The organism is Streptococcus sanguinis, from assembly GCF_003943655.1.
Taxonomy (GTDB): domain Bacteria; phylum Bacillota; class Bacilli; order Lactobacillales; family Streptococcaceae; genus Streptococcus; species Streptococcus sanguinis_F.
Genome location: NZ_RJMM01000004.1, coordinates 1 through 97,619, shown reverse-complemented (window position 1 = coordinate 97,619; position 97,619 = coordinate 1). Strand labels below are relative to the sequence as shown.

Genomic DNA, 97,619 nt, shown 5'->3' with positions numbered 1-97,619 from the left:
CAATTTACACCTTGTTAACTAAAATGCTTGCATTCAAAAATTTCTTGTGCTATAATTCGACTTGAGGGTGAGATATGCATAAAAAAGTATTTTCAAGCATATTGACTACTTGCTTTCTTAAACAAATGATATAAAAACATTTATGTGCAGCCTTTATTTAGGTGGTGTCACTAGCTAGTGATTCGAGTTTTTTTACCATTTGCTAAAGATGGGGTGGTTAGCTGCCAGCTGGCATTTTTTTTGAGAAATTCTTTTTTATGAAGTTGTGCACAAAATATAAATTCCCCCCCACAAAAATATGAAGTGATGTTGGTCACTTTGGAGGTTTAATTAATATGAACAATCGTTTCAGACTCTTATCAAGATCTGTTGTAGCAGCTGCGGCTATTATTCCAGCAATTGCTGTTGCGAATAATGCTCAGGCTCAAGATTATGGTTATAACTACTATCAACCAGGTTATAATTACTGGAATGGCGGCTACAACAATTATAACTATGGTTATAACAACTATAATTACCGTAACAACCGCAACTACCGTTACAATAATTACAACTATGGTTATAATAACTATTATCCAGGCTATAACTATGGCTACAATGGCTATAATTACAACAATGGTTACAATAACTATTATCCAGGCTATAACAACTGGAATTACAACTATAGCAACAACTACGGCTATAATGGTTGGAATAACTACAACAATCTGGCAAATGATGAGAACTATATTTACTGGAATGGTAACCATTACTACCGTATGACAGATGGTTCTTACCGTATCTATCGTGATGGTGAGTGGAAGCCATTGACAAATACTAACAATAACAGCACATCCAATAACAACCTGGAAAACGATCCACACTATCGTTATGAAAATGGTTATCATTACTATGTATTAGATAACGGTGACTATTACTACTATAAAAATGGTAAGTGGGTGTTTGTTAAGGATTCTGCTGATAACTCAACTAATCCAACAACTCCAAGCCAGCCGGAAGAACCAAAACCAGAAGTTCCAACTCCGACACCAGCGGAACCAGAGCAACCAACTCCAGCTCCAAATGATAGACCGGAACAACCAACAACTCCATCAGAACCAAAACCTGAGGTACCAAGTGTTGATTTGCCAGAAAATCCTCCAATTAACGGTGCAGAAGGTGAGCTTGATCCATTTGCTCCGAAACCAGAGCAGCCAGCAGAACCAAAACCAGAAACTCCGACAACACCTTCTGTGCCAGAGACTCCTGGTTTGGTAACTACTGATAAACCAAGTGAAGATCAAATCCCGCCATATGTTGAAAAACCAGCAGAAGGTCTTGAGCATTTAGCTTGGGCACCAAATGGACAAACTCCAAAATTGGTTTACCCACCAGGAAAACCAGGTGATAAAGCCCTTGAGAATGATAAAAATTACTACTTCGATGGTAGTACACACTACTATTATGTACCATCTAACACAGAGCGTACAGGTTATTCAGCATACTGGAAGTGGATTGGACAAAAATGGAAACTGCAAGGTATGACAGATCCAAACGATCCAGGTGTTGATCCAAAACTTCACGAAAACACTGCTGATGATGAATACATGTACAGTGATAAAGACTCTAGCGTGAAATTGTACTCAACTAACCTAGTGACAACTGCTAAAGCAGGTCAACCGCTGCCATTCAAGAACGTTGAAGAGTTCAAGAACTACGTTATCGAAAAGATGAATCCTAAGTTCCTTGATAACGCAGGATGGGATGCCAAAGTTGAATGGGAAATCGAAGATCCAGAAATCTTTGAGAATACTAAAGAAAACCCATATGCTAAGGATTATGTCTTGATTGCAAACCTTAAGAGTGGTGTTGAGGATAAGAAATACAGTGATGTAGAATTTGGTTATGTTAAGTTTGTTTACCGTGTTGAAGCAACAAACGATACAAACTATGACTATGTTTCAAAAGCCAAAGAAGCTTTCGCTAAAATTAATGAAGAGCGTAAAGCTCAAGGCTTGAAAGAGTTGACTTGGTCAGAAGACATTTATCAAAATCAAGCACTTCCAAAAGTAAATGAAATTTCACGTCAATATGATAGCTCAGGCTTTGTTGGACGTCGTGATGAAGATGCCTCTGTTGTCGTTAAGAAATGGGCTAACAGCGGTCTGAGAGAATTACTTCTTGATCCTAACGTAACTGAAGGTGCAGTAGCGACAGTTGTAGACGGAAATGGTGTATACTACTGGGCTTACAGCTATAAATAATAAGGAATTGTATTCTTAAATATCTGTGCTCTTAATCTTTGGTTGCATATAAACCACACTCCAAAAGTTGGATTTTAACCGTCTGACTTTTGGAGTTTTTTTGTTGAATTAACTAGGAAGCAAAAATAGCGTTTGTTAAGAAATTTTAGGGTTTTAAAAAGCAGAAAGAAACTTTTGGGTACAAAAAAAGCACCGATTGGTGCTTATGATTATTTGAGACCGTATTTTTTGTTGAAACGATCCACACGTCCATCTGCTTGAGTGAACTTTTGACGTCCAGTGTAGAATGGGTGTGAGTCTGATGAAATTTCTACACGGATCAATGGGTAAGTTTCACCTTCGAATTCAACTGTTTCGTTTGAACGCTTAGTTGAACCACTAAGGAACTGGTAGCCGGTAGAAGTGTCCATGAAGACAACTGGGCGGTATTCTGGATGAATATCTTTTCTCATTTTACAAAAATTTCCTTTCTGCCATGGTCTCTTTGCGAGCCATAGATTAGTTACTTTGATAGTTTATCAAATTCTGATTGATTTGACAAGACTTTTAGACTAATTTCTTACTTTTTTGCCAATTCTTTCATCTCGGTGTAGATTTGCTCTATTTCTTCTTTTGAAAATGCATTGGCTCCGCTGGCTAGTGGGTGTCCACCGCCGTGATGATTTTTAGCAATACCGTTGATAGGAATAACCTTGCTGCGCATGCGGACACGGTAGTGACCTTCAGGCTGCTCAACAAAGATAGCCCACAGACCGACTTCTTCAATTCGTCCAGGCGCTCCGACAATGGCTGCAGTATCGGCATCGGTCAGTTGATAGGAGTGTAAAACTTCCTGAGGCAGAATGACCCGCGCAGTCCCATTTTCATCTATTTCCAATTGCTCATATACATAGCCCTGCAGTTTAGCTACTTGGCGGCTGATAGAGTCCATTTTGCGAGACAAGGCTGATAAGTCGAAATCGTACTGGCGTAGCTTGGCAGCTACTTCGAATGTGCGGGCGCTAGTAGAAGGATAAAGGAAGCGGCCAGTGTCTCCGATGATACCAGCATAGAGGAGTTCTGCAGCTTCCTTGCTCAAGTCTAAGTCATTTTCAAAGGCAAAGAGAGCGATCATCTCACTGGCACTGCTAGAGCTTGTATCAACTAGAGAAATATCTCCGTAAACCTCATCGTCAGGATGATGATCGATTTTGATGAGGAAGTCGCCTGTCGTGTAGCGTTGGTCGTCAATACGGGCTGTATTAGCGGTATCACAGATGATGACTAGGGCCTCTTGGTATTCTTCGTCTGCGACTTGGTCCATTTGTGCTAGCCACATGAGATTGGGCTCATCGTAGCCTGTCACTTTGATTGTCTTTTCTGGGAAGTGGTACTGAAGCAGCTTTTGCAGTCCGACCTGACTGCCAAGCGCATCGGGATCAGGCCTCATATGGCGATGGATGATAATAGTATCATATTCTTTGATCTTACTTAAAATATCATGATAAAGAGTCATAAATAACCTCGTCAACTTTCTTTACCCATTGTAGCATAAGAGTTTTTATTTTTAAAATAAAAAAGATATGATATAATGAGAGCAGATTAGAATTTGGAGGAAACTATGACCTTAGCGAAAATTGTATTTGCCAGCATGACTGGAAACACCGAGGAAATTGCTGATATTGTGGCGGATAAGCTAAGAGACCTGGATGTAGAAGTTGAAGTGGACGAGTGCACCACTGTCGATGCAGAAGATTTCTTGGAAGCAGATATTGCGATTGTAGCGACCTATACCTATGGTGATGGTGAGCTGCCTGATGAGATGATGGACTTCTACGAAGACTTGTCCGGATTGGATTTGTCTGGCAAGGTCTACGGAGTAGTCGGTTCAGGCGATACTTTCTATGACGAATTCTGCAAGGCTGTCGATGACTTTGATGCTGCCTTTGCTGCTACAGGAGCACTTAAGGGCGCAGAAAGTGTTAAAGTAGACCTATCTGCGGAAGATGATGATATTGCACGCTTGGAAGCTTTTGCAGAAGGCTTGGTTAATAAAGTTTAAAGTGATAAATAGAGGAAACGGCTGCGGCCGTTTTTATTTTGCGAAAGTGTTATTTTCTGACAATTCTCATGATTAGGAGTATAATGTAAGTAAGCGCTATCCGTCAGATAAAGGAGGAGTCCCTATGAAAGAACGCGACTATGCCTTTGGCTTTCATGATGATGTCAAGCCGCTCTTTTCGACTGGTAAAGGCCTGACAGAAGAAGTAGTTCGAGAAATCTCAGAAATCAAGAATGAGCCCCAGTGGATGCTGGACTATCGTCTGCGCTCCTTGGAACTCTTTCATAAGTTACCCATGCCCGATTTTGGCCCTGATTTGTCAGGGATTCGCTTTGATGATGTTATCTATTATCAAAAGCTAAGCGGAGATCGGGCTCGCAGTTGGGATGAGGTCCCAGAAGAGATTAAGAAAACCTTTGACCGCTTGGGAATTCCAGAAGCTGAGAAGCGCTTTCTATCTGGAGCTGTGGCTCAGTATGAATCTGAAGTGGTTTACCACAATATGAAAGAAGAGTTTGCCAAGCTGGGCATTATCTTCACCGATACGGATACGGCTGTTCAGGAATATCCGGACTTGGTTAAGCAGTATTTTGGTACTGTGATTTCAAATGCTGAGCATAAATTTTCTGCGCTTAATAGTGCGGTTTGGTCCGGCGGAACCTTTATCTATGTGCCCAAGAACGTCCAGTGCCAAGTTCCTGTTCAGACCTATTTTCGTATCAATGGTGAAAACGCTGGCCAGTTTGAGCGCTCCTTGATGATTATCGAGGAGGGTGGCTCAATCCAGTATATCGAGGGTTGTACAGCACCGACTTACACAAGCAATAGTCTTCATGCGGCAAATGTCGAAATCATTGTCAAAAAGGATGCCTTTTTCCGCTATACGACCATTCAAAACTGGTCGGACAATGTCTATAACCTCGTAACGGAGCGGGGGATTGTTGAGGAGGGCGGCACCTTAGAGTGGATTGATGGTAACTTAGGCAGCAAGGTCAATATGAAATATCCCTGTAGCATTCTTAATGGCCGAAATGCACGGACTTCTGTCCTCTCTATGTCCTTTGCCAACTATGGTCAGCACTTAGATGCGGGCTGCAAGGTTTTTCATAATGCGCCCAAGACTTCCAGTACCTTGATTTCTAAATCAGTGGCCAAGGATGGCGGCAAGACAGACTATCGTGGGCAGGTTCGCTTTGGCAAGAATAGCGCTGGCTCCAAATCTCATATCGAGTGTGATACCATTCTGATGGATGGCGAGTCCAGTTCCGACACTATTCCTTTTAATGAAATCCATAATTCAAATGTAGCGCTAGAGCATGAAGCCAAGGTTTCCAAAGTGTCTGAGGACCAGCTCTACTACCTGATGAGCCGAGGCATCAGCGAAGAAGAAGCCACAGCTATGATTATCAACGGATTTATGGAACCCATTACCAAAGAACTTCCAATGGAATACGCCGTCGAACTCAACCAACTCATCAACATGAGTATGGAAGGCTCAGTTGGTTAAAAAGGTTCGGGGAACCTTTTTAATCTGCGGATAAAAACTCGCTTTTGCGAGTTCTCCTTAATCCAAGGTCCAGTGGACCTTTTTAATATGCTGATAAGAACTCGCAAAAGCGAGTTCCCTTTAATAAGGTCCGGGGTACTGTTTTAGGTTTCAGATAAGCACTTGGTTAAGCGAGTGCTCTTTAAAAAGGTTCGGGGATCCTTTTTAATCTGTAGATAGGGGCTCGTCTTTGCAGGTCCCCCTTAATCCGAGGTCCTTGAGACCTTTTTATTTAGAATAAAACTAGAAAATTTTACTATATTTTGTTATGATAGATAGAATACAAGGAGGAAGTAGATGACGTTAGAAGAAATCAGACAGGAAATTGATCAAGTTGATGATGCAATCGTTGCCCTGCTGGAGCAACGCATGAATCTGGTTGGCCAAGTCGTGGCTTTAAAAAAGTTAACTGGCACAGNTGTCTTGGATAGCAAGAGAGAAGATGTAATTTTTGCCAGAGTTGCGGATAAGGTTAAAAACAAGGACTACAAAGAAACTGTTGTTGCGACCTTTTCAGACATCCTGAAACGTTCTCGGGAATTTCAGAATAAAAATATCTCATGAAAGAAGTACAGAACTCGATAGCTGTGGCTTTATCTGCGATGGCAGGCGGTTGGCTACGTTACCAAGTAGCGCTCTTATCAGTTTTTGCTGATTCATTTCCGCTGGCTACCTTACTGGTCAATTATTTGGGAACTTTTTTGCTAGTCTATATTATCAAGGGCTATCTTAGCAGTAAAGTTAAGTCCCAGCGTCTGCTTTTAGCGCTTTCGACCGGTTTTTGCGGAGGTTTGACGACCTTTTCTGGTCTTCTGCTAGACAGTATCAAACTAGCAGATTCAGGGCGCTATATGGAGCTTCTTATCTATCTAGTCTTAAGTGTAGGTGGTGGACTTGCAATCGCCCTATGGGCTGGAAAGCAGGTGAAGTCATGATGTGGGCGATGTTAATCTGCTGTGGCGCTGGTGCTCTCGTTCGTTATGTTTTCTCCAAGGTAAATAGTAGATACTCTCTGCCGATTGGGACTTTATTTGCAAACTTGCTAGGTGCTTTTCTAATCGGTTATTTTTATAATCATATAGAAGACAAGCAGCTTTATGTGATTTTGGCAACAGGCTTCTGTGGTGGACTGACGACCTTTTCCACTTTGAATGCTGAGCTGGCAGAGCTCTTTTCGGAGCGAAAGAAATTTGTTCTCTACTTGGGTTTGACTTATATTCTAGGAATTTTAGCGATTCTTTTGGGAATTTTCATTTAAACATCTTTACATTTTTAGAAATTTTGATATAATATAGTTTGTGCCTAATGGAAGCACAAAAAACGGCTAATCCGCTGCGGTCTTGAACCTTAAGATTAGTAAGATAGGAGTAGAAAAAATGAATCCATTAATCCAAAGTTTGACTGAAGGTCAACTTCGTACTGACATCCCTGCATTCCGTCCTGGTGACACTGTCCGCGTTCACGCGAAAGTTGTCGAAGGAACTCGCGAACGTATCCAGATCTTTGAAGGTGTGGTTATCGCTCGTAAAGGTGCTGGTATCTCAGAAACTTACACCGTTCGTAAGATCTCTAACGGTATTGGTGTTGAACGTACTTTCCCAATCCACACTCCACGTGTTGACAAGATTGAAGTCGTTCGTTACGGTAAAGTCCGTCGTGCTAAATTGTACTACCTTCGTGCATTGCAAGGTAAGGCAGCGCGTATCAAAGAAATTCGCCGTTAATCTTAGAAAGACTCTGTCGTTGGGCAGAGTTTTTCTCTAAGTCCCCTTAGTTCAATGGATATAACAACTCCCTCCTAAGGAGTAGTTGCTGGTTCGATTCCGGCAGGGGACATGGATATGAAAAACTACGTTGTCAAACGTAGTTTTTTCTATGTTTAAATAAAAAATCTATAAAATAAATTGTTTTTTAGGAAATAGGAGTACAATACGGTTAGTATAGAAAATAAAAAAGCACCGAATCGGTGCGCACTTTTTCAAGTTGAATACGGACTGAGCTTAAAAACCACTGCCTTATTTTAACTTGCTGTGTTGTTTCGAATAGTTCCAACAAAGTAATTATATAATATTTTTCTTTAAATGTAAACGTTTTTGTGTTAAAATATTGACATAAAAAACAAATTTATAAAAGGGGAGTTTTTATGAAGAAATCATATTCAATAGGACTTGATATAGGAACAAATAGCGTTGGATGGGCTGTAGTAAATGATGATTATAAAGTTCCTGCCAAGAAAATGAGAGTTTTTGGAGATACAGATAGAAGTCATATTAAGAAAAATTTATTAGGCACGTTATTATTTGACGATGGAAATACTGCAGAGAGTAGACGTCTGAAACGAACAGCTCGTCGTCGCTATACTCGTCGACGTAACCGTATTCTTTATCTCCAAGAAATTTTTATAGAATCAATGAATGAAATAGATGAAAGCTTCTTCCATCGTTTAGATGACTCCTTTTTAGTTCCTGAGGATAAGAGGGGAAGTAAATACCCTATTTTCGCTACCTTGGAAGAAGAAAAAGAATATCATAAGAAATTCCCGACTATCTATCATTTGAGAAAACACCTGGCGGACTCAAAAGAAAAAACTGACTTGCGCTTAATCTATTTGGCATTAGCTCATATGATTAAATACCGCGGACATTTTTTATATGAAGAATCTTTCGATATTAAAAACAATGATATCCAAAAGATTTTTAATGAATTTATAAGCATTTACGACAACACCTTTGAAGGAAGTTCACTTAGTGGACAAAACGCACAAGTAGAAGCAATTTTTACTGATAAAATTAGTAAATCTGCAAAGAGAGAACGCGTTCTAAAACTCTTTTCTGATGAAAAATCCACTGGTCTCTTTTCAGAATTTCTCAAGTTAATTGTAGGAAATCAGGCTGATTTTAAAAAACATTTTGACTTAGACGAAAAAGCTCCACTACAATTCTCTAAAGATACCTATGATGAGGATTTGGAAAACTTACTCGGACAAATTGGAGATGGTTTTGCAGACCTTTTCCTAGTTGCTAAAAAACTTTATGACGCCATTCTTCTATCAGGAATCTTAACTGTCACAGATCCTTCAACCAAGGCTCCACTATCAGCATCTATGATTGAGCGCTATGAAAACCACCAAGAAGATTTAGCAGCTTTAAAACAATTCATCAAAAATAATCTTTCAGAAAAATATGCTGAAGTTTTTTCTGACCAATCTAAAGATGGATATGCTGGGTTTATCGATGGCAAGACCACTCAAGAAGCATTTTACAAATATATCAAAAATCTTCTCTCTAAATTAGAAGGAGCAGATTATTTCCTTAATAAAATTGAACGCGAAGATTTTTTGAGAAAACAACGCACCTTTGATAATGGTTCTATTCCTCACCAAATTCATCTTCAAGAGATGAATGCCATTCTCCGTCGTCAAGGAGAACATTATCTATTTCTGAAGGAAAACAGAGAAAAGATTGAGAAAATCTTGACCTTCCGTATTCCTTACTACGTTGGNCCGTTGGCTCGTGGCAATCGTGATTTTGCTTGGCTAACTCGAAATTCTGACCAAGCAATCCGACCTTGGAATTTTGAAGAAGTTGTTGATAAAGCAAGCTCTGCAGAAGACTTCATCAATAAGATGACTAACTATGACTTGTATCTCCCAGAAGAAAAAGTTTTGCCCAAGCATAGTCTGTTGTATGAAACATTTGCTGTCTATAATGAATTAACAAAAGTAAAATTTATTGCAGAAGGATTGAGAGACTATCAATTCCTTGATAGTGGGCAGAAGAAGCAAATTGTCAATCAATTATTCAAAGAAAAAAGAAAAGTAACTGGAAAAGACATCATCCATTATCTACATAATGTTGATGGCTACGATGGAATTGAACTAAAAGGAATTGAAAAACAATTTAACGCAAGTCTTTCTACTTATCATGATTTGCTCAAGATTATCAAGGATAAAGAGTTTATGGATGACCCTAAAAATGAAGAAATTCTTGAAAATATAGTCCATACTCTCACAATCTTTGAAGATCGTGAGATGATTAAGCAACGCCTTGCTCAATATGACACTCTCTTTGATGAGAAAGTAATCAAGGCATTGACTCGTCGACATTATACTGGTTGGGGCAAACTTTCTGCCAAATTGATTAACGGTATCTGTGATAAACAAACAGGGGATACGATTCTTGACTTCTTGATTGATGATGATAAAATCAATCGTAACTTTATGCAGTTAATCAACGATGACGGACTTTCCTTCAAAGAAATTATCCAAAAAGCACAAGTAGTTGGCAAGACAGATGATGTGAAGCAAGTTGTCCAAGAACTCCCAGGTAGTCCTGCTATCAAAAAAGGAATTTTACAAAGTATCAAGATTGTTGATGAACTTGTCAAAATTATGGGCCATGCCCCTGAGTCCATCGTGATTGAAATGGCGCGTGAAAATCAAACTACTGCCAGAGGGAAAAAGAATTCCCAACAAAGATATAAACGCATTGAAGATGCACTAAAAAATCTAGCACCTGGACTTGATTCAAATATTTTAAAAGAAAATCCTACAGATAATATTCAATTGCAAAATGACCGTCTCTTCCTCTACTATCTCCAAAATGGGAAGGATATGTACACTGGAAAAGCCCTTGACATCAAACAACTAAGCAACTATGACATTGACCACATCATTCCACAGGCTTTTATAAAGGACGATTCTCTCGATAACCGTGTCCTAACCAGCTCCAAAGATAATCGAGGTAAATCAGATAATGTTCCAAGTATAGAAGTTGTTCAAAAAAGAAAAGCTTTTTGGCAACAATTATTGGATTCCAAATTGATTTCAGAGCGTAAATTTAACAATTTAACTAAGGCTGAACGTGGTGGATTAGATGAGCGTGATAAAGTTGGATTTATCAAACGTCAGTTGGTTGAAACACGGCAAATCACAAAACATGTCGCTCAGCTTTTGGATGCCCGCTTCAATACAGAAGTGAATGAGGAGAACCAGAAAATTCGTACTGTCAAAATTATTACTTTGAAATCCAACCTTGTTTCAAACTTCCGTAAAGAATTTGGTTTATACAAAGTGCGGGAAATCAACGACTATCACCACGCTCACGATGCCTACTTGAATGCAGTGGTTGCAAAGGCTATCCTTAAAAAATATCCTAAACTTGAGCCTGAATTTGTCTATGGTGACTATCAGAAATATGATCTTAAAAGATACATCTCAAAATCAAAAGTTTCTAATACTATTGATAAAGCAACTGAAAAATATTTTTTCTACTCAAACTTGTTGAATTTCTTCAAAGAAAAGGTGCGCTACGCTGACGGAACGATTAAAAAAAGAGAGAATATTGAGTATTCTAATGACACAGGAGAAATCGCTTGGAATAAAGAAAAAGACTTTGCCACAATCAAAAAAGTTCTTTCACTTCCGCAGGTGAATATTGTGAAGAAGCGAGAGGTGAAAACAGGTGGATTCTCTAAAGAGTCCATTCTTCCTAAAGGAAATTCTGATAAGCTAATCCCTCGAAAAACAAAGGATATTCTTTGGGACACTACTAAATATGGGGGAGTTGATAGCCCTGTTATCGCCTACTCAATCTTGCTCATTGCCGATATCGAAAAAGGAAAAGCGAAAAAACTGAAGACTGTCAAAACTCTAGTTGGTATCACGATCATGGAAAAAGCCGCTTTTGAGGAGAATCCAATAACCTTCCTTGAAAATAAAGGCTATCATAATGTCCGTAAAGAAAACATCCTCTGCCTACCTAAGTATAGTTTGTTTGAACTGGAAAATGGTCGCAGACGCATGCTTGCCAGTGCGAAAGAACTTCAAAAAGGTAATGAAATAGTGCTTCCAGTATATTTAACAACCTTGCTCTACCATTCTAAAAATGCCCATAAACTAGACGAACCAGGACATTTGGAATACATTCAGAAACACCGAAATGAATTTAAGGATTTGTTAAATCTTGTATCTGAGTTCTCTCAAAAATATGTCCTCGCTGAAGCGAATCTGGAAAAAATCAAGAACTTATATGCAGACAATGAGCAAGCAGATATAGAAATTCTAGCAAATTCATTTATCAATTTGTTGACCTTTACTGCTTTGGGTGCTCCTGCTGCCTTTAAATTTTTTGGCAAAGATGTTGATCGAAAACGATACACAACTGTATCCGAAATCCTCAACGCTACCCTCATCCACCAGTCCATCACTGGTCTTTATGAGACTCGGATTGACTTGAGTAAACTAGGAGAAGACTAATGGGATGGAGAACCATTGTTGTCAATACACACTCTAAGCTCTCCTACAAGAACAATTACTTGATTTTTAAAGATGCCTCTCGGACAGAATTGATTCACCTGTCCGAGGTAGATATCTTACTTTTGGAGACAACAGATATCGTTCTCTCCACTATGCTGATAAAACGCTTGGTGGATGAAAATATTCTAGTCATCTTTTGTGATGATAAACGCTTGCCAACGGCATACTTAATGCCTTATTACGGTCGACATGATTCCAGTTTGCAACTCTCTCGGCAAATTGCTTGGAATGAAGATGTAAAGGCGGAAATCTGGACAACTATCATTGCACAAAAAATTCTCAATCAAGCTTTTTATCTGGGAACTTGTGGTTTTGTGGAAAAGAGCCAGTCCGTCATCGATCTCTATCATGGGTTGGATTTGTTTGATCCTAGTAACCGTGAGGGACACGCAGCTCGCATTTATTTCAACACCTTGTTTGGAAATGATTTTAGTCGTGAGCAAGATAGTGATGTCAATGCTGCCTTGGACTACGGTTACACCTTGATTTTGAGTATGTTTGCGCGTGAGATTGTGTTGTCTGGCTGCATGACTCAGTTTGGCTTGAAACATGCCAATCAGTTTAATCAATTCAACCTAGCTAGCGATATTATGGAGCCTTTCCGTCCTATTATTGACAGAATCGTTTATGAAAATCGAAATAGTTCTTTTGTCAAAATCAAACGAGAACTTTTCACTATTTTCTCAGATACCTTCCACTACAATGGTAAGGATATGTACCTGTCCAATATCGTCAGTGACTATACTAAGAAAGTCATCCAAGCTCTCAATCAACCTGAGAAAGGAGTTCCTGAGTTTAGGATATGAGTTATCGATATATGCGTATGATTTTAATGTTTGATATGCCAGTTGATACCGTAGAGGAACGCAAGGCCTATCGGAAATTTCGGAAGTTCCTCATAGATGAGGGGTTTATCATGCACCAATTCTCCATCTATAGCAAGCTCTTGCTCAACAACTCTGCTAATAATGCCATGATTGAGCGACTCAAAATTCATAACCCTAAAAAAGGAAACATTACTCTCTTAACCGTTACAGAAAAGCAGTTTTCTCGCATGATTTACTTAAATGGCGAGCGAAATACCAGCGTAGCAAACTCCGACGCTCGCTTGGTCTTTCTGGGAGAGGAGCCTAGAGATGAAGATTAATTTCCCGCTATTGGATGAACCATTAGCTATTGAAAATACAACTTTTTTAGTGTTGGAAGACCAGTTTACCTTTTCAACTATCGTCAAGCAGTTCTACCAATATACTGATGATGGGAAGTTGAAGTTGTTTGATAGAAATCTAAAAGCACTGAAAGAGTCTGAATTACTTGTGATAACGGATGTCTTAGGATACAATCTCAACTCACCTGCAATGCTTAAATTAATACATGCTGATTTAGAAAATCAACTCAATGACAAGCCCGAAGTTAAGTCCGTGATTGAAAAGTTGGTTGCTACGATTACAGAATTGCTGGCATTTGAGTGTTTGGAAAACGAGTTAGACCTAGAGTATGATGAAATCACCATTCTAGAGTTAATCGATGCACTTGGTGTCAAAGTCGAAACTCTAAGTGATACACTTTTTGAAAAGATGCTAGAAATTGTCCAGGTTTTTAAATATCTTTCTAAAAAGAAACTCCTTGTTTTCATCAATGCATCTGCCTATCTATCAAAGGATGAGTTAGTAAATTTGATAGAGTATATCCAACTTAATCAACTGTCCGTCTTGTTTGTTGAGCCTCGGAAAATCTATGATTTTCCGCAGTATGTATTGGATCAAGACTATTTCTTGAACCCCGAAAATATGGTATAATTAGAGTAACAATTGGAACCTGACGAGCTGAAGTCTGGCTGGGACGAATGGCGCGATTACGAAATTTCGTGAGAAAAATTTTTCTACGAGGTTTTAGAGCTGTGTTGTTTCGAATGGTTCCAAAACATATTTTAACTACGTTCCTAAAGACCAATAGTTTTAGAGCTGTGTTGTTTCGAATGGTTCCAAAACTTGACACTTTTGTAGCTGAGAACTTTTTGGGTTTTAGAGCTGTGTTGTTTCGAATGGTTCCAAAACCTCTGCAGCTGAGAAATAACCATTACCCAAGTTTTAGAGCTGTGTTGTTTCGAATGGTTCCAAAACTCCTTTGTGGATCAAAGAACCACATCCAAAGTTTTAGAGCTGTGTTGTTTCGAATGGTTCCAAAACTGGCTTCGCTATACTCTGTTAAAACGTCACGTTTTAGAGCTGTGTTGTTTCGAATGGTTCCAAAACTTATTAAAGGTCTCAACATCAAAATAGATGGTTTTAGAGCTGTGTTGTTTCGAATGGTTCCAAAACTTATATCACAGCTGATGAATTGGACTACATGTTTTAGAGCTGTGTTGTTTCGAATGGTTCCAAAACCGTATTTTTTTTTTTCTAACCCCGTGTTACGTTTTAGAGCTGTGTTGTTTCGAATGGTTCCAAAACGGTAAAAACTGGTGGGATAAGCTTTTATCTGTTTTAGAGCTGTGTTGTTTCGAATGGTTCCAAAACACTAAAGGAGTATGGAATGACCGGGAGCTGGTTTTAGAGCTGTGTTGTTTCGAATGGTTCCAAAACATTCGTGGTGCAGCTTAATTTAAAGGGCTTGTTTTAGAGCTGTGTTGTTTCGAATGGTTCCAAAACCGGTTGATGTTGCTCTTGCAAATCAGACTTGTTTTAGAGCTGTGTTGTTTCGAATGGTTCCAAAACTTGATGATATATCTCGTATTGATGTTTGTAGTTTTAGAGCTGTGTTGTTTCGAATGGTTCCAAAACTCTCTAAGAGCAGCCATCTCAACAGTCATCGTTTTAGAGCTGTGTTGTTTCGAATGGTTCCAAAACCATTTTCTTTCCAGTTCTCGACCTTGTAGTGTTTTAGAGCTGTGTTGTTTCGAATGGTTCCAAAACAATCGCAGAGCTAGAAGCTGACACAGCAGAGTTTTAGAGCTGTGTTGTTTCGAATGGTTCCAAAACATAAGAGTCATGGCAGAATACAGACCGGATGTTTTAGAGCTGTGTTGTTTCGAATGGTTCCAAAACTTAATGCGGATCACATGCGAAATCTTCCAAGTTTTAGAGCTGTGTTGTTTCGAATGGTTCCAAAACAGAGGACGGGTGATGGTACGGCTAGTAAGTGTTTTAGAGCTGTGTTGTTTCGAATGGTTCCAAAACTATAAGAGGTTTGATTAATGGTTAATGTGTGTTTTAGAGCTGTGTTGTTTCGAATGGTTCCAAAACATGTGTGTATGGATGTTAGACTTTCTTCTTGTTTTAGAGCTGTGTTGTTTCGAATGGTTCCAAAACGCTATCCAATAGACGTGCAAGTGTTTGCTAGTTTTAGAGCTGTGTTGTTTCGAATGGTTCCAAAACTCGCTCAAACTGGAGCAATCAAGGCGGCTAGTTTTAGAGCTGTGTTGTTTCGAATGGTTCCAAAACACTTACTAGCTAAAATGCCGAAAAGCTCAAGTTTTAGAGCTGTGTTGTTTCGAATGGTTCCAAAACAAGTCGTTCGGAAAGGCGTTATTTACTGGTGTTTTAGAGCTGTGTTGTTTCGAATGGTTCCAAAACTCTGAACCCTGCGGCTGCCGTTGTCATAGCGTTTTAGAGCTGTGTTGTTTCGAATGGTTCCAAAACGCCCTGTATTCAATTTTAGTGTCTTCTGAGGTTTTAGAGCTGTGTTGTTTCGAATGGTTCCAAAACGAACTAATTAAACTGAGAACAGAGATAAATGTTTTAGAGCTGTGTTGTTTCGAATGGTTCCAAAACAGCAAGTAACCTAGTCATTCATAGCCTTTTGTTTTAGAGCTGTGTTGTTTCGAATGGTTCCAAAACTTCTTTTCGAAGTTATCTCGGTTTTCGTAAGTTTTAGAGCTGTGTTGTTTCGAATGGTTCCAAAACCATAGAGTTTCAATAGCTGCTTACGACTATGTTTTAGAGCTGTGTTGTTTCGAATGGTTCCAAAACCTTGCAGAGCGGATAAAGTTAATTACCGCGGTTTTAGAGCTGTGTTGTTTCGAATGGTTCCAAAACTTCAAGCAGTATATTTCACAGAAGCCATTCGTTTTAGAGCTGTGTTGTTTCGAATGGTTCCAAAACCTGACAACGCCAATAAGATGGGTACCTCTAGTTTTAGAGCTGTGTTGTTTCGAATGGTTCCAAAACCCGTAGAGGGCAGCACAGTGACGAGCGGAAGTTTTAGAGCTGTGTTGTTTCGAATGGTTNCAAAACCTGCTTATCGTGATAATCATATCCGTGGCAGTTTTAGAGCTGTGTTGTTTCGAATGGTTCCAAAACTACAGGAATTAAAATTGATATTGGCTCTAAGTTTTAGAGCTGTGTTGTTTCGAATGGTTCCAAAACTTTAGAACAAGTGATTGATGATTTGTTAAAGTTTTAGAGCTGTGTTGTTTCGAATGGTTCCAAAACGATATAAGGGAAATAGTCAGATACAGTGGCGTTTTAGAGCTGTGTTGTTTCGAATGGTTCTAAAATTTAAATCAAGTTGCACGTACAAGGCCAATAGTTTTAGAGCTGTGTTGTTTCGTTTTTAGTTATCATAAAAAGGACTGTTTTGTCAAGCCCCAGATAAACTGGACAGTAAAAAAGTACATTATTGATGAAGGTATGACTCCCTGAATTCCACAGGGGTCATACCTTTTAATTTTTCTTGCGGTCTATCAAAGTTATACCACTGAATATAGTAGCTAATTTGTTGGATTAACTCATCTCTAGTTTCTGGTTTGTGAAGGCTAAGTGACTCACTCTTTAAATGGGAGAAGAAATTCTCACAACAAGCATTGTCATAACAGTTTCCTCTTCCTGAGTGAGAGATTGTTACGTCGTAGGCATCTAATTTTCTTAAGTATTGGACGTTTGTATATTGAAAGCCTTGATCTGAATGGAGAATACACGATTAGGTCGTATCCCATGTTTCATTAAAGAGCAAATCTAAATTATCAAAAACAAGACGATTATCATTGAAATCGGAAAGCTGATAGGCTAGAATAGAGTTGTCATATAAGTCTTTTATGACACTTAGAAACATCCGTCCATTTTTGTAATAGACATAACTAACGTCTGTCACGAGTTTTTGGTTGGGACGAGATGCTTCAAACCTGCGGGCAAGCATGTTTGTAGTGGACGTGTCTTGCCTTTTCGTTTATCTCACGTTTGTGTACAAGAGTCATATTTTTTCTTGCGAATAGGGGATTTGAGCCCTAAGATTCTCATATAACGATGAATGGTTTTCGGATTATGATAGATATTTTTTGGCGTTGGAGTTGCCGCCAATGATAGCGATAGCCCTTAGGCTGCTCTTTGAAAGATGCTGTAATGTGTTCAGCTAAATTCCAATCAAACGCTTTATAATCTGGTTTGCCATTTTTTAGCAATAGATAATAAGACGAGCGAGGAAATCCAAAATAAGCACACATAGCCACTACTGAATAACGATCTTTTAATTTCTGAACCACTCGATACTGGGCACTTCTCACTTCTTGAGGAGTGCCCTTAAAGTTTTTAAAATATCATTTTCCATCCTAAGATATTTATTTTGTTCCTCTAGTGTCATGTCTTCTAGTTTGACAGACTTTGGACGACTGGTAGATGATTTTCCTCGTAAATCTTGTTTCAGAAGATTTAGATTTTTGCGATACTTTTTTAACCCAGTTCTCTACCTGGCTTTTGGATTTTAAGCCATATTTTCGTGCAATTAAATTCAGACCGCCACTTTTTCCACTTAAGTAATCTTCTACTACTTGGAGTTTAAAATCTGGATGGTATGTAGTGAATTGACTTCCTTTTTTTGCCATAAGAAAAGAACCTCCTTATCAGAACAGTATAGTGTACTTTTTTATACTGTCCATTATAAGCGGTTCTGTTCAGTTTATTCAGTCCTCTTATTCTCTATTTCCCTAAGCAAAATTGGCTGAAGAGNTGGGTGATAAGCTCGTCTGGTGCGGCGTCACCAGTGATTTCGCCAAGTATCTCCCAAGTGCGAGTCATATCGACTTGGAGAAGATCTACCGGCATACCCATTTCCAAGCCTTGGTTGACGGCTTGCAGACTTTCCAGAGCTTTTTCGATCAAGGAAATGTGACGGGCGTTGGACAGGTAGGTAGCGTCTTGCTCGACGATACCAGCATTTTCAAAGAAGAGCTGATTGATGCGTTCTTCAATTTTATCGATATTTTGATTGTGGAGGACAGAAATTTTGATAGCATCTGCTGGCAGCTGATCCAACTCAATCTTTTCTTCAAGGTCAGTCTTGTTAAGCAGGATGATGCGATTGCTGTCTTGACTGATTTCGAGCAACTGGCGGTCTTGGTCTGTCAGAGGTTCGCTGGCATTTAAAACTAATAGAACCAAGTCAGCTTCCTGCAGGGCTTTTTTAGAGCGCTCAACTCCAATTTGCTCAACAAGGTCGTCGGTTTCCCGAATGCCTGCGGTATCAATGAGTTTGAGCGGCACGCCCTTGATATTAACATACTCCTCGATCACATCACGAGTCGTACCTTCGATATCAGTCACAATGGCCTTGTCCTCGCGCAGGAGATTGTTGAGCAGGCTGGACTTGCCAACATTAGGCCGGCCGATGATAGCAGTGGAAATACCTTCGCGTAAAATCTTACCTCGTCGCGCAGTATTGAGAAGGTTGCTCAGCAGTGCCTCGAATTCAGCTGTTTTTTCTCGCATAAGCTGGGTCGTCATCTCTTCCACGTCGTCGTACTCAGGATAGTCGATATTGACCTCGACCTGCGCCAGTGTGTTGAGGATTTCCTGACGGGTATTGTTGATAAGGTTGGATAGAGAACCATCCAGTTGCTTGACAGCATTGTTCATGGCTTTATCGGTCTTGGCGCGGATGATATCCATGACAGCCTCTGCCTGAGTCAAATCTACGCGCCCATTGAGAAAGGCCCGCTTAGTAAATTCACCAGGCTCAGCCATTCTAGCGCCCTCGCGGATAGCCAGCTGCAGGATTTCATTCGTGACCGCAATCCCACCATGGGTATTTATCTCGATGATATCCTCGCGCGTGAAGGTTTTGGGAGAGCGCATAGCACCAAGCATAACCTCATCCAGAATTTCCTGATTTTGAGGGTCGACGATATGGCCGTAGTTGAGCGTGTGGCTTTCCACTTTGCTTAGATTCTTCCCTTTGAAGATTTTTTGGGCAATAGCAAAGCTGTCAGTCCCGCTTAGTCTGACAATGCCGATAGCCCCTTCGCCAAGAGGCGTAGAAATCGCAGCGATTGTATCAAATTCTCTGGTAATCATACTGTATTTTTCCTTGTGTTTAAAATCAATTACCTTAATTGTAACGCAAAAATCAAGGAGGAGCAAGGCTTTCGATTATCAAGCCAAAGGAATGAAATTTAAGTCTGGTAAAGAAAACACTTTCATGTTAGTGAGAATCATGATATAATAAAAGTAGTGTGATTTGAGGAGGTGCTATGGAAAATCTAAAGAAACTGGCAGGAATCAAGGCTGCTGAATTTGTCCAAAGCGGGATGATAGTTGGTCTCGGGACGGGTTCGACCGCTTATTATTTTGTCGAAGAGATTGGTCGGCGTATAAAAGAGGAAGGACTACAGATTACAGCTGTTACGACTTCCAGTGTCACTAGCAAACAGGCCGAAGGATTGGGTATTCCGCTCAAATCCATTGATGAAGTTGACTTTGTTGATGTGACAGTTGATGGTGCTGATGAGGTTGATTCAGCCTTTAACGGTATCAAGGGTGGTGGCGGCGCACTACTCATGGAGAAAGTAGTAGCGGTGCCTACAAAGCACTATATCTGGGTAGTTGATGAGAGCAAGATGGTAGAGAAGCTAGGTGCCTTCAAGCTGCCAGTAGAAGTTGTTCAGTATGGTGCTGAGCAGCTCTTTCGTCGCTTTGAGCGTGTTGGATATAAGCCAGCCTTTCGTGAGAAAGATGACCAACGTTTTGTCACGGACATGCAGAATTTCATTATCGACTTAGATTTAGGTGTGATTGAAAATCCAGTTGAGTTTGCGCAAGAACTAGATCATGTAGTGGGCGTAGTGGAGCATGGACTGTTTAATCAAATGGTAGACAAGGTCATTGTTGCTGGGAAATCGGGTCTTCAAGTTTTAGAGGCCAATAAATAGAAAGAGGTTTTTTATGCCAAAATTTAATCGTATTCACTTGGTAGTCATGGACTCAGTTGGTATCGGTGCTGCACCAGATGCCAATAACTTTGTCAATGCAGGGGTACCAGATGGTGCTTCAGATACTCTGGGACATATTTCCAAAACGGTAGGACTGAATGTACCAAACATGGCTAAGATTGGTCTGGGAAATATTGAGTGTCCTGCTCCTTTGAAGACAGTTCCTCAAGAAGAAAATCCTAGCGGCTACTATACCAAGCTGGAGGAAGTATCGCTTGGAAAAGACACGATGACAGGCCACTGGGAAATCATGGGTCTCAATATTACTGAGCCTTTTGATACTTTTTGGAATGGCTTCCCAGAAGAAATCCTGACTCAGATTGAAGAGTTTTCTGGTCGCAAGGTCATTCGTGAGGCTAACAAGCCATACTCTGGTACAGCAGTTATTGATGACTTTGGTCCTCGTCAGATGGAAACAGGCGAGCTGATTATCTATACCTCTGCTGACCCAGTATTGCAAATCGCAGCACACGAAGAAGTGATTCCTTTGGAAGAGCTCTATCGTATCTGTGAATTCGCCCGCTCTATTACCTTGGAACGCCCTGCGCTTCTGGGACGTATTATCGCTCGTCCTTATGTAGGTGAGCCAGGCAACTTCACTCGTACAGCCAACCGTCACGACTATGCCGTTTCTCCGTTTGAGCCAACTGTACTTGATAAGCTCAATGAAGCTGGAATTGACACCTATTCTGTTGGTAAGATCAATGACATCTTCAACGGCGCTGGAATCAATCATGATATGGGACACAATAAGTCTAACAATCATGGCGTAGATACTTTGATCAAAGCCATCAAAGACGAGAATTTCAAAGAAGGTTTCTCATTCACTAACCTAGTAGACTTTGATGCTCTTTATGGTCACCGCCGTGATCCACATGGCTACCGTGACTGCCTAGAAGAGTTTGATGCTCGCATCCCAGAAATCATTGAAAACATGCGTGAAGATGATTTGCTCATGATTACTGCTGACCATGGTAACGACCCTACCTATGCTGGAACCGACCATACTCGTGAGTACATTCCGCTCTTGGTCTTCGGAAAATCGCTGAGCGGTCATGGTCATATTCCTGTCGGACACTTTGCGGATATCTCAGCTACCGTTGCTGAAAACTTCGGAGTAGACAAGGCGATGATTGGTCAAAGCTTCTTGGACAAATTGGTATAAGCATTATAAGAGAGTGAGGAAAATGTTTTATGACAAGCTTATCAGAAAAAATCAAAGCAACAGCAGCCTTCTTAAAAGAAAAAGGTATGACAGAGCCTGAATTTGGTCTGATCTTGGGATCTGGTTTGGGAGAATTGGCTGAAGAAATTGAAAATGCTGTTAGTCTTGACTATGCGGATATTCCAAACTGGGGCCGCTCAACTGTTGTTGGTCACGCTGGTAAATTAGTTTATGGAGACTTGGCAGGACGGAAAGTCTTGGCACTGCAAGGCCGTTTCCATTTCTATGAAGGAAATCCTTTAGACATTGTTACTTTCCCAGTGCGTGTGATGAAGGCTCTTGGTGCGAAAGGTGTTATTGTCACTAATGCTGCCGGTGGTATCGGCTATGGTCCAGGTACGCTTATGGCGATCACTGACCACATCAATATGACTGGTCAAAATCCTTTGATCGGTGAAAACTTGGATGAATTTGGTCCGCGTTTCCCTGATATGTCTAAATCTTACACTCCAGAATACCGTACCGTCGCTCATAAAGTTGCTGATAAGCTTGGTATCAAGCTGGATGAGGGTGTCTATATCGGTGTAACTGGACCAACTTACGAAACGCCTGCAGAAATCCGTGCTTATAAGACGCTCGGAGCAGATGCAGTCGGCATGTCTACTGTTCCTGAAGTGATTGTAGCAGCACATTCTGGTTTGAAAGTCCTTGGGATTTCATGCATTACAAACTTTGCTGCTGGGTTCCAAGAAGAGCTAAATCATGAGGAAGTGGTTGAAGTAACAGAACGTGTCAAAGGTGATTTTAAACGACTGCTTAAAGAAACACTTGCTGAATTGTAAAAAAATGTTGAAAGGCGCAGTGTCTGGATTGGTAATTGACGCTGGAACAGCCTCTCTGTCTAACTGATAAAATTATAAAACTAAAGAAAGGTAAAGTGTGTTCAGATTTAAACACGAGCGAAAAACTATCTTTCAAATAAACACAGAAAGGAAGGGCGTCTGAGTTTGAATTGAACTCGGGCTAGTCTTTCTACGAAATATTAAAAATAAGAAAGAAAGGAATTGAACCCACCCTAAAGCAGTGGGAAAAAGATAGATGGTCTTGCGAGCATCGCTCACTGCGACCATCTCCTATTTTCCCTTTGCTTTTGACGGGTTTGGTATCTTAACTATGTCTATTCATATTTCTGCTAAGCCAGGTGAAATTGCGGATAAAATCCTTCTTCCGGGGGATCCACTTCGGGCCAAATTTATTGCGGAGAATTTCCTAGAAGATGCTGTTTGCTTCAATGAAGTCCGTAACATGTTTGGTTATACAGGTACTTACAAAGGCGAGCGTGTTTCTGTTATGGGGACAGGGATGGGAATGCCGTCTATCTCTATCTATGCGCGTGAGCTGATTGTTGATTACGGTATGAAAAAGTTGATTCGTGTGGGAACTGCTGGATCACTGAATGCTGATGTGCATGTCCGTGAATTAGTACTGGCTCAGGCGGCTGCAACTAACTCTAACATTATCCGTAATGACTGGCCACAGTATGATTTTCCGCAAATCGCTAGCTTTGATTTGTTAGATAAGGCCTATCATATCGCCAAAGATCTCGGTATGACGACGCACGTTGGAAACGTCTTGTCGTCTGATGTCTTTTACTCAAACTACTTTGAAAAGAATATCGAGCTTGGTAAGTGGGGGGTTAAGGCAGTTGAAATGGAAGCGGCAGCTCTTTACTATTTGGCTGCTCAACACCATGTGGCTGCTCTTGCTATCATGACTATTTCTGACAGCTTAGTCAATCCAGAAGAAGACACGACTGCAGAAGAACGTCAAAATACCTTCACCGATATGATGAAGGTTGGTTTGGAAACCTTGATTGCAGAAGCATGAAAGTAGATGTCAAAGAAGCCATTCTCTTTGCTATTTCCCGCTATGACTATGCTTATGCTCATAAACTAGCTGAGAGAGCAGGAAGTGGTGTCCAGTCTGACTTGGTCCGTCTTCTTGGCGCTTTAGCGGAGCGAAGAGAACTCAACATCCAATCTATGATGAATCTAAAGTTGGAAATCACTGGGTCTGTCCTAGCTGATTTTCAGCTTTTTTGCCATGAAGATGAAGCGGATGAGCAGCTGGTCAATTACCTTTATGACCTTGAAGCTAAGCTAAGGAATGAGCAGCTGATTGATTTTATCCGAGCTGTCAGTCCGGCTATTTATTGGATTTTTATGCGGTTGATTCGCATGCAAATACCAGATATTGAGAGCTATATTCATAATTCGCGAGGGGCTAGTTACGACCGATGGAAGTTTGAAAAGATGCGAAATTCTGATAATCCTGACTTGCAAAATTTTCATGCGGAAAGCACGGTTAATTCTTCTAGTTTGACGGAGCTGATTTTGCAGTTGAATTTGCCCGAATCTGTCAAAGAGTCGGCACGGCAGCTAAGAGAGTTAGAAAAGTCAGTCCGCAATCCGTTGGCTCACCTTATCAAGCCTTTCGATGAGGAAGAATTGCACAGGACGACAGGTTTCTCATCTCAGCACTTTTTGGAACTTCTGGTTGATTTGGCGCAGGAGACAGGCATAGTTTACCAGAGGGAACCTTTTTACTTTGACCGAGCGAATGAGCTCATAGAAAGTCTCTTATAAGGGGTAGCAGGATGGATAAGATTGCAAGGTTGCAAGAATTGATAGAACAAAGTCAAAATATCGTCTTTTTCGGTGGTGCGGGTGTTTCGACTGAGTCCAATATTCCAGACTTCCGCAGTTCAGATGGGATATACAGCGTCAAGCTGGGACGGCATTTTACAGCAGAGCAGCTGGTTTCTCACACTATGTTTGAGCGCTATCCGCAGGAGTTTTTCGACTTCTACAAGAAGTACCTGCTCTATCCGGATGCTAAGCCCAATGCTGCTCATGTCTACTTGGCAGACTTGGAGAAAGCAGGTAAGCTCAAGGCTGTGGTGACTCAAAATATCGATAGTTTGCATGAAATGGCCGGTTCGAAAAAGGTTCTCAAATTACATGGCAGTGCGGATAGAAATTACTGTCTGAATTGTAAGCGATTCTATAATTTGGACGGCTTTCTGGCTCTGCACGGTACCATTCCTCGCTGCCTTGACTGTGGAGGTATTGTCAAGCCAGATGTGACACTCTATGAAGAACCGCTAGATATGGAAGTTTTCCAGCAGGCTGCCCAGGCTATCCAGCAAGCAGACCTGCTGATAATTGGTGGAACATCCTTAGTTGTCTATCCCGCAGCCAGCCTCATCCAGTACTTTTCAGGTAAGCATCTGGTCGTCATCAACAAAACCAGCATCCCTCAAGACAGTCAAGCGGACCTTGTTATTGAGGGCAAGATAGGAGAAGTGTTGGGGAAGTTGAAACAATAGAAAAAACACCTGAAAAAGCTTTTTCAGGTGTTTTTTCAGTTTATTTATCAAACTTCACTTCCTCAATCAGATACTCAATGAAGCGTTCTCCCATTTTGGATAGGCTGGCTTTTTCGTGCTGGATGTAGACCAGTTCAATCGGATCATCAATGTCCAGTGGGATTGACACGATATTATCTCCGTTGAGGTTGCTATTGAGAATACCGGTTGCAATCGTGTAGCCATCCAGACCGATCAAAAGGTTAAAGAGGGTCGCACGGTCGCTGACCACGATAGATTTTTTATGGTGTTCCTGAGAGAGAATTTCCTCTGAAAAGTAGAAAGAGTTGTGGGTCCCTTGGTCGTAGCTGAGGTAAGGGAAGTTTTCTAAGTCAGATAATTGAACCAGTTTTTTCTTGGCCAGCGGATTGGACTTGCTGACAAAGATATGGGGTTGAGCTGTGAAGAGATGAGTGGCAATCAGATGATTGTCATCCAGCATCTTGGATAGGACATCGCGGTTGTAGCTATTGAGAAAGAGGACGCCGATTTCGCTGCGGAAGTTTTTTACGTCGTCAATGATCTCCCAAGTTCGAGTTTCCCGCAGAAAGAGCTCGTATTTCTCCATATCGCTTTTTTTAAGCAAGGACACGAAGGCATTGACCACAAAGGCATAGTGCTGGGCTGAAACGCTGAAAAGCTCGCGGTGGGCGACAGGGTTTTTGTATCTCTCCTCTAGAAGCTGAGTCTGCTCAACTACCTGACGGGCATAAGAAAGAAACTCCATGCCGTCCTTGGTCAAGGTAATTCCTTTGGGATTGCGAATGAAAATCTCGATGCCCATTTCATTTTCCAAATCTCGCACAGCATTGGACAAGCTAGGCTGAGTAATGAAAAGCTGCTTAGCAGCTTCGTTCATACTGCCAGTCTCGACGATTTTGATAATATAGTGTAACTGTTGAATTCTCATAGGATTATTTTATCACAAACTGGGGATTTTTTCCTGATAAATCAATGAAAGCTAGCATGTTTTTATAATTGAATTTATTAAAATGGACAGATGATAAAAGAAATTCTATTGGATATAGTGACATTTTTAAAGTTTATTCTTATCAGAATTATAGAGAGATTTTATCAAGTCTTTTATAATGAAACAGGTTTTGCAATTTCAAGTTATTCGTGATATGATGATTTTTAGACTGTAAAAGGAGTAGTTATGAAGAGAAAAGAGGATTCTTTTGAAGATATTGCTTTTGAGTTAGAGAAGGAGACTTCTAAGTCTAAGTTCTTACCATTCGTTCTATTAGCCATTATTGGCTTTTCTATCATTGGAGCAGTATTTTTAATGCTTTCCATACCGGAAAAAGCTAAATCTAAGCAACCGGTGAGCCAGTCAAGTCAGATTATTTCACCATCAAAAGAATTAGAGGATAAGGAGACTGAAGTAAAAAAATTCGCTGAAAGTCTTACAGTTTCTCCAGAAAAAAGTGGTCCCTTTCTTTGGACGGTTGACAAGGCAGTTTCTCTACACATGGACAAAGATAAAGGCGGAGCCGTCTTGGAAGATGTTTTAAAAGAATTTGGAAGACCTGTTGAAGCTGGTTCATGGATCCACTTATTACCAAATCATGAAGTCCGAAACTATATTAGTCTTTTCTGGAAAGATAAAAACGGTAATATAGGCAATGTATCTTTAATATTTGCTGAATTTGATGGTGTCTATAAGCTCACCTCAAAGTTCTTTAATCTTTCAAGTAATGCAATTAAGGTGGATAAAAATCCTAATAGAGACTTTTTTTGGACGAAAGAATATATAGATAGTCTTGTTATTGGTGCTAGAGAAGGTACTGACAAAGGTACGGATTATGATGAGATTGTTTCAAATGTTGGTTTGCCTTTTTATCAAATAATTTCAGGAGAAAACAATCAACTTAAGTTAAGGATTACTTATAATAATCCAAAGGGTTGGAAAGAACGTAATAAATTACAGACTGTTATTCTAGAATTCTACAACCAAGAAGATGGAACATGGCGTTTAGTTTCTAAACAAAGCCAGTAAACTAAATAAGAAAGAGGAGACAAACTTGAGAAAGAATAGCAAGAAAAAACATGATTCCAATTCATTTAGAGATATAAAAAAGGAACTTTATAGACAACAAAAGATAAAAAGAGAAGAACTCAGCATGATGGCCATACAAGAGAAGAAAAAAAGGACTAACTTGGCCTTTATTCTTCTTTGTTTAACCATATCATTTACTTTATTCTTTGGCTTCTATTATTTATCACTAAAGGTTCCTAACAAGGACAATGCTAAACACAAAGAAGATAAGACAGTCTCGTCAGTTAGTAAAGAAAGCTCTACTACTCAGCAAGATGAACCTGAGTTAGAAATGGACAAGAAACAGAAGGAACTTAAAAATAAACTTGTGGTAGAAGATGAAAAAAAGTTTGCTTTTAAATGGACATTAGACAATTTTGTAGAACTCAAAATAGCAAAAGTTGGGGGGTGGAAGAATAATCCGACTTTGGAAGAAGTTATTACGAAATACGGTAAGGGTTCAAATGTGAGTTTTACCGAAAATGGATTGACACTAACTTATAAGACAAGGGTGATGGATATAGAAAAAAACAGCTTATCTGATCATCCTCAGGAGATAAGACTAGGTTTTTTTGATCCCGATTCCAATGGCAAGGAGTACTATTTGATAACTAAATCGGCATTGTTCTTGGACGATAGTCGCTATCCAGTGGCTGCCAAAGAGGAGTTTGTCTTTAACTGGAAGCCAGAAGATATCGATACATTGATATTGGGCGATAGGCAGCGAGGTAAAGGTGGTATGACTTATCAAGAAGTTGTTGAACGTTTTGGATTACCCTCTTACAGTAATATTCATGGGAATGATACAGATTTTGACCCCTTATCATTGAGCATACAGTATATTAATATACGAAAATCAGATACTGAACGAAAAAGTGATAGAGTAGCCTTGATTTTCAGAAGACAGGAGGATGGAAGCTTTTGTCTTGCAGATGTAAAAAGTGAATTTGACAAGGACTGGTAAAGCTTTGATTAGTATGAGCTATGAAAATTCTGATATTTTTATGCCTTGACATTCCTCATCTCTAACGATATAATGTTTACAATTTAACCTTTAATCAAGTCCAGTGAGGCTGCAAGGTAGGAAAAACGGTATAAGAGGCAGTTGGCTGCCTTGTTTTTTGCGAAACCTTGCTGCGGCGAGGTTTTTTCTTGTAGAAAGTGAGGTTGTCATGGTTAGTGACAGTTGCAAAAAGAGATTTGGAAAGATTATGCTGGAGCAGATGGAGCTGCTGGAGCAAGTAGAGATTGCGCCTAATATTTTTTCTATGCTACTAAAGGGCCAAATGGTCGCTCAGATGCAGGCTGGGCAGTTTTTACATATTCGAGTACCAGATGACAGCAAGCTTTTGCGCCGGCCTATCTCAATCGCAGAGATTGACCGAGACAATCTGACTTGTCGCATCATTTATCGGATAGAAGGCGGCGGGACGGCTATTTTTTCTCAACTGCCAGTTGGATCTTTTCTTGATGTTATGGGGCCTCAGGGCAATGGCTTTGACTTGAGCCCTGTAAGGTCAGGTGACCACGCTTTGATTATCGGTGGTGGGATTGGTGTCCCTCCTCTGCTTGAGGTTGCTAAAGAGTTGCATGCCAAGGGAGCTCAAGTGACAGCTGTACTGGGATTTGCTGACAAATCTGCTGTCATTTTGGAAGCAGAAATGAAAAAATACGCCGAAGTCATTGTTACGACGAATAATGGTTCTTATGGTCGCAAAGGCTATGTATCAGCAGTTGTGGATGAGTTGTCCCAAGACTATGCGGCTGTCTATTCCTGTGGAGCGCCAGCCATGCTCCTGTATGTCGATCGTAAGTTTCAGGACCATCCGCATGCTTATCTCTCCATGGAGTCTCGTATGGCTTGTGGTATGGGTGCCTGCTATGCCTGCGTCGTTCATGTGGCTGGTCAGGACGAGTCGGTCAATAAGCGCGTTTGTGAAGACGGTCCGGTCTTTGAGACGGGCACGATTATTGTTTAGGAGGGGAAAGAATGAGTGACCAACGTTTAAGAGTTTCTTTGCCAGGCTTGGACCTGAAAAATCCAATTATTCCAGCATCTGGCTGTTTTGGTTTCGGACAGGAATATGCCAAATACTATGACCTAGACTTGCTAGGCTCCATCATGATAAAGGCTACGACTTTAGACCCCCGCTTTGGCAATCCCACTCCGCGGGTTGCAGAAACGCCAGCTGGGATGCTTAATGCCATTGGCCTGCAAAATCCAGGTGTTGAGGCTGTTCTAGCTGAAAAACTGCCCTGGCTGGAAAAGCATTATCCCAACCTGCCAATCATAGCTAATGTAGCAGGCTTTTCTAATCAAGAGTATGCAACAGTGGCTGGGAAAATTTCTCAAGCCCCCAATGTCAAGGCTATCGAGCTCAATATCTCTTGCCCTAATGTTGACCATGGAAATGCTGGACTATTGATTGGCCAAGTTCCAGAGTTGGCTTACGAAGCAACCAAGGCAGCAGTAGATACTTCTGCTGTACCTGTCTATGTCAAATTAACTCCGAGCGTAGCAGACATTACTCAGGTAGCCAAGGCTGTTGAAGACGCTGGTGCTGCTGGTTTTACCATGATTAACACCTTAGTAGGTATGCGATTTAACTTGAAGTCGCGCAAGCCTATTATCGCTAATGGCACTGGTGGCATGTCTGGTCCGGCCGTCTTTCCTGTAGCGCTCAAGCTAATCCGTCAAGTGGCGCAAGCAAGCAAACTTCCTATTATTGGTATGGGGGGAGTTGATTCGGCGGAGGCTGCTCTGGAGATGTTTATAGCAGGTGCTTCAGCTATTGGAGTGGGAACTGCCAATTTCACAAATCCATATGTCTGCCCGACCATCATTGAAGACTTGCCAAAGGTTATGGATAAATACGGTATCGAAAGTCTTGAAAGCTTACGAAAAGAAGTTCGAGAGAATTTGCTTTAAAGTTACATTTTTACTTGACAATCCTGCTGTGAAATTATAGAATGAACTAAATATAACCTTTAAAGAAGTCCAGAGAGGCTACTAAGGTGCATACGTTTGAATGGCAGATACTGCCACATTTTCGTGTAACCTTGCTCTCGGGCAAGGTTTTTTCTATGTCTCTGAGCCTAACCTGAAGGTTGGTTTTGAGATATAAATGCCTAATGGACTTTTTTGAAGATAATAATTTAAAAGGAGATTTTCCCCTCATGCGTGAAGAACGGCCTATTATCGCCCTCGACTTTCCATCTTTTGACGATGTCAAAGATTTCTTGGAGCATTTTCCGGAAGATGAAAAACTCTATGTCAAAATCGGCATGGAATTCTTCTATGCCATCGGTCCAGAAATCGTTCATTATCTGAAAGGTCTTGGACACAGCATTTTCTTGGATCTGAAACTGCACGATATTCCCAATACGGTGCGCTCAGCCATGTCTGTCTTAGGAACTTTTGGTATCGACATGGTGACGGTCCATGCAGCAGGCGGTGTGGAAATGATGAGCGAGGCCAAGAAGGTCTTGGGGGATAAGGCTAAGTTGGTTGCGGTGACCCAGCTGACCTCGACCAGCGAGGAAGATATGCGTGATTGCCAAAATATCCAGACCACGGTCCAGGAGTCTGTTGTCAATTACGCTCGGAAGGCTAAGGAAGCCGGTTTGGATGGTGTGGTTTGCTCAGCTCAAGAAGTGGAACTGATTAAGGCGGCTACTGCCGAAGGCTTCCTTTGTGTGACACCAGGTATTCGACCAGCTGGAGCGGAAATCGGCGACCAAAAGCGGGTCATGACTCCGCAGGAAGCTCATCAAATCGGCAGTGATTATATTGTAGTCGGCCGTCCGATTATCCAAGCTGAAAATCCTTGGGATGCTTACCATGAGATCAAGAAGCAGTGGAATAGCTAGACAATAACAAGAAATTCGAATTAAATCGTTCATCGAATTAACAGCATCAAAAACATTCAAATTTATAAGGAGCAAAAAATGACTTTAGCAAAAGAGATTGCGCGTGATTTATTGAAAATCAAAGCAGTGTATTTGAAGCCAGAAGAGCCTTTTACATGGGCGTCGGGCATCAAGTCACCTATATATACAGATAACCGTGTGACCTTGGCTTATCCAGAAACTCGGACCTTGATTGAAGATGGTTTCGTCGAAAAGATTCGGGCGGAATTTCCAGATGTAGAAGTCATTGCTGGAACTGCGACAGCAGGTATTCCTCACGGAGCTATTATTGCAGATAAGATGAACCTGCCATTTGCCTATATCCGCAGCAAACCAAAAGATCACGGAGCGGGCAATCAAATCGAAGGTCGCGTAGCACCAGGGCAAAAAATGGTAGTCATTGAGGACTTAATCTCGACGGGAGGTTCGGTCTTGGATGCTATCGCTGCCGCTAAACGTGAAGGTGCGGATGTGGTTGGAGCAGCGGCTATCTTTACCTATGAGCTGCCAAAGGCAGAAAAGAACTTCAATGAAGCGGGTGTCAAATTGGTGACCCTTTCTAACTACACTGAGCTAATCACTCTGGCTGAAGCAGAGGGGTATGTCAGTCCTGAGGGCTTGGCCTTGCTTGAGAAATTTAAGCATGACCAAGAAAATTGGCAGGCCTAGACCGAATAGAAATAAAATGATCTGACTCTTATTCAGGTCATTTTTCAGTAAAACGTCCTTGTCTTGCCTTTAAAAATGGCTTAAAATCTCGGTGTTTGGTATAATAGAGCTATGTCTAAGATTTATCATCTATCCTTTTCGATATTACAGAAAGTGATGCTGATTACGGCTGTTCACTGGTTTCTGATTGCCGTCTGGCATGTTGCAGAGCTGAATAGTATAGCTATGATTGCTTTTGCTGGCTTGGCTTATCTGGCCTATCGCTATCGGCATTTGCTAGAAAAAGCTTATCATTGGCTGATGAAGCATAAACTTCTTATTATGTTAGCTGTCTTTATTTTTCAGCTGATTATGCTCTTTTCGGCAGAACTTTTGATTAGGCGGGATGCAGCAGTAGTCTTTACAGGAGCATTCAAAACTCTGAAAGAAAGCTCCATTTCCAGCTATCTGACCCGCAACCCTAACAATGTCTCACTATTTCTCTACGAGCGTTTTTTCTTTAATGTATTTGGGGAATCTGGTCTATGGGTCATGCAGGCCTTGAATATTCTTTATACTAACGTGACGGCCTTGATTCTCTATAAGGGCTGCCAAAAGTATTTTTCACAAAAGACTGCAGATGCTGTATTTAGTCTTTATGTGCTTTTACTGGGCTTTTCTCCTTATTTCTTTTCAATGTATACGGACATTCCGCCTCTGCCTTTCATTAGTCTGCAGATTTTCCTAGTTCTGGGATTGCTGAGAGGAGAGGAGAACAGTAGACAGCTGGTTTGGCGCAGTATTTTGCTTGGGCTAATGACTAGTCTGGCTTTCTTCTTTAGACCGACAGTAATGATTCTGCTGATAGCTGTCTTCGGAGTCCTCTTTTTCAAAAAGAACTGGAACAAGTTTTTTCTGACACTAGTCGTTTTTGCTTGCAGTTTTGCGATTAGCTATGCCCCGCTGCATTACTGGTCCAAGCACCAGACGGAAGTGCCGATTATGGAGGGAGAGGGCTTGGCAAAAGGCCCATTGCTCTTTATTAATTTGGGTCTGACCTTCAATGGCCACAATCAGGAAGATATGAAAGAAGGGCTCTTGCAGTATATTGAGCCTGACAAGCAGTATGACTATAACAATGGCATGTTTGCCAAGGAATATGTTATCAAGGAAATCAAGCGGCGCTTAAGTGAATATAATCCTTTTACTTTAGCTCACCATCTCTTCCATAAGCAGTCTCTGACTGTAGCTGAAGGAGATTTGGGCTGGCTCTACCGCAGTGTCGAAAATGAAAAGACACCTTATATATCGCCCTTTTACAAAGATACGAAGAATAATCCCTTTACTCAGTTTGTCCGTGACTTCTTCTTGAATACTGACAAATCAGAATTTGTCTATTTCTCGCTGTCCAAGCAGGTGGTTTGGATTGTCATGGCAGCAGGACTTGTCTTTGCCCTTTGGAAATATCGCTCCAGTGATGAGATGAATTTTCTAACCTTAGCTGTTTTTGGCGGCCTGCTCTTTTTGCAGATTTTCGAGGGAGGAAAGACGAGATACCTGATTCAGTTTTTGCCACAGATTCTGATTCTGTCCGCCCTAGGATTAGCCCAATACCCTCAATATATAGGGAAGTTTCGCTTTTGGACTAGAAAGAAGGAATCTTTGAAATGAAAAGACCTGTTCCTATCTATGAACCGCTTTATAGCTTGAAGCCCATTGCTGAGAATATCTGGATTGTCGACGGTGATTTGATTGAGATGGATGCGGTGCTGACAAATCTCCCCTTTTCAACCCGCATGACTGTCATCAAGTTAGCAAATGGCCAGCTCTGGTGCCATTCACCAATCCAGCCAAATCAAGACTTGTTTGACCAGTTGGACGCTTTGGGACCAGTCGCAGACCTCGTTTCACCTAATAAGATTCACTATGCTTATATAGCTGACTGGAAGAAGCATTATCCTGAGGCAATTGCTTGGTCTAGCCCAGGAGTTGAGGAGAGAGCAGCCAAGCAGAAAATCCCGGTCTCTTTTGATGAAAAGCTGACGGATGAGGCTCCTGAAGCTTGGGCAGACCAGATAGATCAGTTGGTTTTCAAGGGAAGTCCTTATATTGAAGAAGTTGTCTTTTTTCACAAGAATAGTCAAACCTTAATTTTGACGGATTTGATTGAGAATTTTGAAACAGATCGTTTTCCGAGTTCGCTTCGCAGCAAGGCTTATAAATTAGTTCGAGTTGCAGCTCCGGACGGTCAGACACCTATTGACTACCGTATGACTTTTATTGGTCATCAAAAAGAAGCCAAAGAATGTCTAGAGCAGATGCTGGCTTGGCAACCGGAAAAAATCATACTAGCCCATGGTTCTTGTTTTCTGGAAAATGGCAGAGCAGAACTAAGAAGAGCGCTTAGGTGGATTAGGTAAGAGAATTTTATCGAAGGAAATGAGAGGAGACATATATGCAACATTCAGCTTGGCACGCTTTGATTAAGGAGCAGCTGCCGGAAGGTTATTTTGCAAAAATCAATCATTTTTTAGACGAAGTGTATGCTTCAGGGACCATTTACCCACCTCGGGAAAAGGTATTTAATGCGATTCAGACGACAGATTTAGCAGATGTTAAGGTGGTTATTTTGGGGCAGGACCCCTACCACGGACCTAGACAGGCACAGGGCTTGAGTTTTTCGGTACCTGATGACATTCCAGCTCCGCCTTCTTTGCAGAATATTCTTAAAGAACTGGCAGACGATATCGGAGTGAAGGAGTCGCATGATTTGACTTCATGGGCTAAGCAAGGGGTTCTCTTGCTCAATGCTGGTCTGACAGTGCCTGCTGGCCAGGCTAATGCGCATGCCGGCTTAATCTGGGAGCCTTTTACAGATGCTATTATCAAGGTAGTTAATGAGAAGAGCGATCCAGTTGTCTTTATCCTATGGGGTTCTTACGCCCGCAAGAAAAAAGCCTTGATTAGCAATTCCCAACATTTGATAATCGAGTCAGCTCACCCAAGTCCGCTGTCTGCTTACCGTGGTTTCTTTGGCAGCAAACCTTTTTCACGTACCAATGATTTCTTAGTGGCTAAGGGCTTGGAGCCTATTGATTGGTTAGCTTAGGAGGTAGTATGGTTCAGTTAGCAACGATTTGTTATATCGATAATGGCCGGGAGTTTCTTATGTTGCACCGCAACAAAAAGCCCAATGATGTTCATGCTGGGAAGTGGATTGGTGTCGGTGGCAAGCTAGAGCGAGGAGAGACTCCGCAGGAATGTGCTGCACGCGAGATTCTAGAGGAAACAGGTCTAAAGGCCAAGCCTGTCCTCAAAGGCGTTATCACTTTTCCAGAGTTTACTCCTAATTTGGACTGGTACACCTATGTCTTCAAGGTGACTGAGTTTGAGGGTGAACTGATTGAATGCAACGAAGGGACTTTGGAATGGGTGCCCTATGACCAGGTTTTATCTAAACCAACCTGGGAAGGCGATCATACTTTTGTTGAGTGGCTTTTAGAAGACAAGCCTTTCTTTTCTGCAAAGTTTGTTTATGACGGAGATAAGCTATTGGATACGCAGGTGGACTTTTACGAATAAGGAGATAAGACGATGCTATTAATCAAAAACGGACGAGTTATGGATCCTAAGACTGGTTTTGACCAAATTACTGACCTATTGGTCGAGGGGAAGAAAATTGTCAAAATCGGTCAAGATTTGCAGGTGGAAGGAGCAACAGTTATTGATGCCAGTGGTTTGGTTGTGGCTCCTGGTTTGGTGGATATACACGTCCATTTCAGGGAGCCGGGCCAGACTCATAAGGAAGATATTCATACGGGGGCCTTGGCAGCAGCAGCAGGTGGCTTTACGACTGTTGTTATGATGGCCAATACCAATCCGACCATCTCTACGGTTGAAACCCTGAAAGAAGTACTGGAGTCGGCTAGTCGTGAAAATATCCATATCAAGTCGATTGCAACAATTACAGAGAATTTTGATGGGCAGCATCTGACAGATTTCCAAGGTCTCTTGGCAGCAGGTGCAGTAGGTTTTTCTGATGACGGTATTCCGCTGACCAACGCTGGCATTGTCCGCAAGGCTCTCGTAGAAGCGCGTAAAAATAACACCTTTATCAGCTTGCATGAGGAAGATCCTAATCTCAACGGCATACTTGGTTTCAATGAGCATATTGCCAAAGAGCATTTTCATATCTGCGGAGCGACAGGTGTGGCAGAATACAGCATGATTGCCCGCGATGTCATGATTGCTTATGATGCAAAGGCTCATGTACATATCCAGCATTTGTCCAAGGCTGAGAGTGTAAAGGTTGTGGAATTCGCTCAGAAGCTAGGCGCTCAAGTCACTGCTGAAGCAGCACCTCAGCACTTCTCTAAGACAGAAGCACTGCTATTGACCAAGGGTAGCAATGCCAAGATGAATCCACCTCTGCGCTTAGAATCGGACCGGCTAGCGGTTATCGAGGGGCTCAAATCTGGTGTCATTTCTGTCATTGCAACGGACCATGCTCCACATCATGCTGATGAGAAGAGTGTGGCCGATATCACTCAGGCGCCTTCTGGCATGACTGGTCTTGAGACTTCGCTTTCTCTGGGACTGACCTACCTAGTTGAGGCTGGTCATCTGAGCTTGATGGAACTTTTAGAGAAAATGACTCTTAATCCAGCTCAGTTGTATGGTTTTGATGCTGGCTTCATCGCTCAGGACGGCCCAGCCGATTTGACTATATTTGACCCAGAAGCAGATAGACTTGTGACTGATCATTTTGCCTCCAAGGCGGCCAATTCACCTTTCGTTGGCGAAAAGCTTAAAGGCCAAGTGAAGTTTACCATCTGTGATGGGGAAGTTGTTTTTGAGGGATAATATAGTTCAGACTCTGATGAATTTCAGAGTCTTTTTAAATTATAAAAAGAAAAGTTTCTAGAATTTTTCTGAAAAACCGAATGTTTGTTGAAATTGTAGTGGTTTAGTTCCTTTTTGAGCCAAAAAGATGTATAATATAACAAAATACTAAAGAGGAGTGTTCGTTATATGAAGAAGAAATTTTTCATCTTACCTGTTCTATCAACAGTGCTTTTGGCACCTGCTTTTTTGGCGCATCAAGTCTCTGCGGAAGAGGCTCAGGCTAGTCCAGAGCCGGCAACGACTGAGTTGACCAATCAGCCAGCTGCTGTGGAAGCATCTGCAGCGCAACCAACTGCTCCAGCAGCTTCAGCAGAAGAAAAGCCAGCAGATAGTCAGAATGTAGCTGCTCCGGCAGGTCCAGCTGCGACAGAAGCCGCTGCAGCACCGGCCCAATCTGAAAATCTACCAGAGGCTACGATTCTCCATACCAACGATGTGCATGGTCGCATCGTAGAGGAAAAAGGTGTTATCGGTGATGCTAAGCTGGCTACTGTTATCAAGGAAGAGCGCGCTAAAAATCCTAAAGTACTAGTTGTGGATGCGGGTGATGCTTTCCAAGGGCTGCCAATTTCCAATAGCTCAAAAGGGGAAGAACGAGCGAAAATCCTCAATGAAATTGGCTATGATGCTATGGCAGTCGGTAACCATGAGTTTGACTTTGGTCTGGATGAGGCAAAGAAATACAAGGAAATTCTTAAATTCCCACTTCTCAGTTCTAACACTTACGCCAATAATGCTCGAGTTTTCCAAGCATCTACCATTGTGGACAAGGACCCAGCGGTTGAGGGAGATGAGTTTGTAGTCATCGGTGTGACAACACCAGAAACTGCTACAAAAACTCACCCTAAAAACGTCCAAGGTGTGACCTTCACTGATCCAATCACAGAGGTTAATCGGGTTATTGATGAAATTGAAGCACGCGCAGCGGCAGAAGGAAAGAACTACAAAAACTATGTTGTTCTAGCTCACTTGGGTGTTGACACGACAACTCCGACAGAGTGGCGCGGCTCAACCTTGGCTGAAGCTCTTTCGAAAAATCCTAAGCTCAAAGGTAAGCGTGTAACCGTTATTGACGGTCACTCCCACACAGTAGAGTCTACGACTTATGGTGATAATGTTACTTACAACCAGACCGGTAGCTATCTACACAATATCGGAAAAGTGACTTTCAAGGTCAATCAACTTCTGGGAAATCCTCAGCAAATCCCTGCTGAAACAGCTAAAAAAGTCGCTCCAGACCCAGTTGTGGCAGACATGGTCAGCAAGATTAAAGCCAGGTACGACGCAGATAATGCCAAAGTTATCGTAGCGAATAGCCCAGTAGAGCTTAATGGAGACCGTGAAAATGTCCGCGTTCGCGAAACCAATTTGGGTAATGTGGTCGCAGATGCTCTCTATGATTATGGTCAAACTGGCTTTGCCAATAAAACAGACTTAGCTGTTACTAACGGAGGCGGCCTACGCGAAACTATTGCCAAAGACAAACCAATCACCAAGGGAGATGTCATCGCTGTCTTGCCTTTTGGAAACACTATTTCACAAATTAAGGTAACCGGTCAAAATATCGCAGATATGTTTGCCAAATCTCTGGGCTCTATTCTTCAGGAGAAAGATGGCAAGCCTGTGCTGGATGAGAACGGACAACCCTTGCTAGAACCGAGTGGTGGTTACCTGCAAATCTCTGGAGCTAAAGTCTACTATGACACCACTCTTCCAGCCAATCAGCGTGTCCTCCACATCGAGATTAAGAACAAAGAAACTGGTGTTTATGAGCCTCTTGATCCAAATAAGACCTACTATCTGACAACAAATGACTTCTTGGCTGCTGGTGGTGACGGCTATACCATGCTGGGTGGCCCTCGCGAGGAAGGACCATCTATGGATGTGGCCTTCGCAGACTATTTGGCAAAAGCTGATTTGACAGCCTATGCGGTTATCAATCCAAACTCACGCGCTATCTCTATTTCATCCGCTAAGGATACAGACGGTGATGGCTACACAGATATTGAAGAAATCAAGCAAGGAACGGATCCGGCTAATGCAGCTTCCTACCCAGCTGGTGCCAAAGCAGCCGATCCTGGAAAACAGGCAGCTCCACTGGTTAATACTCCAAAACAAACCAAGCAAGTAGCCGTTCATGTTGCCAAGGCCTTCATTAAGGAACCTGCAGCTAAAGAACTGCCACAGACAGGTAGCGAATCAGCAGTTTCCCTGAGTCTAGTTGGTATGGTTTTAGGATTCTTAGGATTGGCAGGAATCAAGAAAAGTCATAAAGAAGACTAGATAGAAGACACAATAAAACGGAAGTTGTTCACTTCCGTTTTATTTCTTAGTCTCAGGATTTTGATGTGTGATATTCAAGCCCCAAGGGATTAAGTTTTCTTTTTTCTGTTTGATACGTTGGATATTGTCCTTGTGCCGGAGGATAATAATCAGGGCCAGCGCAATGATAATCAGAGTGAAGAAGAAGTCATAGCTGGGCAGTATAAAGCCAACTAGAGGAAAGAGCAGCGCCGACAGGATGGCGATGACTGCTGAGAGCACACTTGCCAGAGAAATCATACTTCCCACATAAAGGATGCTGGTAAAGATGACAATCAGATAGACAAAGAAGGCTGGTGAGAAGCCCAGAACAACCCCTGCACTAGTTGCCACAGCCTTGCCGCCCTTAAAGCCAGCAAAGATAGGAAAAGTATGGCCTATTACAGCCAAGAGGCCAAAGACAAGCGGCGAAACTCCCTCAATATGCAAAAAGAAAGGCAGCAGGGTCGCTGCAGTTCCTTTGAGAAAGTCGATAGCAAAAGTAGCCGTCCCAGCCGTCTTTCCCAAAATACGGAAAGTATTGGTTGTTCCGGTATTGCCGCTGCCGTATTCTCTCAGGTTCTTTTTAAAGAAAATTTGCCCAATCCAAAGTCCGGTCGGAATAGAGCCCAGTAAGTATGCTAGTATTAATCCAATTATCGTGTTCATCATGATTTTATTATACCATTATTTCGCTTTCTTACAATAGAAAAGAATAGAATTTATAGCAGGAAATGTCTACTCGGATATTGGATTGTTCTTCGTTTGAAATCAGTCCTCATCAGCATTATTTTCAAAAAAATCTTTGCAATATTTGCCAAAAACTTGTAAGATAGAAAAGATGAATCATTAGGAGGTTCTTGTGGCAAAAAAGGAAATCAATATTAACAATTATAATGACGATGCCATTCAGGTATTAGAAGGGTTGGATGCGGTCCGCAAACGCCCGGGGATGTATATCGGATCGACCGACGGAGCGGGACTCCACCATCTGGTCTGGGAAATTGTGGACAATGCTGTCGATGAAGCCCTGTCAGGCTTTGGCGACCGGATCGATGTGACGATTAACAAAGACGGAAGTCTGACTGTCGCAGACCACGGACGCGGGATGCCAGTCGGCAAGCATGCTATGGGTATTCCTACGGTTGAGGTCATCTTCACCGTTCTCCACGCCGGCGGTAAGTTCGGCCAAGGTGGTTATAAGACCTCAGGCGGTCTACACGGTGTAGGGTCCTCTGTTGTCAATGCCCTGTCTAGCTGGCTGGAAGTGGAAATCACACGGGATGGAACTGTTTACAAGCAGCGCTTTGAAAATGGCGGAAAACCAGTCACTACGCTCAAGAAAATCGGGACTGCACCTAAGTCCAAGTCTGGGACCAAAGTGACCTTCATGCCGGACGATACGATTTTTTCAACGACTGACTTCAAGTACAACACTATTGCTGAGCGGCTTAAGGAATCAGCCTTCCTGCTCAAGAATGTCCGCCTGTCCCTGACCGATGCGCGGACTGGCGAAGAAGTAGAATTCCACTATGAGAATGGTGTTGAAGACTTTGTCAGCTATCTCAATGAAGACAAGGAAACCCTGACTCCTGTCCTCTATTTTGAGGGCGAGGAGAGCGGCTTCCAAGTTCAGGTGGCTCTCCAGTACAACGATGGCTACGCCGATAATATCCTGTCCTTTGTCAATAACGTCCGCACCAAGGACGGCGGTACCCACGAGACGGGGCTCAAGACCGCAATTACAAAGGCCATGAACGACTATGCCAGAAAGACGGGTCTGCTCAAGGAAAAGGACAAGAATCTGGAAGGTTCGGACTACCGCGAGGGGCTGGCTGCTGTCCTGTCCATCCTGGTCCCTGAGGCGCACCTGCAGTTTGAAGGTCAGACCAAGGACAAGCTGGGCAGTCCTTTGGCTCGTCCGGCCGTGGACTCTATCGTCTCTGACAAGCTGACTTTCTTCCTCTTGGAAAATGGCGAATTGGCATCTAACCTCATCCGCAAGGCCATCAAGGCCAGAGATGCCAGGGAAGCGGCCCGCAAGGCGCGTGACGAAAGCCGGAATGGCAAGAAGAATAAAAAAGACAAGGGCTTGCTCTCTGGTAAGCTGACCCCAGCCCAGTCCAAGAACCCAGCCAAGAACGAACTCTATCTGGTCGAGGGAGACTCTGCCGGTGGCTCTGCCAAGCAAGGTCGTGACCGTAAGTTCCAAGCCATCCTGCCCCTGCGTGGTAAGGTTATTAATACTGCCAAGGCTAAGATGGCTGACATTCTCAAGAACGAAGAAATCAACACCATGATCTACACGATTGGAGCGGGTGTTGGTACAGACTTTACCCTTGAGGATGCCAACTATGACAAGATCATCATCATGACTGATGCGGACACCGACGGTGCCCATATCCAGACCTTACTGCTGACCTTTTTCTATCGCTATATGCGTCCGCTGGTCGAGGCTGGCCGCGTCTATATCGCCCTGCCGCCTCTCTATAAGATGTCCAAGGGCAAGGGCAAGAGCGAAGTTGTCGAGTATGCCTGGACTGATGGCGAGCTGGATGACCTGCGCCGCAAGTTTGGCAAAGGTGCCATGCTTCAGCGCTACAAGGGGCTCGGTGAAATGAACGCCGACCAACTCTGGGAGACTACCATGAATCCCGACACTCGCACTCTCATCCGTGTCACCATCGAAGACCTGGCCCGCGCTGAACGCCGTGTCAATGTCCTCATGGGCGACAAGGTCGAACCACGCCGCAAGTGGATTGAGGATAATGTCAAGTTTACTTTGGAGGAGAGTACTGTTTTCTGATGGTTAGAAAAAATTATTTTGAAATCTTAGATGGTATGAATTTTAACCCGAGCACGGAATTTGATAATCTCTGTATTTTGTTATCGAATGGATTGTTAGAGGAACTAAATCATAAATTTCTTAATTATCAAAATCGTAGAACTTTTATAGATTTTGATGAGTTCTTAAAGTTTTGCTTATCTCAAGCGGATAATGAATTAGAAAAACTTTTTATTTTTGCTGAGCTTTTAAATGATATGTTGTCGATTATAAACCCGAATCATCCCTTTTTAAGGGATGATGTGTATGCTGTTAGAGAAAATATCAACAGAGTTCTAGATTTATCGAATCATAAGTTTCTTACTTTAGAAAGTGGTCGTCAAATCATCGTTGAAAAGAACATTTACGCTTCTGAAGCTTCTCAGATTATCTCTGAAACTAGTATTCAAAAAGCTATTAAGGTTCTTGAATATAACCACTTTGCCAATAAAGGGAATATTCAGCGTAAGAAAGAAATACTTATTTCTTTAGCGAACTACCTTGAGCCATTAAGAAAAGAACTGAATAATTCTGAGGAATTAAAGGAGGTGTTCAAGGTTAATAATCAAAAGATTATTGCGTTTGAGAAGCTTTTTGAAATGTATAATAATTTTGGTTTAAGACATAACAATGCTAAACAATATCATCTTGATATGACTAATGATAAACTAGAACAATGGTACGATAATATCTACACTTCATCCTTGTTTGTTATTCTAAGCTTGGATGAAGCTAGAATTTTATCAGAATTAACGTTTTTAAGAGAAGAATGACTCAATCCCACATCTGAAATTACCTTTCCCAGCTCTAAAACAAGAAATCCCACATGAAGAATTTCTTATCTAGCAGCAAAAAACCAGATCACACATGTGTGATTTGCATTTTTAGAGCAAAAGCCGAACATTTACATGTATTCCGAGCGGTTTTGGAGTAAAAGATAAAAAAACACATGAAGAAAGAGGAGTTTTATGAAAAAAGAATATGGAATCACTAGTTTAACTGTACGCAATTTGGAAAACAACGAATTTTTCCAGCTCATGTCAGAGAGTCGGAGCGAGGTTGCGGCATTTATCAAGGAAAATAAGGTGGACGGCATTTACACGACCAAGCTGGATGAGATGGACAAACTTCTGGAACAGCTGCAGGGCGGTCTTCATCAAACCAAGTCCAGCAAGCTAGTGGCTAGTCTGGATCAGGCTGACCGCGAGCGTGATGATGCTTTGGTCACGCTCCAGTCTTTAGTTCGGGCCTTTGCGCGGGTCAAGGACGCAGCGATCAAGGAAGCTTATGAGGCCCTGTCTCAGCTCCTGAAGAACTACACCGGTCTAGCTGCAACTAGCTTGGAAAAGGAGACCGAGGGCATCAACCACCTACTCCAAGAGCTGAAGAAACCGGCCTACCATACAGCACTGGCTAAGCTTCATCTGGAAGCCCATGTCGACAGTCTGGCTGCTGCTCAGAAGGCCTTTGAAAAGGTCTACAAGGAGCGACTGACTGAGCTCAAGGGCAAGACACCGAGCCAGAATAAGACCGTACGTCTCAGGCTGCAAGAAATCTATGATTTTCTAGTGGATTTCACTGCAATCATTGCCTACGCTTATCCTGAAAGAACTCACGTGGTCAATCTTCGCGACCACCTCAACACTATCCGCAGCCGCTACAAAAAACGCAAACCATCTAAGAAGGTGAAAGAAGAAGTGACGGAGAGTAACTAGAATATAACTAAATTTGAGATGAAAAATTGTTAGTAGTCGCATCGGATTTGAAAGGAGTAGAAAATGATAATCAGACCTGCAAGCACAAATGATTTTCAAGCTATTTACGCCCTTTATCAAACTGAAAAATGGATGTCTTTTACAGAGGAAAAAGTGACATCACTATTTTCAACAAATCTGTCTCATTACGTGGTAGTTGAAGAGAACCAGAAAATCCTTGGTTTTGCCCGCTACTTGACAGATGAAGTCATGACGACCTTTTTAGCTGAGATTATCATTGATAAATCCTATCGCGGAAAAGGATTGGGACAGCAGCTGATTGAGGAGATCCACAAAAAATATCCTTTGACACGGATTGAACTCATATCTGAAGTAGATGGATTTTATCAGACAGTAGGTTTTAAGCCTGTTGGTACAGGATTTAGAAAATCTGAATGAGAGGAGCAAGTCAATGACGCTTGACAATAAACTGGGTCTGACGGATTCGCTTGAATTAGCCAAGATGGAAGAAAAAATCAGCAAGCCCTCACAAAGGACATTCATAACCGCAACCTCTACATGAAGGGCGTTGACCATAGTTATTACTATGAAGGCTATAGCCTATATAAAGCTGAGGAGTTGTGAGGTAAGAAAGTTTGCAGAGGAGTGATTAGATGACAATGCTTGAAACAGACCGTCTCATTTTACGGGACTTGCAGGAATCTGATTTGCCGGCTTTGATTGCTATGAATCAAGATTCGGAGGTCATGCAGTATTTCCCGAAGCCATATAGTCAAGCGGAGTCCTTGCGCCTTTATCAGGGCATTCAAGATGAAGTTACGGCTTATGGCTACAGTCTTTGGGCTGTTGAAGAAAAGGACAGTCAGGAGTTTGTCGGCTTGGTAGGTCTGCACCATTCGGATTTACGGATTTTTGCTGGAAAAGAAACTGTAGAAATCGGCTGGCGTCTGCGAAAAGAGTTTTGGAATCGTGGTTATGCGACGGAGGCTGCCCAAGCCTGTCTAGACTTTGCTTTTCAGCAAGCTGGCTTGTCAGAAGTTTACTCTTTTACATCCTTACTCAATCTCCCTTCGCAAAATGTCATGCAAAAGCTAGGCATGGAATTTGTCAAAGAATTTGATAATGAAAAAGTTCCAGCAGATAGTCCCCTTTATAGACATGTCCTCTACAGAATCAAGAGTTTTCACTAAGAAGGTAGGTATTCCCATGAGATCTGAAACCGAGATGTTTGATGTGATTTTGCAAACCGCAAAAGTGCTACAGGTTGACGCTGTCGCCATGTCCGGTTCGCGGACAAACCCAAATGCTCCCAAGGACGAGTTCCAAGACTATGATGTGGTCTACATTGTGGAGGATTTGGATGATCTGGTGGCTGACCTTGCTTGGTTGGAAGGATTTGGCAAGCGCATGATTGAGCAGCATGTCCTACTAGGCCATCGCCGCCTCTATCTCATGCTCTTTGAAGATGGCAATCGGATAGATTTGACCCTTTGCCCCAAGGAGCACATCAAAGAGTGGGTGGATAGCGAAGCGGATTTCACGGTGCTGGATGATCCACAGGGGCTCTTCGATCCTTATGTACCAGCACCCAAGCGCTACTGGACGGCACCAGCCAGTGCAACTGACTTTGACAAATCTTGCAATGAATTCTGGTGGGTCTCAGCTTATGTAGTCAAGGGCATTCATCGAAACCACCTTGTCTATGCGACGGATCATCTGTATGGAATCTGCCAGCAAGAATTGCTCAAACTTTTAGCTTGGCAAGTAGCAGCAGATAAGGGAACGGTTGATGTTGGCAAGAACTACAAGTACCTCTTTCAGTATTTGCCTGCTGAGAAAGAGAAAGAATTTACTGCCTTGCTTGACTTTTCTGACCAGAAAAAAATCACCAAGTCTCTCTTAGCTACCATGGACTTTTTCCACAAAGAAGCACAAGCTTTCTCTCTCAAAACCGGCTTCTGCTATGACAAAGCAACCGCAGAGAAGATGATTGAGTATGCTAAAGAGAGGGTTAGCTTCTAGTTATTATTAAAAAGAAAAATAAAAAGAGAATTATTATGTCCAACATTCAAAACATGTCCCTTGAGGACATCATGGGAGAGCGCTTTGGTCGCTACTCCAAATACATTATTCAGGAGCGTGCGCTTCCTGACATTCGCGATGGCTTGAAGCCTGTGCAGCGCCGTATTCTTTATTCGATGAACAAAGACGGCAATACCTTTGACAAGGGCTACCGCAAGTCAGCCAAGTCAGTCGGGAACATCATGGGGAATTTCCACCCCCACGGCGACAGCTCCATCTACGATGCCATGGTTCGTATGTCTCAGGATTGGAAAAACCGCGAGATTCTCGTTGAAATGCATGGAAATAATGGTTCCATGGACGGTGATCCACCGGCGGCTATGCGTTATACTGAGGCGCGTCTGTCTGAGATGGCTGGCTATCTTTTGCAGGATATCGAGAAAAATACCGTTCCTTTTGCTTGGAATTTCGACGATACCGAGAAGGAGCCGACTGTTCTTCCGGCAGCCTTTCCTAATCTCTTGGTCAATGGAGCAACTGGGATTTCCGCTGGTTATGCGACTGATATTCCACCTCATAATCTAGCCGAAGTCATTGACGCGGTTATCTATATGATTGACCATCCGTCTGCCAAGGTGGACAAACTCATGGAGTTTCTGCCTGGCCCAGATTTTCCGACAGGAGCTATTGTCCAAGGCCGAGATGAGATTAAGAAAGCCTACGAGACTGGTAAAGGTCGCGTCGTGGTGCGCTCCAGAACTGAGATTGAAAAGCTGAAGGGCGGTAAAGAGCAAATCGTCATCACCGAGATTCCTTATGAGATTAATAAAGCGGTCTTGGTCAAGAAAATCGACGATGTGCGGGTCAACAATAAGGTGGCTGGCATTGCTGAAGTGCGGGACGAATCCGACCGTGACGGTCTTCGCATTGCCATCGAGCTCAAGAAAGACGCTAATACCGAGCTGATTCTCAACTACCTCTTCAAGTACACTGATTTGCAGGTCAATTACAATTTCAACATGGTGGCAATTGACAATTTCACGCCTCGTTTGGTGGGAATTGTACCAATCTTGACCAGTTATATTGCCCACCGCAAGGAGATTATTCTGGCTCGCAGCCGTTTTGACAAGGCCAAGGCTGAGAAACGACTGCATATCGTGCAAGGATTAATTCGGGTTATTTCCATCTTGGACGAGGTGATTGCCCTGATTCGTGCTTCAGAAAACAAAGCAGATGCCAAGGAAAATCTTAAAGTCAGCTATGATTTCACTGAGGAGCAAGCTGAGGCTATCGTCACTCTCCAACTCTACCGTTTGACAAATACAGACGTAGTGGTTCTGGAAGAGGAAGAAGCAGAGCTGCGCGAGAAGATTGCGATGCTGGCTGCTATTATCGGTGATGAGCGCACCATGTATAACCTCATGAAGCGTGAGCTCCGTGATGTCAAGAAGAAGTTCGGCAATCCGCGTCTCAGTGAGCTGCAGGATACGGCAAACGCCATTGAGATTGATACAGCTAGTCTCATTGTTGAGGAAGAGACTTATGTCAGCGTGACTCGTTCTGGTTATATCAAGCGGACAAGTCCGCGTTCCTTCTCTGCTTCAACTCTAGAGGAGATGGGCAAGCGTGACGATGATCGACTGATTTTTGTCAGTCCAGCCAAGACGACCCAGCATTTGCTGATTTTCACCAGTCTGGGAAATGTTATTTACCGGCCTGTTCATGAGCTGTCGGATATTCGCTGGAAAGAAATCGGAGAACACCTCAGCCAGACCATCAGCAACTTTGATACCAATGAAGAAGTAATCTACACGGAATTGCTTGACAGCTTTGAGGAAGGCACTTACTTTGCAGCGACCAAGTTAGGTCAAATCAAGCGTGTAGAGCGCAAGGAATTCAGTCCTTGGCGGACCTACAAGTCTAAGTCACTTAAGTTTGCTAAACTGAAAAATGAAGACGATCAGGTCATTGCTTTGGCACCGATTAAGCTGGATGATGTTATGCTCGTGACCAAGAACGGCTATGCCCTTCGCTTCAATATTGAGGAAGTACCAGTTATAGGAGCTAAGGCAGCTGGGGTTAAAGCCATCAATCTCAAGAAAGACGATGTCCTAGTGGCAGCCTTTATCGCCAACACAGACTCACTTTACCTCCTAACTCAGCGCGGTTCGCTCAAGCGTATGGCAGTCGCAGATATTCCTGTTACCAGTCGGGCAAATCGCGGTCTTCAAGTTCTGAGAGAGCTTAAGACCAAGCCCCATCGTGTCTTTGCAGCTGGACCAGTCTATGGCGAAGCAGTGGACTTTGACCTCTTTACAACAGAAGCAGAAGCTAGTGAGGATCAGATTTTGCAGGTGCTTTCTAATAAAGGAACGGCCTATGAAATCAATCTGGCCGACCTCAGCTTGTCTGAGAGAACTAGCAATGGCAGCTTCATTTCTGATACCATTTCAGACGAAGAAGTCTTCTCAGCTTATATCAAATAATCATCAAACCAGTTCACAAGAGCTGGTTTTTTCAATTCTTAAAAGTTTGATAGCGGAACAAAAGATCGGATAACAAAATTTTCTGAAAATTGAAAATAATACTTGAAAATATCTCAAAAAGGTGTAAAATAGGGAGTATCTAAAAATGAAGTTTGGAAGAAGAGGAGAAAGACCATGACTGTAAATCTTGACTGGGAAAATCTAGGATTCTCATATATGAAACTGCCTTATCGCTACATAGCATACTATCGCAACGGCCAGTGGGAAGAAGGAACGTTAACAGAGGACGCTACGCTCCATATCTCTGAGTCGTCTCCTAGCCTTCACTACGGCCAGCAGGCTTTTGAGGGGCTTAAGGCTTATCGAACTAAGGATGACAGTATTCAGCTTTTCCGTCCAGATAAAAATGCGGAACGTTTACAGCAGACAGCTGATCGCTTGCTCATGCCGCAAGTTCCTACAGAAATGTTTGTGGATGCAGTTAAGCAGGTTGTCCGAGCTAATGAAGAATATGTGCCACCTTATGGAACGGGCGGAACTCTTTATATTCGTCCGCTCTTGATTGGAGTCGGCGATATTATTGGAGTGAAACCAGCTGAAGAATACATTTTTACTATCTTTGTAATGCCGGTCGGCAATTACTTCAAAGGAGGCCTGACTCCGACTAACTTCATTGTGTCAGATGACTATGACCGCGCTGCACCACATGGAACTGGTGCAGCAAAAGTGGGAGGCAATTATGCTGCTAGTTTATTACCAGGAAAGATTGCCAAGGATAAGCATTTCTCTGATGTGATTTATCTGGATCCAGCAACCCATACTAAGATTGAAGAAGTGGGTTCTGCCAACTTCTTTGGTATCACTAAGAATGATGAGTTTGTAACACCGCTCAGTCCTTCAATCTTGCCATCCATCACCAAGTATTCTTTGCTTTATCTGGCGGAGCACAGACTAGGACTCAAGCCGATTGAGGGAGATGTTCCACTGGCAGACTTGGGTAAATTCACTGAAGCAGGAGCTTGCGGAACGGCGGCTGTTATTTCTCCTATCGGTGGTATCCAGCACGGCGATGACTTCCACGTCTTTTATAGCGAGACGGAAGTCGGGCCAGTCACTCGCAAGCTATATGACGAATTAACTGGTATCCAATTCGGCGATGTTGAAGCGCCAGAAGGTTGGATTGTGAAAGTATAATCTAAAAGCTGTCCTTGATTGGGCAGTTTTTCTGTGATTCTAGCCTAAGATAGCTTGCGAAGATAGTCTTTTTCGTGTACAATAGAAATTTGAAAGAGGTAAGTTATGAGTAAAAAAGATAAAAAAATTGAAATTCAAATCACAGATAGCAAAGTGAAAGTCGGAGCAGACCAATTTGACGGTTATAGTCTTGCTATTGGCAAGAAGGTTATCGGCGAGATTGCTGAACTAGATGGCCAGTTTGCGATCATCAAAAATGGAAATGCTGAAAGTTTTTATAAAAAACTTGAAAGAGCTGTGGAAACTTTGATTGAAACCTATAATTTAAGCAAATAGGGCTTGCATTTTCATTGTATCAATGTTATAATAGATAGCGTTGATTGTCGGAGAGATAGCGAAGAGGCTAAACGCGGCGGACTGTAAATCCGCTCCTTCGGGTTCGGGGGTTCGAATCCCTCTCTCTCCATTCTTTATATTAATGGGGTATAGCCAAGCGGTAAGGCAAGGGACTTTGACTCCCTCATGCGTTGGTTCGAATCCAGCTACCCCAGTTCTTAGGTAATAGATCTGATAAAATAATAAAATGTCTTCGGTGTTTTATTTCTTTATAGGATGGAAATCGTTAACGATAGATCAATGTCATTTGCGGGTGCTTAGGAAAATAAATAAGTAGTATGTCAAGCGAAAGCTTGATTGTTGGAGGATTTTTTTAGATGAATGAATTTGAAGATTTGCTAAATAGTGTTAGCCAAGTTGAGCCAGGTGACGTCGTTACTGCTGAAGTATTGACTGTTGACGCTAACCAAGCTAATGTTGCAATCGCTGGAACTGGTGTCGAAGGTGTTTTGACTCTTCGTGAGTTGACAAACGACCGCGACGCTGATATCAACGACCTTGTAAAACCGGGTGAAACACTTGAATTGCTTGTTCTTCGTCAAGTAGTAGGTAAAGATACAGACACCGTAACTTACCTGGTATCTAAAAAACGTTTGGAAGCTCGCAAAGCTTGGGACAAATTGGTTGGTCGTGAAGAAGAAGTTGTCACTGTTAAGGGCACTCGTGCTGTTAAAGGTGGACTTTCAGTTGAGTTTGAAGGACTTCGTGGATTTATCCCTGCTTCAATGCTTGATACTCGTTTCGTTCGTAACACTGAGCGTTTTGTAGGTCAAGAGTTTGATGCTAAGATCAAAGAAGTAGATCCAAAAGAAAACCGCTTCATCCTTTCACGTCGTGAAGTTGTAGAAGCTGAAGCTGCAGCAGCACGTGCTGAAGTCTTTGGTAAGTTGAACGTTGGTGATATTGTAACTGGTAAAGTTGCTCGCATCACTAGCTTCGGTGCTTTCATTGACCTTGGCGGAGTTGACGGATTGGTTCACTTGACTGAATTGTCACATGAGCGCAACGTATCACCTAAGTCTGTTGTATCAGTTGGTGATGAAATCGAAGTGAAAGTTCTTGACTTGAACGAAGAAGAAGGACGCGTATCCCTCTCTCTTAAAGCAACAACACCTGGACCATGGGATGGCGTTGAGCAAAAACTTGCGGCAGGCGATGTGATTGAAGGAACTGTAAAACGTTTGACTGATTTCGGTGCTTTCGTTGAAGTATTGCCAGGAATTGATGGACTTGTTCACATTTCACAAATTTCTCACAAACGTGTTGAAAGCCCTAAGGATGCCCTTAAGGTTGGTCAAGAAGTGACTGTTAAGGTGCTTGAAGTGAATGCTGCTGATGAGCGTGTATCACTTTCTATCAAGGCTCTTGAAGAACGTCCAGCTCAAGAAGAAGGACAAAAAGATGAGAAACGTCAATCACGTCCTCGTCGTCCAAAACGTCAAGAAAAACGTGACTTTGAACTTCCAGAAACTCAAACTGGATTCTCAATGGCTGATTTGTTTGGCGATATTGAATTGTAATTAGATAAAAGAAGTTGAGATTTCTCAACTTCTTTTTCTGATTTTCACTTGTATTTTCAAAGAAAATCAGTTATAATGAATTAGTTGCCACCCTTAGTGTAATGGATATCACGCAAGATTCCGGTTCTTGAGATGGGAGTTCGATTCTCTCAGGGTGGATGATTTAAAATTGGACTCTTCGGAGTCTTTTTTTGCTCTTTCTTGGAGGAACATGCAATGACAGTAAAATTAATCGCTCATACCTTAATCGAGAAAGAGGGGAAGTATTTGCTTATCAAACGCTCTAAGATAAAGCGAGGCCTTCCTAATGTTTATCCATCTTATTGGGATATTCCTGGTGGGAGTGTAGAAGAGAATGAAATGCCTAGAGAGGCAGCTCTACGTGAGGCTATGGAGGAGGTTAATCAAAAGATTCGGATTAATAAGATTATCCATGAAGATAGTCAATTCGACTCTAGCAAAGATAGTGTTTTTACACGCTTAGTTTATGCGGGTAGAATTTTGGACGAGCGTGATATTATATTAGATCCAGAAGAGCACACAGACTTTGTCTGGATTTCTTCTTTGAAAGACATAGAGAGCGAGCTCATCGTACCTTATTTGATAGATATTTTTGCTGACAAATCTGTATAAAGCAACAAAAAACATCCCCTTTTATCAGGAGATGTTTTTTTATAATTAGTTTTTAGATGCTTCATGGAATTCAGGATTCTTCCATGCTTCATCAATAATTGCTTGCAATTCTTTAGCAGAAGCTTGCATTTTTTGAGTCTCAGCATCGTTAAGTGGGATGTTTACTGGACGCACGATACCGTGAGCACCAACGATAGCAGGCTGACCAATGAAGACATTTTCAACACCATATTGCCCTTCTTGGAAGACTGACAATGGCAGTACAGCATTTTCATCGTCAAGGATAGCTTTTGTAATACGAGCCAAAGCAACTGCGATACCGTAGTAAGTTGCGCCTTTTTTGTTGATGATTGAGTATGCTGCGTCACGAACGGAGATGAAAAGATCAACCAAGTCTTGTTCGTTCAAGTGGCGGTTAGCTTGCAACCATTGCTCCAATTTCACACCTGCAACGTTAGCATGTGACCAAACAGCAAACTCAGAGTCACCGTGCTCACCCATGATGTAGGCATGGACAGAACGAGCATCGATACCAATCTTTTCAGCAAGAGCTTGACGGAAGCGAGCTGAATCAAGTGAAGTACCTGAACCAATAACACGCTCTTTAGGGAAACCAGAAAATTTCCAAGTTGAGTAAGTCAAAACGTCAACTGGGTTTGCAGCAACAAGGAAGATACCGTTAAAGCCTGATTCAACGACTTGAGTAACGATAGATTTGTTGATAGCCAAGTTTTTGCCAACAAGGTCAAGACGAGTTTCACCTGGTTTTTGAGGTGCACCTGCAGTGATAACAACGAGGTCAGCATCCGCACAGTCTGCATAAGTAGCTGCGTAGATTTTCTTAGGTGAAGTGAAGGCAAGGGCATGACTAAGGTCTTCAGCATCACCGACAGCTTTTTCAAATAATTGAGGAATTTCAATGATACCAAGTTCTTGAGCAATACCTTGGGTTACAAGAGCAAATGCGTAAGATGAACCTACAGCACCGTCACCGACAAGGATGACTTTTTTATGTTGTTTAGTAGCAGTCATTTCTAAACATCTCCTTATTTTTTTAGGGAAGATTTCCCATACACATTCATTCTACCACTTTTGGCATATTTTGTCACGGTCAACTTGTGTATCTAGCGATGTAAACGTTTTTACAAACGGTTCAAAATACTGAAAAATTAAAGAAAATGTGGTATAATAAAGGGTAGTTTAATATGAAAGAAAGGCATTTTTTAATGCAAGACAGAAACTTAGTAAATGTTAATCTGACTAGTGAAATGAAGACTAGTTTCATCGATTACGCAATGAGTGTTATCGTGGCTCGGGCACTTCCAGATGTTCGTGATGGTCTAAAGCCAGTTCACCGTCGGATTCTCTATGGTATGAATGAGCTGGGTGTGACGCCTGAGAAGCCTCACAAGAAATCAGCTCGTATCACAGGGGATGTCATGGGTAAGTATCACCCGCATGGTGACTCCTCTATTTATGAAGCGATGGTGCGGATGGCTCAATGGTGGAGCTATCGCTATATGCTTGTAGATGGCCATGGAAACTTCGGTTCTATGGACGGAGACGGAGCCGCTGCTCAACGTTATACAGAAGCACGTATGAGCAAGATTGCTCTGGAGATGCTTCGTGATATTAATAAAAACACTGTTGATTATATCGATAACTATGATGCCAGCGAGAGAGAGCCTGTTGTTCTTCCTGCTCGCTTCCCTAACTTGCTTGTAAACGGTGCGACAGGGATTGCAGTTGGGATGGCGACCAATATCCCACCGCATAATCTTGGTGAGTCTATTGATGCAGTTAAGCTTGTCATGGACAATCCAGAGGCAACAACTCGCGATATCATGGAAGTACTGCCTGGACCAGATTTTCCGACAGGAGCACTGGTTATGGGTAAGTCTGGTATTCACCGGGCTTATGAAACAGGGAAGGGTTCAATTGTTCTTCGTTCTCGCACTGAAATTGAAGAGATGAAAAATGGCCGTGAGCGAATTGTCGTAACCGAGTTTCCTTACATGGTTAATAAGACTAAGGTCCATGAGCATATTGTTCGTCTGGTGCAAGAAAAACGCATTGACGGTATCACAGCTGTTCGTGATGAGTCCAATCGTGAAGGGGTTCGTTTTGTCATTGAGGTTCGTCGTGATGCCTCTGCTCATGTCATTCTAAATAACCTTTTCAAGCTGACTCAGATGCAGACCAATTTCAGCTTCAATATGCTGGCTATTCAAAATGGTGTGCCTAAGATTCTATCTTTGCGTGAGATTTTGTTAGCCTACATTGAACACCAAAAGGAAGTGGTAACTCGACGGACGGCCTTTGATAAAGAAAAGGCGGAAGCGCGAGCTCACATCTTGGCTGGTTTGCTGATTGCGTTGGATCATATTGATGAAGTCATTCGCATTATCCGTAATAGCGAGACGGACGCAGAGGCCCAAGCTGAATTGATGGCTAAGTTTGAGCTGTCTGAGCGCCAGAGCCAGGCTATCCTCGATATGCGTCTGCGTCGTCTGACTGGTTTGGAACGTGATAAGATTCAGTCAGAATACGACGAGCTGATTGCCTTGATTGCGGACTTGGCTGATATCTTGGCTAAGCCAGAGCGCGTTGTAGCTATTATCAAGGAAGAGTTAGACGAGGTCAAACGTAAATTTGCGGATGACCGCCGAACTGAGCTGATGGTGGGAGAAGTTCTTTCTCTTGAAGATGAAGATTTGATTGAGGAAGCGGATGTTTTGATTACCCTGTCTAATAAAGGCTATATCAAACGCCTGAATCAGGCTGAATTCACAGCTCAGAAACGCGGAGGCCGCGGTGTTCAAGGAACTGGTGTCAAAGACGATGATTTCGTCAAAGAGCTAGTTTCAACAAGTACCCACGATAGACTGCTCTTCTTTACCAATAAAGGCCGAGTCTATAGTCTCAAAGGATATGAAATCCCTGAGTATGGCCGGACAGCCAAGGGCTTGCCAGTGGTCAATCTCTTGAAGATGGATGAAGGAGAGACTATTCAGACTATTATTAATGTCCAGCAAGACCGCAGTGATGATTCCTATCTCTTCTTTACTACCCGTCATGGGGTGGTCAAACGGACCAGTGTGACGGAATTTGCTAATATTCGTCAGAACGGTCTCAAGGCTTTGAATTTGAAGGATGAAGACGAGTTAATCAATGTCTTTCTGACAGACGGTGCTGCAGACGTTATCATTGGTACTAAGTTTGGTTATTCTGTCCGCTTTAATGAGACAGCTGTCCGGAGCATGAGTCGTATAGCGACTGGTGTCCGCGGAGTTAATCTTCGAGAGGGCGATCAGGTTGTTGGAGCGGGTGTGATTGCTGAGGGAGACGAAGTGCTTGTTATTACCGAAAAAGGCTATGGTAAGCGAACTCTTGCCAGCGAGTACCCAACCAAGGGCCGTGGCGGTAAAGGGATTAAAACAGCTAATATCACTGATAAGAACGGGCCTCTTGCTGGTCTGATGACAGTTACTGGCGAAGAAGATTTGATGATTATCACTAATACTGGTGTCATCATTCGGACCAGTGTGGCTAATATTTCTCAGACCGGTCGCTCAACCATGGGAGTTAAGGTCATGCGTCTGGACCAAAATGCTCAGATTGTCACCTTTACAAGCGTCGAAGCAGACGATAAAGAAGATGTAGCAGAGGAAGAAAACGAATCGTAAAAGAGGACCTCTATATGGTACAAGGAAAAAGAAGTCGAAAAAGAAAACAAAGAAGTAAAAGAAATATTTTTATCAATATTGTTGCGACATTATTAATTATTGTGGCTCTTGGCTTAATCTTTAATGCGCAAATCCGAAACATGATTATGGTCTGGCATACCAACCAATACCAGGTCAGCAAGGTTTCCAAAGACTCTATTAATAAAAATAAAAATGTTGAGACTAGCTTTGATTTTAATAAGGTAGAGTCACTTTCTACAGAAGCAGTTATCAATGCTCAGTGGAAAGCTCAGCAACTGCCTGTTATCGGAGGCATCTCTATTCCGGAAGTTTCCATGAATTTGCCGATCTTCAAAGGACTGGATAATGCCGGATTGTATTATGGTGCTGGTACGATGAAAGAGACCCAGCAGATGGGGCAGGGAAATTATGCCTTGGCTAGCCACCATGTCTTTGGCATCACAGGGGCTAGTAATATGCTCTTTTCCCCACTGGACCGTGCTAAGGCTGGTATGAAGATTTATATCACCGATAAAGAGCAAGTCTATACTTATGTAATCACCAGTGTTGAAACAGTAACTCCGGATCGAACGGATCTGATTGAGGATACAGAAGGTGTTACAGAGATTACTTTGGTTACTTGTGAGGATGCTGCGGCAACCAACCGGACTATTGTTAAAGGAACTTTAGAAGGCTCTGTCGAGTATGATAAGGCGCCTAAGGAAGTTCTTGAATCTTTTAGTAAGTCCTATAACCAAATGCAGATTTAAAGGTAAAAAACATTTCACTCCAAAGGTTAGGAAGAACTCTAATTTTTGGAGTGTTTTTTTATCTAAAATTTATTCTGGACGAAAGATTTTCAATCTTTATTTTTTGTATCTATTCTTGCTGATTTTAACTCTTTTTCCGAATAATAAGGTAAGGAGGTTTCTATGTATAGCATTTCATTTCAAGATGATATTAGCATAATGCCACGGGAGCGTTTAATGAGAGAAGGAGCTGAAAAACTCAGTAACCAGGAGCTCCTATCAATCTTTCTCAGGACAGGCAACAAAAAAGAAACTGTTTTTCAAGTTTCTCAAAGAATTTTATCATCTATTTCCAGTCTGAACGATCTCAAGTATTTAACTTTGCAGGAATTGCAAACAATTTCTGGAATCGGTCCGATTAAGGCTGTGGAGCTGCAGGCCATTATCGAATTAGGCCGTCGAATTAACCGAGCAGAGGTTCTGCAGAAAGAGCAGATTATGGGCAGTCAAAAATTAGCCCAGAAGATGCAGCAAGAGCTAGGAGACATAAGGCAGGAATGCTTGGTTGCTATTTATCTTAATAGTCAAAATCAAATTTTGCACCAGCAGACTATTTTCATGGGGACGGTCAGCAGAAGCATTGCTGAGCCGAGAGAAATTCTCCACTACGCTCTCAAGCACCTGGCGACATCTATCATACTGGTACACAATCATCCATCTGGATCAGTCGTTCCTAGCAGAAACGATGATGAAGTGACGCAGCATATGAAAGAAGCGTGTGAGATGATGGGCTTGGTTCTTTTGGATCATCTGATTGTGTCTAGGTCTAACTACTATAGCTACCGAGAAGAGACAGATATGATATAATTTGATTTACTTGAATATAAAAAACTTCTATTCGTGTAGAACAGAAGTTTATCTAGAAATAGAGGCTTTTAAAGAATATTGACAACATAATCAAACAGGGCTAAATCTCCTTCTCTGGAGCCAAACAAGAACTCTGGGTGCCATTGGACGCCAAGGAAAGGGCTACCGTCAGTAGAAGTGATTGCTTCAATAATCTTATCGCGAGGATCATAGGCGATGACTTCTAGGCCAGCCGCTAAATCCTTGATACTCTGGTGGTGGAAGGAGTTGATTTCAGATGCAGGGCCGTAAATTTCGTGCAGAATAGAGCCATTTTTGGTCACCATGCTTTGAGTTGTGTACTCAGCAGAGCTATCTTGCCAATGATCTTCAATGTCTTGATGAAGCGTACCGCCTAAGGCGACATTATAAAGTTGGGTTCCGCGGCAGACGGTGAAGATTGGTTTATTTTGATGGCGAGCTTCCTTGATTAAAGCTAATTCAAAAATGTCCCGTTTGAGTAGATAATCATCGCTTTCAATGACTTTTTCTTCCCCATAGAACTGCGGACATACATTCTGACCGCCTGTGATGATTAATTTGTCAACAACGGAAACATACCGTTTTGCCATTTCTTCATCACCAATTGGCAAAATTATTGGAATTCCGCCAACTTCTTTAACTCCCTCAACGAATCCAGTCGCCGTATAGCTCATATGGATGAAGTGGTCGTCTGGGATTTCTCTTTCATTTCCAGTTATTCCAATAATTGGTTTACTCATTGAGTGTTCAATACCTCTTTCAAATTAATGTTCATTTTTTCTCATGAAGTAGAGCAGAGTCTGCAGTTCGCTAGTCAGGTCAACATACTGAACGACCACGTCCTTAGGTAGGGATAGATTTACTGGTGAAAAGCAGAGAATGCCCTTGACACCAGCTTGAACTAAGATAGATGCAACTTCTTGGGCTTTTACGCTAGGTACAGTTAGGATGGCAGTTTGCACATTTCCTGACTGTATTTTTTCTTTGATTTGGGAAATTCCATAGATAGGAATCCCATCGCTGGTTGTGCTGCCAACTTCTGGATGGTCATCTGTGTCGAAAGCCATTACAACCTTCATTTTATTGCGCTCATGAAAACGATAGTGCAGCAGAGCCCGCCCCATATTACCAACGCCAACAATCATGACATTGGTGATAGCATTGTCATTCAAGAGGTCAGCAAAAAAGTTCATCAATTTCTTGACATCATAGCCAAATCCTCTGCGGCCAAGTTCACCGAAATAAGAAAAATCTCGTCTGACGGTAGCAGAGTCAATGCCAATAGCTTCAGCGATTTGCTTGGAGTTGGCTTTCTCAATCTTCTCAGCATTAAACCGTTTAAAAATACGATAGTAGAGCGACAGTCTCTTAGCAGTTGCTCGAGGAATTGTAGTATTTTTTTCAGTTTTCACAAAATCACAACCTTTCTAATTCTATTTTATAGGAAGTTTGTGAAAAAATCAACTAATTAAGGATGTTTGATTCACTAAAAAAGAAAATCAGTAATCGCTGGGAATAGTAGCGTTGAAAAAACTTAGTCCTGATAGGGACTTAGGTCTAACTGGTACATCTGGCGGTACAAGTCCCCAATTAGTCCTGTAAAAGGCAGCTGGTATCCCTTATAAGTAACAGAAAGCACCTTGAGCGAGTCAGGAACCGTGACGCAGCCAGAGAAGGCTAGAAGAAATTCGTCAAAGTCTTCATAGGTGAGTGTTCGTTTTACCTTATATGAGTCCAAATAGGTCAGTTCAACCATCGTTAATCCTTTCCTTGTTTTAAATGTTCATTTTGATATTCTTCAAGGGTTCTAGGCAGAAGTCAAGCTCGTTTAAATTTTGAAGAGTCAAAACCAAAAAAGCAAAATTACGAGAATCTTGCTTATTGTGGTGTCTTTTCAAAAATATTTCTTTCAACCAAGCTGTCCATCAAGAAATAAAATTTTTGTTGGATAATGTGATGATCTTCTGATTTGAAAATATTGACCAAGCGCAGGCCTGATTTGTCAGTGATGTTAATTTTAAAACCATTCAAATCTTTATTGACGATGATTTTCAGCAGAAAACCATTTCCGCTGTTGGGGACAGATTCCAGCAGACGAGAGAGTTCATAGTTTCCAACCTTGCTTTCCGCGAAAGTATTGTCGCGCAGGGTAAATTTCTTGACATTTGGGTGAAGTGAATAGGTATATTCACAGTTTGCTAAGCTAACAGATGTTTGAAAGGCCATCTTATCCTCCTAAAATTTCTTTTAATTTCTTTGTAAATGATTGAATCTCTTGCAAAGTCGTTTGGTCCGAAGTGCTGATCCGAACGGACTCATACAAGCAATTGGAATCCTTGCCATACATAGCCTGCAAGACATGACTGGGTTGTATAGCTCCGGCTGTGCAGGCTGATCCTGTTGAAATGGAAAATCCATTTAAATCCATTTGAAGCAGAAGCAGGTCATTTTTTTGATTGGGAAATCCCAAATTGATGACATATGGCAAGCTTGGCTGACTTTCATTTAAGTAATAGTCAATGTCCGATAAGTCAGCAAGTAAGCTGTTTTTTAAGTCTTTCGCATGCTCTAGATTTTCCTCTAGGTGTTCCATGCTCTCTGACAGAGCCGCCGCCATGGCTGTGATAGAGATTAGATTTTCAGTTCCGGCCCGGTGTTTTTCTTCCTGGTCGCCACCGTGCATGAAATTGTCAAAATCCATCTTCTTAGCATAAAGGAAGCCAACGCCTTTTGGACCATGAAACTTATGCGCTGAAGCAGATAGAAAGTCAATCCCTAGCTCTTCAGGGTAGATGGGAAGTTTACCAATTGCTTGGACAGCATCAACGTGAAAAGCAGCAGGATGTTCTTGCAGTAATTCGCCAATTTCCTTAATGGGAAGGATAGTACCCGTCTCATTATTAACTGCCATGACAGATACAAGAATAGTGTCAGGTCTAAGTGCTTTCTTAATATCCTCCGCTCGAATCTGTCCCTCAACCGGCTGAACAAAAGTAGCTTCGAAGCCGAATTTATCTACTAAGTACTCTACCACTTCTAAGACGGCATGGTGTTCAATAGCAGTGGTGACAATATGCTTCCCTCGGTTCTGGTGACGAAGGGCATAGCCTTTGATAGCGGTATTATTGCTTTCAGTGCCGCCAGAAGTAAAAAGAATCTTATTGCTTTGAGTATGCAGGGCTTGTGCAATATCTTCACGCGCCTGTCTGAGCAATTTACTAGCTTCTCGACCGTGGCTATGCGTACTGGATGGATTTCCAAAGACAGTCATCGTCTTGGTCATTGCTTGGATTGCAGCGGGCGACAAAGCAGTTGTAGCGGCATTATCTAAATAAATCACTCCGGTTACCTTATTTCTTTTGATAGGCAAAGAGCGGGCTGACTGGTCTTCTTTCTTGGATACGGACAATGGCATCACCAATCAGTTCACTTGCTGTAATATAGTGGAGATTCTTAGGTGTTTCTTCTTTAGTATCAACAGAATCGGTCACAAGAATTTCCCTGATAGGAGAATTATCCAGCAATTCCGCAGCTTTATCCGCAAAGAGACCATGACTGGATACAGCATAGATTTCGACTGCACCTTCGCGACAGACAATTTTAGCTGCTTCAGAGAACGTCCTACCAGTATTTAAAATATCGTCAATCAGAATAGCTTTCTTGCCCTCGACATCTCCGATAATATATCCCTCAGAGCGACCCGCCTCATCTTCGCCATAATCAATGATAGCGATAGGGGCATCCAGATATTCAGCCAAATTGCGGGCTCGTTTTACACCAGAGTTTTTAGGGCTGACGACAACGACATCATCTCCCGTTAACCCCATATTGCAGTAGTGTTTGGCAAAGAGTGGGATAGTGAAGAGATTATCAACTGGGATATCAAAGAAACCTTGGACCTGCACGGCATGAAGATCCAAAGAAATCACACGATCTACTCCAGCGCCGACAAGCATGTTGGCAACCAGTTTAGCTGTGATGGGCTCGCGAGGGGCAGCAGTCCGATCCTGACGGGCATAACCAAAATAAGGCATCACAACATTAATCGTGTTGGCACTGGCACGTTTGCAGGCATCAACCATAATCAAGAGTTCCATCAAGTGATTATTGACAGGGAAGCTAGTGGACTGAATGATGTAAATATCATAGCCGCGGACACTTTCTTCGATATTAATCTGAATCTCGCCGTCCGAGAATTGACGGGAGGAAAGTTTTCCCAAAGGAACCCCAGCAGCCTCAGCGATTTTTTCAGCTATGGAATGATTGGAGTTGAGGGAAAAAAGCTTCATATTTTTTTTATCTGACATGAGTTGGACCGTCCTCTTTTTGTCTCTTTTTATATTTAATGCTCTATGAATTTTATTTTTCAATAGGCTTTAAATTGCTACCTTTTATTTTACCAAAAAAAATAGATTATTTCAGCTATTTTGTGGTCTTGGATTTACAAGTTTTCAGAAAATCTTGCTATTTTGCTCTTGCCAGGTTTGTAGTCGATCTTGTGCTGTTTTAGGAAGTCAAGGAAATTTTCTTTTCCTTTTTCAAAATCTTCAACTTCGACTTCGAGTTCGAAGTCTGTTTTGCCCAAGTAGTGACTCTCATCCAGAGCAAGGAGGCCAATTTCGTCTTCTTTTTCATAGCGGATAGTCTCTAGAGAGCCAAGAATCTTCAAGTCTTGGATGGGTATTTCTTTCTGAAGCAGCGTCTCTAAAATCTCTCCCGTAGGAAATTTATTGTTCTGCAAAATATTTTCGGTCTCTTCTGGTGTCAAGTTCTGATTGAGTTCCAAGGATCCGACTTCTTGAGGAATCTTGAGCGTCAGCTCAGCTTCGCGATGGTTAAAAGTTCGTACTCGAAAAGCCATGTGGGCGTGTCGGATACTTTGCTTGTCTGACTCGATGTAGTAGTTGGTCTGGCTAATAGGCGAAATATCAGCAAATAACTGGAGCAGACGGTCGTGCTCTTCTTTGGTCAGCATAGTTTTGAATTCAATTTCTAAGTGGGTCATTTTCAAGTCCTTTTCTTTGCTTTTGTTTGAAAGCGATTTATGTTATAATAACAGTTGTGTTTATTTTATACAAAAAATAATGATATGACAAGGTAAGTGTATGACAATAGAATGGGAAGAGTTTCTAGACCCCTATATTCAAGCGGTTGGAGAGCTGAAAATTAAGTTGCGTGGAGTGCGAAAGCAATACCGCAAGCAGCAGCGTCATTCTCCGATTGAGTTTGTGACCGGGCGCGTCAAGCCGATTGAGAGCATTAAAGAAAAGATGGTTCTGCGAGGCATTCGCGAGGAAAATATCGAGCAGGAGATGCAGGATATCGCTGGCTTACGAGTCATGGTCCAGTTCGTTGATGATGTGGATGAAGTTTTAGAAGTCCTGCGAAACCGGACCGATATGCGGATTATTCAGGAGAGGGATTACATCAAAAACAAAAAAGCCAGTGGCTATCGGAGCTACCATGTGATTATAGAGTATCCGGTTGATACGATTAATGGTCATAGGCTTATTCTGGCTGAAATTCAGATTCGCACCCTTTCGATGAATTTTTGGGCTACGATTGAGCATTCTTTGAATTACAAGTATAAAGGAGAATTTCCCGAGGAAATCAAATGTCGCTTGGAAACCACAGCTAACCTAGCCTATCAGCTGGATGAGGAGATGGGTGCTATCCGTGACGCTATCCAGGAGGCTCAGGCTCTCTTTGACCCTCTTCACCGCAAGTTAAATGACGGTGTGGGAAATAGTGATGATACAGATGAAGAATACAGATAAAAAAATAGCGATTATCCGCAATCGGAAAAGACAGAGCGAACAAGTTTATCAGGATTTGAAGCAGAAGCTGAAACAGAACGGCTTTATTTTAACTCCTAAGAATCCCGACATCGTGATTTCGGTGGGTGGTGACGGCATGTTGCTATCGGCTTTTCATATGTATGAAGAACAGCTGGATCGGGTCCGCTTTGTTGGTGTACATACAGGCCATCTCGGCTTCTATACGGACTACCGTGATTTTGAACTAGATAAGCTGGTCGAAAACCTTAAATTAGACTCTGGTGCTCAGGTTTCTTATCCAATTTTAAATGTCAAAATTACTTTTGAAAATGGTGATACACGCATTATTCGAGCTTTGAACGAAGCAACAATCAAGCGCTCGGATCGGACTATGGTAGCCGATGTCATTATCAATCGGGTTCATTTCGAGCGTTTCCGAGGAGATGGGATTTCCGTCTCTACTCCGACGGGCAGCACAGCCTATAACAAATCTCTGGGTGGAGCGGTATTGCATCCGACGATTGAAGCCTTGCAGGTGACAGAAATTGCCAGTCTCAACAATCGGGTTTATCGGACTTTGGGTTCGTCTGTCATTGTTCCTAAAAAAGATAAGATTGAGTTAGTGCCGACCCGCAGTGACTATCACACTATCGCGGTTGATAATCAGACTTTCTCTTTCAAAAATATTGTCCGTATTGAGTATCAGATTGACAATCATAAGATACATTTTGTGGCTTCGCCAAGTCATACCAGCTTTTGGAATCGTGTCAGAGACTCCTTTATCGGAGAGTGCAAGGAATGAGGTTTGAGTTTATTGCTGATGAGCGTGTCAAGGTAAAGACTTTTTTGAAGCGACACGAAATTTCCAAAGGCCTCTTGGCTAAGATAAAATTTTCCGGCGGAAACATTCTTGTCAACCATCAACCTCAGAATGCTATTTATCTCTTGGATATTGGTGATAAGGTGACGATTGACATCCCGTCTGAAAAGGGATTTGAAATTCTGAAGGCTGTTGATAAGGACTTATCTGTCATCTATGAAGATGAGCATTTCTTAGTTTTGGATAAGCCGGCAGGGGTGGCCAGTATTCCCAGTGTTAATCATTCCAACACTATGGCTAATTTCGTCAAGGCTTACTATATTCGTCAGGAATATGAAAACCAGCAGGTGCATATCGTGACGCGTCTGGATAAGGATACAAGTGGGCTCATGCTCTTTGCCAAGCATGGCTATGCTCATGCTAGATTGGACAAGCAGCTGCAGAAAAAGCTGATAGAAAAACGCTATTACGCTCTGGTTAGGGGTAGTGGACTCTTAGAAGAACAAGGCGAGATTATTGCTCCGATTGGGCGCAACCCTGAGAGTATCATTACAAGGCTCGTGACAAAAGATGGTAAGTATGCTCATACCAGTTACAAGGTCATAGAGCGATTTGGAGATGTCTATCTGGTGGATATTCATCTGCATACCGGGCGGACTCATCAAATTCGTGTTCATTTTTCATATATTGGCTTTCCGCTTTTGGGTGACGACCTTTATGGAGGGAGTTTGGAACACGGAATAGAGCGCCAGGCTTTACACTGTCATTCTTTGAAATTTTATAATCCTTTTAGTGGTCAAGAAGTTGAGCGCGCCAGTCCTTTGCCGGAAGATTTTAAACAAGTTATCGAGAAATTAAAAGCTAAATAGATAAAGGAGTGTAAAGAAGCATGAAAATTTTTGACTCAATTCGTGAAGCCTTGAAGGATAAGGAAGTAAAGATTGTCTTGCCAGAGGGTGAAGAACCGCGTATTCTGCAGGCGACTAAACTATTGGTAAAAGAAACCAGTATTACACCAGTTCTTTTGGGGAATCCTGATAAAATCCGCATTTATCTAGAAATTGAGGGAATAAAAGAAGGATATCAGGTTATTGATCCTTCAAACTGTTCCTGCTTTGAGGAATTGGTAGAAGCATTCGTTGAGCGTCGAAAAGGGAAAATCACAGCAGACGAAGCACGCCAGTTGCTCAAGGAAGATGTCAACTACTTTGGGGTCATGTTGGTTTATCTTGGTAAGGTTCAAGGGATGGTTTCAGGAGCAATCCACTCTACGGCAGCGACTGTTCGGCCAGCTCTCCAAATCATCAAGACCCTGCCTTGGGTGTCTCGTACTTCAGGAGCCTTCCTCATGGTGCGTGATGACGAACGCTATATTTTCAGTGACTGTGCCATCAATATCGATCCAGATGCCAATGTTTTGGCGGAGATTGCTGTTAACTCAGCTTTGACAGCACAAATTTTCGGTATTGATCCCAAAGTTGCCATGCTCAGCTATTCGACCAAGGGCTCTGGTTTCGGAGAAAAGGTTGATAAGGTTGTGGAAGCGACTAAGTTGGCTCAAGAAATGCGTCCTGACTTGGTTATCGATGGTGAATTACAGTTTGATGCAGCTTTCGTTCCTGCAACAGCAGAGCTGAAAGCACCTGGCAGCCCTGTGGCTGGTCAAGCGACTGTCTTTGTCTTCCCAAGTATCGAGGCTGGGAATATCAGCTACAAGATGGCAGAGCGTTTGGGTGGCTTTTCAGCAGTAGGACCTATCCTGCAGGGCCTTAACCATCCAGTTAATGACCTTTCCCGAGGATGTAATGCGGATGATGTTTATAAGCTGACTTTGATTACAGCCAGTCAGGCAGTCGGTCATTATTAAACGATAGGAAACAATTGGAGGGCGTAAGCTCTCCTATTTTTCTTGCCTTATGCTATACTAGATTTATGTTAGATTTGAAAGAATACGGAATTGAGATGTGGGAGGCAGATAAAGTTGCCTCTTTTAGAGAGAAATTATTAACTTGGTATGATGAAAACAAACGCGACCTGCCATGGCGCAGAACAAACAATCCTTATCATATCTGGGTTTCTGAGATTATGCTGCAGCAGACTCGGGTGGATACAGTGATTCCTTACTATGAGCGTTTTCTTGACTGGTTTCCGACTGTAGCTGACTTAGCGCAGGCATCAGAGGATAGACTGCTCAAGGCTTGGGAAGGGTTGGGCTATTATTCGCGGGTGCGAAATATGCAAAAAGCAGCCCAGCAGATAATGACGGATTTCGCTGGAAAATTTCCTGATAGCTATGAAGGAATTGCTAGCCTTAAAGGAATTGGGCCTTATACGGCTGGTGCCATTGCTAGTATTGCCTTTGGCCTAGCTGAGCCGGCAGTAGATGGCAATGTCATGCGGGTGCTGAGTCGCTTGTTTGAAGTTGATTTAGATATTGGCCAACCTAGCAATCGTAAGGTTTTTCAGACTATGATGGAGATTCTGATTGATCCAGACAGACCTGGAGATTTTAATCAAGCGCTGATGGATCTGGGGTCAGATATTGAAGCTCCTGTTAATCCTCATCCAGAAGACAGTCCTGTAAAGGAGTTCAGCGCAGCTTATTTGCATGGAACAATGGATAAATACCCAATCAAAGCCCCTAAAAAGAAGCCAGTTCCGGTCTATCTGCAAGGCTTGATTATCGAAAACGAACAGGGACAGTTCTTACTTGAAAAGAATGAGGCTGCTGGCCTGTTATCAGGTTTTTGGCATTTTCCCTTGATTGAAGTTGAGGAATTTCAAACTGAAAATCAGATGTCCCTCTTTGAGGTGGCAGAAAATCAGCCAAGTCTGGATCTGTCTCCTCAAGAAAGCTTTGAGCAGGATTATGATTTGATTGTTGATTGGCAGCAGCAGTCCTTTTCAAAAGTGCAACATGTTTTCAGTCATCGCAAGTGGCATATCCAGCTGGCTTATGGCCGAGTTAAAGATAGCCAGCACGCCGCTGATGGAGAGGTCTTGTGGCTTCATCCAGGAGACTTTGGCAATTATCCCTTTGCCAAACCCCAGCAGAAGATGTGGGAGGCTTTTCAGGAAGTTAGAAATAAGTAAAAAATCTGAGACTCTTTTTGTCTCAGATTTTTGAATTGCATCAAATTTACAAGTTTGCAAAAGCTTTAATCTCATCTGCAGCCATAGAAGAATCACAACGAACAGAGACTTGGCCGTCTTGAACGTGAACAAAACCAGGGACCGTCGGAATGCTATATTCAGAGCGGAAGGCTTGCAGTTTCTCTAATTCGCTAGCTTCTTCGCTATTGATAAAGAAAATATGCGCCTTGGTATCAGCAACAACGCCAGCAAGAGTAGCTGCGAATTTACGGCAGTAAGGGCAAGTTTTGCGACCTACGAAGAAAGTTGCTGTCTCTTTGTCAGCAATTGCTTGACGAGCTCGGTCTACAGTTGTGACTTCCAAGTCTTTAATATTTTGAGCAAATTGTTCCATAAATCATCCTCATTTCTTTTGATAAAACTAGTATGCCATAAAAAGCAGAAAAATGCTTGATTTGGAAACGAAAAACCAGAGAATGTGAATTTCATTCTCTGGTTGATTGGTTGATAGTGTTATTTTACTTGATAAAGGCATTAATCTCTGCTTCAATAGCAGCAATTTTTGCTTGAGCATCCTCATTGCTATCACCGACAACGGCAATGTAGAACTTGATTTTTGGTTCAGTACCAGAAGGGCGAACTGCAATCCAAGAACCATCCGCAAGTGTGTATTTCAAAACATCACTTGGAGGAGTAGTTAAGGCAGTAACAGTACCATCAGCAGCCGTAGAAGTTTGCGCTTTGAAGTCTTCTGTAACAGTGATAGTTGTTGCGTTAAATTCTTTCGGACCATTATCACGGAACTTAGCCATGATAGCCTTGATTTGCTCAGCTCCATCAACACCAGACAAGGTCACAGAGATAGTCTTTTCAGCAAAGTAACCATACTCTTTGTAGATTTCTTCAATACCGTCAGCCAGAGTCAAGCCACGTGAGCGGTAGTAGGCAGCAAGCTCAGCCACGACCAAAACAGCTTGGATAGCATCTTTATCACGTACAAATGGCTTAATCAGATAGCCGAAGCTTTCTTCAAATCCCATCATGTAGGTGTGGTTGTGTTTTTCTTCGAATTCTTGAATCTTTTCAGCGATAAATTTGAAACCAGTCAAGACATTGAACATGGTTGCGCCATAACTTTCAGCAATCTTAGTCACCAAGTCAGTAGAAACGATAGACTTGCAGAGAGCTGCGTTAGCTGGCAGAGTTCCAGCACTCTTATGAGCTTCCAAGATGTATTTAGCCATAATGGCTCCGATTTGGTTACCTGAAAGGTTGAGATAGCTGCCGTCTTTTTGCAGAACTTCTACACCGACACGGTCAGCATCTGGGTCAGTTGCGACAAGTACATCAGCACCGACTTTGCGTCCGAGTTCTTCTGCAAGGGCAAAAGCTGCTTGGCTTTCAGGGTTTGGAGACTTAACAGTAGAGAAGTCAGGGTCAGCTACTGCTTGAGCTTCAACAACTTCAACAGAATCAAATCCTGCTTGAGCCAAAGCGCGACGAGCTAACATTTCACCAGTACCGTGCAGAGGAGTATAGACAATCTTCATGTCCTTACCGTATTCATCAATCAGTTTTTGGTTGATATTGACATCTTTAACTTCCTTGAGGTATTCAGCATCAATAGCATCGCCAATCACTTCAATCAAACCAGAAGCTTTTTCAGCTTCAACGTCAGCGACCTCAATAGCAAAAGGATTTTCAATAGCACGGATGTAGTCAGTCAATGCATCTGCATCATGCGGAGGCATTTGTCCGCCGTCTTCACCATATACCTTGTAGCCGTTAAATGGAGCAGGGTTGTGGCTGGCTGTAATCATGATACCAGCAAAAGTTCCTAAATGACGTACCGCAAATGAAAGTTCCGGAGTTGGGCGCAGACTTTCAAAGACATAGGACTTGATGCCGTGCTTAGCTAAAACAGCAGCAGATTCAAAAGCAAATTCTGGTGAGAAATGACGGGAGTCGTAAGCAATTGCAACACCGCGTTTTTTGAACTCATCACCTTTTTCTTCAATCAAGCGAGCCAAACCTTCGGTTGCCTGACGGACAACATAAATATTAATACGGTTGGTACCAGCGCCAATCAAACCACGCATACCAGCAGTACCAAACTCAAGATTGGTGTAAAAGGCATCTTCCTTAGTTTTTTCGTCCATACTATTCAAGTCTTCACGAAGATAGTCAGGAAGTTCAGCATAATCAAGCCATTTTTTGAAGTTATCTTGATAAGTCATAGGTGGAGTCTCCTTTATTTTTGAAATGAAGAGTGGAAAATTTTAGTAAAAAATCCTGCTCTTAAATTTTCTTAATCGCTTTCATTGTAGCATATTTTCATTAATTTTGAAAGAGGTTACCTAGAAAACAATGAAATACTTTTCAAGCTATCGTTTCAAGGATTTCAGAATATTAGAGCTGAATTGCAGTATAAAAAAAGACCAAAGCATTGCTTGGTCCAGAAAACTAAATCATCATCATTTTTTAGCTTTTTCAAGCGCAGGAATGATAGTTGCTGTCAAAATCGCAGAAATGATTAACTCGGCAATGGAATTTGCTGATAGAATCACAGCCAGAAGTGCTTTGATATCACCTTGGTATACATTTGCAAAGAGAAAGAAGATACCGCCCAAGACGAAGATAGTATTGGTAGCAGAACCAACGGAGCCTGCTAGAATCAAGCCGGCTTTATTTTTCATTGCTTTATATACGAAATAAGGAGTGATACCGATGAGAATGCGAGGCACCATGGCAACAAGAAGCGAAGAAATGCTTCCATTTGGTACAAAAGGGCTAAAGAGATAGCTGGTTGGCAGCAGCACCAAGGTATTGGTAACAACGCTGATACATCCCATGAGCCCACCTAGAACAGCTCCGACTTTAGGGCCATAGAGGATACTGGCGATAATCACTGGGATGTGAATAATCGTAGGTTTAATCGGTACTGGAAGTAAGTTGAAAATAACCGAGCTGAGCAGGTGCAGTACCAACATAATGGCAAAGAAAATAGCAATTTGAGCAATTTTAGACTGTTTTTTCATAAATAAGTTCCTTTACTGTATTAATAATCGTATCAATTTCAGCTAGAGCACCTGTCCCCTGATCGCCACAGGCTAGAACGGCTTTACGCGGTTGGATAATCCTCCATCCAAAATGCTGCAGGCGCTCCAAATTGTGCTGGGTTAGTGGATTTTCAAACATTTTAGTGTTCATAGCTGGAGCCAAAACTTTCTTCGTATGAGGTGGCAGAGCCAGGGCAGTAGCTGTCACCATATTATCAGCTAAACCGTTGGCTAATTTAGCGATGGTATTGGCTGTAGCTGGCGCAAGCAAAAAGAGGTCAGACTCTTTAGCGATGTCAATGTGATTGACCTTGCTAGGGTCAGGTTCTTGCATAATATCAATTGCAACTGGTCTTTGTGACAAGACTTGCAGGGTCAGCGGTGTGATAAATTCTGTCGCTGCATCTGTCATGAGGATAGCAACTTCAAAGTTTTCTTTCTTTAGACGGCTAGTGATATCAGCAGCTTTGTAAGCTGATATGCTGCCGCTGACGGCTAAGGTAATCTGTGTCATCATTTACCTCCTTATGGACTATGGATATGCAGGTAGAGGAGCTGCGCAATTTCTTCTTTGGATTGAGCTTGGGTTACATTATCTTTTCCGACAAGATAGGCTTTGTGCTCCTGGTTAGAAATCTCTGTCAAATCATTGGCGACAATGATTTCTGCCTGATTTTTTATGAGACTGGCTCGTGCGGTCTCGAGTAACTCTTCGTTAGAAACATCAACCAAGAGTTTGAAGCCAATCAAGCGAATGTCTGGATTCCATTTTTTTACCAGGCTGATGATTTTAGGTGTCTTTTTGAGAAAAAGAACTTGAACATCATCCTGAGAAGAAATCTTGCTTTCTGAGTTAGTCTTATTCAGGAATTCAGTCATATCAGTGCTAGCTGCTACAGCTTCCAAACCAGTCATATAGACGGGGGTGTAGTCTGAGACAGCCATTGCATGAATCAGTACATCATGTGTGTGAACGAGCGGCTCCAGGGTTTCAAGCAATTCTGAAACATTTTCAATCAGTACAATGGTAAGATTGGGATGAGCTGCAGGGCGGACAGCCTTGGGAGTCGTCACCAGAGTCACCTGATCGCCCTTGTCTAGGAAAGTTTCAGCTATGATTTTCCCAAGCTGGCCTGTCGAATGATTGGTAATAGAGCGGACACGGTCGATTTTCTCGCTGGTCCCGCCAGAAGTAATCAATATGTTCATAGCACTATTTTACAAGAAAAAAGAAATTTAGTAAAATAATTCTAATTACAGAGTGTCACAGCGGAAAATAATTCTCTGAAATCTTATATTTTAGAGAATATAATTTTCTTAACTTTCCTTTTTTCCGAACATTAAAATCTTTTTAGAGCTTAATTATGTAGATTTTGCTCTTTTTTGTTATAATCTTTATATTAATTGACAGAGGAGTTCTTGATGAAAACAGATATTGAAATTGCTCAAAGTGTTGAATTGCAGCCTATTGTTGATGTAGTGAAAAAAGTCGGCATCAACTATGATGACTTGGAATTATATGGTAAGTATAAGGCTAAGCTCAGCTTTGATAAAATTCGTGAGGTTGAAAACAATCCTGTTGGCAAGCTGATTTTGGTGACGGCGATCAATCCGACACCTGCTGGAGAAGGTAAATCTACCATTACTATTGGACTGGCTGACGCGCTTAACAAGATTGGCAAGAAAACTATGATTGCCATTCGCGAACCATCTCTGGGGCCTGTAATGGGCATCAAGGGAGGAGCAGCTGGTGGCGGTCACGCGCAGGTTCTACCGATGGAAGACATTAACTTGCATTTTACTGGTGACATGCACGCCATTACGACTGCTAATAATGCTCTATCTGCTCTCATCGATAATCATCTTCATCAGGGAAATGCACTGGGAATCGATCAGCGTCGTATTATCTGGAAGCGGGTGGTTGACCTAAATGACCGAGCTCTTCGTCATGTGACCGTTGGCTTAGGAAGTCCTGTCAATGGTATTCCGCGTGAAGATGGTTTTGACATTACTGTTGCATCTGAAATTATGGCGATTCTTTGCCTAGCTACGGATATTGAAGATTTGAAAAATCGCTTGGCAAACATTGTCATTGGTTATCGCTTTGACCGCTCGCCTGTCTATGTTCGTGACCTTGAGGTAGAAGGAGCCTTGGCTTTGGTCTTGAAAGATGCGATTAAGCCAAATCTAGTTCAGACTATTTACGGGACACCAGCCTTTGTTCATGGCGGACCTTTTGCCAATATCGCCCATGGCTGTAACTCTGTTTTAGCGACTAGCACAGCGCTGCGCTTGGCCGATTATACAGTGACAGAAGCAGGATTTGGTGCAGATCTTGGTGCTGAAAAATTCTTAGATATTAAAACTCCAAACTTACCAACTTCTCCAGATGCAGTAGTGATTGTTGCAACTTTGCGCGCCCTCAAGATGAATGGTGGAGTAGCTAAGGATGCACTTACAGAAGAGAATGTTGAGGCGATTCGAGCTGGTTTTGCCAATCTCAAGCGGCACGTTGAAAATATCCGTAAGTTCGGTATTCCAGTTGTAGTAGCCATCAATGAATTTGTTTCAGACACGGAGGCTGAAATTGCTACTCTTAAGGAACTCTGTGCAGAAATCAATGTACCAGTTGAGCTAGCCAGTGTCTGGGCTGATGGTGCCGAAGGTGGTGTGTCTCTGGCTGAGACTGTAGTCAAAACCATTAATGAAGAACCTGCTCATTACACTCGTCTTTATGATAATAATCTTTCGATTGAAGAAAAAATAGAGAAAATTGTCACAGAAATCTATCGTGGTTCAAAGGTGAACTTTGAGAAAAAAGCGCAGACTCAGATTCGAGAAATTGTCAAAAACGGCTGGGATAAGCTGCCAATCTGTATGGCCAAAACACAGTATAGCTTCTCTGACAATCCTGCAGCTCTAGGTGCGCCAGAAAACTTTGAAATTACCATTCGTGAATTGGTACCAAAACTTGGAGCAGGCTTTATCGTGGCTTTGACAGGAGATGTCATGACCATGCCAGGATTGCCAAAACGTCCTGCAGCACTTAATATGGATGTTGCAGCAGACGGCACAGCGATTGGTCTATTTTGATCTTGGTTTAAAAGGCTCTTTACGAGTCTTTTTTTGGTATAATAGTGAAAATAATGAGAATAGAATATGGAGTCAATATGAACATTAGATTAGCAAGACCATCAGACGCTGCAACCTTGCTTGCTATTTATGCGCCTTATGTGGAAAATACAGCCATTACTTTTGAATATGAAGTCCCGACCATTGAGGATTTTGCAACTAGGATTGCGAAAACATTGGAAAAATATCCTTACCTGGTGGCGGAAGAAGACGGTGTAGTCGTAGGTTATGCTTATGCTTCGACTTATTATGCGCGTGCAGCATATGATTGGGCGGTGGAATTGTCCGTCTATGTCAGTCAAGATGCTCGAGGAAAAGGAGTCGGCAGCAAGCTTTATGATGAGCTTGAAGACCTGTTAGATCAAATGGGATATATGCATTTTCTAGCCTGTATTTCTCTGCCAAATGAAGCTAGCCTGGCTTTGCATCTAAAAAGAGGTTACCAGCAGGTGGCGCATTTCCCTAAAATGGGCTATAAATTCGAGCGTTGGCATGACATTGTTTGGTTGCAAAAATCCTTAGACAAGCAAGCTGGACCAATTAAACTTTTAAAAGAAATGGAGTGGAAATGATGAAAAAGAAACATTTATTAATAACTCTTCTAAGCATTACCCTTTTGGCCTTGACGGGTTGTCAGTCCGTTGAAAATTGGTTTAAAAATGCCAAGGAGGAATGGTTGGGGTTGGAGATGACGGTTCGCACCTATGATGAGAATTCCCAACTCATTGACCAGATGTCGGGCAAGTCACTATCCATCTCGCGTAATGAGGAATTTGACTCAGTTGATGAGGAAGGAAATTCTAAAGAAGATTCTTCTGTGCTCAAAATCACCTTGGGTAAGTATGAGATTGACCATGTGGGTTCTTCCTTGATTGCAGAAGAAAAAGGCTTGAAAGATGTCTTTGCTCAGTATCAAAAGACTGCAGATGTTGAGGAGAATAGCCATTCTGTCCCTGTTTTAAATCGCATGATTTCAGCCTTTAAAAACGACTTTACTGGAAAGAAGAAGGTTATTCTGATTCGCTCTCAAAACGGCACTCCGTTGGCTGCCTATGCTGGAGACCGTGTCTCTCTTGATAAATCCGATGCCCCTAAAACTTCTGAGTTGCTGATTGACGGCAAGCGTCTCGTGATTTACCGCTGTGACTACACTATTTATGACCGTGAATTGCTGGAGTAAGATATGGATGTAGAGGAATTGGTAAAAGAGTTAAAAGCTGTGGCTAACCCTGATGATGCAGTTACTATGAAAGCCTATATGAAAAATAAATTTGAGTTTCTAGGAGCCAAGACTCCAGCCAGGCGGAAACTCACAAAGGCTTTTTTCAAACAGCAGACTGACTTTGTTATTGACTGGGATTTTATAAATGAAGCTTGGAGTAATTCTTATCGTGAAATGCAGTACGCTGCACTAGACTATCTGGAGATTCGCAAGAAACTATTGACTCCATCTGACTTGCCACGTTTGAAAAAGCTGGCCCAAACAAAATCTTGGTGGGATACTATTGACTTTTTGGATCGCTTGGTCGGATCAATCATTGCTCAATTCCCAGAAACTAAAGAGATTATTTTATCCTGGAGTTGTGATGAGGATATCTGGCTGCGGCGCTTGGCTATCGATCATCAGCTGCTGCGAAAAGAGGAAACAGACACAGAGTTGCTAGAGAACATTTTAGTCAATAATCTAGGCCAAACAGAATTCTTTATTAACAAGGCTATTGGCTGGGCGCTGAGAGATTATTCCAAAACCAACGCCGACTGGGTTAGGGATTTTATTGAACAACATCGAGAAGAAATGTCTGCGCTCAGTATCCGAGAGGGAAGTAAGTATTTATGAAACATATTTTTTTAAAATATCTAGAAGAGAAGGATTACTCGGTTTGGCTGGAAGGATTTTCCAATAGACTGCCTTCTCAATCACCATTTGATGATGGGCTTTTAGATATGACAATTTGTACAGAAAGTTGGTTTGCGGATTTGGTGGCCAAGCACCGCGATTTCCGAGAGAAAGACCAGCAGTATATTTGGGGAGTTTATGATGCAAAAAGCGGAAAACATGTAGGTATGGTTAATTTATTTGTGCTAGCTAGAGATGACTTTCAATGGGCGGAAATAGGTTATACGATACATAATCAATTTTGGCGTCAGGGCTACGCCAGAACTATGTTAGAAGAACTCAAGAAAGTCAGTCGCGAACTAGGATTTCATCGTTTAGAAGCACATGTTGATCTACAGAACATCCCTTCGCAAAAATTACTAGAGCAAGCTGATTTCTATCTTGAAGGAGTACGAAAAAAATTCCAAAAAGAAGGGCAGGAGTGGAAGGATAGACAAGTTTTTGTTTATATTTTAGATTAAATACCTTGACAAAACGGAAAAAGATAAGGTAAACTATATTTCGTGCGATGAGTCGATATGCAGATTTTCTGCAAATTGAAGCATGGGAGGTCATAAACGCAGGAGCGGACCTTGATCAGTTGTGTGAACCTGCTGATCACACGAAAGTGCCCTTATCCCCAATCTACGGATTGGGGATTTTTCTATGTCTCTTAGAGTGGCAAGAAGGATTGTCTCAGCCGAGCTTAGAGACATTGATGCTGAGACGCGCAGTGTCGTGAGCGCTATTGCACTTGACGAAACGAGTCTCTAGGAAAAAGTTGAGTTGTAGAGTAATGTGTAAATGCAGTTCATCAAAATATCGCACTTATATTCTTCAGAAAAATTTGCATTTTTCCCTAAAAATAGTATAATACTAACAATACAAAATTTTTTGAAAATTCAGAGAGGTTATCGCATGGGATATACAGTTGCTGTAGTAGGTGCCACTGGTGCCGTTGGATCTCAAATGATTAAAATGCTGGAAGAGTCTAGCCTTCCAATTGATAAAATACGCTATCTGGCGTCTGCTCGTTCAGCTGGTAAAGTTCTCCAGTTCAAGGGACAAGACATTACTATTGAAGAGACGACTGAGACGGCTTTTGAAGGTGTAGATATTGCTCTCTTTTCAGCTGGTGGTTCTACCTCAGCAAAATTCGCTCCTTACGCAGTCAAAGCTGGAGCAGTAGTGGTCGATAACACCTCTTATTTCCGTCAAAATCCTGATGTTCCTTTGGTTGTTCCAGAAGTCAACGCCCATGCCTTAGATCAGCACAAGGGAATTATCGCTTGCCCTAACTGCTCGACAATTCAGATGATGGTGGCTTTAGAGCCTGTTCGTCAGCAATGGGGGCTGGAGCGCATCATTGTGTCTACCTATCAAGCTGTTTCTGGTGCAGGTATGGGAGCTATTCTTGAAACCCAAGCTCAATTGCGCTCTGTTCTCAATGATGGTGTGAATCCTAAGGACACGGAAGCCAATATCCTCCCATGTGGCGGTGATAAAAAACATTATCCTATTGCTTTTAATGCCTTACCTCAGATTGATGTCTTTACAGATAACGACTACACTTATGAAGAGATGAAGATGACCAAGGAAACCAAGAAAATCATGGAAGATGATTCTATTGCTGTTTCTGCGACATGTGTTCGCCTTCCGATTTTATCTGCTCACTCAGAGTCTGTCTACATCGAGACTAAGGAAGTTGCACCTATTGATCAGGTAAAAGCAGCAATTTCAGCCTTTCCTGGTGCTGTTCTGGAGGATGATGTAGCTCATCAGGTTTATCCGCAAGCAATCAATGCAGTTGGTAAGAAAGAAACCTTTGTTGGTCGGATTCGCAAGGATCTTGATGCGGAAAAAGGAATCCACATGTGGGTGGTTTCAGACAACCTTCTTAAGGGGGCGGCTTGGAATTCGGTTCAAATCGCAGAGACACTGCATGAGCGTGGTTTAGTTCGTCCGACAGCAGAAGTGGTTTTTGAATTAAAATAAAGTGACCAAGGAAACTTGACAGCACAGGGTTGAATAATCGTTCTTTCAACCCTCTTTTCGTATAATAAAGAGAGGTAAGTTTATGGCGTATGCGGATCTGAAAAACTGTAAAATCATCACAGCTTTTATTACTCCTTTTCATGAAGATGGTTCCATCAATTTTGAAGCTATTCCAGACTTGATTGAGCACCTTTTGGCGCATCATACGGATGGGATTTTGCTGGCTGGAACGACTGCTGAAAGTCCAACCCTGACACACGATGAAGAGTTGGAGCTATTTGCGGCAGTTCAAAAGGTTGTTAAAGGACGTGTCCCTTTGATAGCTGGTGTTGGTACCAATGAAACGCGTGACTCTATCGAATTCGTCAAAGAAGTAGATCAATTTGGTGGTTTTGCAGCTGGTTTGGCCATCGTACCCTATTACAACAAACCTTCTCAGGAAGGGATGTATCAGCACTTTAAAGCCATTGCGGATGCTTCAAACCTGCCCATCATTATCTACAATATACCTGGCCGGGTAGTAGTTGAGATGACACCTGAGACTATGCTGAGATTAGCAGAACATCCAAACATTATCGGCGTTAAAGAATGTACCAGTCTGGCGAATATGGCCTATCTGATTGAGCATCGTCCAGAGGAGTTTCTGATTTACACTGGTGAGGATGGCGATGCCTTTCATGCTATGAATCTGGGAGCTGATGGAGTTATTTCAGTTGCTTCTCACACAAATGGTGATGAAATGTTTGCAATGCTGGACGCTATTGAGCACAATGACATCAAAAGAGCAGCAGCCATCCAACGGAAATTCATCCCTAAAGTCAATGCCCTTTTCTCTTACCCAAGCCCTGCCCCTGTCAAGGCAGTGCTTAATTACTTAGGCTTTGCAGCTGGGCCAACCCGCTTACCGCTTGTACCAGCGCCTGAAGAAGATGCCAAACGCATTATTAAGGTTGTGGTTGATGGTGACTACCAAGCGACCAAAGAGACTGTTAAAGGCGTCCTGAGACCGGATTATTGATTGATAAAATTGAAAAAATTATTTCTAGAAAGGATTGCCCAGAGCTGTCCTTTTTTATATGGTCTTTTAAGGCTAAAGAAAAATGGAAGCTTTCTTTGAAAAATATTGGAAAAAATTATATAATGTTAAGGTATGGTCTGACTTTGAGATTTCTTTTTGAGCAGACTATAGACAAATGGACTGGCAGCAGTCATGTTAGAGACTTACATTAGATTAGAAATATATAATATAAAAGGAGTTTTTTATGCAAGTTATTAAACGGAGCGGTGAGGTTGTAGAATTTGACCCAGATAAAATTTATCAAGCGGTTTTAAAGGCGGCGCAGACTGTCTATGTGTTGACAGATGATTTGCGTCAGAATTTAGCGCAGGTTACAAAGAAAGTCGTTCTGGATTTGGAAGAAGCTAAGGTTGAACGTGCGACAATCAGCATGATTCAGTCTATGGTTGAAAGCCGACTCTTGGGTGCGGGCTACATCACCATTGCTGAACATTATATTTCTTACCGTTTGCAGCGCGATTTAGAGCGCAACGGCTATGGAGATCATATTGCTGTGCATCTGCATTTTGAACAAGTAAGATAAAGTTAGAAAGTCCACTAGGGCTTTTTTTGCTCTTGAGGTAGAGAGTATCGCTTTAGAATTCACCCGCTTAAATCCTAGAAATATGTTAAAATAGTTAAAGATATAAAATTTTATCAATGATATTCGTTGAAAGGATAAATTATGGCAACGATTCAATGGTTTCCAGGGCATATGTCCAAGGCACGGAGACAGGTACAGGAAAATATTAAGTTTGTTGATTTTGTGACAATATTGGTTGATGCGAGACTTCCTTTATCCAGTCAAAATCCTATGCTGACTAAGATTGTGGGTGATAAACCTAAGCTTCTGATTTTAAACAAAGCTGATTTGGCAGACCCTGTTCGTATTAAGGAATGGCAGAGCTATTTTGAAAGTCAGGGGATTCCGACTTTGTCTATTAACTCCAAAGAGCAATCTGCTGTAAAAAAAGTAACAGACGCAGCCAAGAAGCTTATGACAGATAAATTAGCACGTCAAAGGGAAAGAGGAATTCGTATCGAAACCCTGCGGACCATGATTATCGGTATTCCAAATGCTGGAAAATCAACCCTCATGAATCGCTTGGCAGGTAAGAAAATTGCAGTTGTAGGGAATAAGCCAGGTGTGACAAAAGGTCAGCAATGGCTCAAGTCGAATAAAGACTTGGAAATCTTAGATACACCAGGGATTCTCTGGCCTAAGTTTGAAGATGAGACGGTTGCTCTCAAGCTCGCCCTGACTGGAGCTATTAAGGATAATCTGCTACCTATGGATGAGGTGACGATTTTCGGCCTTAATTATTTTAAGGAGCATTATCCTGAGGAGCTGACAGCACGCTTCAAGCAGCTGAATCTAAGTCAGGAAGCACCAGACATGATTATGGATATGACCAAAAAGCTCGGCTTCCGCGATGACTATGACCGTTTTTACAGTCTTTTTGTCAAAGATGTCCGCGATGGCAAGCTAGGTCGTTATTGCTTGGATACGGTTGGAGAACTAGATGGCAACGATTAAAGAAATCCAGCAACGTTTAGAGTTAGTGACTGATTTGGCTGATCCTTTTCTGGCAGAAGAGGCGAATGATCCACGCAGTGGAGTTCAAAAGGCGATTGAAAAGCGTAAAAGAGCTATTCAGGCGGAGTTAGATGAGGATTTGCGTCTGGAGCAGATGTTACGGTATGAAAAAGAACTTTATAAAGCCGGCTATCAGGCGATTGCTGGAATTGATGAAGTTGGCCGTGGTCCTTTGGCTGGGCCGGTTGTCGCTGCAGCTGTCATCTTACCTCTAGGATGTAAAATTAAAGGGCTCAACGACAGCAAGAAGATTCCCAAGAAAAAGCACCAAGAAATCTATCAAGTAGTCATGGATAAAGCTTTGGCAGTCGGTATTGGCCTGATGGACAGCGAGATTATTGATCAAGTCAATATCTACGAAGCGACCAAGCTTGCTATGAAAGAGGCTTTGTCTAAGTTGAGTCTCAAGCCAGATTATTTACTGATTGATGCCATGAAACTGGATGTTGAGATTCCGCAAGAGTCCATCATCAAAGGCGATGCCAACTCTCTGTCTATCGCGGCAGCCAGTATTGTTGCTAAGGTCACTCGGGATAAGCTGATGGCAGACTACGACAAGGAATTTCCTGGCTATGATTTTGCGAAAAATGCTGGTTATGGGACCAAAAGTCATTTGCAAGGATTGGAAAGAAACGACGTAACTCCTATTCATCGCAAGACATTTGAACCCGTAAAATCAATGTGTGAATAAACATAAAAAGGAGGATGCAATGCGAAGCGAATACGAAAAAATGATTGCTAGAGAGATTTACAGACCGCAAGATAGTGAATTGAGAGAATTGGCAGCAAGATCAAAGGAATTTCAATATCGTTTTAACCAAGAGCGAGACAGTGACCGGCGCAGTGCTATTATCAAAGAATGGTTTGGCAGCACAGGGGATAATCTTGCTATGAAGCCTGATTTGGTCTGTGATTATGGAATCAATATTCATCTAGGGGAGAATTTTTATTCTAACTGGAATCTGACTATGTTGGACGTTTGCCCCATTCGCATCGGAGATAATGCTTTGCTTGGTCCAAATTGCCAGCTTCTGACACCTCTTCATCCACTTGATCCAGTGGAAAGAAATTCCGGTATTGAGTACGGAGCACCAATCACTATTGGTGATAATTTCTGGGCTGGCGGAGGTGTGACGATTCTGCCAGGCGTGACACTAGGGGATAATGTGGTAGTCGGAGCAGGAGCGGTTGTGACCAAGTCTTTTGGTGACAATGTAGTCTTGGCTGGTAATCCAGCACGAATTATTAAGGAAATCCCTGTTCATAAAGAATAAAAGATGGGTTAAAGGCAATAAGCAAGAAAACCAGCTATTGACAACATCAAATTCAATAAAATCGTAAAGAAGGAACTGTATTGCAGTTCTTTTTTTGAATTTTTTTACGAATAAGAAAGTGAGGTGAAAAAATGAATAATTTTGAGATTTATAAAATGAAAAAAGCTGGCTTGACTAATCATCAGGTTTTAAATGTTTTGAGATACGCTGAAAGTAGAGATGGCAAGCTTTCTCTGCGAGATAAGGCTGTCGTATCTGAGTGCCGTAATCCCGCTCTCTTTATAGAGAAATACAAGAGGCTTGATTTACCAGCTTTGAAGGAAGAATTTGAACTTTTTCCGTCCTTTTCTATCTTGGATGATATTTACCCTTGGGATTTATGCGAGATTTATGATGCCCCGACCTTGTTATTTTATCAGGGAAATCTAAATCTACTAGAATTGCCCAAGGCAGCAGTGGTTGGTAGTCGAGACAGCAGCAAGCAAGGAAATGCCTCCGTACAAAAGATTATCAAAGAACTAAACAATGAATTGGTTATCGTCAGCGGCCTAGCTCGTGGGATTGATACAGTGGCTCATATGGCTGCCTTGCAAAACGGTGGGCAGACGATTGCTGTCATTGGTACTGGATTAGACGTCTTTTATCCTAAGGCCAACAAAAAACTGCAAGCTTACATTGGCAAAAATCATTTATTGCTGACAGAGTATGGTCCAGGTGAACAGCCTTTGAAATTTCATTTTCCAGAGCGAAATCGGATCATAGCTGGTCTCTGTCGAGGCGTCATCGTGGCAGAAGCTAAGATGCGCTCAGGCAGTCTGATTACCTGTGAGCGAGCCATGGAAGAAGGGCGGGATGTCTTTGCTATTCCGGGGTCTATTTTAGATGGAAAATCTGACGGTTGCCATCATTTGATCCAAGAGGGCGCAAAGTGCATCACATCAGGCTCTGACGTCCTTTCTGAGTTTGATTTTTAAAACAAGTTTTCCTATAAGAAAAGTTAGCAGTTGACATCTATCAAAAAATAGTTTAAACTCTATGAGATTTATTTCTTATAGAAGGTGTCTAAATTGGTAACAAAAACAAAGAAAAAGTCTACGACCAAGAAAAATCTTGTCATCGTAGAGTCGCCTGCTAAGGCAAAAACAATAGAAAAATATCTGGGACGAAACTACAAGGTTCTGGCCAGTGTCGGGCATATTCGTGACCTGAAAAAGTCTACTATGTCCATTGATTTTGAGAACAACTATGAGCCGCAATACATCAATATTCGTGGTAAAGGTCCGTTGATTAATGACTTGAAAAAAGAAGCGAAGAAAGCTAAGCAAGTCTTTCTGGCAAGTGACCCGGACCGCGAAGGAGAAGCTATTTCTTGGCATCTGGCTCACATTCTTAATCTGGATAAGAAAGAGAAAAACCGTGTCGTCTTTAATGAAATCACCAAAGATGCGGTCAAGAATGCTTTTAAGGAGCCTCGCCAGATTGATATGGATTTAGTCGATGCACAGCAGGCTCGCCGGGTTCTGGACCGCTTGGTGGGTTATTCCATTTCTCCTATTCTTTGGAAGAAAGTCAAAAAAGGCTTATCAGCTGGTCGAGTGCAGTCTGTCGCGCTCAAGCTAATTATCGACCGGGAAAATGAAATCAATGCCTTCAAACCAGAAGAATACTGGACAATTGACGGAACCTTCAAGAAGGGAACTCGTCAGTTTCAGGCCAGCTTCTATGGTATGAATGGCAAAAAGATGAAGCTGACAAATAACGACGAGGTCAAAGAAGTGCTTTCTCATCTCAAAGGAGATGATTTTATAGTCGACAGCGTTGAAAAGAAAGAGCGTCGACGTAATGCTCCGCTGCCCTACACGACTTCCTCTATGCAGCAGGATGCTGCTAATAAGATTAATTTCCGGACTCGTAAGACCATGATGGTGGCTCAGCAGCTCTATGAGGGGATTAATATTGGTTCTGGTGTACAAGGTCTGATTACGTATATGCGTACCGACTCGACTCGTATCAGCCCAGTAGCGCAGAATGAAGCAGCAAACTTTATCACGGATAAATTTGGCGCCAAATATTCTAAACATGGCAGCAAGGCCAAGAACGCTTCTGGCGCTCAAGATGCCCACGAAGCCATTCGTCCTTCCAGCGTTTTCAATACACCGGAAAGTATCGCAAAGTATCTGGATAAGGATCAACTTAAGCTCTATACGCTGATTTGGAACCGCTTTGTTGCCAGCCAAATGACTGCAGCAGTCTTTGATACTATGAATGTCAAGCTGGGGCAAAATGGTGTCCAATTTGCTGCCAACGGCAGTCAGGTCAAGTTTGATGGCTATCTGGCTATTTACAACGACTCTGACAAGAATAAAATGCTGCCAGACATGGAAAAGGGTGATACAGTCAAGCGTGTCAATACCAATCCAGAACAGCACTTCACCCAGCCACCTGCGCGTTATTCTGAAGCGACTCTTATCAAGACTTTAGAAGAAAATGGTGTTGGTCGTCCATCTACCTATGCACCGACCATTGAAACTATTCAGAAACGATATTACGTTAAGCTGGTTTCCAAGCGCTTTGAGCCGACGGAACTAGGTGAGATTGTCAATTCATTGATTGTCGAATTCTTCCCTGGCATTGTAAATGTGAAATTTACAGCAGAAATGGAAGCTAAACTAGATGATGTAGAAGTTGGCAAAGAGCAATGGCAGAAAGTTATTGACGAGTTTTATAAACCTTTTGAAAAGGAAGTGGCTAAAGCCGAAACTGAAATGGAGAAAATCCAGATCAAGGATGAGCCAGCTGGTTTTGACTGTGAGGTCTGTGGCAGTCCCATGGTCATCAAATTGGGTAGATTTGGCAAGTTCTACGCTTGCAGCAATTTCCCAGACTGTCGTCACACTCAGGCTATTGTCAAAGAAATCGGCGTGACCTGCCCGCAGTGTCAGAAAGGTCAAGTTATTGAGCGTAAGACTAAACGAAATCGCATTTTCTACGGCTGTGATCGTTATCCTGACTGTGATTTTACATCTTGGGACAAGCCGGTTGGCAGAAACTGTCCAAAATGTGACCATTATCTGATTGAAAAGAAAGTTCGTGGTGGCGGTAAGCAGGTAGTCTGCAGCAATGGCGATTACGAAGAAGAAAAAGTGAAATAACATTTTTTACATAATTTATATTACGTAGAATATCTTTCTGAAGAAGAGGTGAGGGTTTATGACAGATAAATTTGCAGAATTTCTAAAAATCGCGTCTCAACTGAATAAGATGGGAATTGTTCCACTTCTGATGGGTTCTCTAGGTCTGGAGCAAGTTACTGGACAAGACTGGCAGGCGCGTGATATTGATATTCATGTTCATGGTGATGAGCGTGGCTGGGAAGCACCAGACGAAGAACGTATTTATGATATGGATAAGATTGAGCCTATGATGGAGCGCTTGGGCTATCGCTTAGTCGATTTGCACGAGCATGAATTTCAAAAAGAAGGCTTATCTATTGAATTNGGAGCCATGGAAACCTTGGAGGCATTCGCTGGTGTGCCGATGGAGAAGTTGACTCGAAAAGAAGTTGAAGATGTTGAGTTTCTACTGCCAACTGCAGAGCAATTTTTAGCTATCTATCGTGCTTCTTCTCAAGATTCTTACCGAAATGAAAATAACAATCATAAGGATTTTGCTAAGATTGCTTACTTGGAAAAAATGACAAAATGATAGACATTCAGGAATTCTCCTGTTTGTCTTTTTTACTATCTTTTTGTTATAATGGTCAGAGTGAAAATCTAGAAATATCCAAGGGAGAGTATCATGTCATCATCCTATATCAATGTTATCGGTGCTGGTCTGGCTGGCAGTGAAGCAGCTTACCAGATTGCCAAGCGTGGAATCCCAGTCAAACTCTATGAAATGCGGGGTGTTAAGTCAACTCCTCAACACAAAACTGCAGACTTTGCAGAACTGGTCTGCTCTAACTCTCTGCGAGGAGATGCGCTGACTAATGCAGTCGGTTTGCTCAAGGAAGAAATGCGACGGTTGGACTCGGTCATTTTAAAAGCTGCAGAAGCGACTCGGGTGCCAGCAGGTGGTGCTCTAGCGGTTGATAGAGAAGGCTTTTCGCAGATGGTGACGGAGCTAGTGACTAATCATCCATTGATTGAAGTCATTCGTGAAGAAATCACCGAAATTCCGGAGGAGGCCATCACAATTATTGCGACAGGACCCTTGACTAGCGATGCCTTGGCCAAAAAAATCCACGCGCTCAATGGAGGCAACGGTTTTTATTTCTACGACGCAGCAGCGCCAATCATCGATGTCAATACCATTGATATGACCAAGGTCTATCTCAAATCCCGCTATGATAAGGGCGAAGCAGCCTATCTCAATGCACCAATGACTAAGCAAGAATTTATGGATTTCCATGATGCTTTGGTCAATGCTAAGGAAGCACCGCTCAATTCCTTTGAGAAGGAAAAATACTTTGAAGGCTGTATGCCAATTGAAGTCATGGCTAAGCGAGGGATTAAAACTATGCTTTATGGACCGATGAAGCCAGTTGGTTTGGAATATCCAGATGACTATCAAGGTCCTCGAGATGGTGAATATAAGACGCCATACGCTGTGGTTCAGCTTCGTCAGGATAATGCAGCAGGCAGTCTTTACAACATCGTTGGCTTCCAAACTCATCTCAAGTGGGGCGAGCAAAAGCGGGTCTTTCAGATGATTCCTGGTCTTGAGAATGCAGAATTTGTCCGTTATGGTGTTATGCATCGAAACTCCTATATGGACTCTCCAAATCTGCTTGAACAGACTTTCCGGTCTAAGAAACAGCCAAATCTTTTCTTTGCAGGTCAAATGACTGGAGTTGAAGGGTACGTAGAGTCAGCTGCTTCAGGTCTAGTTGCTGGTATCAATGCCGCTCGACTCTTCAAAGGAGAAGAAGCACTTGTTTTTCCAGAAACAACAGCTATCGGCAGCCTGCCTCACTATGTTACCCATGCTGACAGCAAGCATTTCCAACCCATGAATGTCAATTTTGGCATTATCAAAGAATTGGAAGGTCCGCGCATTCGTGATAAAAAAGAACGTTACGAAAAAATCGCCGAGCGAGCATTAAAAGACTTACAATTTTATCAAGAAATTTAAAAAAAAGTTAGGATTTTCTTGAATTTTTCTTGATTTTGTCCTATAATAAATAAAAAATTTGGAAATCGGACATCAATGACCAACCTACAATCTCAAATTAGGAGGAGACCATGAACCAAAAAGTAAAAAATCTGCTGGATGATTGGCTAATTAATAATCCTGCCTTGTATGAAATCGCCAATAGTGTGCGCACGAAAATACGGCAACTGTCAGATACGGTAGTCGAAGAAGTGAAATATGGCGGTATTTTGTTTGCCGCCCCCGAACCGTTTTGCGGCATTTTTGTTTATAAGCAGCATGTAACTGTGGAATTTGGTCGTGGCGCCGAGATGGCAGACCCATACGGTTTGTTGGAAGGCAAGGGTAAAGGCCGTCGCCATTTGAAATTACATACGCTTGAAGATATAGAAAACAAGCATTTGACGGGATTACTTGCGATTGGCTCAAAAAGCAGCAGAATAAAATTGCTGAGCGCGCCTTGCAGGATTTACAGCCTTATTTGGATAAATAATCTATTTTCTATCATTATCTAATAAAAATCATCAAAAAGTTAGGAAATCCCTAACTTTTTTGCTTAATTTGTGATATAATAAATAAAAATTTTGAAAATAGAAAGTTTTCTGAAAATGAATAAATCCTATTTTTACCTTGAAATGAAAACACATGAGTTAGTTGTTCCTTATACCAAGCAGAAACGCCGTGTCCGCGTATTGCTTCCAAAGAACTATAGCCAGGATACAAACAAGACCTATCCGGTCGTTTATTTTCACGACGGACAAAATGTTCTCTATAGCAAAGAGTCTTTCAGCGGCCATTCGTGGAAGGTCATTCCAACAATTAAGCGTAATCCAGATATTGAAAAAATGATTGTCGTGGCTATTGACAACGATGGCCAACGGCGCATGAATGAATACGCAGCTTGGAAGTTCCAAGAGTCCAATATTCCCGGCATTCAGTTTGGCGGCAAGGGAACGGAGTATGCGGAGTTTGTCATGGAAGTTGTCAAGCCTTTTATTGATCAACATTATCGAACTAAGTCGGATCGGCTGCATACGGCCATGATTGGCTCTTCTCTTGGTGGAAATATCAGCCAGTTTATCGGTGTTGAATACCAAGATCAGATTGGCTGTCTGGGCATCTTTTCATCAGCTAATTGGCTGCATCAGGAAGCTTTTGACCGTTATATTGAGAGAAAAAAACTTCAGGCAGACCAGCGAGTTTTCATTTATGTTGGGACGGAAGAGGCTGATGATACAGATAAGACATTGATGGCGGGCAATATCAAGCAGGCCTATATTGATTCATCGCTCAGCTATTTCCGACAGTTACTTGTATCTGGGGTAGATTTGTCCAATATCCTGATTAAGATCCAGTCTGGAGCTATTCACAACGAGATCGCTTGGGCGGAACACTTGCCGGACTGCTTCCGTTTTATCGGCGAAAAATGGTAAGCTAGTCAAACACTAAGAAAGAGGTAGAAACTATGCATGTAGAATTTTTAAGTCATTGGAGCGGTAATCTAGGCCGTGAAATGTATGTCAATCGCTATGGACACGCTGGACTCCCGATTATAGTCTTCGCATCATCAGGCGGCAGCCATAACGAGTATGCTGACTTTGGCATGATTGAAGCTTGCGCTGGCTTTATTGAGGCTGGTAAGGTCCAGTTTTTCACTCTCAGCAGTGTTGATTGCGAGAGTTGGTTGGCGGACTGGAAGCATCCTCACGATCGAGCAGAAATGCATCGTGCATATGAGCGTTATGTCATAGAGGAAGCGATTCCTTTCGTTAAGCATAAGACAGGTTGGTTTGACCCTATGATGACGACAGGCTGCTCCATGGGAGCTTATCATGCTGTTAATTTTTTCCTACAGCATCCAGATGTTTTCAATAAAGTGATTGCCCTCAGTGGTGTCTATGATGCACGTTTCTTTGTCGGTGACAATTTGAATGACGAAGTCATTTATCAAAACTCGCCAGCTGACTATATCTGGAACCAAAATGATGGCTGGTTTATTGACCGCTATCGACAGGCGGATATTATCGTTTGTACTGGCTTGGGCGACTGGGAGCAGGATGGCCTTCCTTCCTTCTACACGCTGAAAGAGGCTTTTGAGCATAAGAATATTCCAGCTTGGTTTGCTGAATGGGGCCATGATGTTTCCCATGACTGGATTTGGTGGCGTAAGCAAATGCCTTATTTCCTCAATGAACTCAATCTTTAAAGGAGGTTTCCTATGAATTATATCGTTATTTCTCCCTACTATCCGCAAAATTTTCAGCAGTTTACTGTAGAGCTGGCTAATAAAGGAATCACTGTTCTGGGAATCGGTCAGGAGCCTTATGACCAGCTAGACCAGCCTTTGAAGGATTCATTGACTGAATATTTCAGAGTAGAAAATCTTGAAAATCTTGACGAAGTAAAAAGAGCAGTTGCCTTTCTCTTCTACAAACATGGGCCTATCGATCGGATTGAGTCTCATAATGAATACTGGCTTGAGTTGGACGCTGAGTTGCGTGAGCAATTCAATGTTTTTGGAGCAAAACCAAAAGATCTGAAAAAGACCAAGTTCAAATCAGAGATGAAGAAACTCTTTAAAAAAGCAGGTGTTCCAGTCGTTCCAGGTCAGATTGTCAATACAGAAGCTGGTGCTGATTTGGCTGTCAAGAAACTTGGTCTGCCTTTGATTGCCAAACCTGATAATGGAGTGGGAGCAGCTGCGACCTTTAAATTGGAAACAGCAGAAGATGTCGAACGATTCAAGCAAGAATGGGATCATCAGACAGCTTATTTCTTTGAAAAGTTTGTCCAGTCTGGCGAAATCTGTACTTTTGATGGTTTGGTAGATAAGGACGGTCAGATTGTCTTTGCAACCACCTTTGACTATGCGCATACACCGCTGGATTTGATGATGTATAAAATGGACAATTCCTACTACGTTCTCAAGGATATGGATCCAAAGCTACGTGCTTATGGAGAAGCGATTGTCAAAATCTTCGGCATGAAAGAACGTTTTTTCCATATTGAGTTCTTCCGCGAGGGTGATGATTATGTAGCCATTGAGTACAATAATCGTCCAGCAGGTGGCTTTACCATTGATGTCTATAATTTCGCTCACTCAATCGATCTTTACAGAGGCTATGCAGCGATTGTAGCAGGAGAGCCTTTCCCAGCTGCACACATGGAGCCACTGTATTGTCTGGCAACCTCACGCCGTGCATCAACGAACTATGCTTACCCTGAGGCTGACTTGCTGGAGAAATACAGAGATAACTTCAAGGTTAAGAAAGACATGCCAGCTGCATTTGCGGAGCTGCAAGGTGACTACCTCTATATGCTGACAACTCCAAGTCGTGAGCAAATGGAGCAGATGATTGCAGACTTTGCTAAACAGGCAGATTAATCAAAAGCATACTCTGCTATTATTTTCGTATAACAGTTTCAAAATAGTAAAAACTACTCTAGCACAAAAAGTTTGTGAAATTTCTATTTTGATGTCGGAAACCAGTTTATCCAATGGATTGACTGGTTTTTCTTTGTGAAATATAAGTGAGCAAAAGTTTTGACAGTGCTTACAGCTTTAGATAGAATTAAATAGAAGAATTATGCTTAGAAAGGCAAAAAAATGGCAACTTTAGATAAAGATCTTTTGTTAGAGATGTTCCGTAAGATGGAAGAAATCCGTCGTATGGACTTAAAAATTGCTCAACTTGTAAAAAAAGGAAAGGTTCCTGGAATGACTCACTTCTCAGTAGGTGAGGAAGCAGCCAATGTCGGTGCTATGCTGGCCTTAAATGAGGATGATTTACTGACTTCTAATCACCGGGGACACGGTCAAGCTATCGCTAAAGGAATCAACCTCAATGAAATGATGGCGGAAATCCTAGGGAAATACACCGGGACCTGTAAAGGAAAAGGCGGCTCTATGCACATTGCTGATCTAGATGCCGGAAACCTTGGTGCCAACGGTATTGTAGGCGGTGGCATGGGAATTGCTGTTGGAGCAGCTCTGACCCAGCAAATGCAGAAGACAGGTAAGATTGTTGTCTGCTTCTTCGGTGACGGTGCTACCAACGAAGGTGTCTTCCACGAAGCAGTCAACATGGCTTCCATCTGGAATCTACCAGTTATTTTCTATTGTATCAATAACGGCTATGGCATTTCTGCTGACATCAAGAAAATGACCAATGTAGAGCACATCCACGAGCGCAGCGCAGCTTATGGTATTCCAGGTATGTTCATCGAAGATGGCAATAATGTTCTGGATGTCTATGAAGGCTTCCAAAAAGCTGTGGAGCATGTTCGCAGTGGTAAAGGACCTGTCTTAATCGAGAGTGTGACTTATCGTTGGTTGGGACACTCGTCTTCTGACCCAGGTAAATATCGTACCCGTGAAGAAGTAGAAGAATGGAAGAAAAAAGATCCAATCGAAAATCTTCGTAAATACTTGCTGGAAAACAAGATTGCAAGCGAGGAAGAGCTGGAATCTATCCAAGCTGGAGTCAAAGAAGCAGTAGAAGCATCTGTGAAGTTCGCAGAAGAAAGCCCGTTCCCGCCGCTTGAATCTGCCTTTGAAGATATTTACGCAGACTAAAGAGAGGAGAAAAAGAAAATGGAAACTAAAACTATGTCTTTTCGTGACACCATTATCCTCGCTATGTCTGAGGAAATGCGTCGCGATGAAAATGTACTCTTGATGGGAGAAGATGTCGGAGTCTTTGGTGGAGATTTCGGAACATCTGTTGGTATGCTTGAAGAATTTGGTCCAGAGCGTGTACGTGACTGTCCGATTTCAGAAGCAGCTATTTCTGGAGCAGCAGCTGGAGCAGCTATGACAGGGCTGCGTCCAATCGTAGACATGACCTTTATGGACTTCTCTGTAATCGCCATGGATGCTATTGTTAACCAAGCCGCTAAAACGCGCTATATGTTTGGCGGAAAAGGACAAGTCCCAATGACTGTCCGCTGTGCAGCAGGTAATGGAGTTGGCTCTGCCGCTCAGCACTCGCAGTCTTTGGAATCTTGGTTTACCCACATTCCAGGACTTAAGGTAGTCGCTCCAGGAACTCCTGCTGATATGAAGGGGCTCCTTAAGGCTTCTATCCGAGACAACAACCCAGTCATTATCCTGGAATATAAGTCTGAATTTAACCAAAAAGGCGAAGTGCCACTAGATCCTGAGTATGTGATCCCACTCGGTGTTGGCGAAATCAAAAAAGAAGGTACCGATGTAACAGTTGTTACCTACGGAAAAATGCTTCGCCGTGTCATGCAGGCGGCTGAAGAATTAGCAGAAGAGGGTATCTCTGTAGAAGTGGTTGACCCACGTACATTGGTGCCACTTGATAAGGATATTATCATCAATTCTGTTAAGAAGACTGGAAAGGTCGTTTTGGTTAATGATGCTCACAAAACTAGCGGTTTCATTGGTGAAATTTCGGCGATTATTTCTGAGTCTGAAGCATTTGACTATCTAGATGCGCCAATCCGCCGTTGTGCAGGTGAAGATGTGCCAATGCCTTATGCACAAAACTTGGAAAATGCGATGATTCCGACCGTTGAAAGCATCAAAGACGCTATTCGGAAGACATATCACAAAGAATAAGGTATAATAAAGAAAAGGCTTTCTCATGAATTAGATTACATAAATTATTTTATGTAATCTAATCTTGTGTAGAGGGTCAAAGTAGCTAAAATTTTACTAATTGCAGACAATCGTTATAGCGACTTAATAAGTCTACAAGGTTGATCGCCGATAGCGGCAACCCTAGCAACTTGAGATAGGTTTGTATCCAAGTTACTTGTAGAGTTTAACATGGGCTAAAAGCTCGAAAAAAAGATAAATCTCCTTGGCTTCATCGAAGCCTGCGTCGATTTCCTATTTTTCAGTCGCTTTTTACGCCCTTAGTATCATAATTAGAATTGGAGAGGTCATGGCTGATGATAAGCTAAGAGCGACTCCTGCAGCTAGAAAGTTAGCGGATGATTTGGGAATCAACCTCTATGATGTTTCTGGCTCAGGCGCAAACGGTCGTGTCCACAAAGAAGACGTGGAAACTTATAAAGATACAAACGTGGTGCGTATTTCACCACTGGCAAAACGAATTGCCCAAGAACACAATATTGCTTGGCAAGAGATTCAAGGAACTGGCCATCGTGGCAAGATTATGAAGAAAGATGTTCTTGCTTTCTTGCCTGAGAATGTTGAGAGCGATACAATCAAATCTCCTGCTCAAATTGAAAAAGTAGAAGAAGTGCCTGATAATGTCACTCCTTACGGTGAAATTGAGCGTATTCCAATGACACCAATGCGGAAGGTCATTGCTCAGCGGATGGTAGAATCTTACCTAACTGCGCCAACTTTCACCCTCAACTATGATGTTGATATGACAGAAATGCTGGCCTTGCGTAAAAAAGTGCTGGATCCAATCATGGAAGCCACTGGCAAGAAAGTAACTGTCACAGACCTGCTTTCGCTGGCTGTTGTGAAGACTTTGATGAAACATCCTTATCTCAATTCGACCTTGACAGAGGATGGCAAGACCATTATCACTCACAACTATGTCAACCTTTCAATGGCAGTCGGTATGGATAATGGCCTGATGACACCAGTTGTCTACAATGCAGAGAAAATGACTTTATCAGAGCTTGTGGTAGCCTTTAAAGATGTTATCGTACGTACTTTGGAAGGCAAGTTAGCTCCAAGCGAGCTGCAAAACTCAACTTTCACAATCAGTAACTTGGGTATGTTTGGCGTTCAGTCCTTTGGGCCCATCATCAACCAGCCTAACTCTGCTATCTTAGGTGTGAGCTCAACAGTGGAAAAACCTGTCGTTGTTAATGGCGAAATTGTTATCCGTCCAATTATGAGTCTTGGCTTGACCATTGACCACCGTGTAGTTGACGGAATGGCTGGAGCTAAGTTTATGAAGGACTTGAAGGCTTTGATTGAAGACCCAATTTCAATGTTGGTATAAGATTTTCTTTGCTAGTTTAAAAAGTAAAGAAACGAAACACTCAGCAAGTGAAAAATTAAATTAGAAAAGGAAAGAAAAATGGCTTTAGAAGTAATTATGCCAAAAGCCGGCGTGGATATGACCGAAGGGCAAATTGTCCAATGGAATAAAAAAGTCGGCGAATTTGTCAAAGAAGGGGAAATCCTTCTGGAAATCATGACTGACAAGGTCAGCATGGAATTGGAAGCCGAAGAAGACGGCTACCTGATTGCTATTCTCAAAGGTGACGGTGAAACTGTTCCAGTGACGGAAGTCATCGGTTACTTGGGAGAAGAAGGAGAAAACATTCCAACTGCTGGCGGATCTGCATCTGCGGAAGCACCAGCTCCTGCAACAGCGGCAGCCAGCACGGATGAAGATAAAAGCGATGATGCTTACGATATCGTTGTTATCGGTGGCGGACCTGCTGGTTATGTAGCAGCTATCAAAGCAGCCCAGCTGGGTGGCAAGATTGCCTTGGTTGAGAAATCTGAGCTCGGCGGAACCTGCTTGAATCGTGGCTGTATCCCTACTAAGACTTACTTGCACAATGCAGAAATCATTGAAAACCTTGGTCACGCTGCTAACCGCGGTATCATTATCGAAAATCCAAGCTTCTCAGTGGACATGGACAAGGTTCTGGAAACCAAAAACAAGGTTGTCAATACGCTCGTTGGTGGTGTTGCTGGACTTCTACGCAGCTATGGCGTGGATGTTCATAAGGGAATTGGTACCATTACTAAAGACAAGAATGTTCTTGTAAACGGCAGCGAGCTGCTAGAAACGAAGAAGATTATTTTGGCTGGTGGTTCAAAGGTTAGCAAGATCAACGTTCCTGGTATGGAATCATCTCTTGTTATGACCAGCGATGATATTCTGGAAATGAACGAAGTGCCAGAAAATCTGGTTATTATCGGTGGTGGCGTTGTCGGTATTGAGCTTGGACAAGCCTTCATGACCTTCGGTAGCAAGGTAACCGTTATCGAAATGATGGACCGTATCGTACCTGCTATGGATGCAGAAGTTTCTAAAAACCTTCGCCTCATCTTGGAGCGTAAGGGCATGACAATCCTGACTGAAACTAAGTTGGAAGAAATCATCGAGGAAAACGGCAAACTTCGTATCAAGGTTGAAGGAAAAGAAGATATTGTCGCAGATAAGGCTCTGCTGTCTATCGGACGTGTGCCAGACTTAGAAGGTATTGGTGAGGTCGAGTTCGAACTGGAACGCGGCCGCATTAAGGTCAATGAGTACATGGAAACTTCTGTTCCAGGTATTTACGCACCAGGTGATATCAATGGTACTAAGATGCTAGCTCATGCAGCCTTCCGTATGGGTGAAGTCGCTGCTGAAAATGCTCTGAAGGGAAATCATCATGTTGCTAAACTCAATCTGACACCTGCAGCTATTTACACCTTGCCAGAAGTAGCAGCAGTTGGTTTGACAGAAGAGCAAGCTCGTGAGAAATACGATGTAGCGATTGGTAAGTTCAACTTTGCTGCTAACGGCCGCGCCATTGCTTCAGATGCAGCTCAAGGCTTCGTTAAAGTTATTGCTGACAAGAAGTATGGTGAAGTGCTCGGTGTTCATATCATTGGTCCTGCCGCAGCAGAATTGATCAATGAAGCATCAACCATCATCGAAATGGAAATCACTGTAGAAGAAATGCTTAAGACCATTCACGGTCATCCAACCTTCTCAGAAGTTATGTACGAAGCATTTGCGGACGTACTGGGATTGGCAGTTCACTCACCTAAGAAAAAATAATTTAAAAGATAGATTAGACTGGGCATAAATCATTGTTCCAGTCTCTATCGTATAAAGAGGTAGCTTATGAAATACATTATTAACTATTCAAATGATACAGCTTTTAATATTGCTCNGGAAGAATATGCTTTCAAACACCTCTTAGACGAGGATGAAATTTTCCTGCTCTGGATTAACAAACCTTCTATCATCGTAGGGCGCCACCAAAACACTATCGAAGAGATCAACCGTGATTATGTCCGTGAGCATGGTATTGAAGTAGTGCGTCGTATCAGTGGCGGAGGTGCCGTTTATCATGATCTAAACAACCTCAACTACACCATTATCTCTAAGGAAAGCGAAGATCGTGCTTTTGACTTCAAGAGTTTTTCTACGCCAGTTATCAATACCTTGGCAGAGCTTGGGGTAAAGGCTGAATTCACTGGCCGTAATGACCTAGAAATTGACGGTAAGAAGTTCTGTGGCAATGCTCAGGCCTATATTAACGGCCGTATCATGCACCATGGTTGCCTGCTCTTTGATGTTGATTTGTCTGTCTTGGCCAATGCGCTTAAGGTTTCTAAAGACAAGTTCGAATCAAAAGGGGTTAAATCTGTTCGTGCACGCGTGACAAATATCGTCGATGAATTGCCGGAAAAGATTACTGTCGAAGAATTCCGTGACCTGCTTCTGGACTACATGAAGAAAGAATATCCAGAAATGACAGAATATGTCTTTTCCGAGAAAGAACTGGAAGAAATCAAGCAAATCAGAGATAGCAAGTTTGGAACTTGGGACTGGAACTACGGTAAATCGCCTGAATACAATGTGCGCCGTGGTACCAAGTTTACCAGCGGTAAGGTAGAAATCTTTGCCAATGTTGTTGAATCCAAGATTCAGGATATTAAAATCTATGGGGACTTCTTTGGTATTGAGGACGTAGCAGCAGTAGAAGATGTGCTGCGCGGCGTTAAATACGAGCGCGAAGATGTCCTTAAAGCTCTTGAAACGATTGATATTAGCCGCTACTTTGCTGGAATCAGCAGAGAAGAGATTGCCGAAGCTATCGTCGGTTAAAATATGACATAAAGAAAACCAAGCTCTCGAAGAGTTTGGTTTTTTATGTAAACAGTATATTTCAAATCAACAACATTCTTACGTTTCCTTAACCAGCTAGTTTTCTCTAGGTTTTATCTACCAGATATGATAAAATGATAGGGAACCAGAGAAAGGGGTGCCTTGATGCAAAAAGTCCCAGTAGAAAGCCTTGATCTGTTTGAGCAGTTGGATCGCACAGTTGTAGCTTTTCTGAAGAAAAAACCATCTCCTAATCCAGACAACTTTTATGTTAGCATATCTCCAGAAGATTATGAGAAAAAGAAAGAAGAATTTGAAAAATCAGGCTATCAAGCCGTGAAATTACCGCTTGGCATGGCGTTAGATAATGTTATTCAGCAACCTTCTTTCCAAAACCTAGTCATTGGCGGGCTCTACATGGTAGATGTCTTCGTTCCCAAGGAAGATCTGATGCCCTTGAAGGACCTTGTCGACAGCTTTTGCATCATGTTTGCAGCAGCTAATAACCGGATAGAGAATATCAAGGCTTACGATTTGATGAAGAGTAAGACAGTTTACTTTATAGGAAAACTCTTTACGGATAATCCTCAGCCGGGTGATGAAATTAGCTTTGAAGGGCTGAATAGAGAGACAGCAGAAGGCTCCTACGAAGCGGTCAAATGCTTCCTAACTAGAGAAAGCGCTGAAAAGTACAACTCTAAAAATCGACCTGTCACAGCAGCAAATCTAGAACATCTCAAGCACTTCTGGGGCAAACCGCTGATTGTTGAACCTCATCGTAATTATTGGATTGAGTTTTTATAAGAAAAAGAGCGAAGCATCTAAACTAGATTTTCGCTCTTTTGTTATTATTGTTTTATTTACATATTTTAAATTATGTAATTTATAGTTTGTCCAAAGCGTTCTTTTGTTCATCATTGACAATGTGGGTGTAGAGGTCCGTTACCTGAGTGCTAGCATGCCCTAGCTGATGACTGACGAGAACTTGAGATTTGGTTGCATCGTATAAACGTGTAGCAAGTGTGTGGCGGAGTTTGTGAGGCGTCACTCGCACCTTGAAGCTCTCAGAATACTTGGCCACCATTTTTTCAACACTGGAAGCATCGATTCGATTCGGAGTGCCTCGGTATTCAGTCAAAAAGAATGCTGTATCCGTCTTTTCGGCCTTGTATCGTTTGCTTCGAATACTCAGGTACTCCTCTAAATAGGACTTGGCAAAAGCAGCAACATTGACAGAGTCCCTTTTTCCGCCTTTTCTTGTCACTTCAATGACCATCATTTTGAGATTGATGTCTTTCAGATCCAGATTAACAGCTTCAGACAGACGAACGCCAGAGGCTAGTAGCAAGGCAATAATGGCTAGATCACGTTCCTTGTTCTTGTTGAAGGAGGACAGAGCTCGATTAGAGAGTTTCTTGGGGTACTCCGTATCAATATACTGGAGAAATTCTTCTGTCTCATCCCCTAAAAAGAGCTTCTGCTTAATATTCTCTGCACGGGCTGCCAGAGTTTCCTTTTTCTTCTTAGTAGCAACTTTTTTCATCACATTTCGATAGAAGTAAGGCTCGCCCTGTTCGTTTTCGACTTCCTCAGTCAAATATTTGTAGAGGCTAGATAAAGCCGAAAGAGTCCGGTTAATGGTTGTCTGGGAAACACCATTTTGAGTTGTATTGGCATTGAGAAGCGGCCGCTCGCGCAGATAAAGAATGAAGGCTTCCATGTCTTTTTTGGTCATATTTTCCAAGATTGAGAGAGGAATCTCAGCAATATGCGAAGCATCCGTGATACCAGATTCTAGCATCCAGTTAAAAAAGCGATCATATTCTTTGAGATATTCGTATAAGGTTGTAAAACTATAAGGCACCGCCAGCTTAGACTGGTAATATTCCAGAATGTACCAGGGCATAGTGGCTTTGAGTCTATCAATTCTTTCTAATAACAGTTCACGTCTCATCACATTTCTCCGTTTTTTCTATAATGGTAGTATAGCATATCTAGATATATTTTTCAAGAAAATTATAGTTTTTCGGAAAGATGACAGAGGGAAGTAAGCAATAATGGTAGTATAGCATATCTAGATATATTTTTCAAGAAAATTATAGTTTTTCGGAAAGATGACAGAGGGAAGTAAGCAAT

Annotated in this window: 93 protein-coding genes, 4 tRNA genes, 2 pseudogenes and 1 CRISPR repeat array; of the genes and pseudogenes, 78 read left to right on the top strand and 21 right to left on the bottom strand. The window is 42.2% G+C overall.

Going from position 1 to position 97,619, the window contains the following annotated elements; all coding sequences use genetic code 11:
• The first annotated feature begins 335 nt into the window (after positions 1–335).
• Complete coding sequence (locus D8886_RS03745; protein WP_125434279.1) at positions 336–2,243, top strand: CAP domain-containing protein; 1,908 nt, start codon at positions 336–338, stop codon at positions 2,241–2,243.
• Between the two features lie 209 nt (positions 2,244–2,452).
• Here D8886_RS03745 and D8886_RS03740 read toward each other — a convergent pair whose 3' ends face one another.
• Complete coding sequence (locus tag D8886_RS03740; RefSeq protein WP_002895374.1) at positions 2,453–2,695, bottom strand: type B 50S ribosomal protein L31; 243 nt, start codon at positions 2,693–2,695, stop codon at positions 2,453–2,455.
• Positions 2,696–2,802: 107 nt separating this feature from the next.
• A complete protein-coding gene (locus tag D8886_RS03735) occupies positions 2,803–3,738 on the bottom strand; it encodes a DHH family phosphoesterase (RefSeq protein WP_125434278.1) in 936 nt (311 codons plus the stop codon).
• 105 nt (positions 3,739–3,843) lie between these two features.
• Here D8886_RS03735 and D8886_RS03730 point away from each other — a divergent pair, with 105 nt between their 5' ends.
• The 11 genes from D8886_RS03730 (at position 3,844) to csn2 (ending at position 13,945) form a co-directional block, all read left to right on the top strand.
• On the top strand, positions 3,844–4,284 hold the full coding sequence (locus tag D8886_RS03730; protein WP_125434277.1) for a flavodoxin: 441 nt from the start codon (positions 3,844–3,846) through the stop codon (positions 4,282–4,284).
• Between the two features lie 124 nt (positions 4,285–4,408).
• Positions 4,409–5,791, top strand: coding sequence for a Fe-S cluster assembly protein SufB (gene sufB, locus D8886_RS03725; protein ID WP_002918936.1), 1,383 nt, complete (start codon positions 4,409–4,411; stop codon positions 5,789–5,791).
• Between the two features lie 336 nt (positions 5,792–6,127).
• On the top strand, positions 6,128–6,394 hold the full coding sequence (locus D8886_RS03720) for a chorismate mutase (protein WP_125434276.1): 267 nt from the start codon (positions 6,128–6,130) through the stop codon (positions 6,392–6,394).
• A complete protein-coding gene (gene crcB, locus D8886_RS03715) occupies positions 6,391–6,765 on the top strand; it encodes a fluoride efflux transporter CrcB (protein WP_125434275.1) in 375 nt (124 codons plus the stop codon). Before D8886_RS03720 ends, crcB (D8886_RS03715) begins: the two co-directional genes overlap by 4 nt.
• A complete protein-coding gene (gene crcB, locus D8886_RS03710) occupies positions 6,762–7,088 on the top strand; it encodes a fluoride efflux transporter CrcB (protein ID WP_185761241.1) in 327 nt (108 codons plus the stop codon). Before crcB (D8886_RS03715) ends, crcB (D8886_RS03710) begins: the two co-directional genes overlap by 4 nt.
• Positions 7,089–7,206: 118 nt before the next feature.
• Entirely contained in the window at positions 7,207–7,554 is a 348-nt protein-coding gene (gene rplS, locus D8886_RS03705) for a 50S ribosomal protein L19 (RefSeq protein ID WP_009660455.1), read from the top strand.
• A 40-nt stretch (positions 7,555–7,594) separates the two neighbouring features.
• A tRNA-Arg gene (locus D8886_RS03700) sits at positions 7,595–7,666 on the top strand.
• 307 nt (positions 7,667–7,973) lie between these two features.
• Positions 7,974–12,086 carry a type II CRISPR RNA-guided endonuclease Cas9 gene (cas9, locus tag D8886_RS03695; protein WP_125434273.1) on the top strand — a complete coding sequence of 1,371 codons (4,113 nt, stop codon included), beginning with the start codon at positions 7,974–7,976 and terminating at the stop codon, positions 12,084–12,086.
• Positions 12,086–12,952 (top strand): type II CRISPR-associated endonuclease Cas1, encoded by an 867-nt coding sequence (gene cas1 / locus D8886_RS03690; RefSeq protein ID WP_125434272.1) that lies wholly within the window; start codon positions 12,086–12,088, stop codon positions 12,950–12,952. The genes cas9 and cas1 overlap by 1 nt, the downstream gene beginning before the upstream one ends.
• Entirely contained in the window at positions 12,949–13,293 is a 345-nt protein-coding gene (cas2, locus tag D8886_RS03685) for a CRISPR-associated endonuclease Cas2 (protein WP_002933593.1), read from the top strand. Before cas1 ends, cas2 begins: the two co-directional genes overlap by 4 nt.
• On the top strand, positions 13,283–13,945 hold the full coding sequence (csn2, locus tag D8886_RS03680) for a type II-A CRISPR-associated protein Csn2 (RefSeq protein WP_125434271.1): 663 nt from the start codon (positions 13,283–13,285) through the stop codon (positions 13,943–13,945). Before cas2 ends, csn2 begins: the two co-directional genes overlap by 11 nt.
• A 90-nt stretch (positions 13,946–14,035) precedes the next feature.
• Positions 14,036–16,645: direct repeats of the CRISPR family, unit length 36 nt; unit sequence GTTTTAGAGCTGTGTTGTTTCGAATGGTTCCAAAAC.
• A gap of 118 nt (positions 16,646–16,763) precedes the next feature.
• Here the strand turns inward: csn2 and D8886_RS11780 are convergent.
• From D8886_RS11780 to mnmE, 3 genes are all read right to left on the bottom strand, one after another.
• Positions 16,764–16,985, bottom strand: coding sequence for an IS3 family transposase (locus tag D8886_RS11780; protein ID WP_260469331.1), 222 nt, complete (start codon positions 16,983–16,985; stop codon positions 16,764–16,766).
• Positions 16,986–17,700: 715 nt separating this feature from the next.
• A complete protein-coding gene (locus D8886_RS03670; protein WP_260469327.1) occupies positions 17,701–17,964 on the bottom strand; it encodes a helix-turn-helix domain-containing protein in 264 nt (87 codons plus the stop codon).
• Positions 17,965–18,058: 94 nt separating this feature from the next.
• Complete coding sequence (gene mnmE / locus D8886_RS03665; protein WP_125434270.1) at positions 18,059–19,432, bottom strand: tRNA uridine-5-carboxymethylaminomethyl(34) synthesis GTPase MnmE; 1,374 nt, start codon at positions 19,430–19,432, stop codon at positions 18,059–18,061.
• A 176-nt stretch (positions 19,433–19,608) separates the two neighbouring features.
• Between mnmE and rpiA the strand changes: the two genes are divergently transcribed.
• The 6 genes from rpiA to D8886_RS03635 all read left to right on the top strand — a co-directional run bounded on the left by rpiA (position 19,609) and on the right by D8886_RS03635 (position 24,899).
• Positions 19,609–20,286 carry a ribose-5-phosphate isomerase RpiA gene (gene rpiA / locus D8886_RS03660; protein ID WP_125434269.1) on the top strand — a complete coding sequence of 226 codons (678 nt, stop codon included), beginning with the start codon at positions 19,609–19,611 and terminating at the stop codon, positions 20,284–20,286.
• A 13-nt stretch (positions 20,287–20,299) separates the two neighbouring features.
• Entirely contained in the window at positions 20,300–21,511 is a 1,212-nt protein-coding gene (locus D8886_RS03655) for a phosphopentomutase (RefSeq protein ID WP_125434268.1), read from the top strand.
• A gap of 29 nt (positions 21,512–21,540) precedes the next feature.
• Positions 21,541–22,353 (top strand): purine-nucleoside phosphorylase, encoded by an 813-nt coding sequence (locus D8886_RS03650; RefSeq protein WP_125434267.1) that lies wholly within the window; start codon positions 21,541–21,543, stop codon positions 22,351–22,353.
• Between the two features lie 331 nt (positions 22,354–22,684).
• Entirely contained in the window at positions 22,685–23,398 is a 714-nt protein-coding gene (gene deoD, locus D8886_RS03645) for a purine-nucleoside phosphorylase (RefSeq protein WP_185761243.1), read from the top strand.
• A complete protein-coding gene (locus tag D8886_RS03640; RefSeq protein ID WP_125434265.1) occupies positions 23,395–24,156 on the top strand; it encodes a Gbs1250 family HEPN protein in 762 nt (253 codons plus the stop codon). Before deoD ends, D8886_RS03640 begins: the two co-directional genes overlap by 4 nt.
• 11 nt (positions 24,157–24,167) lie before the next feature.
• On the top strand, positions 24,168–24,899 hold the full coding sequence (locus tag D8886_RS03635; RefSeq protein ID WP_125434264.1) for an NAD-dependent protein deacylase: 732 nt from the start codon (positions 24,168–24,170) through the stop codon (positions 24,897–24,899).
• Positions 24,900–24,939: 40 nt separating this feature from the next.
• Here the strand turns inward: D8886_RS03635 and D8886_RS03630 are convergent, their stop codons facing one another.
• Positions 24,940–25,848 (bottom strand): LysR family transcriptional regulator, encoded by a 909-nt coding sequence (locus tag D8886_RS03630; protein ID WP_002897493.1) that lies wholly within the window; start codon positions 25,846–25,848, stop codon positions 24,940–24,942.
• 246 nt (positions 25,849–26,094) lie between these two features.
• Here D8886_RS03630 and D8886_RS03625 point away from each other — a divergent pair, with 246 nt between their 5' ends.
• The 12 genes from D8886_RS03625 (at position 26,095) to nt5e (ending at position 38,721) form a co-directional block, all read left to right on the top strand.
• Positions 26,095–26,937 (top strand): hypothetical protein, encoded by an 843-nt coding sequence (locus D8886_RS03625; RefSeq protein WP_125434263.1) that lies wholly within the window; start codon positions 26,095–26,097, stop codon positions 26,935–26,937.
• A 25-nt stretch (positions 26,938–26,962) separates the two neighbouring features.
• Positions 26,963–27,940, top strand: coding sequence for a hypothetical protein (locus tag D8886_RS03620; RefSeq protein WP_125434262.1), 978 nt, complete (start codon positions 26,963–26,965; stop codon positions 27,938–27,940).
• A 208-nt stretch (positions 27,941–28,148) separates the two neighbouring features.
• Entirely contained in the window at positions 28,149–28,955 is an 807-nt protein-coding gene (locus D8886_RS03615; RefSeq protein WP_125434261.1) for a dihydroorotate dehydrogenase electron transfer subunit, read from the top strand.
• Positions 28,956–28,966: 11 nt separating this feature from the next.
• Entirely contained in the window at positions 28,967–29,905 is a 939-nt protein-coding gene (locus D8886_RS03610) for a dihydroorotate dehydrogenase (RefSeq protein ID WP_125434260.1), read from the top strand.
• A 248-nt stretch (positions 29,906–30,153) separates the two neighbouring features.
• The gene (gene pyrF / locus D8886_RS03605) at positions 30,154–30,846 is read left to right on the top strand and encodes an orotidine-5'-phosphate decarboxylase (protein ID WP_125434259.1); all 693 of its coding nucleotides are present in this window, start codon (positions 30,154–30,156) and stop codon (positions 30,844–30,846) included.
• 78 nt (positions 30,847–30,924) lie between these two features.
• Positions 30,925–31,554 carry an orotate phosphoribosyltransferase gene (gene pyrE / locus D8886_RS03600; protein WP_125434258.1) on the top strand — a complete coding sequence of 210 codons (630 nt, stop codon included), beginning with the start codon at positions 30,925–30,927 and terminating at the stop codon, positions 31,552–31,554.
• 111 nt (positions 31,555–31,665) lie between these two features.
• A complete protein-coding gene (locus tag D8886_RS03595; RefSeq protein ID WP_125434257.1) occupies positions 31,666–33,204 on the top strand; it encodes a glycosyltransferase-like membrane protein in 1,539 nt (512 codons plus the stop codon).
• Positions 33,201–33,953 (top strand): DUF4336 domain-containing protein, encoded by a 753-nt coding sequence (locus tag D8886_RS03590; protein WP_125434256.1) that lies wholly within the window; start codon positions 33,201–33,203, stop codon positions 33,951–33,953. The genes D8886_RS03595 and D8886_RS03590 overlap by 4 nt, the downstream gene beginning before the upstream one ends.
• 35 nt (positions 33,954–33,988) lie before the next feature.
• Positions 33,989–34,642 (top strand): uracil-DNA glycosylase, encoded by a 654-nt coding sequence (locus D8886_RS03585; protein ID WP_002900283.1) that lies wholly within the window; start codon positions 33,989–33,991, stop codon positions 34,640–34,642.
• A gap of 8 nt (positions 34,643–34,650) precedes the next feature.
• Positions 34,651–35,115 carry an NUDIX hydrolase gene (locus D8886_RS03580; RefSeq protein ID WP_125434255.1) on the top strand — a complete coding sequence of 155 codons (465 nt, stop codon included), beginning with the start codon at positions 34,651–34,653 and terminating at the stop codon, positions 35,113–35,115.
• Positions 35,116–35,127: 12 nt separating this feature from the next.
• Positions 35,128–36,396 carry a dihydroorotase gene (locus tag D8886_RS03575; protein WP_125434254.1) on the top strand — a complete coding sequence of 423 codons (1,269 nt, stop codon included), beginning with the start codon at positions 35,128–35,130 and terminating at the stop codon, positions 36,394–36,396.
• Between the two features lie 168 nt (positions 36,397–36,564).
• Positions 36,565–38,721 (top strand): cell surface ecto-5'-nucleotidase Nt5e, encoded by a 2,157-nt coding sequence (nt5e, locus tag D8886_RS03570; protein WP_125434253.1) that lies wholly within the window; start codon positions 36,565–36,567, stop codon positions 38,719–38,721.
• Positions 38,722–38,760: 39 nt separating this feature from the next.
• Here the strand turns inward: nt5e and plsY are convergent, their stop codons facing one another.
• The gene (plsY, locus tag D8886_RS03565) at positions 38,761–39,411 is read right to left on the bottom strand and encodes a glycerol-3-phosphate 1-O-acyltransferase PlsY (protein WP_125434252.1); all 651 of its coding nucleotides are present in this window, start codon (positions 39,409–39,411) and stop codon (positions 38,761–38,763) included.
• Between the two features lie 190 nt (positions 39,412–39,601).
• Here plsY and parE point away from each other — a divergent pair, with 190 nt between their 5' ends.
• From parE to D8886_RS03485, 15 genes and pseudogenes are all read left to right on the top strand, one after another.
• Complete coding sequence (parE, locus tag D8886_RS03560) at positions 39,602–41,545, top strand: DNA topoisomerase IV subunit B (protein WP_125434251.1); 1,944 nt, start codon at positions 39,602–39,604, stop codon at positions 41,543–41,545.
• Positions 41,545–42,336, top strand: coding sequence for a GAT domain-containing protein (locus D8886_RS03555; protein ID WP_125434250.1), 792 nt, complete (start codon positions 41,545–41,547; stop codon positions 42,334–42,336). Before parE ends, D8886_RS03555 begins: the two co-directional genes overlap by 1 nt.
• A gap of 195 nt (positions 42,337–42,531) precedes the next feature.
• A complete protein-coding gene (locus D8886_RS03550; protein ID WP_125434249.1) occupies positions 42,532–43,278 on the top strand; it encodes a DUF6261 family protein in 747 nt (248 codons plus the stop codon).
• A gap of 63 nt (positions 43,279–43,341) precedes the next feature.
• Entirely contained in the window at positions 43,342–43,716 is a 375-nt protein-coding gene (locus D8886_RS03545) for a GNAT family N-acetyltransferase (protein WP_125434248.1), read from the top strand.
• A gap of 78 nt (positions 43,717–43,794) precedes the next feature.
• Positions 43,795–43,902: pseudogene (locus D8886_RS11775) on the top strand (protein adenylyltransferase Fic); the annotation flags it as partial.
• Positions 43,903–43,931: 29 nt separating this feature from the next.
• On the top strand, positions 43,932–44,468 hold the full coding sequence (locus D8886_RS03530; protein ID WP_125434247.1) for a GNAT family N-acetyltransferase: 537 nt from the start codon (positions 43,932–43,934) through the stop codon (positions 44,466–44,468).
• Between the two features lie 16 nt (positions 44,469–44,484).
• Positions 44,485–45,300 carry an aminoglycoside 6-adenylyltransferase gene (locus D8886_RS03525; RefSeq protein ID WP_125434246.1) on the top strand — a complete coding sequence of 272 codons (816 nt, stop codon included), beginning with the start codon at positions 44,485–44,487 and terminating at the stop codon, positions 45,298–45,300.
• 35 nt (positions 45,301–45,335) lie between these two features.
• Complete coding sequence (gene parC / locus D8886_RS03520; RefSeq protein ID WP_125434245.1) at positions 45,336–47,786, top strand: DNA topoisomerase IV subunit A; 2,451 nt, start codon at positions 45,336–45,338, stop codon at positions 47,784–47,786.
• 168 nt (positions 47,787–47,954) lie between these two features.
• Positions 47,955–48,980, top strand: a pseudogene (locus D8886_RS03515) (branched-chain amino acid aminotransferase); the annotation flags it as partial.
• Between the two features lie 105 nt (positions 48,981–49,085).
• Positions 49,086–49,316 carry a DUF2969 domain-containing protein gene (locus tag D8886_RS03510; protein ID WP_002895433.1) on the top strand — a complete coding sequence of 77 codons (231 nt, stop codon included), beginning with the start codon at positions 49,086–49,088 and terminating at the stop codon, positions 49,314–49,316.
• 49 nt (positions 49,317–49,365) lie between these two features.
• Positions 49,366–49,446: transfer RNA gene (locus D8886_RS03505), tRNA-Tyr, on the top strand.
• A gap of 13 nt (positions 49,447–49,459) precedes the next feature.
• Positions 49,460–49,531, top strand: a tRNA-Gln gene (locus tag D8886_RS03500).
• A 162-nt stretch (positions 49,532–49,693) separates the two neighbouring features.
• Positions 49,694–50,896, top strand: a complete 1,203-nt coding sequence (gene rpsA / locus D8886_RS03495) for a 30S ribosomal protein S1 (protein ID WP_002897515.1) — start codon at positions 49,694–49,696, stop codon at positions 50,894–50,896.
• Between the two features lie 87 nt (positions 50,897–50,983).
• A tRNA-Arg gene (locus D8886_RS03490) sits at positions 50,984–51,055 on the top strand.
• Between the two features lie 57 nt (positions 51,056–51,112).
• Complete coding sequence (locus D8886_RS03485) at positions 51,113–51,529, top strand: NUDIX hydrolase (protein ID WP_125434243.1); 417 nt, start codon at positions 51,113–51,115, stop codon at positions 51,527–51,529.
• A 45-nt stretch (positions 51,530–51,574) separates the two neighbouring features.
• Here the strand turns inward: D8886_RS03485 and D8886_RS03480 are convergent, their stop codons facing one another.
• Positions 51,575–52,561: an L-lactate dehydrogenase gene (locus D8886_RS03480; RefSeq protein ID WP_125434242.1), complete on the bottom strand. Its 987-nt coding sequence runs from the start codon at positions 52,559–52,561 to the stop codon at positions 51,575–51,577.
• 194 nt (positions 52,562–52,755) lie between these two features.
• On the opposite strand from D8886_RS03480, the gene gyrA reads away from it, so the two are divergent.
• From gyrA to radC, 3 genes are all read left to right on the top strand, one after another.
• A complete protein-coding gene (gyrA, locus tag D8886_RS03475; protein WP_221762836.1) occupies positions 52,756–55,215 on the top strand; it encodes a DNA gyrase subunit A in 2,460 nt (819 codons plus the stop codon).
• Positions 55,216–55,229: 14 nt separating this feature from the next.
• Complete coding sequence (locus D8886_RS03470; RefSeq protein WP_125434240.1) at positions 55,230–55,985, top strand: class A sortase; 756 nt, start codon at positions 55,230–55,232, stop codon at positions 55,983–55,985.
• 162 nt (positions 55,986–56,147) lie between these two features.
• Positions 56,148–56,831 (top strand): RadC family protein, encoded by a 684-nt coding sequence (gene radC / locus D8886_RS03465; protein WP_125434239.1) that lies wholly within the window; start codon positions 56,148–56,150, stop codon positions 56,829–56,831.
• A 68-nt stretch (positions 56,832–56,899) separates the two neighbouring features.
• On the opposite strand, the gene D8886_RS03460 is transcribed toward radC, so the two are convergent.
• From D8886_RS03460 to D8886_RS03430, 7 genes are all read right to left on the bottom strand, one after another.
• The gene (locus D8886_RS03460; RefSeq protein WP_125434238.1) at positions 56,900–57,592 is read right to left on the bottom strand and encodes a gamma-glutamyl-gamma-aminobutyrate hydrolase family protein; all 693 of its coding nucleotides are present in this window, start codon (positions 57,590–57,592) and stop codon (positions 56,900–56,902) included.
• 24 nt (positions 57,593–57,616) lie between these two features.
• Positions 57,617–58,264, bottom strand: a complete 648-nt coding sequence (locus D8886_RS03455) for a redox-sensing transcriptional repressor Rex (protein ID WP_125382264.1) — start codon at positions 58,262–58,264, stop codon at positions 57,617–57,619.
• Positions 58,265–58,386: 122 nt separating this feature from the next.
• Positions 58,387–58,608 carry a DUF4649 family protein gene (locus D8886_RS03450; RefSeq protein ID WP_002909696.1) on the bottom strand — a complete coding sequence of 74 codons (222 nt, stop codon included), beginning with the start codon at positions 58,606–58,608 and terminating at the stop codon, positions 58,387–58,389.
• 122 nt (positions 58,609–58,730) lie between these two features.
• Positions 58,731–59,078 carry a DUF1831 domain-containing protein gene (locus tag D8886_RS03445; RefSeq protein WP_002902952.1) on the bottom strand — a complete coding sequence of 116 codons (348 nt, stop codon included), beginning with the start codon at positions 59,076–59,078 and terminating at the stop codon, positions 58,731–58,733.
• Position 59,079: 1 nt separating this feature from the next.
• Positions 59,080–60,192 carry a cysteine desulfurase family protein gene (locus D8886_RS03440; RefSeq protein ID WP_312023305.1) on the bottom strand — a complete coding sequence of 371 codons (1,113 nt, stop codon included), beginning with the start codon at positions 60,190–60,192 and terminating at the stop codon, positions 59,080–59,082.
• Between the two features lie 10 nt (positions 60,193–60,202).
• Positions 60,203–61,159 carry a ribose-phosphate diphosphokinase gene (locus tag D8886_RS03435; protein WP_125434236.1) on the bottom strand — a complete coding sequence of 319 codons (957 nt, stop codon included), beginning with the start codon at positions 61,157–61,159 and terminating at the stop codon, positions 60,203–60,205.
• 134 nt (positions 61,160–61,293) lie between these two features.
• Complete coding sequence (locus tag D8886_RS03430; RefSeq protein ID WP_312023304.1) at positions 61,294–61,857, bottom strand: CYTH domain-containing protein; 564 nt, start codon at positions 61,855–61,857, stop codon at positions 61,294–61,296.
• A 100-nt stretch (positions 61,858–61,957) separates the two neighbouring features.
• Between D8886_RS03430 and yjbM the strand changes: the two genes are divergently transcribed.
• The 5 genes from yjbM to mutY all read left to right on the top strand — a co-directional run bounded on the left by yjbM (position 61,958) and on the right by mutY (position 66,542).
• Positions 61,958–62,629: a GTP diphosphokinase gene (yjbM, locus tag D8886_RS03425; RefSeq protein WP_125434234.1), complete on the top strand. Its 672-nt coding sequence runs from the start codon at positions 61,958–61,960 to the stop codon at positions 62,627–62,629.
• Positions 62,604–63,431 carry an NAD kinase gene (locus D8886_RS03420; protein ID WP_002930523.1) on the top strand — a complete coding sequence of 276 codons (828 nt, stop codon included), beginning with the start codon at positions 62,604–62,606 and terminating at the stop codon, positions 63,429–63,431. The genes yjbM and D8886_RS03420 overlap by 26 nt, the downstream gene beginning before the upstream one ends.
• Positions 63,428–64,318, top strand: coding sequence for an RluA family pseudouridine synthase (locus D8886_RS03415; RefSeq protein WP_125434233.1), 891 nt, complete (start codon positions 63,428–63,430; stop codon positions 64,316–64,318). Before D8886_RS03420 ends, D8886_RS03415 begins: the two co-directional genes overlap by 4 nt.
• Before the next feature lie 20 nt (positions 64,319–64,338).
• Positions 64,339–65,316: a phosphate acetyltransferase gene (pta, locus tag D8886_RS03410; protein ID WP_049553087.1), complete on the top strand. Its 978-nt coding sequence runs from the start codon at positions 64,339–64,341 to the stop codon at positions 65,314–65,316.
• A 65-nt stretch (positions 65,317–65,381) separates the two neighbouring features.
• On the top strand, positions 65,382–66,542 hold the full coding sequence (gene mutY / locus D8886_RS03405) for an A/G-specific adenine glycosylase (RefSeq protein WP_125434232.1): 1,161 nt from the start codon (positions 65,382–65,384) through the stop codon (positions 66,540–66,542).
• A 46-nt stretch (positions 66,543–66,588) separates the two neighbouring features.
• On the opposite strand, the gene D8886_RS03400 is transcribed toward mutY, so the two are convergent.
• From D8886_RS03400 to D8886_RS03380, 5 genes are all read right to left on the bottom strand, one after another.
• Positions 66,589–66,936, bottom strand: coding sequence for a DUF6568 family protein (locus D8886_RS03400; RefSeq protein ID WP_125434231.1), 348 nt, complete (start codon positions 66,934–66,936; stop codon positions 66,589–66,591).
• Between the two features lie 124 nt (positions 66,937–67,060).
• Positions 67,061–68,779 carry a phospho-sugar mutase gene (locus tag D8886_RS03395; protein WP_125434230.1) on the bottom strand — a complete coding sequence of 573 codons (1,719 nt, stop codon included), beginning with the start codon at positions 68,777–68,779 and terminating at the stop codon, positions 67,061–67,063.
• Between the two features lie 237 nt (positions 68,780–69,016).
• Entirely contained in the window at positions 69,017–69,580 is a 564-nt protein-coding gene (locus D8886_RS03390) for an ECF transporter S component (RefSeq protein ID WP_125330402.1), read from the bottom strand.
• Positions 69,564–70,115 (bottom strand): phosphopantothenoylcysteine decarboxylase, encoded by a 552-nt coding sequence (gene coaC, locus D8886_RS03385; protein ID WP_125434280.1) that lies wholly within the window; start codon positions 70,113–70,115, stop codon positions 69,564–69,566. Before coaC ends, D8886_RS03390 begins: the two co-directional genes overlap by 17 nt.
• Positions 70,116–70,126: 11 nt before the next feature.
• The gene (locus D8886_RS03380; RefSeq protein ID WP_125434229.1) at positions 70,127–70,810 is read right to left on the bottom strand and encodes a phosphopantothenate--cysteine ligase; all 684 of its coding nucleotides are present in this window, start codon (positions 70,808–70,810) and stop codon (positions 70,127–70,129) included.
• 213 nt (positions 70,811–71,023) lie between these two features.
• Here D8886_RS03380 and D8886_RS03375 point away from each other — a divergent pair, with 213 nt between their 5' ends.
• The 25 genes from D8886_RS03375 to D8886_RS03245 all read left to right on the top strand — a co-directional run bounded on the left by D8886_RS03375 (position 71,024) and on the right by D8886_RS03245 (position 96,287).
• Entirely contained in the window at positions 71,024–72,694 is a 1,671-nt protein-coding gene (locus D8886_RS03375) for a formate--tetrahydrofolate ligase (protein WP_125434228.1), read from the top strand.
• A gap of 77 nt (positions 72,695–72,771) precedes the next feature.
• On the top strand, positions 72,772–73,305 hold the full coding sequence (locus D8886_RS03370; RefSeq protein WP_221762835.1) for a GNAT family N-acetyltransferase: 534 nt from the start codon (positions 72,772–72,774) through the stop codon (positions 73,303–73,305).
• On the top strand, positions 73,302–73,913 hold the full coding sequence (locus tag D8886_RS03365; protein ID WP_125434226.1) for a DUF5052 family protein: 612 nt from the start codon (positions 73,302–73,304) through the stop codon (positions 73,911–73,913). The genes D8886_RS03370 and D8886_RS03365 overlap by 4 nt, the downstream gene beginning before the upstream one ends.
• A gap of 3 nt (positions 73,914–73,916) precedes the next feature.
• Positions 73,917–74,570 carry a DNA alkylation repair protein gene (locus D8886_RS03360; RefSeq protein ID WP_125434225.1) on the top strand — a complete coding sequence of 218 codons (654 nt, stop codon included), beginning with the start codon at positions 73,917–73,919 and terminating at the stop codon, positions 74,568–74,570.
• Positions 74,567–75,091, top strand: a complete 525-nt coding sequence (locus tag D8886_RS03355) for a GNAT family N-acetyltransferase (protein ID WP_061591758.1) — start codon at positions 74,567–74,569, stop codon at positions 75,089–75,091. Before D8886_RS03360 ends, D8886_RS03355 begins: the two co-directional genes overlap by 4 nt.
• Positions 75,092–75,527: 436 nt before the next feature.
• Positions 75,528–76,604, top strand: coding sequence for an aspartate-semialdehyde dehydrogenase (locus D8886_RS03345; RefSeq protein WP_032910421.1), 1,077 nt, complete (start codon positions 75,528–75,530; stop codon positions 76,602–76,604).
• A gap of 82 nt (positions 76,605–76,686) precedes the next feature.
• Entirely contained in the window at positions 76,687–77,622 is a 936-nt protein-coding gene (gene dapA / locus D8886_RS03340; RefSeq protein ID WP_125434223.1) for a 4-hydroxy-tetrahydrodipicolinate synthase, read from the top strand.
• 244 nt (positions 77,623–77,866) lie between these two features.
• Positions 77,867–78,205, top strand: a complete 339-nt coding sequence (locus D8886_RS03330) for an ATP cone domain-containing protein (protein WP_002895476.1) — start codon at positions 77,867–77,869, stop codon at positions 78,203–78,205.
• A 141-nt stretch (positions 78,206–78,346) separates the two neighbouring features.
• Complete coding sequence (gene ylqF / locus D8886_RS03325; protein WP_125331051.1) at positions 78,347–79,198, top strand: ribosome biogenesis GTPase YlqF; 852 nt, start codon at positions 78,347–78,349, stop codon at positions 79,196–79,198.
• Entirely contained in the window at positions 79,185–79,949 is a 765-nt protein-coding gene (gene rnhB, locus D8886_RS03320; protein WP_125434222.1) for a ribonuclease HII, read from the top strand. The genes ylqF and rnhB overlap by 14 nt, the downstream gene beginning before the upstream one ends.
• A gap of 19 nt (positions 79,950–79,968) precedes the next feature.
• The gene (locus D8886_RS03315; protein WP_125434221.1) at positions 79,969–80,532 is read left to right on the top strand and encodes a sugar O-acetyltransferase; all 564 of its coding nucleotides are present in this window, start codon (positions 79,969–79,971) and stop codon (positions 80,530–80,532) included.
• Positions 80,533–80,663: 131 nt separating this feature from the next.
• The gene (dprA, locus tag D8886_RS03310; protein ID WP_125434220.1) at positions 80,664–81,506 is read left to right on the top strand and encodes a DNA-processing protein DprA; all 843 of its coding nucleotides are present in this window, start codon (positions 80,664–80,666) and stop codon (positions 81,504–81,506) included.
• 84 nt (positions 81,507–81,590) lie between these two features.
• Positions 81,591–83,684 (top strand): type I DNA topoisomerase, encoded by a 2,094-nt coding sequence (gene topA, locus D8886_RS03305; protein ID WP_125434219.1) that lies wholly within the window; start codon positions 81,591–81,593, stop codon positions 83,682–83,684.
• A 58-nt stretch (positions 83,685–83,742) separates the two neighbouring features.
• Complete coding sequence (locus D8886_RS03300; RefSeq protein ID WP_125434218.1) at positions 83,743–84,237, top strand: phosphoribosylanthranilate isomerase; 495 nt, start codon at positions 83,743–83,745, stop codon at positions 84,235–84,237.
• A 93-nt stretch (positions 84,238–84,330) separates the two neighbouring features.
• Entirely contained in the window at positions 84,331–85,665 is a 1,335-nt protein-coding gene (gene trmFO, locus D8886_RS03295) for a methylenetetrahydrofolate--tRNA-(uracil(54)-C(5))-methyltransferase (FADH(2)-oxidizing) TrmFO (protein ID WP_125434217.1), read from the top strand.
• A gap of 110 nt (positions 85,666–85,775) precedes the next feature.
• Positions 85,776–86,198: a DUF1801 domain-containing protein gene (locus tag D8886_RS03290; RefSeq protein WP_260469328.1), complete on the top strand. Its 423-nt coding sequence runs from the start codon at positions 85,776–85,778 to the stop codon at positions 86,196–86,198.
• A 93-nt stretch (positions 86,199–86,291) separates the two neighbouring features.
• Complete coding sequence (locus tag D8886_RS03285; protein ID WP_061602778.1) at positions 86,292–87,116, top strand: alpha/beta hydrolase; 825 nt, start codon at positions 86,292–86,294, stop codon at positions 87,114–87,116.
• A 32-nt stretch (positions 87,117–87,148) separates the two neighbouring features.
• Positions 87,149–87,889 (top strand): esterase family protein, encoded by a 741-nt coding sequence (locus tag D8886_RS03280; RefSeq protein WP_125434216.1) that lies wholly within the window; start codon positions 87,149–87,151, stop codon positions 87,887–87,889.
• Positions 87,890–87,901: 12 nt separating this feature from the next.
• Positions 87,902–89,068, top strand: coding sequence for an ATP-grasp domain-containing protein (locus D8886_RS03275; RefSeq protein WP_002921202.1), 1,167 nt, complete (start codon positions 87,902–87,904; stop codon positions 89,066–89,068).
• Between the two features lie 222 nt (positions 89,069–89,290).
• Positions 89,291–90,259: a thiamine pyrophosphate-dependent dehydrogenase E1 component subunit alpha gene (locus D8886_RS03270; RefSeq protein ID WP_125434215.1), complete on the top strand. Its 969-nt coding sequence runs from the start codon at positions 89,291–89,293 to the stop codon at positions 90,257–90,259.
• Between the two features lie 18 nt (positions 90,260–90,277).
• The gene (locus tag D8886_RS03265) at positions 90,278–91,270 is read left to right on the top strand and encodes an alpha-ketoacid dehydrogenase subunit beta (RefSeq protein WP_002900354.1); all 993 of its coding nucleotides are present in this window, start codon (positions 90,278–90,280) and stop codon (positions 91,268–91,270) included.
• Positions 91,271–91,598: 328 nt separating this feature from the next.
• Complete coding sequence (locus D8886_RS03260) at positions 91,599–92,642, top strand: dihydrolipoamide acetyltransferase (protein WP_125434214.1); 1,044 nt, start codon at positions 91,599–91,601, stop codon at positions 92,640–92,642.
• Between the two features lie 78 nt (positions 92,643–92,720).
• A complete protein-coding gene (gene lpdA / locus D8886_RS03255) occupies positions 92,721–94,427 on the top strand; it encodes a dihydrolipoyl dehydrogenase (protein ID WP_002909735.1) in 1,707 nt (568 codons plus the stop codon).
• A gap of 66 nt (positions 94,428–94,493) precedes the next feature.
• Entirely contained in the window at positions 94,494–95,483 is a 990-nt protein-coding gene (lplA, locus tag D8886_RS03250) for a lipoate--protein ligase (protein WP_125434213.1), read from the top strand.
• Positions 95,484–95,648: 165 nt separating this feature from the next.
• The gene (locus D8886_RS03245; RefSeq protein ID WP_002909737.1) at positions 95,649–96,287 is read left to right on the top strand and encodes a hypothetical protein; all 639 of its coding nucleotides are present in this window, start codon (positions 95,649–95,651) and stop codon (positions 96,285–96,287) included.
• A 79-nt stretch (positions 96,288–96,366) separates the two neighbouring features.
• Here D8886_RS03245 and xerS read toward each other — a convergent pair whose 3' ends face one another.
• Positions 96,367–97,437, bottom strand: coding sequence for a tyrosine recombinase XerS (gene xerS, locus D8886_RS03240; protein ID WP_002909738.1), 1,071 nt, complete (start codon positions 97,435–97,437; stop codon positions 96,367–96,369).
• Positions 97,438–97,619: the final 182 nt, after the last annotated feature.

What these genes read in the sequence shown, in the direction of transcription:
- D8886_RS03655 (WP_125434268.1), top strand. Translation starts at nt 20,300, where the DNA reads ATGCCAAAATTTAATCGTATTCACTTGGTAGTCATGGACTCAGTTGGT.
- trmFO (WP_125434217.1), top strand. Translation starts at nt 84,331, where the DNA reads ATGTCATCATCCTATATCAATGTTATCGGTGCTGGTCTGGCTGGCAGT.
- D8886_RS03280 (WP_125434216.1), top strand. Translation starts at nt 87,149, where the DNA reads ATGCATGTAGAATTTTTAAGTCATTGGAGCGGTAATCTAGGCCGTGAA.
- pta (WP_049553087.1), top strand. Translation starts at nt 64,339, where the DNA reads ATGAAAATTTTTGACTCAATTCGTGAAGCCTTGAAGGATAAGGAAGTA.
- D8886_RS03575 (WP_125434254.1), top strand. Translation starts at nt 35,128, where the DNA reads ATGCTATTAATCAAAAACGGACGAGTTATGGATCCTAAGACTGGTTTT.
- D8886_RS03395 (WP_125434230.1), bottom strand. Translation starts at nt 68,779, where the DNA reads ATGACTTATCAAGATAACTTCAAAAAATGGCTTGATTATGCTGAACTT.
- D8886_RS03360 (WP_125434225.1), top strand. Translation starts at nt 73,917, where the DNA reads ATGGATGTAGAGGAATTGGTAAAAGAGTTAAAAGCTGTGGCTAACCCT.
- D8886_RS03260 (WP_125434214.1), top strand. Translation starts at nt 91,599, where the DNA reads ATGGCTGATGATAAGCTAAGAGCGACTCCTGCAGCTAGAAAGTTAGCG.
- ylqF (WP_125331051.1), top strand. Translation starts at nt 78,347, where the DNA reads ATGGCAACGATTCAATGGTTTCCAGGGCATATGTCCAAGGCACGGAGA.
- csn2 (WP_125434271.1), top strand. Translation starts at nt 13,283, where the DNA reads ATGAAGATTAATTTCCCGCTATTGGATGAACCATTAGCTATTGAAAAT.
- D8886_RS03365 (WP_125434226.1), top strand. Translation starts at nt 73,302, where the DNA reads ATGATGAAAAAGAAACATTTATTAATAACTCTTCTAAGCATTACCCTT.
- D8886_RS03640 (WP_125434265.1), top strand. Translation starts at nt 23,395, where the DNA reads ATGAAAGTAGATGTCAAAGAAGCCATTCTCTTTGCTATTTCCCGCTAT.
- D8886_RS03270 (WP_125434215.1), top strand. Translation starts at nt 89,291, where the DNA reads ATGGCAACTTTAGATAAAGATCTTTTGTTAGAGATGTTCCGTAAGATG.
- D8886_RS03430 (WP_312023304.1), bottom strand. Translation starts at nt 61,857, where the DNA reads ATGACCCACTTAGAAATTGAATTCAAAACTATGCTGACCAAAGAAGAG.
- crcB (WP_125434275.1), top strand. Translation starts at nt 6,391, where the DNA reads ATGAAAGAAGTACAGAACTCGATAGCTGTGGCTTTATCTGCGATGGCA.
- D8886_RS03470 (WP_125434240.1), top strand. Translation starts at nt 55,230, where the DNA reads ATGGTACAAGGAAAAAGAAGTCGAAAAAGAAAACAAAGAAGTAAAAGA.
- plsY (WP_125434252.1), bottom strand. Translation starts at nt 39,411, where the DNA reads ATGATGAACACGATAATTGGATTAATACTAGCATACTTACTGGGCTCT.
- D8886_RS03485 (WP_125434243.1), top strand. Translation starts at nt 51,113, where the DNA reads ATGACAGTAAAATTAATCGCTCATACCTTAATCGAGAAAGAGGGGAAG.
- D8886_RS03625 (WP_125434263.1), top strand. Translation starts at nt 26,095, where the DNA reads ATGAAGAGAAAAGAGGATTCTTTTGAAGATATTGCTTTTGAGTTAGAG.
- sufB (WP_002918936.1), top strand. Translation starts at nt 4,409, where the DNA reads ATGAAAGAACGCGACTATGCCTTTGGCTTTCATGATGATGTCAAGCCG.
- coaC (WP_125434280.1), bottom strand. Translation starts at nt 70,115, where the DNA reads ATGACACAGATTACCTTAGCCGTCAGCGGCAGCATATCAGCTTACAAA.
- rnhB (WP_125434222.1), top strand. Translation starts at nt 79,185, where the DNA reads ATGGCAACGATTAAAGAAATCCAGCAACGTTTAGAGTTAGTGACTGAT.
- D8886_RS03315 (WP_125434221.1), top strand. Translation starts at nt 79,969, where the DNA reads ATGCGAAGCGAATACGAAAAAATGATTGCTAGAGAGATTTACAGACCG.
- D8886_RS03285 (WP_061602778.1), top strand. Translation starts at nt 86,292, where the DNA reads ATGAATAAATCCTATTTTTACCTTGAAATGAAAACACATGAGTTAGTT.
- D8886_RS03545 (WP_125434248.1), top strand. Translation starts at nt 43,342, where the DNA reads ATGATAATCAGACCTGCAAGCACAAATGATTTTCAAGCTATTTACGCC.
- D8886_RS03450 (WP_002909696.1), bottom strand. Translation starts at nt 58,608, where the DNA reads ATGGTTGAACTGACCTATTTGGACTCATATAAGGTAAAACGAACACTC.
- D8886_RS03740 (WP_002895374.1), bottom strand. Translation starts at nt 2,695, where the DNA reads ATGAGAAAAGATATTCATCCAGAATACCGCCCAGTTGTCTTCATGGAC.
- D8886_RS03265 (WP_002900354.1), top strand. Translation starts at nt 90,278, where the DNA reads ATGGAAACTAAAACTATGTCTTTTCGTGACACCATTATCCTCGCTATG.
- D8886_RS03735 (WP_125434278.1), bottom strand. Translation starts at nt 3,738, where the DNA reads ATGACTCTTTATCATGATATTTTAAGTAAGATCAAAGAATATGATACT.
- D8886_RS03745 (WP_125434279.1), top strand. Translation starts at nt 336, where the DNA reads ATGAACAATCGTTTCAGACTCTTATCAAGATCTGTTGTAGCAGCTGCG.
- rpsA (WP_002897515.1), top strand. Translation starts at nt 49,694, where the DNA reads ATGAATGAATTTGAAGATTTGCTAAATAGTGTTAGCCAAGTTGAGCCA.
- parC (WP_125434245.1), top strand. Translation starts at nt 45,336, where the DNA reads ATGTCCAACATTCAAAACATGTCCCTTGAGGACATCATGGGAGAGCGC.
- crcB (WP_185761241.1), top strand. Translation starts at nt 6,762, where the DNA reads ATGATGTGGGCGATGTTAATCTGCTGTGGCGCTGGTGCTCTCGTTCGT.
- D8886_RS03375 (WP_125434228.1), top strand. Translation starts at nt 71,024, where the DNA reads ATGAAAACAGATATTGAAATTGCTCAAAGTGTTGAATTGCAGCCTATT.
- D8886_RS03245 (WP_002909737.1), top strand. Translation starts at nt 95,649, where the DNA reads ATGCAAAAAGTCCCAGTAGAAAGCCTTGATCTGTTTGAGCAGTTGGAT.
- xerS (WP_002909738.1), bottom strand. Translation starts at nt 97,437, where the DNA reads ATGAGACGTGAACTGTTATTAGAAAGAATTGATAGACTCAAAGCCACT.
- yjbM (WP_125434234.1), top strand. Translation starts at nt 61,958, where the DNA reads ATGACAATAGAATGGGAAGAGTTTCTAGACCCCTATATTCAAGCGGTT.
- pyrE (WP_125434258.1), top strand. Translation starts at nt 30,925, where the DNA reads ATGACTTTAGCAAAAGAGATTGCGCGTGATTTATTGAAAATCAAAGCA.
- D8886_RS03355 (WP_061591758.1), top strand. Translation starts at nt 74,567, where the DNA reads ATGAAACATATTTTTTTAAAATATCTAGAAGAGAAGGATTACTCGGTT.
- D8886_RS03380 (WP_125434229.1), bottom strand. Translation starts at nt 70,810, where the DNA reads ATGAACATATTGATTACTTCTGGCGGGACCAGCGAGAAAATCGACCGT.
- D8886_RS03275 (WP_002921202.1), top strand. Translation starts at nt 87,902, where the DNA reads ATGAATTATATCGTTATTTCTCCCTACTATCCGCAAAATTTTCAGCAG.
- D8886_RS03415 (WP_125434233.1), top strand. Translation starts at nt 63,428, where the DNA reads ATGAGGTTTGAGTTTATTGCTGATGAGCGTGTCAAGGTAAAGACTTTT.
- dprA (WP_125434220.1), top strand. Translation starts at nt 80,664, where the DNA reads ATGAATAATTTTGAGATTTATAAAATGAAAAAAGCTGGCTTGACTAAT.
- D8886_RS03630 (WP_002897493.1), bottom strand. Translation starts at nt 25,848, where the DNA reads ATGAGAATTCAACAGTTACACTATATTATCAAAATCGTCGAGACTGGC.
- D8886_RS03670 (WP_260469327.1), bottom strand. Translation starts at nt 17,964, where the DNA reads ATGGCAAAAAAAGGAAGTCAATTCACTACATACCATCCAGATTTTAAA.
- cas2 (WP_002933593.1), top strand. Translation starts at nt 12,949, where the DNA reads ATGAGTTATCGATATATGCGTATGATTTTAATGTTTGATATGCCAGTT.
- D8886_RS03510 (WP_002895433.1), top strand. Translation starts at nt 49,086, where the DNA reads ATGAGTAAAAAAGATAAAAAAATTGAAATTCAAATCACAGATAGCAAA.
- dapA (WP_125434223.1), top strand. Translation starts at nt 76,687, where the DNA reads ATGGCGTATGCGGATCTGAAAAACTGTAAAATCATCACAGCTTTTATT.
- D8886_RS03445 (WP_002902952.1), bottom strand. Translation starts at nt 59,078, where the DNA reads ATGGCCTTTCAAACATCTGTTAGCTTAGCAAACTGTGAATATACCTAT.
- D8886_RS03390 (WP_125330402.1), bottom strand. Translation starts at nt 69,580, where the DNA reads ATGAAAAAACAGTCTAAAATTGCTCAAATTGCTATTTTCTTTGCCATT.
- D8886_RS03730 (WP_125434277.1), top strand. Translation starts at nt 3,844, where the DNA reads ATGACCTTAGCGAAAATTGTATTTGCCAGCATGACTGGAAACACCGAG.
- D8886_RS03290 (WP_260469328.1), top strand. Translation starts at nt 85,776, where the DNA reads ATGAACCAAAAAGTAAAAAATCTGCTGGATGATTGGCTAATTAATAAT.
- D8886_RS03650 (WP_125434267.1), top strand. Translation starts at nt 21,541, where the DNA reads ATGACAAGCTTATCAGAAAAAATCAAAGCAACAGCAGCCTTCTTAAAA.
- cas1 (WP_125434272.1), top strand. Translation starts at nt 12,086, where the DNA reads ATGGGATGGAGAACCATTGTTGTCAATACACACTCTAAGCTCTCCTAC.
- radC (WP_125434239.1), top strand. Translation starts at nt 56,148, where the DNA reads ATGTATAGCATTTCATTTCAAGATGATATTAGCATAATGCCACGGGAG.
- D8886_RS03525 (WP_125434246.1), top strand. Translation starts at nt 44,485, where the DNA reads ATGAGATCTGAAACCGAGATGTTTGATGTGATTTTGCAAACCGCAAAA.
- rpiA (WP_125434269.1), top strand. Translation starts at nt 19,609, where the DNA reads ATGGAAAATCTAAAGAAACTGGCAGGAATCAAGGCTGCTGAATTTGTC.
- D8886_RS03635 (WP_125434264.1), top strand. Translation starts at nt 24,168, where the DNA reads ATGGATAAGATTGCAAGGTTGCAAGAATTGATAGAACAAAGTCAAAAT.
- deoD (WP_185761243.1), top strand. Translation starts at nt 22,685, where the DNA reads ATGTCTATTCATATTTCTGCTAAGCCAGGTGAAATTGCGGATAAAATC.
- pyrF (WP_125434259.1), top strand. Translation starts at nt 30,154, where the DNA reads ATGCGTGAAGAACGGCCTATTATCGCCCTCGACTTTCCATCTTTTGAC.
- mutY (WP_125434232.1), top strand. Translation starts at nt 65,382, where the DNA reads ATGTTAGATTTGAAAGAATACGGAATTGAGATGTGGGAGGCAGATAAA.
- D8886_RS03345 (WP_032910421.1), top strand. Translation starts at nt 75,528, where the DNA reads ATGGGATATACAGTTGCTGTAGTAGGTGCCACTGGTGCCGTTGGATCT.
- D8886_RS03550 (WP_125434249.1), top strand. Translation starts at nt 42,532, where the DNA reads ATGAAAAAAGAATATGGAATCACTAGTTTAACTGTACGCAATTTGGAA.
- D8886_RS03435 (WP_125434236.1), bottom strand. Translation starts at nt 61,159, where the DNA reads ATGTCAGATAAAAAAAATATGAAGCTTTTTTCCCTCAACTCCAATCAT.
- D8886_RS03400 (WP_125434231.1), bottom strand. Translation starts at nt 66,936, where the DNA reads ATGGAACAATTTGCTCAAAATATTAAAGACTTGGAAGTCACAACTGTA.
- D8886_RS03460 (WP_125434238.1), bottom strand. Translation starts at nt 57,592, where the DNA reads ATGAGTAAACCAATTATTGGAATAACTGGAAATGAAAGAGAAATCCCA.
- D8886_RS03590 (WP_125434256.1), top strand. Translation starts at nt 33,201, where the DNA reads ATGAAAAGACCTGTTCCTATCTATGAACCGCTTTATAGCTTGAAGCCC.
- lpdA (WP_002909735.1), top strand. Translation starts at nt 92,721, where the DNA reads ATGGCTTTAGAAGTAATTATGCCAAAAGCCGGCGTGGATATGACCGAA.
- D8886_RS03555 (WP_125434250.1), top strand. Translation starts at nt 41,545, where the DNA reads ATGGTTAGAAAAAATTATTTTGAAATCTTAGATGGTATGAATTTTAAC.
- D8886_RS03595 (WP_125434257.1), top strand. Translation starts at nt 31,666, where the DNA reads ATGTCTAAGATTTATCATCTATCCTTTTCGATATTACAGAAAGTGATG.
- nt5e (WP_125434253.1), top strand. Translation starts at nt 36,565, where the DNA reads ATGAAGAAGAAATTTTTCATCTTACCTGTTCTATCAACAGTGCTTTTG.
- D8886_RS03480 (WP_125434242.1), bottom strand. Translation starts at nt 52,561, where the DNA reads ATGACTGCTACTAAACAACATAAAAAAGTCATCCTTGTCGGTGACGGT.
- D8886_RS03370 (WP_221762835.1), top strand. Translation starts at nt 72,772, where the DNA reads ATGAACATTAGATTAGCAAGACCATCAGACGCTGCAACCTTGCTTGCT.
- rplS (WP_009660455.1), top strand. Translation starts at nt 7,207, where the DNA reads ATGAATCCATTAATCCAAAGTTTGACTGAAGGTCAACTTCGTACTGAC.
- D8886_RS03585 (WP_002900283.1), top strand. Translation starts at nt 33,989, where the DNA reads ATGCAACATTCAGCTTGGCACGCTTTGATTAAGGAGCAGCTGCCGGAA.
- D8886_RS03580 (WP_125434255.1), top strand. Translation starts at nt 34,651, where the DNA reads ATGGTTCAGTTAGCAACGATTTGTTATATCGATAATGGCCGGGAGTTT.
- D8886_RS03330 (WP_002895476.1), top strand. Translation starts at nt 77,867, where the DNA reads ATGCAAGTTATTAAACGGAGCGGTGAGGTTGTAGAATTTGACCCAGAT.
- D8886_RS03420 (WP_002930523.1), top strand. Translation starts at nt 62,604, where the DNA reads ATGATACAGATGAAGAATACAGATAAAAAAATAGCGATTATCCGCAAT.
- D8886_RS03610 (WP_125434260.1), top strand. Translation starts at nt 28,967, where the DNA reads ATGAGTGACCAACGTTTAAGAGTTTCTTTGCCAGGCTTGGACCTGAAA.
- gyrA (WP_221762836.1), top strand. Translation starts at nt 52,756, where the DNA reads ATGCAAGACAGAAACTTAGTAAATGTTAATCTGACTAGTGAAATGAAG.
- D8886_RS03615 (WP_125434261.1), top strand. Translation starts at nt 28,149, where the DNA reads ATGGTTAGTGACAGTTGCAAAAAGAGATTTGGAAAGATTATGCTGGAG.
- D8886_RS03530 (WP_125434247.1), top strand. Translation starts at nt 43,932, where the DNA reads ATGACAATGCTTGAAACAGACCGTCTCATTTTACGGGACTTGCAGGAA.